The organism is Nocardioides ganghwensis, from assembly GCF_014779655.1.
Classification (GTDB): Bacteria; Actinomycetota; Actinomycetes; order Propionibacteriales; family Nocardioidaceae; genus Nocardioides; species Nocardioides ganghwensis.
The window spans coordinates 113394-227823 of record NZ_JACXYX010000004.1; the positions used below are offsets into that span (position 1 = coordinate 113394).

The 114430-nt window shown below is 72.3% G+C and carries 105 protein-coding genes and 3 tRNA genes (2 of these 108 only partly in view); 58 read left to right on the forward strand and 50 right to left on the reverse strand.

Going from position 1 to position 114430, the window contains the following annotated elements:
* Positions 1-201, forward strand: partial view of a GntR family transcriptional regulator gene (locus IEZ24_RS06120; protein WP_129453720.1) — the 3' portion only. It extends 147 nt beyond the left edge of the window; the window shows 201 of its 348 coding nt (coding positions 148-348); its start codon lies off the left edge, out of view; it ends in the stop codon at positions 199-201.
* A gap of 9 nt (positions 202-210) precedes the next feature.
* Here IEZ24_RS06120 and IEZ24_RS06125 read toward each other — a convergent pair whose 3' ends face one another.
* Entirely contained in the window at positions 211-687 is a 477-nt protein-coding gene (locus tag IEZ24_RS06125; RefSeq protein ID WP_129453721.1) for a hypothetical protein, read from the reverse strand.
* 68 nt (positions 688-755) lie between these two features.
* Between IEZ24_RS06125 and IEZ24_RS06130 the strand changes: the two genes are divergently transcribed.
* Positions 756-1175, forward strand: coding sequence for an NUDIX hydrolase (locus IEZ24_RS06130; RefSeq protein ID WP_191192824.1), 420 nt, complete (start codon positions 756-758; stop codon positions 1173-1175).
* A gap of 12 nt (positions 1176-1187) precedes the next feature.
* Here IEZ24_RS06130 and IEZ24_RS06135 read toward each other — a convergent pair whose 3' ends face one another.
* Complete coding sequence (locus IEZ24_RS06135; protein WP_165355978.1) at positions 1188-2027, reverse strand: nucleotidyltransferase domain-containing protein; 840 nt, start codon at positions 2025-2027, stop codon at positions 1188-1190.
* Between the two features lie 137 nt (positions 2028-2164).
* On the opposite strand from IEZ24_RS06135, the gene dapA reads away from it, so the two are divergent.
* The 3 genes from dapA to IEZ24_RS06150 are packed head-to-tail and all read left to right on the forward strand — an operon-like array spanning position 2165 to position 6613.
* Positions 2165-3055, forward strand: coding sequence for a 4-hydroxy-tetrahydrodipicolinate synthase (gene dapA / locus IEZ24_RS06140; RefSeq protein WP_242498390.1), 891 nt, complete (start codon positions 2165-2167; stop codon positions 3053-3055).
* A gap of 29 nt (positions 3056-3084) precedes the next feature.
* Positions 3085-4770: a ribonuclease J gene (locus tag IEZ24_RS06145; RefSeq protein ID WP_129453724.1), complete on the forward strand. Its 1686-nt coding sequence runs from the start codon at positions 3085-3087 to the stop codon at positions 4768-4770.
* Between the two features lie 58 nt (positions 4771-4828).
* Positions 4829-6613: a sensor histidine kinase gene (locus tag IEZ24_RS06150; protein WP_129453725.1), complete on the forward strand. Its 1785-nt coding sequence runs from the start codon at positions 4829-4831 to the stop codon at positions 6611-6613.
* On the opposite strand, the gene cydD is transcribed toward IEZ24_RS06150, so the two are convergent.
* Genes cydD through IEZ24_RS06165 form a run of 3 tightly spaced genes read right to left on the reverse strand, consistent with a single transcriptional unit; the run spans position 6573 to position 12425 of the window.
* Complete coding sequence (gene cydD, locus IEZ24_RS06155) at positions 6573-9932, reverse strand: thiol reductant ABC exporter subunit CydD (RefSeq protein WP_129453726.1); 3360 nt, start codon at positions 9930-9932, stop codon at positions 6573-6575. The two genes, IEZ24_RS06150 and cydD, sit on opposite strands and share 41 nt — an antisense overlap.
* Entirely contained in the window at positions 9929-10948 is a 1020-nt protein-coding gene (cydB, locus tag IEZ24_RS06160) for a cytochrome d ubiquinol oxidase subunit II (RefSeq protein WP_129453727.1), read from the reverse strand. The genes cydD and cydB overlap by 4 nt, the downstream gene beginning before the upstream one ends.
* A 31-nt stretch (positions 10949-10979) precedes the next feature.
* Entirely contained in the window at positions 10980-12425 is a 1446-nt protein-coding gene (locus IEZ24_RS06165; RefSeq protein ID WP_129453728.1) for a cytochrome ubiquinol oxidase subunit I, read from the reverse strand.
* A gap of 106 nt (positions 12426-12531) precedes the next feature.
* On the opposite strand from IEZ24_RS06165, the gene IEZ24_RS06170 reads away from it, so the two are divergent.
* Entirely contained in the window at positions 12532-12894 is a 363-nt protein-coding gene (locus IEZ24_RS06170; protein ID WP_129453729.1) for a BlaI/MecI/CopY family transcriptional regulator, read from the forward strand.
* Positions 12895-12906: 12 nt separating this feature from the next.
* Positions 12907-13773 (forward strand): M56 family metallopeptidase, encoded by an 867-nt coding sequence (locus tag IEZ24_RS22265; RefSeq protein ID WP_129453730.1) that lies wholly within the window; start codon positions 12907-12909, stop codon positions 13771-13773.
* Positions 13774-13828: 55 nt separating this feature from the next.
* On the opposite strand, the gene IEZ24_RS22270 is transcribed toward IEZ24_RS22265, so the two are convergent.
* Complete coding sequence (locus IEZ24_RS22270; protein ID WP_129453731.1) at positions 13829-16690, reverse strand: M4 family metallopeptidase; 2862 nt, start codon at positions 16688-16690, stop codon at positions 13829-13831.
* Between the two features lie 183 nt (positions 16691-16873).
* Between IEZ24_RS22270 and IEZ24_RS06185 the strand changes: the two genes are divergently transcribed.
* The 7 genes from IEZ24_RS06185 to IEZ24_RS06215 all read left to right on the forward strand — a co-directional run bounded on the left by IEZ24_RS06185 (position 16874) and on the right by IEZ24_RS06215 (position 32565).
* Positions 16874-19531, forward strand: coding sequence for an FtsK/SpoIIIE family DNA translocase (locus IEZ24_RS06185; protein WP_191192825.1), 2658 nt, complete (start codon positions 16874-16876; stop codon positions 19529-19531).
* Positions 19531-21186 (forward strand): helix-turn-helix domain-containing protein, encoded by a 1656-nt coding sequence (locus IEZ24_RS06190; protein ID WP_129453733.1) that lies wholly within the window; start codon positions 19531-19533, stop codon positions 21184-21186. Before IEZ24_RS06185 ends, IEZ24_RS06190 begins: the two co-directional genes overlap by 1 nt.
* A gap of 28 nt (positions 21187-21214) precedes the next feature.
* Positions 21215-22291 carry a serine hydrolase domain-containing protein gene (locus IEZ24_RS06195; protein ID WP_165355979.1) on the forward strand — a complete coding sequence of 359 codons (1077 nt, stop codon included), beginning with the start codon at positions 21215-21217 and terminating at the stop codon, positions 22289-22291.
* A gap of 136 nt (positions 22292-22427) precedes the next feature.
* The gene (gene rimO, locus IEZ24_RS06200) at positions 22428-23936 is read left to right on the forward strand and encodes a 30S ribosomal protein S12 methylthiotransferase RimO (protein WP_129453735.1); all 1509 of its coding nucleotides are present in this window, start codon (positions 22428-22430) and stop codon (positions 23934-23936) included.
* Positions 23933-24556 (forward strand): CDP-diacylglycerol--glycerol-3-phosphate 3-phosphatidyltransferase, encoded by a 624-nt coding sequence (pgsA, locus tag IEZ24_RS06205; protein WP_129453736.1) that lies wholly within the window; start codon positions 23933-23935, stop codon positions 24554-24556. Before rimO ends, pgsA begins: the two co-directional genes overlap by 4 nt.
* A 252-nt stretch (positions 24557-24808) precedes the next feature.
* Positions 24809-30082, forward strand: a complete 5274-nt coding sequence (locus IEZ24_RS06210) for an ExeM/NucH family extracellular endonuclease (RefSeq protein ID WP_165355980.1) — start codon at positions 24809-24811, stop codon at positions 30080-30082.
* A gap of 155 nt (positions 30083-30237) precedes the next feature.
* Positions 30238-32565, forward strand: a complete 2328-nt coding sequence (locus tag IEZ24_RS06215) for a bifunctional metallophosphatase/5'-nucleotidase (RefSeq protein WP_207206707.1) — start codon at positions 30238-30240, stop codon at positions 32563-32565.
* Positions 32566-32602: 37 nt separating this feature from the next.
* Here the strand turns inward: IEZ24_RS06215 and IEZ24_RS06220 are convergent, their stop codons facing one another.
* Positions 32603-34369 (reverse strand): glycoside hydrolase family 15 protein, encoded by a 1767-nt coding sequence (locus IEZ24_RS06220; protein WP_129453739.1) that lies wholly within the window; start codon positions 34367-34369, stop codon positions 32603-32605.
* Between the two features lie 18 nt (positions 34370-34387).
* Here IEZ24_RS06220 and IEZ24_RS06225 point away from each other — a divergent pair, with 18 nt between their 5' ends.
* The gene (locus IEZ24_RS06225) at positions 34388-34909 is read left to right on the forward strand and encodes a CinA family protein (RefSeq protein WP_129453740.1); all 522 of its coding nucleotides are present in this window, start codon (positions 34388-34390) and stop codon (positions 34907-34909) included.
* 57 nt (positions 34910-34966) lie between these two features.
* On the forward strand, positions 34967-35278 hold the full coding sequence (locus IEZ24_RS06230; protein ID WP_129453741.1) for a helix-turn-helix domain-containing protein: 312 nt from the start codon (positions 34967-34969) through the stop codon (positions 35276-35278).
* Between the two features lie 9 nt (positions 35279-35287).
* On the opposite strand, the gene IEZ24_RS06235 is transcribed toward IEZ24_RS06230, so the two are convergent.
* Both IEZ24_RS06235 and IEZ24_RS06240 read right to left on the reverse strand, forming a co-directional pair.
* A complete protein-coding gene (locus tag IEZ24_RS06235) occupies positions 35288-36079 on the reverse strand; it encodes a DNA-formamidopyrimidine glycosylase family protein (protein ID WP_129453742.1) in 792 nt (263 codons plus the stop codon).
* Entirely contained in the window at positions 36072-40637 is a 4566-nt protein-coding gene (locus IEZ24_RS06240) for an ATP-dependent helicase (protein WP_129453743.1), read from the reverse strand. Before IEZ24_RS06240 ends, IEZ24_RS06235 begins: the two co-directional genes overlap by 8 nt.
* Before the next feature lie 146 nt (positions 40638-40783).
* Between IEZ24_RS06240 and IEZ24_RS06245 the strand changes: the two genes are divergently transcribed.
* Complete coding sequence (locus tag IEZ24_RS06245) at positions 40784-41011, forward strand: hypothetical protein (RefSeq protein ID WP_129453744.1); 228 nt, start codon at positions 40784-40786, stop codon at positions 41009-41011.
* Positions 41012-41015: 4 nt separating this feature from the next.
* On the opposite strand, the gene IEZ24_RS06250 is transcribed toward IEZ24_RS06245, so the two are convergent.
* On the reverse strand, positions 41016-41516 hold the full coding sequence (locus tag IEZ24_RS06250) for a hemerythrin domain-containing protein (protein ID WP_129453745.1): 501 nt from the start codon (positions 41514-41516) through the stop codon (positions 41016-41018).
* A 517-nt stretch (positions 41517-42033) separates the two neighbouring features.
* Between IEZ24_RS06250 and IEZ24_RS06255 the strand changes: the two genes are divergently transcribed.
* A complete protein-coding gene (locus tag IEZ24_RS06255; RefSeq protein ID WP_129453746.1) occupies positions 42034-43455 on the forward strand; it encodes an amidase family protein in 1422 nt (473 codons plus the stop codon).
* Positions 43456-43489: 34 nt separating this feature from the next.
* Here the strand turns inward: IEZ24_RS06255 and IEZ24_RS06260 are convergent, their stop codons facing one another.
* The 3 genes from IEZ24_RS06260 to IEZ24_RS06270 form a co-directional block, all read right to left on the reverse strand.
* Complete coding sequence (locus tag IEZ24_RS06260; protein WP_129453747.1) at positions 43490-44038, reverse strand: hypothetical protein; 549 nt, start codon at positions 44036-44038, stop codon at positions 43490-43492.
* A 184-nt stretch (positions 44039-44222) separates the two neighbouring features.
* The gene (locus IEZ24_RS06265; protein WP_129453748.1) at positions 44223-44966 is read right to left on the reverse strand and encodes a DsbA family protein; all 744 of its coding nucleotides are present in this window, start codon (positions 44964-44966) and stop codon (positions 44223-44225) included.
* 35 nt (positions 44967-45001) lie between these two features.
* Positions 45002-46015 carry a class II glutamine amidotransferase gene (locus IEZ24_RS06270; protein WP_207206708.1) on the reverse strand — a complete coding sequence of 338 codons (1014 nt, stop codon included), beginning with the start codon at positions 46013-46015 and terminating at the stop codon, positions 45002-45004.
* Between the two features lie 125 nt (positions 46016-46140).
* On the opposite strand from IEZ24_RS06270, the gene IEZ24_RS06275 reads away from it, so the two are divergent.
* Positions 46141-47793, forward strand: coding sequence for a DEAD/DEAH box helicase (locus tag IEZ24_RS06275; RefSeq protein WP_224744926.1), 1653 nt, complete (start codon positions 46141-46143; stop codon positions 47791-47793).
* A gap of 27 nt (positions 47794-47820) precedes the next feature.
* On the opposite strand, the gene IEZ24_RS06280 is transcribed toward IEZ24_RS06275, so the two are convergent.
* Complete coding sequence (locus IEZ24_RS06280) at positions 47821-48396, reverse strand: nuclease-related domain-containing protein (protein ID WP_242498401.1); 576 nt, start codon at positions 48394-48396, stop codon at positions 47821-47823.
* Here IEZ24_RS06280 and IEZ24_RS22030 point away from each other — a divergent pair.
* Positions 48358-48483, forward strand: a complete 126-nt coding sequence (locus IEZ24_RS22030; RefSeq protein WP_263575419.1) for a hypothetical protein — start codon at positions 48358-48360, stop codon at positions 48481-48483. The genes IEZ24_RS06280 and IEZ24_RS22030 overlap by 39 nt on opposite strands.
* Positions 48484-48695: 212 nt before the next feature.
* On the opposite strand, the gene IEZ24_RS06285 is transcribed toward IEZ24_RS22030, so the two are convergent.
* Positions 48696-49424, reverse strand: coding sequence for a DinB family protein (locus IEZ24_RS06285; RefSeq protein WP_129453750.1), 729 nt, complete (start codon positions 49422-49424; stop codon positions 48696-48698).
* The gene (locus IEZ24_RS06290; RefSeq protein WP_207206709.1) at positions 49399-51486 is read right to left on the reverse strand and encodes an acyltransferase family protein; all 2088 of its coding nucleotides are present in this window, start codon (positions 51484-51486) and stop codon (positions 49399-49401) included. Before IEZ24_RS06290 ends, IEZ24_RS06285 begins: the two co-directional genes overlap by 26 nt.
* 233 nt (positions 51487-51719) lie before the next feature.
* On the opposite strand from IEZ24_RS06290, the gene IEZ24_RS06295 reads away from it, so the two are divergent.
* Entirely contained in the window at positions 51720-51995 is a 276-nt protein-coding gene (locus IEZ24_RS06295; protein WP_129453752.1) for a Fe-S cluster assembly protein HesB, read from the forward strand.
* A gap of 46 nt (positions 51996-52041) precedes the next feature.
* On the opposite strand, the gene IEZ24_RS06300 is transcribed toward IEZ24_RS06295, so the two are convergent.
* The 5 genes from IEZ24_RS06300 to IEZ24_RS06320 are packed head-to-tail and all read right to left on the reverse strand — an operon-like array spanning position 52042 to position 56000.
* Complete coding sequence (locus IEZ24_RS06300; RefSeq protein WP_129453753.1) at positions 52042-52941, reverse strand: NAD-dependent epimerase/dehydratase family protein; 900 nt, start codon at positions 52939-52941, stop codon at positions 52042-52044.
* A gap of 49 nt (positions 52942-52990) precedes the next feature.
* Positions 52991-53560, reverse strand: coding sequence for a hypothetical protein (locus IEZ24_RS06305; RefSeq protein ID WP_129453754.1), 570 nt, complete (start codon positions 53558-53560; stop codon positions 52991-52993).
* Positions 53561-53577: 17 nt separating this feature from the next.
* Complete coding sequence (locus IEZ24_RS06310; protein WP_165355982.1) at positions 53578-54252, reverse strand: calcium-binding protein; 675 nt, start codon at positions 54250-54252, stop codon at positions 53578-53580.
* A gap of 4 nt (positions 54253-54256) precedes the next feature.
* Positions 54257-55606 (reverse strand): RNA polymerase sigma factor, encoded by a 1350-nt coding sequence (locus IEZ24_RS06315; RefSeq protein WP_129453756.1) that lies wholly within the window; start codon positions 55604-55606, stop codon positions 54257-54259.
* A 28-nt stretch (positions 55607-55634) separates the two neighbouring features.
* A complete protein-coding gene (locus IEZ24_RS06320) occupies positions 55635-56000 on the reverse strand; it encodes a YciI family protein (protein ID WP_242498391.1) in 366 nt (121 codons plus the stop codon).
* Between the two features lie 161 nt (positions 56001-56161).
* Here IEZ24_RS06320 and IEZ24_RS06325 point away from each other — a divergent pair, with 161 nt between their 5' ends.
* Positions 56162-57313: a PQQ-dependent sugar dehydrogenase gene (locus IEZ24_RS06325; protein WP_224744927.1), complete on the forward strand. Its 1152-nt coding sequence runs from the start codon at positions 56162-56164 to the stop codon at positions 57311-57313.
* A gap of 29 nt (positions 57314-57342) precedes the next feature.
* On the opposite strand, the gene IEZ24_RS06330 is transcribed toward IEZ24_RS06325, so the two are convergent.
* Positions 57343-58107 (reverse strand): YqjF family protein, encoded by a 765-nt coding sequence (locus IEZ24_RS06330; RefSeq protein ID WP_242498392.1) that lies wholly within the window; start codon positions 58105-58107, stop codon positions 57343-57345.
* Between the two features lie 142 nt (positions 58108-58249).
* Between IEZ24_RS06330 and IEZ24_RS06335 the strand changes: the two genes are divergently transcribed.
* The 7 genes from IEZ24_RS06335 to IEZ24_RS06365 all read left to right on the forward strand — a co-directional run bounded on the left by IEZ24_RS06335 (position 58250) and on the right by IEZ24_RS06365 (position 65362).
* On the forward strand, positions 58250-58705 hold the full coding sequence (locus IEZ24_RS06335; RefSeq protein WP_129453758.1) for a WXG100 family type VII secretion target: 456 nt from the start codon (positions 58250-58252) through the stop codon (positions 58703-58705).
* Entirely contained in the window at positions 58702-59655 is a 954-nt protein-coding gene (locus IEZ24_RS06340) for a hypothetical protein (protein WP_129453759.1), read from the forward strand. Before IEZ24_RS06335 ends, IEZ24_RS06340 begins: the two co-directional genes overlap by 4 nt.
* The gene (locus tag IEZ24_RS22275; protein ID WP_129453760.1) at positions 59652-61079 is read left to right on the forward strand and encodes a PGAP1-like alpha/beta domain-containing protein; all 1428 of its coding nucleotides are present in this window, start codon (positions 59652-59654) and stop codon (positions 61077-61079) included. Before IEZ24_RS06340 ends, IEZ24_RS22275 begins: the two co-directional genes overlap by 4 nt.
* Positions 61080-61150: 71 nt before the next feature.
* A complete protein-coding gene (locus IEZ24_RS06350) occupies positions 61151-62077 on the forward strand; it encodes an ATP-binding cassette domain-containing protein (protein WP_439116356.1) in 927 nt (308 codons plus the stop codon).
* Positions 62077-62916, forward strand: coding sequence for an ABC transporter permease (locus IEZ24_RS06355; protein WP_224744928.1), 840 nt, complete (start codon positions 62077-62079; stop codon positions 62914-62916). The genes IEZ24_RS06350 and IEZ24_RS06355 overlap by 1 nt, the downstream gene beginning before the upstream one ends.
* 1 nt (position 62917) lies before the next feature.
* On the forward strand, positions 62918-63718 hold the full coding sequence (locus IEZ24_RS06360) for an ABC transporter permease (protein ID WP_129453761.1): 801 nt from the start codon (positions 62918-62920) through the stop codon (positions 63716-63718).
* Between the two features lie 27 nt (positions 63719-63745).
* Positions 63746-65362, forward strand: a complete 1617-nt coding sequence (locus tag IEZ24_RS06365; protein WP_129453762.1) for an AMP-binding protein — start codon at positions 63746-63748, stop codon at positions 65360-65362.
* Between the two features lie 9 nt (positions 65363-65371).
* Here IEZ24_RS06365 and IEZ24_RS06370 read toward each other — a convergent pair whose 3' ends face one another.
* The 6 genes from IEZ24_RS06370 to IEZ24_RS06395 are packed head-to-tail and all read right to left on the reverse strand — an operon-like array spanning position 65372 to position 70046.
* Positions 65372-66364, reverse strand: coding sequence for a nucleoside hydrolase (locus IEZ24_RS06370; RefSeq protein ID WP_129453763.1), 993 nt, complete (start codon positions 66362-66364; stop codon positions 65372-65374).
* Positions 66361-67269, reverse strand: coding sequence for a hypothetical protein (locus tag IEZ24_RS06375; RefSeq protein WP_129453764.1), 909 nt, complete (start codon positions 67267-67269; stop codon positions 66361-66363). Before IEZ24_RS06375 ends, IEZ24_RS06370 begins: the two co-directional genes overlap by 4 nt.
* Positions 67266-67814 carry a hypothetical protein gene (locus IEZ24_RS06380; protein ID WP_129453765.1) on the reverse strand — a complete coding sequence of 183 codons (549 nt, stop codon included), beginning with the start codon at positions 67812-67814 and terminating at the stop codon, positions 67266-67268. The genes IEZ24_RS06375 and IEZ24_RS06380 overlap by 4 nt, the downstream gene beginning before the upstream one ends.
* A complete protein-coding gene (locus IEZ24_RS06385) occupies positions 67811-68680 on the reverse strand; it encodes an ABC transporter ATP-binding protein (RefSeq protein WP_129453766.1) in 870 nt (289 codons plus the stop codon). The genes IEZ24_RS06380 and IEZ24_RS06385 overlap by 4 nt, the downstream gene beginning before the upstream one ends.
* On the reverse strand, positions 68677-69483 hold the full coding sequence (locus IEZ24_RS06390; RefSeq protein WP_129453767.1) for a cupin domain-containing protein: 807 nt from the start codon (positions 69481-69483) through the stop codon (positions 68677-68679). Before IEZ24_RS06390 ends, IEZ24_RS06385 begins: the two co-directional genes overlap by 4 nt.
* A complete protein-coding gene (locus IEZ24_RS06395; RefSeq protein WP_129453768.1) occupies positions 69480-70046 on the reverse strand; it encodes an RNA polymerase sigma factor in 567 nt (188 codons plus the stop codon). Before IEZ24_RS06395 ends, IEZ24_RS06390 begins: the two co-directional genes overlap by 4 nt.
* A gap of 159 nt (positions 70047-70205) precedes the next feature.
* Between IEZ24_RS06395 and IEZ24_RS06400 the strand changes: the two genes are divergently transcribed.
* The 13 genes from IEZ24_RS06400 (at position 70206) to IEZ24_RS06460 (ending at position 79533) form a co-directional block, all read left to right on the forward strand.
* Positions 70206-70703 (forward strand): superoxide dismutase family protein, encoded by a 498-nt coding sequence (locus IEZ24_RS06400; protein ID WP_207206710.1) that lies wholly within the window; start codon positions 70206-70208, stop codon positions 70701-70703.
* 17 nt (positions 70704-70720) lie between these two features.
* Positions 70721-71257, forward strand: a complete 537-nt coding sequence (locus IEZ24_RS06405) for a DinB family protein (RefSeq protein WP_129453769.1) — start codon at positions 70721-70723, stop codon at positions 71255-71257.
* Positions 71254-71877: a class I SAM-dependent methyltransferase gene (locus IEZ24_RS06410; protein ID WP_129453770.1), complete on the forward strand. Its 624-nt coding sequence runs from the start codon at positions 71254-71256 to the stop codon at positions 71875-71877. Before IEZ24_RS06405 ends, IEZ24_RS06410 begins: the two co-directional genes overlap by 4 nt.
* Entirely contained in the window at positions 71874-72068 is a 195-nt protein-coding gene (locus tag IEZ24_RS06415) for a DUF3046 domain-containing protein (protein ID WP_129453771.1), read from the forward strand. Before IEZ24_RS06410 ends, IEZ24_RS06415 begins: the two co-directional genes overlap by 4 nt.
* A complete protein-coding gene (locus tag IEZ24_RS06420) occupies positions 72065-73321 on the forward strand; it encodes an MFS transporter (protein ID WP_129453772.1) in 1257 nt (418 codons plus the stop codon). The genes IEZ24_RS06415 and IEZ24_RS06420 overlap by 4 nt, the downstream gene beginning before the upstream one ends.
* 209 nt (positions 73322-73530) lie before the next feature.
* Entirely contained in the window at positions 73531-74583 is a 1053-nt protein-coding gene (gene recA, locus IEZ24_RS06425; RefSeq protein ID WP_129453773.1) for a recombinase RecA, read from the forward strand.
* Positions 74584-74741: 158 nt separating this feature from the next.
* On the forward strand, positions 74742-75476 hold the full coding sequence (locus IEZ24_RS06430) for a regulatory protein RecX (RefSeq protein WP_129453774.1): 735 nt from the start codon (positions 74742-74744) through the stop codon (positions 75474-75476).
* 44 nt (positions 75477-75520) lie between these two features.
* Entirely contained in the window at positions 75521-76012 is a 492-nt protein-coding gene (locus IEZ24_RS06435) for a phosphoribosyltransferase (protein WP_129453775.1), read from the forward strand.
* An 8-nt stretch (positions 76013-76020) separates the two neighbouring features.
* A complete protein-coding gene (locus IEZ24_RS06440) occupies positions 76021-76770 on the forward strand; it encodes a GNAT family N-acetyltransferase (protein ID WP_242498393.1) in 750 nt (249 codons plus the stop codon).
* Between the two features lie 7 nt (positions 76771-76777).
* Positions 76778-77629 (forward strand): polyphosphate kinase 2 family protein, encoded by an 852-nt coding sequence (locus tag IEZ24_RS06445; RefSeq protein WP_129453776.1) that lies wholly within the window; start codon positions 76778-76780, stop codon positions 77627-77629.
* Positions 77626-78423 (forward strand): HipA family kinase, encoded by a 798-nt coding sequence (locus tag IEZ24_RS06450; RefSeq protein ID WP_129453777.1) that lies wholly within the window; start codon positions 77626-77628, stop codon positions 78421-78423. The genes IEZ24_RS06445 and IEZ24_RS06450 overlap by 4 nt, the downstream gene beginning before the upstream one ends.
* Positions 78420-78806 (forward strand): DUF3037 domain-containing protein, encoded by a 387-nt coding sequence (locus tag IEZ24_RS06455; protein WP_129453778.1) that lies wholly within the window; start codon positions 78420-78422, stop codon positions 78804-78806. The genes IEZ24_RS06450 and IEZ24_RS06455 overlap by 4 nt, the downstream gene beginning before the upstream one ends.
* 31 nt (positions 78807-78837) lie before the next feature.
* The gene (locus IEZ24_RS06460; RefSeq protein ID WP_129453779.1) at positions 78838-79533 is read left to right on the forward strand and encodes a DNA alkylation repair protein; all 696 of its coding nucleotides are present in this window, start codon (positions 78838-78840) and stop codon (positions 79531-79533) included.
* A gap of 53 nt (positions 79534-79586) precedes the next feature.
* Here the strand turns inward: IEZ24_RS06460 and IEZ24_RS06465 are convergent, their stop codons facing one another.
* From IEZ24_RS06465 to IEZ24_RS06485, 5 genes are all read right to left on the reverse strand, one after another.
* On the reverse strand, positions 79587-80330 hold the full coding sequence (locus IEZ24_RS06465; protein WP_129453780.1) for a sirohydrochlorin chelatase: 744 nt from the start codon (positions 80328-80330) through the stop codon (positions 79587-79589).
* A gap of 156 nt (positions 80331-80486) precedes the next feature.
* A complete protein-coding gene (locus tag IEZ24_RS06470; protein WP_129453781.1) occupies positions 80487-81230 on the reverse strand; it encodes a phosphoadenylyl-sulfate reductase in 744 nt (247 codons plus the stop codon).
* Entirely contained in the window at positions 81227-81391 is a 165-nt protein-coding gene (locus tag IEZ24_RS06475) for a hypothetical protein (protein ID WP_165355983.1), read from the reverse strand. The genes IEZ24_RS06470 and IEZ24_RS06475 overlap by 4 nt, the downstream gene beginning before the upstream one ends.
* Before the next feature lie 52 nt (positions 81392-81443).
* Complete coding sequence (locus IEZ24_RS06480; RefSeq protein WP_129453782.1) at positions 81444-83159, reverse strand: nitrite/sulfite reductase; 1716 nt, start codon at positions 83157-83159, stop codon at positions 81444-81446.
* Positions 83160-83448: 289 nt separating this feature from the next.
* Positions 83449-84066 (reverse strand): DUF5701 family protein, encoded by a 618-nt coding sequence (locus tag IEZ24_RS06485; RefSeq protein WP_207206711.1) that lies wholly within the window; start codon positions 84064-84066, stop codon positions 83449-83451.
* 100 nt (positions 84067-84166) lie between these two features.
* Here IEZ24_RS06485 and IEZ24_RS06490 point away from each other — a divergent pair, with 100 nt between their 5' ends.
* A complete protein-coding gene (locus IEZ24_RS06490; protein ID WP_129453784.1) occupies positions 84167-85603 on the forward strand; it encodes a glycine hydroxymethyltransferase in 1437 nt (478 codons plus the stop codon).
* A 66-nt stretch (positions 85604-85669) separates the two neighbouring features.
* Here the strand turns inward: IEZ24_RS06490 and IEZ24_RS06495 are convergent, their stop codons facing one another.
* Positions 85670-86554: a DUF559 domain-containing protein gene (locus IEZ24_RS06495; protein ID WP_207206712.1), complete on the reverse strand. Its 885-nt coding sequence runs from the start codon at positions 86552-86554 to the stop codon at positions 85670-85672.
* A gap of 138 nt (positions 86555-86692) precedes the next feature.
* Positions 86693-87880: a glycogen synthase gene (glgA, locus tag IEZ24_RS06500; protein ID WP_129453785.1), complete on the reverse strand. Its 1188-nt coding sequence runs from the start codon at positions 87878-87880 to the stop codon at positions 86693-86695.
* A gap of 67 nt (positions 87881-87947) precedes the next feature.
* Between glgA and glgC the strand changes: the two genes are divergently transcribed.
* Entirely contained in the window at positions 87948-89195 is a 1248-nt protein-coding gene (glgC, locus tag IEZ24_RS06505; RefSeq protein ID WP_397190526.1) for a glucose-1-phosphate adenylyltransferase, read from the forward strand.
* Between the two features lie 12 nt (positions 89196-89207).
* Here glgC and IEZ24_RS06510 read toward each other — a convergent pair whose 3' ends face one another.
* Genes IEZ24_RS06510 through IEZ24_RS06525 form a run of 4 tightly spaced genes read right to left on the reverse strand, consistent with a single transcriptional unit; the run spans position 89208 to position 91521 of the window.
* Positions 89208-90431 carry an RNA polymerase sigma factor gene (locus IEZ24_RS06510; protein WP_129453787.1) on the reverse strand — a complete coding sequence of 408 codons (1224 nt, stop codon included), beginning with the start codon at positions 90429-90431 and terminating at the stop codon, positions 89208-89210.
* Positions 90432-90445: 14 nt separating this feature from the next.
* Complete coding sequence (locus tag IEZ24_RS06515) at positions 90446-90802, reverse strand: YciI family protein (protein WP_129453788.1); 357 nt, start codon at positions 90800-90802, stop codon at positions 90446-90448.
* Positions 90799-91158 carry a YciI family protein gene (locus IEZ24_RS06520; RefSeq protein ID WP_129453789.1) on the reverse strand — a complete coding sequence of 120 codons (360 nt, stop codon included), beginning with the start codon at positions 91156-91158 and terminating at the stop codon, positions 90799-90801. Before IEZ24_RS06520 ends, IEZ24_RS06515 begins: the two co-directional genes overlap by 4 nt.
* A 12-nt stretch (positions 91159-91170) precedes the next feature.
* On the reverse strand, positions 91171-91521 hold the full coding sequence (locus tag IEZ24_RS06525; protein ID WP_165355984.1) for a YciI family protein: 351 nt from the start codon (positions 91519-91521) through the stop codon (positions 91171-91173).
* 133 nt (positions 91522-91654) lie between these two features.
* Between IEZ24_RS06525 and pgm the strand changes: the two genes are divergently transcribed.
* Positions 91655-93298 carry a phosphoglucomutase (alpha-D-glucose-1,6-bisphosphate-dependent) gene (gene pgm / locus IEZ24_RS06530; RefSeq protein ID WP_129453791.1) on the forward strand — a complete coding sequence of 548 codons (1644 nt, stop codon included), beginning with the start codon at positions 91655-91657 and terminating at the stop codon, positions 93296-93298.
* A gap of 47 nt (positions 93299-93345) precedes the next feature.
* On the opposite strand, the gene IEZ24_RS06535 is transcribed toward pgm, so the two are convergent.
* Together IEZ24_RS06535 and IEZ24_RS06540 are read right to left on the reverse strand one after the other, a co-directional pair.
* Positions 93346-93654, reverse strand: a complete 309-nt coding sequence (locus IEZ24_RS06535; protein ID WP_129453792.1) for a hypothetical protein — start codon at positions 93652-93654, stop codon at positions 93346-93348.
* Positions 93655-93737: 83 nt separating this feature from the next.
* Positions 93738-95411: an acyl-CoA dehydrogenase family protein gene (locus IEZ24_RS06540; protein WP_129453793.1), complete on the reverse strand. Its 1674-nt coding sequence runs from the start codon at positions 95409-95411 to the stop codon at positions 93738-93740.
* A gap of 109 nt (positions 95412-95520) precedes the next feature.
* Between IEZ24_RS06540 and IEZ24_RS06545 the strand changes: the two genes are divergently transcribed.
* From IEZ24_RS06545 to IEZ24_RS06555, 3 genes are read left to right on the forward strand one after another with little or no spacing between them, the layout of a single operon-like run.
* Positions 95521-96486 carry a YihY/virulence factor BrkB family protein gene (locus tag IEZ24_RS06545; protein WP_129453794.1) on the forward strand — a complete coding sequence of 322 codons (966 nt, stop codon included), beginning with the start codon at positions 95521-95523 and terminating at the stop codon, positions 96484-96486.
* A 2-nt stretch (positions 96487-96488) separates the two neighbouring features.
* Positions 96489-97577, forward strand: coding sequence for a potassium channel family protein (locus IEZ24_RS06550; protein ID WP_242498394.1), 1089 nt, complete (start codon positions 96489-96491; stop codon positions 97575-97577).
* Positions 97578-97591: 14 nt separating this feature from the next.
* Entirely contained in the window at positions 97592-98215 is a 624-nt protein-coding gene (locus tag IEZ24_RS06555) for a hypothetical protein (RefSeq protein ID WP_129453795.1), read from the forward strand.
* On the opposite strand, the gene IEZ24_RS06560 is transcribed toward IEZ24_RS06555, so the two are convergent.
* The 9 genes from IEZ24_RS06560 to IEZ24_RS06600 form a co-directional block, all read right to left on the reverse strand.
* Positions 98203-98964 carry an urease accessory protein UreD gene (locus tag IEZ24_RS06560; RefSeq protein ID WP_129453796.1) on the reverse strand — a complete coding sequence of 254 codons (762 nt, stop codon included), beginning with the start codon at positions 98962-98964 and terminating at the stop codon, positions 98203-98205. The two genes, IEZ24_RS06555 and IEZ24_RS06560, sit on opposite strands and share 13 nt — an antisense overlap.
* Positions 98945-99631: an urease accessory protein UreG gene (gene ureG / locus IEZ24_RS06565; protein WP_129453797.1), complete on the reverse strand. Its 687-nt coding sequence runs from the start codon at positions 99629-99631 to the stop codon at positions 98945-98947. The genes IEZ24_RS06560 and ureG overlap by 20 nt, the downstream gene beginning before the upstream one ends.
* Positions 99624-100286 (reverse strand): urease accessory protein UreF, encoded by a 663-nt coding sequence (locus tag IEZ24_RS06570; protein WP_318151914.1) that lies wholly within the window; start codon positions 100284-100286, stop codon positions 99624-99626. The genes ureG and IEZ24_RS06570 overlap by 8 nt, the downstream gene beginning before the upstream one ends.
* Before the next feature lie 15 nt (positions 100287-100301).
* Positions 100302-102002: an urease subunit alpha gene (locus IEZ24_RS06575; protein WP_129453798.1), complete on the reverse strand. Its 1701-nt coding sequence runs from the start codon at positions 102000-102002 to the stop codon at positions 100302-100304.
* A complete protein-coding gene (gene ureB, locus IEZ24_RS06580; protein WP_129453799.1) occupies positions 101995-102333 on the reverse strand; it encodes an urease subunit beta in 339 nt (112 codons plus the stop codon). Before ureB ends, IEZ24_RS06575 begins: the two co-directional genes overlap by 8 nt.
* 29 nt (positions 102334-102362) lie before the next feature.
* The gene (locus IEZ24_RS06585) at positions 102363-102665 is read right to left on the reverse strand and encodes an urease subunit gamma (protein ID WP_129453800.1); all 303 of its coding nucleotides are present in this window, start codon (positions 102663-102665) and stop codon (positions 102363-102365) included.
* 159 nt (positions 102666-102824) lie between these two features.
* Positions 102825-102899, reverse strand: a tRNA-Val gene (locus tag IEZ24_RS06590).
* A 20-nt stretch (positions 102900-102919) separates the two neighbouring features.
* Positions 102920-102990, reverse strand: a tRNA-Cys gene (locus tag IEZ24_RS06595).
* Between the two features lie 34 nt (positions 102991-103024).
* Positions 103025-103097: transfer RNA gene (locus IEZ24_RS06600), tRNA-Gly, on the reverse strand.
* 138 nt (positions 103098-103235) lie between these two features.
* Here IEZ24_RS06600 and IEZ24_RS06605 point away from each other — a divergent pair.
* The 10 genes from IEZ24_RS06605 to gltB all read left to right on the forward strand — a co-directional run.
* Entirely contained in the window at positions 103236-104066 is an 831-nt protein-coding gene (locus tag IEZ24_RS06605) for an aminotransferase class IV (RefSeq protein WP_129453801.1), read from the forward strand.
* Complete coding sequence (hisI, locus tag IEZ24_RS06610) at positions 104063-104428, forward strand: phosphoribosyl-AMP cyclohydrolase (RefSeq protein ID WP_129453802.1); 366 nt, start codon at positions 104063-104065, stop codon at positions 104426-104428. Before IEZ24_RS06605 ends, hisI begins: the two co-directional genes overlap by 4 nt.
* The gene (locus tag IEZ24_RS06615) at positions 104421-105017 is read left to right on the forward strand and encodes a Trp biosynthesis-associated membrane protein (RefSeq protein ID WP_129453803.1); all 597 of its coding nucleotides are present in this window, start codon (positions 104421-104423) and stop codon (positions 105015-105017) included. The genes hisI and IEZ24_RS06615 overlap by 8 nt, the downstream gene beginning before the upstream one ends.
* Positions 105018-105118: 101 nt before the next feature.
* A complete protein-coding gene (locus IEZ24_RS06620) occupies positions 105119-105319 on the forward strand; it encodes an HGxxPAAW family protein (RefSeq protein ID WP_129453804.1) in 201 nt (66 codons plus the stop codon).
* A gap of 78 nt (positions 105320-105397) precedes the next feature.
* Positions 105398-106195, forward strand: coding sequence for an indole-3-glycerol phosphate synthase TrpC (trpC, locus tag IEZ24_RS06625; protein ID WP_129453805.1), 798 nt, complete (start codon positions 105398-105400; stop codon positions 106193-106195).
* 23 nt (positions 106196-106218) lie between these two features.
* Positions 106219-107502 carry a tryptophan synthase subunit beta gene (gene trpB, locus IEZ24_RS06630; protein ID WP_207206720.1) on the forward strand — a complete coding sequence of 428 codons (1284 nt, stop codon included), beginning with the start codon at positions 106219-106221 and terminating at the stop codon, positions 107500-107502.
* Positions 107499-108305, forward strand: coding sequence for a tryptophan synthase subunit alpha (gene trpA, locus IEZ24_RS06635; protein ID WP_129453807.1), 807 nt, complete (start codon positions 107499-107501; stop codon positions 108303-108305). The genes trpB and trpA overlap by 4 nt, the downstream gene beginning before the upstream one ends.
* Positions 108292-108903, forward strand: coding sequence for an SCO family protein (locus tag IEZ24_RS06640; protein ID WP_129453808.1), 612 nt, complete (start codon positions 108292-108294; stop codon positions 108901-108903). Before trpA ends, IEZ24_RS06640 begins: the two co-directional genes overlap by 14 nt.
* A gap of 8 nt (positions 108904-108911) precedes the next feature.
* Positions 108912-109889, forward strand: coding sequence for a prolipoprotein diacylglyceryl transferase (gene lgt, locus IEZ24_RS06645; RefSeq protein ID WP_318151915.1), 978 nt, complete (start codon positions 108912-108914; stop codon positions 109887-109889).
* A gap of 158 nt (positions 109890-110047) precedes the next feature.
* A protein-coding gene (gene gltB, locus IEZ24_RS06650; protein WP_129453809.1) for a glutamate synthase large subunit crosses the window boundary here: on the forward strand, positions 110048-114430 show its 5' portion. 168 nt of this gene lie beyond the right edge of the window; 4383 of the gene's 4551 nt are visible here — the first part of the coding sequence; its start codon is at positions 110048-110050; its stop codon lies beyond the right edge, outside the window.

Here is a 114430-nt window from a genome sequence, read left to right on the forward strand (position 1 = left end):
GCCAACACCGTCGCCCGGGCCTACAAGGAGCTCGAGGCGCTCGGCGTCGTCGAGACCCGGGGCCGGGCCGGCACCTTCGTCGCCGGTCGGGGCGTCGAGCGGTCGCTGCGTGAGGCCGCCGCGTCGTACGCCGCCACGGTGCGCACGCTCGGGGTGTCCGACGCCGAGGCGCTCGAGGCCGTACGTCGTGCGCTGGGCTGAGCGCCTCGCTCAGCCGCCCTCCGGCGCGTAGGCGAAGACGAGGGCCGTGATCCCGGTCGCGCCCGAGCACGACTCGATCGCCCGTCCCGCCTCGCGGCCGAGCCACGACCTGACGTCGAGCGGCCCGTTGTCGTCGCCCCGCAGGTCGTAGTGCCCGCCGCCCCCGGTGAAGTCCCCACCGACCTCCACGGTGTCGCCGCCCTCGAGGACGACGGCCCCGGTCTCGGGGTCCCAGCGGGTGCCGTGCGCCCAGAACACGATCTCGCTGTCGAGCAGGAGGCACCCGTCCCGCATGGTGAGCGGGCCCTCGACCTCGGCGAGCGGCAGGCTCTCCCACGGGGTCTCGGGCGTCACGACGGGAAGCGGTCCGGCCCCGGGCACCTCCGGCTCACCGCCGGCGCCGTTGACGGCGAACCCCAGCGCGATCGCCCCGGACGCCACCCCGACGACCACTCCCGCTGCCTGCCCCAGCTGCGCTCGACGCACCCTTGCCCCCTGTCGTCCCGAGTGGGCCCACCGTAGGCGAGCACCGGCGCTCGTGCCACAGTCGTCCCGTGGAGGCACCGGGCGCGCACGACGACAGGCACATCGTGGTCGCCGCGGTCGCCCTCGTCCGCGACGGGCACGTGCTGACGGTCCGCAAGCGTGGGACCGAGCGCTTCATGCTGGTCGGCGGCAAGCTCGAGCCGGGGGAGTCCGCGCGCGACGCGGCGCTGCGCGAGACGTACGAGGAGGTCGGCCTCCGGATCGAGTCGGCCACCCTGATCGGCGAGTTCCTCTCCGAGGCCGCCAACGAGCCCGGCCACACCCTGCACTCGACGGTGTTCCGGGTGGAGTCGGACGACGAGCCGGTCGCGTCCGCCGAGATCGCGGAGGTCCGCTGGACACCGCTGCGCGACCACCCCGACGACCTCGCGCCGATGCTCGAGCACCACGTGCTCCCGGCGATCCTCGAGTCCTCCACCGACCGCTGAACAGGGGGTGCGCTAGCCACCGGTCCCGTCGAAGATGGCCAGCTCGCGACCCCACCCGTCGACCATGTCGGTGGTGCGCGTGTGCCCGCGTCGCCGGTCGTGGGCCGTGCAGGCGGTCCGGACGCGCGCGAACGTCTCCCGCACGGCGGACGCGTCGCCGTCGAGCGTGCGCTGCACCAGCCCGAGCAGGTCGTCGGCCGCCCAGCCCTCGAGCGGGTGCTCGCGCAGCTCCCAGGGCAGGTACTTGTTGTAGGGACGGACCCGGCCGGCCATCGCGAAGACCACGTCGAGCAGCCACGGCACGGACTCGGCCGCGTCGAGCCGGGCCTCCACCGCACGGCCGTCGCGGTCGTTCTTGAGCGCGCGGTAGGCGAAGTTGAGCCAGCCGTCGAGCCGGTCGTGGTCGACCAGCACGGCGTCGGCCTCGTCGGGCGACAGCGTGGCCTGACGACGTACGGCGTCGGCGAGCGCACCGCCCGTGCGGTCGAGCAGGACCGGGGCCCACGCGTACGACCAGCGGTACCACCAGTACTCGGTGCCGAACGGTGCGACCGTCGTCAGGTCGGACCAGGCCTCGACGATCTCGTCGACCTCCTGGGACTTCTCGGTGGAGCGGTCGGCGGCGGCCCGGTCGGTGAGCACCACCATCACGTCGAGGTCCGAGAGCCCGGTCGCGAGGTCGCGGGCCGCCGAGCCGCTGAGGACGAGGCCGAGCAGCTCGTCGCCGTGGGCCGCGTCGTTGCGCTCGGCGAGCGCCACCACCGTCCCTCGCTGGGCAGGGGTGAGCCACGTGGGAAGGTCGAGGTAGGGCACGGCCAGCCACCCTGCCATCGGGCGGCCCCGCAGTGCCATCGGTTTTGACGGCATCGCCGGCCGACTCGCGCAGTCGGCCGGGTCACCGACACCGCGTACGGCTCGCCGCCGACGCCGATGCGCCGCGGGGGCGATAACCTTCGCTCATGAGCGAGCGGAGCGAAGCGAGTACGCGCGTGAGTGTCGACGTCCCGTTCGGTCGCCTCCTCACCGCGATGGCCACCGCGTTCCACGAGGACGGCAGCGTCGACCTCGAGGCCACGGCGCGGATCGCCACGCACCTCGTGGACCACGGCAACGACGGCGTCGTCGTCAGCGGCACCACCGGCGAGAGCCCCACGACGTCCGTCGCGGAGGACGGCGAGATCCTCCGCGCCGTCCAGGACGCGGTCGGCGACCGGGCGATGGTCGTCGCCGGCGTCGGCACCAACGCGACGGCGCACTCGGTCGAGCTGGCCCGCCAGGCCGAGAAGGTCGGCGTCGACGGCGTGCTGCTCGTCAGTCCCTACTACAACAAGCCCGGGCAGGTGGGCCTGCGCCACCACTTCAGCGCCGTGGCCGAGGCCACCGACCTGCCGGTGATGCTCTACGACGTCCCGGGACGCACCGCGACGACGATCGAGCTCGAGACCTACGAGGCCATGCGCAGGTACGACCACGTCACGTCGGTCAAGGACGCCACCGGCCTGCTGCCGCGCGCCGCGGAGCTCGTCGACATGGGCTACGCCGTCTACAGCGGCGACGACGTCGCCACCCTGGGCTACCTCGCGTACGGCGGCGTCGGCCTGGTCTCCGTCGTCGGGCACGCCGCCGGTGACCAGCTCTCGGCGATGCTGGACGCCTGGGTCCGCGGCGACCACGCCGAGGCGCTGCGGATCCACACGTCGCTGGTCCCGGCGTTCGACGCCGTGATGGGCGTCCCCAACTACGGAGCCACCACCGCCAAGGCAGCCCTCGAGCTGCTCGGCGTGCTCGACAACCGCCGCGTCCGCGGCCCGCTCGTCGCCCTCGACGACGACGAGGTCGCGGCGCTCCGCACCGGCCTGGCCGCGGCCGGCCTCATCTGACCTTCCGAACACCGAACCCGAGGAATCCCTTGAGCCACCCCCATCCCGACCTGAGCGCGCCCGCCCCCCTCCCGGCCGGAGGCCTGCGGGTCATCCCGCTCGGCGGGCTGGGTGAGGTCGGCCGCAACATGACGGTCTTCGAGTACGACGGCCGGCTGCTGATCGTCGACTGCGGCGTGCTGTTCCCCGAGGACCACCACCCCGGCGTCGACCTGATCCTGCCCGACTTCGACCCGATCCGGGACCGCCTCGACGCCGTCGAGGCGCTGGTGCTGACCCACGGCCACGAGGACCACATCGGCGCGACGCCGTACCTCCTGCGCGAGCGCGGCGACATCCCGCTCGTCGGCTCCAAGCTGACCCTCGCGCTGCTCGGCTCGAAGCTGCGCGAGCACCGCCTCAAGGAGACCGCCCAGTACGAGGTCGCCGAGGGCCAGACCATCACCTTCGGGCCGTTCGTGCTCGAGTTCGTCGCGGTCAACCACTCCATCCCCGACGCGCTCGCGGTGGTCATCCGCACCGGTGCCGGCGTCGTGCTGCACACCGGTGACTTCAAGATGGACCAGCTGCCCCTCGACGGCCGGATCACCGACCTCAACGAGTTCGCCCGCCTCGGCGACGAGGGTGTCGACCTGTTCCTCACCGACTCCACCAACGCCGAGGTGCCCGGCTTCACGACGTCGGAGAAGGACATCGCACCGGTGCTCGACCGGGTCTTCTCCAAGAGCGAGAAGCGGATCATCGTGGCGTGCTTCGCCTCCCACGTGCACCGCGTCCAGCAGGTGCTCGACGCCGCCGTGGCCCACGGCCGCAAGGTCGGCTACGTCGGCCGCTCGATGGTGCGCAACATGGCGATCGCACAGGAGCTGGGCTACCTCACCGTCCCGCCGGGCGTGATGGTGGAGGCCAAGGAGCTCGCCGACCTGCCGCCCCACAAGCAGGTGCTGGTCTCGACCGGCTCGCAGGGCGAGCCGCTGGCCGCGCTGAGCCGCATGTCGCAGAACAACCACCACTTCGTGCACCTCGAGGAGGGCGACACCGTCGTCCTGGCCAGCTCGCTCATCCCGGGCAACGAGAACGCCGTCTACCGGGTGATCAACGGCCTGTCGCGCCTCGGCGCCAACGTGGTGCACAAGGGCAACTCGCTCGTCCACGTCTCCGGCCACGCGAGCGCCGGCGAGCTGCTCTACTGCTACAACATCGTCAAGCCGCGCAACGTGATGCCGGTGCACGGCGAGATCCGCCACATGCGCGCCAACGCCGACCTGGCCCGCGCCACCGGTGTCGAGAACGTCGTGCTCGCCGAGGACGGCGTGGTGGTCGACCTCGTCGACGGCGTCGCGAAGGTCGTCGGCAAGGTCGACGTCGGCTACGTCTTCGTCGACGGCACGACCATCGGCGACATCTCCGAGGCCTCGATGAAGGACCGCCGGATCCTCGGCGAGGAGGGCTTCCTGTCGGTGATCGTGGTCGTGGACTCGGTGACGGGCAAGGTCGTGTCCGGTCCGGAGATCCACGCCCGGGGCTTCGCCGAGGACGAGACCACCTTCGACGAGATCAAGCAGCCGATCATCGACGCGCTCGACGCCTCGATCGCGGACGGCGCCACCGACGCCTACCAGCTCCAGCAGGTCGTACGCCGGGTCGTCGGTCGCTGGGTCAACCGCGCGCACCGTCGTCGTCCGATGATCATTCCTGTGGTGATCGAGGCCTGAGGGCCCTAGAGTCCCTCACGGGGCTGGAGGGTCCGAGGACCTCGGTGGGGAGGTGGGCATGCCGCGCAACCAGGGCGCACTGAGCCGGCTGGCCGAGCTGATGCGCCGCGTCAACTCCTCCACCGACACCGAGGTGATCCTGGAGGAGATCGCGCACGGCGTGGTGGACGTCCTCGGCTACGGCGTCGCCGCGATCGCGCGGCTCGAGGGCGACGTCCTCGTCATGACGCACGTGGCCGGCCCGCCCGACGTCGTGGCCCAGATCCTCCACCGCCGCACGCCCGCCGAGCAGATCCTCGACGAGTTCCGCGAGGCCGACAAGTGGGGCATCCTGAGGTTCGTCCCGGCCGGGCGGATGTCCGCCGAGCGGCTCGAGGCGGCCTGGATCCCGGAGTTCGAGGCCAGCGACGACCCGGACGCCTGGCACCCCGAGCACGCCCTGTACGCCCCCCTCTACTCCGCGGCCGGAGAGCTGCTGGGCAACATGGCCGTGGACCTGCCCGCGGACGGCAAGGTGCCCGACGAGGCCGACCGCGAGCTGCTGGAGATGTTCGCCGTCCAGGCCGGCGTCGCCCTGTCCAACGCCCGCGAGCGCGAGCGGCTCACCGACCGGGTCCGTCTCGACCGGATGCTGACCACCGTGGCCGGTGCGTCGACCGCCGCGCAGAACCTGTCGCAGGCCCTCGCCACGGCCGTGTCCGCCGTCGCGGACTCGATGCAGACCGTCCAGACCGTGGTGCGCACCTTCCCGTCCGACGCGCAGGGCAGCCAGCTCGGGGTCGGCACCCCCTACGCCTTCACGCCCCAGCAGGACGTGCCCGAGATCCGCGAGGACCTCACGCAGCTCCCGGACCTGCCGGTGCTGATCGAGCTCGGCGTCGACGACCCCGGATCCGCCCGCCTGCCGCGGAGCGCGGCGCGCATGCAGCAGCTGATGCGCGGGATGCGGGTCGACCGTGCCCTCGTGTGCCCGCTGGTCTCGCAGGACGACCTCGTCGGCTACCTCGTGCTCGGCTTCGCGCGCAACGCCCGCCCGGTCACGCCGGCCGAGGCGGACGCCGTGCTCGAGGTCGGTCGTCTGCTCGCCCAGACGGTCCGGGCGTCGCGGGTGCTGGAGACCGAGCAGCGTCTCGTCCAGGAGCTGCGCGAGCTCGCCCGCTATCGCAGCGAGCTGATCGCGACGATCTCCCACGAGCTCAAGACGCCGCTCACCGCGATCCTCGGCCACGCCGAGCTGATCGCCGACCGGCACCCCGACCTGACCTCGATAGACGCGATCATCCGCAACGCCGGTCGGCTCAACAACCTGGTCGCCAACCTGCTCCACTACTCCCGCATCCAGGGGCGGCGGGAGACCGTGCGCCGCGCGGTGGACCTCGCAGAGCTGTGCGAGGCCAGCGTCGACCTGCTCAGCATCCGGGCCAAGCAGGCCGGGGTGGCGCTGGAGTTCGACCACCCCGGTCCGTCGCCGGTCGTCGTCTTCGGCGACCCCGAGGAGCTGGCCCGCGTCATCGACAACATGGTCGACAACGCCGTCAAGTACACCCCCGAGGACGGGACGGTGTCCGTGGCGATGACCGTCGCGGACGACGAGGTGAGCGTCGAGGTCACCGACACCGGGCTCGGCATCTCGCTGACCGACCAGCAGCACGTCTTCTCGGCGTTCCACCGCTCGACCAACCCCAACGCGCTGTCGGTGCCCGGCACCGGGCTGGGGCTGCCGATCGCCCAGCGCATCGCCGAGTCGCACGGCGGGACGCTGTCGGTGACCTCCGAGCTCGGCCACGGGAGCACCTTCCGGTTCACCCTGCCGCTGCGCTCCCCACGAGAGCAGACCGGCTGACGCCTGCCGGTCCGGCCGCATCGAACCGCACCACGCGGTCCATCGCGTCGAGACCGACGGTGCCGTGGGTGATCCACACGATGGAGCGGCCGGCCCGGGACGCGGCCCCGAGCATCTGCCCGGCCACGGCGCGGGCAGTCGGACCGTCGAGGTGCGCCGTCGGCTCGTCGAGCACCAGCACCGGCGGGTCGGCCAGGAGCGAGCGGGCCAGCGCGAGGCGCGCGCGTTCGCCCCCGGACACCGCGCGTCGGCCCTCACCGACGTGCGTGTGGATCCCGTCGGGCAGGGCGTCGACCCAGGCCCCGAGGCAGGCGTCGTCGAGGGCTGACCGCACCTCCTCGTCGGAGGCGCCGGGGCGGGCGAGCCGGACGTTCTCCGCGATGCTCGAGGCGAACACGTGCGGGTCGTCGTCGACCAGTCCCACCCGGCGGCGTACGTCGTCGAGCGCCAGCCGCCTCAGGTCGGTGCCTCCCAGGAGCACCTCACCGCCGACCGGGTCGATGAACCTCACCAGGGTCGCGGCCAGGGTGGACTTCCCCGACCCGGACGGCCCGGTGACGCCCACGTGCTCACCGGGGCGCAGGCCGAGGTGCTCCAGTGCGAGCACCGGGTGCCCGTCCCAGCCGAGGCCCACACGGTGCATCGCGACGCCGTACGCGGTGGGCGCGAGCTCGGGCACCGCGGGGTCGGACACGGCGGGCTCGGTGGCGGCGAGCCGGTCGAGCCGCTCGCGGGCTGCTCGCGCGCGTACGGACAGGGCGCCCGCGTCGGCGAGGGGGCCGGTGACGTCGGCGAGCGCGAGCGGCACGAGCAGCAGCAGGGCCAGGCGCGCGGGCGTGGTGCTCGCGGGGTCGACCAGCGCCGCGACGGCGACCACGCCGAGGCCGGCGACAGAGCTGGTGAGTGCCGTGGCGGCCGCGACGGCGCGCGACGAGCGACGTACGGCGCGGGCGAGGTCGGCGGACTCCGCGCGCACCGCCGCGAGGGCCCGGCCGGTCGCGCCCCACTGCTCGAGCTCGCGGACGCCGTGGGCGACCTCCTCGACGCGGGCGCCGAGCGCGGCGCGGTGGGCGAGCACGAGCGGCTCGGCCGACGCGGTGCCGCGCCGGGCGAGCGCGAAGGCCAGCCCGCCGGTGGCGGCGACGACCAGCACGACCAGCCCCGCGACCGGGGAGACGAGGCCGGTGAGCACGGCGGCTCCGGCTCCCACCAGGGCGGCGCCCACGAGCGGCTGGCGCACGCGCAGGCGCTCGTCGAGGAGCGCGTCCACGTCGTCGACGACCCGGGTGAGCAGGTCGCCGCGTCGCGGGCCGAGCCGGCCCGGGACGATCGGCACGAGGTCGGCGAAGACCTGCGCCCGGCGCTCGGCGAGCTCGCGCAGCACCACGTCGTGGCTCAGCACCCGCTCCACGTGGCGCAGCACCGGTCGGGCCAGGCCGAAGAGGCGTACGCCGACGATGGCGACCATCAGGTAGAGCACCGGCGGCTGCTCGCTGGCGCGCGTGATGAGCCAGCCCGCAGTGGCGGTGAGGGCGACCCCGGACGCCGTGGAGAGGGCGCCGAGGAGCGTGGCCGTCCGCAGGCCCCAGCGAGGTCGGTCCTCGGCTCCGTCCTTCACGGCCTGCGCCGGGACGACCGCCGCGGGCGCGGGAAGGTGGCGGCGGCTCGCCGGTCCTGCTGCCTTTCCGGTGGGGCCTGCCGCCACCGTCGGGGCCGCCACCGGCGCGAGCTCGACGACCCGGTCCGCGGCCGCCAGCACGGCGGGCCGGTGCGCCACCACGACGACGAGGCTCCGGCGGGCGAGCAGGGCGAGGGTGTCGAGCAGCACCTGCTCGGTCTCCTCGTCGAGGTGTGCGCTCGGTTCGTCGAGCAGCACGACCGGACGCTCGGACAGGACGACCCGGGCGAGCGCGACGCGGGCCCGCTGGCCGGCCGAGAGCCCGGCCCCGTCCTCGCCGAGCAGGGTGTCGAGGCCCTCGGGGAGGGCACGTACGACGTCGGCGAGGTCGACGGCCGCCAGGGCCGCCCACACCTCGTCGTCGCCGGCTCCGGGGCGTCCGAGACGGACGTTGGCGCCGATGCTGTCGGCGAGCAGCCACGGCCGCTGGGGGGCCCAGGCCACCCGGGCGCGCCACCACGTCGGGTCGACCTCGGGCAGGGGAGTCCCACCGACCAGCACCTCGCCGGCCAGGGGCGCGAGCTCGCAGCGCAGCGTTGCCAGCAGGGTCGACTTGCCGCACCCGGACGTGCCGGCCACCGCGACCAGCCCGCTGGTCGGGAGCTCGAGGTCGAGCGGCGCGGTGAGGGGACGGTCGTGGCCGATCTCCAGGTCGCGCAGTGTCAGGACGAGCGAGGACGGCCGCAGCGCACGTGCGACGTCCGTCGAGGCGTGGGCGAGCACGGCGTCGGCGTCGGCGAGGGCGGCGGTGCCCTCGGCGGCAGAGTGGAACTCGGCGCCGACGCGCCGCAGCGGCCAGTACGCCTCGGGGGCGAGCAGCAGGACGGTCAGCGCGACCTCGAAGCCGACCGACCCGGAGGCCAGCCGCAGGCCGACCGTGACGGCGACCAGGGCCACCGACAGGGTGGCCACCAGCTCGAGGACCGACGAGGAGGCGAAGGCCACCTTGAGCGTGTCGACGGTGGCGCGGCGGTAGCGGTGCGTGACCACCCGGATGATGTCGACCTGCGCCTCGGCGCGACGGTGGGCGACCAGCGTGGGCAGCCCCCGGACCACGTCGAGGAAGTGGCCCGACAGCGCCTCCAGCGCGCGCCACTGCGTCCGGGCCCGGTCGCGCGTGGTGAGGCCGACGAGCACGGCGAACACCGGCACCAGGGGGAGCGTCAGGGCGACCACGAGACCGGACAGCGGGTCGAGCCAGGTGATGGCGGCGAGCGTGCCGACGGGGAGGACGGCGGCCGGGACGAGGGCCGGGAGGTAGCGGATGACGTACGGCTCGACAGCGGCCACGCCGCGGGTGGCCAGGACGGTCAGGCGGTCGGGGCCGGGGCCGTCGACCCTGCGGGCGGCGTCGAGGAGCCGCTGCCGGAGCGCGCCGGAGACCTGCCCGGCCGCGCGGGCCGCCGCCCGCTGGCCGACGTACGCCGCCGCGGTCCGCACCAGCACGAGTGCCGCGAACGCCCACGCCGCCCGCTCCCAGCCCCCAGCGGGCGCGGTGACCGCGGCGACCACCAGCGCGCCGAGCGCGAACGCCTGCGCCACCGTGGCCAGACCACCTGCGACGCCGCTCGCCACGACGAGGGCGAGCGACGCGCGGGCAGGCCGCAGGTGGGCCAGGACGGCCGGGTCGAGCGGCTTCACCTCGACGCGTCCGCGAGCTCTGCCGTGGGGATGTGGTGCACCGAGATCCGCTTGCGGAACACCCAGTAGGTCCACGCCTGGTAGCCCAGCACGATGGGCGTGAAGACCACCGCGACCCACGTCATCACCTTCAGCGTGTACGCCGTGGCGGCCGCGTTGGTGGTGGTGAGGGAGTAGGCCGGGTCGGTCGTCGAGGGCATCACGTCGGGGAAGAGCGCCAGGAAGAGGCCGGCGACCGCGAGGCCGATCGTGGCGAAGGTGCCGACGAAGGCCCAGCCCTCGCGTCCGGCGCGAGCGGAGAGGAGCCCGCCGACGAGAGCCAGGGCAGCGACCGCGAAGACCACCGCCGTGAGCGCCGTCCCGGTCCTGACCTGGGTCCAGACCAGGAACAGGACGGCCAGCACGGCGGCGACCGCACCGATCCGCAGGGCGAGGTCCCGCGCGCGGTGGCGGATGTCTCCGTCGGTCTTCAGGGCGACGAACATCGCGCCGTGGGTGGCGAAGAGCGTCAGGGTGACCAGGCCGCCCAGCAGGCCGTAGGGGTTCAGCAGCGTGAACAGGTTGCCGGTGAACTCCTTGTCGGCGTCGATCGGGACGCCCGCGACGATGTTGGCGAACGCGACGCCCCACAGCAGCGCCGGCACGAGCGAACCGACGATGATCGCCAGGTCCCAGCGCGACTTCCACTCGGCCTCGTCGCGCTTGTGGCGGTACTCGAAGGACAGGCCGCGCACGATCAGGGCGACCAGGATCAGCAGCAGCGGCAGGTAGAACCCGCTGAACAGCGTGGCGTACCACTCGGGGAAGGCGGCGAAGGTCGCGCCTCCGGCCACCAGCACCCATACCTCGTTGCCGTCCCAGACGGGCCCGATCGTGTTGATCATGACCCGGCGCTCGGTCTCGTTGCGCGCGAGGACGGGCAGCAGCATGCCGACGCCGAAGTCGAAGCCCTCGAGGCAGAAGTAGCCGACCCACAGTACGGCGATCAGGGCGAACCAGACGGTGGTCAGTTCCATTGGTGTGTCTCTCCGGGTCTCGGCGGGGTGGTCAGTAGGCGAACGTGAGCGGGCGGTCGTCGTCTGCCCCGCCGACGGGGACGTCCGGCGGCTCCACGAACGGGTCGGCGCCCTTGCGGATGTAGGTCACGAGCAGCTTGATCTCGACGACGGCGAGCAGGGCGTACAGGGAGGTGAGCACGATCAGCGACGTGGCCGCCTCGAAGGTGCTGACGCCGGGGGAGACCCCGGACTCGGTCGTCATCAGACCGAAGACGACCCACGGCTGGCGGCCCATCTCGGTGAAGATCCAGCCCCACGAGGACGCCAGCGTCGTGGCGATCGGGAGGCTCAGTCCCAGCGTGCCGAGCCAGCGGACGCCCGGCGTACGGCCCCCGCGGGTCAGCCACAGGATCAGCGCGGCGCCGGCGGCGGCGAAGAAGCCGAGGCCCATCATGAACCGGAACGACCAGTAGGTCACGGGGATGACGGGGGTGTAGTCGCCCTCCGTGAAGGCCTTCGACGTCGGGTCGTCGCCGAACTCCTCGACGTACTGCTCGCGCAGCGGGTTGATGCCCTCGACGGTGCCGTCGAACGACCCGGTGCCGAGGAAGGACAGCAGGCACGGGACGGTGACGGCGAACTTCTCCTCCTTGCCGTCGGGCGTGCCGATGGTGAAGACCGAGAACGGCGCGCAGCTCTCGCTGGTCTCGTAGAGGCCCTCGGCGGCGGCCATCTTCATCGGCTGCACCTCGGTCATCACCTTGCCCTGGAGGTCGCCGGTGACGCCGACGCCGATGCCGGCGAGGAGGGTGACGACGGCGCCGATGCGGATGGCGCGGTGGTACATCGGGCGGTCGGCCTCGTGCTTCCTCTTCATGTAGAGGTACGCCGAGACGCCGAGCAGGAAGGTGCCGGCGGTCATGTACGCCGCGAAGATCACGTGCGGGAAGGTCACGAGCTGGACCTTGTTGAACATCACCGCCCAGAAGTCGATCAGCTCCGCGCGGTCGGTCTCGGGGTTGAACCGGTAGCCCACCGGGTGCTGCATCCAGGAGTTGGCGGCCAGGATGAACCACGACGACGCCAGTGTGCCGAGGTGCACGAGCCACATGCAGCCGGCGTGGAGGCCGCGGGGGAGCTTGTCCCAGCCGAAGATCCACAGGCCGAGGAACGTCGACTCCAGGAAGAAGGCGAGCAGGCCCTCGACCGCGAGCGGGGCACCGAAGACGTCGCCGACGAAGCGGGAGTAGTCCGACCAGTTCATCCCGAACTGGAACTCCTGCACGATGCCGGTCACCACGCCGATGGCGAAGTTGATGAGGAAGAGCTTGCCGAAGAACTTCGTCAGTCGGAGGTAGTCCTCCTTGCCGGTGCGCACCCACGCCGTCTCCAGCCCGGCGATGACCGCGGTGAGCCCGATCGTCAGCGGCACGAACAGGAAGTGGTAGACGGTGATGATCCCGAACTGCCAGCGGGCGATGTCGAGGACGTCCATGGGCACACCCTTTGTGTGATGGCGCTGCGGCGCGGAAGTACTACAGATCGTAGTAGATACTACGCGTGTCGTAATTGCCGGCACAGGGACCCTAGACTCCAGTTCCATGAGTCCAAGGTCCCGGATGGGTGAGCTCGAGCAGGCGGTGCTCGAGGTGCTGTGGGGGCTCGACGCGCCGGCCAGCGGCCGCGAGGTGCACGAGCGCCTGTCAGGTCGGGACCTCGCCTACACGACCGTGATGACGGTGCTCGACCGCCTGGCTCGCAAGGACGTCGTCGTGCGCGAGCGCGAGGGCCGGGCGTTCCGCTACGCGCCCCGGCTGACCCGCGCTGCGATGACGGCCGAGCTGATGCACGAGGCGCTCGGAGGCACTGACACCGACCGTGAGCAGGCGCTCGTGTCCTTCGTGGGCGAGGCCAGCGCCGAGGACCTCGCGGCGTTGCGTCGCGCCCTCGACGAGCTCGCCTGACCCGGCCGACCCGTGGCCACCACGCTCGTCCTCGGGGCACTCGCAGTGGTGCTCGCGGGCCCGTTCCCGTGGGGGCTGTCGCGCTGGCGCGGTCTGAGGCGTACGCCGGCCGCGGCGATGCTGCTCTGGCAGAGCACGGCGCTGGCCGCGGTCCTCGCGGCGCTCGGTGCCGGTTTGTCGCTCGCCACGGAGCGGCTCTGGGAGCCCCCGGTCACGGCTGTCGACGTGGTCGTGGCCGGACTCGCGGGGGCGGTCACGCTCGTCGTGCTCGCCCGGCTCGCCGTCAGCGGGCACCGCACCGGCACCGCCCTGCGGAGGATGCGACGGGTCCACCGCGAGCGCGTGGACCTCGTCGCAGAGGTCGACAGGGGAGTGTCGGTGCTCGAGCACGAGCTGCCCGTGGCCTACTGCGTGCCGGGCATGACCGGTGCGCGCATCGTCGTGTCCCGCTCCACGCTGACCACCCTGGCGCCGGCGGAGCTCGGAGCGGTCCTCGAGCACGAGCGCTCGCACCTGCGCGCCCGCCACGACCTGGTGCTGGAGGCCTTCGCCGTGCTCCACCGCGCGTTCCCGCGCTGGGTGGCCAGCGCGGCCGCCCGACGTGAGGTGGAGGTGCTGGTGGAGGTGCTGGCCGACCGTGCCGCCTGCCGCGCGGGAGACCGTCGAGCGCTGGCCTCGGCGCTGCTGGCCCTCGCCGGCTCCCCGGCTCCGGCCGGGTCGCTGGGATCGTCGGGGTCGTCGCTCGCGGCTCGCGTGGAGGTGCTGCGCGACACCCGTCCCCGTCCCGTGCAGGCGGCGGGGGTGGCCCTCCTCGCCGCCGCGATCCTCGCGCTGCCGACGTTGCTGGTGGTCCTGCCCTGGCTGGCCGGGCTCCGCTGAAGACGACGGACGGGGCCCCGGCGCGAGCCGGGACCCCGTCACAGGTGGTGATGGTTCAGCCGCGACGTCCCTCGAGCGACGCCGTTCCCGACGCCGTTCCCGACGCCGCCAGGGCGCAGGTCACGACCTCGATGTTGTCGACGTACCAGCCCTCGAGACCGCCACATCCGTCACGACCGATGTCGAAGCGGAAGGTGACGGTGTCGCCCGGCTTGACGCCGGCCTTGGCGAGGTCGACCTGCGAGGTGCCCCACGAGCCGCCGATCCTGCCGCCGTCGGTGCCGGTGAAGCCCTCCTCGCCCGCCATCGGGTTGGTGTTGGTCGAGGCGTCGGTCAGCTTCGTCGGCTGGTTGAACAGGTAGGCGCTCGCGGGGATCACCGTGAACGCGCCCCCGTTGACGCTGACCTTGACGTTGCCGCCGTCGTAGCCCGTCTCGGTCGAGACGTAGTGGTCGAAGGCCATCCGGACACCCTGGTCACCCGCCGGCACCTGCACGGCCGGGCTGGTGATGGAGTCCCGGCTCGAGAAGTCGCCGGCCCCGTTGGAGCACTCGCCCCTGTCCGGTGCGGGACCGTGGGCAACGCCCCCCGTGCGGTCGCCGGGGGCGTCGGTCGAGGCCTCCCACGGAGCACCGAAGCCACCCGAGAACACCACCTGCTGGTCCGCGGTCCAGCCGGTGAGCCCGTCCTCGAAGTCCTCGGTCCACACCTGCGTCTCGGTGCCGCCCTCACCGCAGAGGGTGGGGGTGTTCGGGTCGAGCAGCGGCTTGAAGTTGCACTGGACCGGGTCCTGTCGCAGCTCGACGGCGGCGACGATGTTCTTGACCTGGGCACAGTCCGACATGCGCACCGACGGGGCTGCCTGCGTGGCGGCGCCCGCCGCGGTCGTGAGCCGGTTGATCGGCCGTCCGACCAGGTCCAGGCAGGATGCCTCGAGCGAGTCGGCATGGTCGGCGAAGTCGCTCGTCGGCGTCTGGTAGGCGGTCATCGCCCGCCAGTAGATCGCCGCCGCCTTGTCGAGCCCGATGCCCTTGACGTCCACGCCGTTGTAGGTGCCGCCGTCGACGAGCAGGGCGTAGCCGTGGTTGGGCACACCCGAGTTGCTGTGCACGCCGCCGCCGTCGTCGCTGGCGCAGTAGTACTGGGCGTCGGAGACCTTGCCGGGGTCGCCGTAGCACGTGGGGGACCACATGTCGCGGATCGCCCCACCGAAGGCGGAGGAGTCCTCGCCCATGAGCCAGCGGTAGGAGTCGCCGCGGTCGCCCGCCGCGTCCTTCATCGTGATGTTGACCGCGCCGTTGGGCAGGGCCGACTTGATGAGGTTGCCGTCGCTGAGCCGGATCCGGACCGAGGGGATGGTGATGCTCGGGTCCGACCCCGACATCCCGCCGGGGGTCGCCTCGACGTTGTCGGCCACGAGGACCGCCCTCGCCCCGGCGTCCTGGGCGTTCTTGACCTTGATGGTGAAGGCGCAGGTGCCGCGGTCGACCAGGGCGACCTTGCCGGCGACGGCCCCGCCGTTGGTCAGCGGCTCGCAGGCGTCGTTGGTCGCGCCGGAGCCGTCCGTGCCCAGCACCACGTCACCCGTGATCCCGGTGCCGTCGAGCTGGGCGCCGAACTGCGCAGCGCCGGCGTCGCACGTCTTGGCGATGCTGGCCGGCGAGTTGATGACGACGACAGGCGTGGCGGGGGAGTGCGTCGAGCACTGGCCGACCGGACGTGCCGCCGAGATGTCGCCCTCATCGGCGTCCATCCGGCCGTTGATCAGGTCGACGGTCTCGCCCCAGATGTCGGAGTAGGACTCGTTGAGGGCACCGGACTGCCACTGGTAGATGAGTCCGTGGGTGTACTCGGTGTAGGCGTGGCCCCACTCGTGCGCGACGACGTCGTCGGACGACACGCCGGAGCAGTAGTTGGTGGTCACGCCGTTCCAGTTGGCGTTGGGGCAGGAGATCCGCGGGTCGTTGTTGACCGTGACCATCTTGTGCCCCTCGCCGTCGTAGGAGTCACGACCGAAGGCGTTCTTGAAGAACCAGTAGGACTCGCCGGTGGCCAGCACCTCGTTCTGCTGGTCGACGTCGAGGCGGCCCGGGAACCGGTCCCCCTCGCTCCACCGCAGGCCCTTGCGGCTGTAGCTCGCCTCGTAGAGCTCGCGGTAGAGCCCGTCGTGGATCAGCGAGTAGCGGTTGACCAGCTTGCCGGTCGACGCGTCGAGGAACACCATGTCGCGCACGTTGGCGCCGTTGGACACCTCGACGGCCCACGCGAGGATCGCCCGGCCCGCTTCGCCCTTCGTGGCGCCGACCCGGTAGACCACGAGGTCGGTGCTCGCTGCCTCGATGCCGGTGGTGTCGGCGTCGCCCTCATGGCCCGGCGGGTCGCTGCGCACGGTGCCGACGGCGTCGTCCGCGGCGGCCGAGGCGCTCAGGCGCGGCGTCACCGACAGGTCGAGCGACGGGGCGGCGTAGCCGTTGACCGCGGTGAGGTCACCCTGCTCGTCGACCTGGGCACGGAGCATGGACCCGAACACGGGGACCCCGCGGTAGGACTGGGTGTAGGTCACCGTCCAGCCGCCGTTGGCGGCCTCGACGCGGGCGCGGCGCAGCTCGCCCGCGCGCGCGCCGAAGTTGGCGGCGTACTTGTCGAGGTAGGCCTCCGACTTCGCGACCGCGTCGTCCCTCGTCCGGCCCGAGCGAGCCGGCATCAGGTCGCCACCCCGCTCGACGCGGATGAAGCCGACCCGCTTGGTCGCGCTCTCCCCGGAGAGGGAGACCAGCCCGGCGGCTTCGTCCTTCATGGCGCGTACGCCGTTGTCGTCGGCCTGCGCGGCCGGTGCTGCCTGCACCGTGATCGCAGGAGCGGCCGCGAGGCCCGCTCCCACCATCGCGAGCGCAAGCCCTCTGCTGAGGAGCTTCACTCTCTTTCCTCCGATTCCGAGACGCACCCGGAACCCAAGTCGCCCGAGTGACCCGGCTCACCATAAGTAGGACGTCCGACAATGGGAAGCACGGCATCTCGCAAGCCCCCCTCAGGGGTGCATCCCACGACACGCACCCGTGTGGTCCCTGTGACTGGTGTGACGTGGCCGTAGGGTCTGAGCATGGCGACCCGTACGTCTTCCCCGCCGGGGTCGCGGAGCTCGAGCACGTCTGGAACCAAGCGCACCACCAAGGGTTCGAGCACCCGATCACGGAGTACCAGCACCAAGCGTCCCGCCCCACGCTCACCAGCGAAGGGCAGGGGCCGGTCCAACGCGTCCTCTCGCCCGGCGCCCCGGGCGGTGCGCAACGGCCCCGGTCCGGTCTCGCGCGCCTTCGGTGCGCTCGGTCGGGCGCTGGCGGCGGTCTGGCTCGGCATCGCCCACGCGGTGGGAGCGGTCGCCCGCTCGATCGGGCAGTCGGCCCGTGACCTCGACCCCGAGCACCGTCGCGACGGGGTGGGCCTGTTCCTCTTCGGACTGGCCATGGTCGTCGCGGCCGCCGTGTGGTGGCAGCTGCCGGGCGGAGTCATGGACTTCGCCCGGTCGGTGACGGCCGGCGCCGTCGGCAAGGTCGGCTGGTTCGTGCCGCTCTTCCTGGTCTACGCCGGGTGGCGCACCCTGCGCGACCCCGAGCGCAACGGCCCCGCCGGCCGGCAGGTGATCGGCTGGACCGCCTTCACGCTGGGCCTGCTCGGCATCGTGCACATCGCCAACGGCAACCCGCAGCCCGTGCTCGGCGACGCCACCATCCTCCAGGGGGCCGGGGGAGCGGTCGGCTACGTCACCTCGAGCCTGCTGCTCGACCTGATGCAGACCCCGTACGTCGTGGTGCCGCTGCTGGCCCTGCTGGCGATCTTCGGCATCCTGATCATCACCGCGACCCCGGTCTACCAGATCCCGGCCCGGCTGGCCGCGCTGCGCGACAAGGCGCTGGGCCGTACGCCTGCCGAGGACGCCGCGGCCGACGACGAGCCGACGAAGCCCGTGCGCACGCGCCGCCGCTCGATGCTCGACGACGACGTCGACCCCGAGATGGGCGACCCGGCCTACGACAGCCCGGTCCTGTCCGACCGCGAGCTCAGGAAGCGCCGCAAGAAGAAGGCCGGGCCCGATGAGGGGGCAGAGCCCCAGGAGGACTACGGCATCGACCTGTTCGCCGACCCGATCGACGGATCGGCCGACGCGCCGACCGAGGTCACCCCGGCCGTGGTCGGTTCCGTCCCGGGCGGCAAGGACGACACCGGCCCGGTCGAGCCGCCGCCGCACACGCCGCTGCCGGCGCGCGTCGAGCAGCTCGCCCTGTCCGGCGACATCACCTACTCACTGCCCGACAACTCCTCGCTCAAGCCGGGCTCGCCGCACAAGGCGCGCTCCAAGGCCAGCGACGCGGTCGTCGAGCGGCTGATGCAGGTGATGGAGGAGTTCGGCATCGACGCCACCGTCACCGGCTACACCCGCGGCCCGACGGTCACCCGCTACGAGGTCGAGCTCGGCCCCGCGGTGAAGGTGGAGAAGGTCACCGCGCTGTCGAAGAACATCGCCTACGCCGTCGCGTCCGCCGACGTCCGCATCCTCAGCCCGATCCCCGGCAAGTCGGCCATCGGCATCGAGATCCCCAACGTCGACAAGGAGATCGTCTCCCTGGGCGACGTGCTCCGGTCCACCACCGCCCGCTCGGACCACCACCCGATGGTGGCCGGGCTCGGCAAGGACGTCGAGGGCGGCTTCGTCGTGGCCAACATGGCGAAGATGCCGCACCTGCTCGTCGCCGGTGCGACGGGTTCCGGAAAGTCGAGCTTCATCAACTCGCTGATCACCTCGATCCTGATGCGGGCCACGCCCGACGAGGTCCGGATGATCATGGTCGACCCCAAGCGGGTCGAGCTGAACGCCTACGAGGGCGTCCCGCACCTGATCACGCCGATCATCACCAACCCCAAGAAGGCCGCCGAGGCGCTGGCCTGGGTCGTGCGCGAGATGGACATGCGCTACGACGACCTGGCCAACTTCGGCTTCCGCCACATCGACGACTTCAACAAGGCGGTTCGCGCCGGGAAGGTCGAGGTCCCCGCGGGCAGCGAGCGCACCCTGACGCCGTACCCCTACCTCCTCGTCATCGTCGACGAGCTCGCCGACCTGATGATGGTCGCCCCGCGCGACGTCGAGGACTCGGTCGTCCGCATCACCCAGCTGGCCCGTGCGGCCGGCATCCACCTGGTGCTCGCGACCCAGCGTCCGTCGGTCGACGTCGTCACCGGCCTCATCAAGGCCAACGTGCCGTCGCGGCTCGCGTTCGCGACGAGCTCGCTCGGCGACAGCCGCGTCATCCTCGACCAGCCGGGCGCCGAGAAGCTCGTCGGCCAGGGTGACGGCCTGTTCCTGCCCATGGGCGCGTCCAAGCCCGTACGTGTGCAGGGTTCGTGGGTCACCGAGGCCGAGATCCACCAGGTCGTCAAGCACTGCAAGGACCAGCTCGAGCCGACCTACGTCGAGGACGTGACGGCGCCGAAGGAGTCCAAGCGCGAGCTCGACGACGACATCGGCGACGACATGGAGCTGGTGGTGCAGGCCATCGAGCTCATCGTCTCCACGCAGTTCGGCTCGACGTCGATGCTCCAGCGCAAGCTGCGCGTCGGCTTCGCCAAGGCCGGCCGGCTGATGGACATCCTCGAGAGCCGCGGGGTCGTCGGACCCAGCGAGGGCTCGAAGGCGCGTGACGTCCTGGTCAAGCCGGACGAGCTCGATTCCGTGATCGCAACGTTGGAGGGGGGAGCCTGATGAGCACGGTCCTGAACGAGAACGAGGTCTTCGACGAGGACTCCGCGGGCACCGGTCCCGCGGCCGTCCCGGACCATGTGGAGGTACGCCGGCACGCCGGCGTCGCCGCGGGGGTCGGGCTGACCGCCTCTGCCGTCGCCATCGCCTACCTGGGCCGCGCCTCGCAGTCCGGGTCCACCCTCGACTGGGTGTTCGTCGCCGTGATGGGGCTGCTCGGGGCGTACTGGCTCGTCGGGCTCGTCGACGCCCGCACCCCGCTGCTCGTCGCGGATGCCCAGGGCATCCGGATCCGCCTCGGCCGTACGTGGCGCGGCCTGCCGTGGACGGCCGTGCACCACGTCGAGCACACGCCGCGCAAGGGCCTGCTCCGCGACGGACGCCTGGTCGTCGTGCCGCACAACCTCGAGCTGATCGAGGCCGAGCTCACCGGTGCCGGCAAGCGCCACACCAGCCTGTCGCGGCTGCTGCACGGCGCGCCGCTCGCGGTGCCGCTGGGCCTGTCCACCCGCGTCGTCGGCGCGGACGGGGACCTCACCGAGGCGCTCGGCCGGGTCGCGCGCGACGCGAGCCAGATCGTCGTGCTCGAGACCGAGGTCGAGCACTCCGAGGACGTGGTCGACGAGACCGTGGTCGAGGAGAGCGTCGTCGAGGAGAGCGTCGCCGAGGAGAGCGTCGCCGAGGAGACCGTCGAGCCACGGGTGGCCAGCCCCACCCCGCTCGCACTCCGAGAGACGGGCGCGGGCCGGCGCTCGGAGGTCCGCCGCGACGTCGTCGAGGACGCCTCGGACGACGAGCCCGCAGGTCGCGAGCTGCACCGACCGGGTCGGGTCAGCCTCGTCGAGGAGACCCAGTCGTGGGGCGACCGCGTCCGCGCCATCGCCCGACCCGGCGAGCCGGTCGAGCCGCTCGTGCTCGACGACTTCGAGGTCGAGCCCGCCGAGGATCCGGTCATCGGCCCCGAGCTCGCCGCCGCCCGTACCCGCCTGGGGCTCACGGTCGACCAGCTGGCCGACCGCACCCGGATCCGCCCGCACGTGATCGAGGCCGTCGAGGTCGACGACTTCGAGCCCTGCGGCGGCGACTTCTACGCCCGCGGCCACCTGCGCACCCTTGCCCGCGTCCTCGGCATCGACGTCGCACCGCTCCTGGCGACGTACGACGAGCGCTACGCGCACGCCCCGATCAACCCGCGTCGGGTCTTCGAGGCGGAGCTGGCCACCGGGGTCAACGGCTCCATCCGCAGCACGCGCGGCGGCCCCAACTGGTCGGTGCTCGTGGCCGTGGTGATGGCGCTCGTGCTGGCCTGGTCGGTCGCCCGCCTGGTCATGGACACCCCGCCCGAGCTGCGCGGCGCCACCCCGGTGCTCAACGGGTCGGGCGGTCCGCAGGGCGCCGGCAACGCGCCCCTCGCCGAGGCGGTCCCGGTCGTGGTCAGCGCCGCGAGCGGCGGCGCCAAGGTCGTCGTGCGCGACGGGGCCGGTGAGGTCGTCTTCAAGGGCAGCCTCGCCGTCGGCCAGTCGCGCGAGCTGAAGGCCTCCCCTCCCGTGCGGGTGCAGTCCACCGACGGCGCCGTGACGGTCTCGCTCGCCGGAGGCGAGGCCCGCCCGGTCGGCGAGCCCGGAGTGGCCGGCCAGGGCACGTTCGTCGCCAGCTGAGTCCACCCCGCGTGACATCGTCGTGACCGTGGACCTCGATCCGGCGACAGTGCTCGACACGCTCGTGGCCTCGGGCCGGGACCCGGGCTGTGCGGTGGCGGTCGTGTGCGACGGGGTCGTGGAGGTGGACCACGCGGCGGGGACAGTGGACGGCCGCCGGGGGTGGGCGTCGGACACCCTGGTGATGACCTACTCGGTCGCCAAGCCGTTCGCGGCCCTGGTGGTGCTCGACGTCGTGTCGGAGGGCGCCATCGGGCTGGACGACCCGGTCACGTCCGTGTGGCCGGAGTACGGCGTCGCGGGCAAGGCCGGCACGACGGTGCGACACCTGCTCGCGCACCAGGCGGGACTGCCGGTGTTCGCCGAAGAGGCGGCCGCGGTGCCGTACGACGACCGCGAGACGCTCGTCGAGCTGCTCGCCCGGTCCGCGCCGGTGCACGAGCCCGGTGCGCGGGTCGCCGAGCACGCCCTCACCTACGGCCACCTCCTCGACGAGGTGGTGCGACGGACCACGGGCGAGGACCTGACCGGACGGTTCGCGCGGGTGTGCGCGGACGAGGGCTGGGACCTCCACCTCCGGGTGCCGGAGGTCGATCTCGACCGGGTAGCCACGGTGGAGGAGGTGTCGCCCGGCTGGCGGCACGACTACGAGCGCGACCCGCGGTGGGGGCCCGCACTGAGCCGTCCGCGCGGTCTGCTCGACCCCGACGTGCTCAACTCCGCCCGCTTCCGGCGTACGTCCTTCCCTGCCGTGGCCCTGCACGCGTCGGCCCTGGCGCTCGCGCGCTTCTACGACGACGTACGCCGCCCCGACGGACGGGTGGCGCAGCGGCTCGGCCAGAGGCTGTGGCGTGCATTCCTCGCGCCGGCCTCCGGCGGGCACGACCTCGTCCTGGACCGGGAGGTCGTGTGGACCCTCGGCTTCCAGCAGGACCAGGAGGACGGCCGCCTCGAGATCGGCATGGGCGGTGCCGGCGGGTGCTCGGCCTGGACCGAGCCGCAGGCCGGCTACGGCGCAGCGTTCGTGAGCCGTGGACTGGGCCGGCACGACCGGGGCGGAGACGTGTGGGAGGCCGTCCGGAGGGCGTACGCGCCGAGGTCCTGACCGGGACCGACGACCGGTGCGGGGCCAGCGGGGAGGATCGTCCTGACATGCCGAGGACGATCCTCCCCACTGTGCTCGCCCTCACCGCGCCGCCGGTGCGTGCCTGCGAGGCCGGAACCGGCATACTCACGATGCGATGACCACCACCGAACCCGAGACCCAGGCCGAGACCGCGACCCCCCTCAACGTCGCCGTCGTCACCCTCGGGTGCGCCCGCAACGAGGTCGACTCCGAGGAGCTCGCCGGCCGGCTCGAGGCGGGCGGCTTCGTCCTCGTCGACGACGCGGAGGACGCCGACACCGTCGTGGTCAACACCTGCGGGTTCGTCGAGGCGGCCAAGAAGGACTCCGTCGACACCCTGCTCGAGGCAGCGGACCTCAAGGCCTCCGCCGGCCACGGTGGCAAGGCGCAGGCCGTCGTCGCCGTCGGCTGCCTCGCCGAGCGCTACGGCAAGGACCTCGCCGAGTCGTTGCCGGAGGCCGACGCTGTGCTGGGCTTCGACGACTACCCCGACATCGCCGCGCGGCTCCGGGCCATCGTGGCGGGGGAGACCCACCACCCGCACACGCCGTCCGACCGCCGTCGCCTGCTCCCGATCTCCCCGGTCGAGCGCGACGCCTCGACGGTCTCCGTCCCCGGCCACGACGTACGCGCCGACGCCAGCGACATCGGCACGGGCGCGCCCGCGACGGGCCCCCGCGCCGTACGACGTCGCCTCGACGCCGGCCCGATGGCGCCGCTGAAGCTCGCCAGCGGCTGCGACCGACGCTGCTCCTTCTGCGCGATCCCGAGCTTCCGCGGGTCGTTCGTCAGCCGCCGGCCCAGCGACGTGCTCCAGGAGGGGCAGTGGCTGGCGACCCAGGGCGTCAAGGAGCTGTTCCTCGTCAGCGAGAACTCCACGTCCTATGGCAAGGACCTCGGTGACCTGCGCCTGCTCGAGACGCTGCTGCCCGAGCTGTCCGGCATCGACGGTATCGAGCGCGTACGGGTCTCCTACCTCCAGCCGGCGGAGACCCGGCCCGGCCTGATCGAGGCCATCGCCTCGACGCCCGGTGTCGTGCCCTACTTCGACCTGTCCTTCCAGCACGCGAGCGCTCCGGTGCTGCGGCGGATGCGCCGCTTCGGCGACCCCGAGAGCTTCCTCGGCCTGCTCGAGCAGATCCGCTCGCTCGCCCCGCTGGCCGGCGTACGCTCCAACGTCATCGTCGGGTTCCCCGGTGAGACCGAGGACGACCTGCAGACCCTGTGCGACTTCCTCGAGGCGGCCCGGATGGACGTCACCGGCGTCTTCGGCTACTCCGACGAGGACGGCACCGAGGCCGCGGGCTTCGCCGACGACCTCAAGCTCGACGAGGACGAGATCCGCGCCCGCACCGAGCACGTGACGACCCTCGTCGAGGAGCTCAACGCCCAGCGGGCCGAGGAGCGGATCGGCGAGCGGGTCGTGGTGCTGGTGGAGTCTGTCGACTCCGCCGACGGCGAGGTCGTCGTCGAGGGCCGCGCGGCCCACCAGGGCCCGGAGGTCGACGGGACGACGTTGCTGACCGGTACGGCGGGGGCCCGGGTCGGCGACCTGCTCGCCGCGACCGTCACGGGCACCGACGGGGTCGACCTGGTCGCACGAGTGGACGGAGACCGAGCATGACGACCGAGCAGCAGCAGGTGTCGAACTTCAACATCGCCAACGTGCTGACCGTGCTGCGGATCGCCATGGTGCCGCTCTTCGGCTGGGCGCTGCTGCACGACGGCGGCGACGACCCGCTCTGGCGCTGGGTTGCGTTCGGCCTGTTCGCCGTCGCGATGATCACCGACAAGATCGACGGCGACCTGGCCCGCAAGCACAACCTGATCACCGACTTCGGCAAGATCGCCGACCCCATCGCCGACAAGGCGATCACCGGCATGGCCTTCATCGGCCTCTCGATCGTCGGCGACATCTGGTGGTGGGTGACGATCGTCGTGCTCCTGCGCGAGTGGAGCGTGACGCTGCTGCGCCTGTCGATCCTCAAGGACGTCGTGATCGCGGCGGCCCAGAGCGGGAAGATCAAGACCGTGCTGCAGGCGCTCGCCCTCGCCGGCCTCCTCTGGCCGCTCCCGCACGGCGACGCCCATGGTGGTGCGTTCGACTTCTGGCCCGGCCCGCTCGGCGAGGTGCTCTTCTACGTCAGCCAGCTCATGCTGGCCGCAGCCGTGGCGATGACGATGTGGTCGGGCTGGGAGTTCTTCCGCGACGTGCGCAGGCAGCGGAGCCACACCCAGGGGTGAAGAGTGTGAGGACTCGACAAGTCGAGCCCTGACATTTCGTCACCACTTGGACGACATCCGTTCGACCGGTACGCCACCAAACGTCGCTGGCGTGGGTGAAGATGCGGGGGCACATCACCCTCACACCCGAACCCCGGAGTAAATATGCGCACACCCGCGCTCCCATCGCCGCGTCGTATCGCGGCTGGAGCGGGTCTGGCCCTCTTGGCCGCCGGACTCACCCCGATCGCCGCGTCTCCTGCGAATGCAGACGTGGCCACGAAGATCGCGACCTTCCCGTACTCACAGGACTGGTCGACCGCATCTCTGATCACGACCAACGACAACTGGTCGGGCGTGACCGGTGTCCAGGGCTACCTCGGCCAGGACATCACCACCTCGAGCGCCGGTGCTGATCCTCAGACACTCCTCACGGAGAGCGCGATCGCGAACGACACGGATGTCATCGCGAACCAGGCCGCCCCCAACACGAACACCGCTGGCGGAGTCGCTGAGTTCGACGGCATCGCGGATCCGTCCATCGCGCTCCAGGGCAGCGGAACCGCTGACGCGCCGTACGTGGCGTTCCACCTCGACCTCGCCGGCCAGACGAACGTCACGTTCGCGTTCAACGCCCGCGACCTCGACGGCTCTGCTGACAACGCCGTCCAGCAGGTCGCCGTTCAGTACCGCGTCGGTGCGACTGGCAACTACACGAACTTGCCCGACGGCTACATCGCCGACGCCACGACGGGTGGGTCTGCGACGCAGGTCACCGCCCGGAGCGTCACCCTTCCCGCTGCGGTCGACAACCAGGCCAGCGTGTTCGTGCGGGTCATCACCTCCAACGCATCGGGTTCCGACGAGTGGGTCGGCATCGACGACGTCGCGATCTCCGCGGAGGGCGGGACCTCGGCGCTCGCCGTGACCAACCCGGGCCCGCAGAACAGCGTCGTCGGCACCCCGATCGACACCCTGACCCTGTCCGCCGGCGGCGGCACGGGTCCGTACACCTTCGGTGCCACGAACCTCCCGGCCGGTCTCTCGCTCGACACCGACTCGGGTGCCATCACGGGTACGCCGACGACCGCCGGGGCGCCCACCGTCGAGGTCTCCGTGACGGACGCCGACGCGGCGACCGACACCGAGTCCTTCGTGTGGACCGTCACCGAGCCCGCGGCTCCCGTCGCCATCGCGGCGATCCAGGGCACCGGCTCGACCACCCCTGTGAGCGGCGACGACGTCGCGACCCAGGGTGTCGTCACCGCGTCCTACCCGACCGGTGGCCTCAACGGCTTCTACATCCAGACCCCGGGTGCGGACACCCCCGACGCCTCCGACGCGATCTTCGTCTACGGCGGCCCCGGTGGTTTCGCGACCTACCCGGCCGTCGGCGACTCCGTCGAGGTGACCGGCGTCGCCGGTGAGTTCGGCGGCCAGACCCAGATCAACGCGAGCGCAGGTTCGGTGACCCCCGTCGCCGCCCTGGGCGACGTCACGCCGAAGACCACCATCCCGGGCACGACGTGCGAGCTGCCGGGCGCCACCTGCGACACCGTGGCCAACCTGGCGCCGGCGCGCGAGGCGATGGAGGGTGAGCTCCTCGAGCCCACCGCCGACTTCACCGTCACCGACTCCTACGACGGCAGCCCGTTCTGGGCCGGCAACTCCTTCTCGTCCGGCATGTTCGGCGAGATCGGGCTCGCAGCCGCGACCGACAAGCCGCTGGTCACGCCGACCGAGCTCTACGACGCGCAGAACGAGAAGACGCTCATCGCCCAGCGCACGGCGTACAACAACGCCCGCCGCATCATCCTCGACGACGGCTCGAGCGCCAACTACGCCGTGACCGGTGCCAACACCGGCCAGCCGTTCCCGTGGCTGACGGCCGACCACTCGGTCCGGGTCGGGGCGGCTGTCACGTTCCCCGAGCCGGTCGTCTTCACCGAGGGCTTCAACACCTGGCGTCTCCTGCCCACCACGCGCGTGGTCGGCGAGCCGTCGGCGACGCAGCCGCAGATCGAGCAGACCCGCGCCGACAACCTGGCTCCCCAGGAGGTCGGTGGCGACGTCAAGCTGGCGACGTTCAACGTGCTGAACTTCTTCCCGACCACGGGCGAGGAGTTCGTCGCCTCCGGTCTCGGCACGTGCACCTACTACCGCGACCGCGCCGGCAACAACATCACCAACAACCGCTGTGACCCCAACGGTCCCCGCGGTGCTGCGAACGAGGCCAACCTCGTGCGCCAGCGCGACAAGATCGTCGCCGCGATCAACACCGTCGGCGCTGACATCGTGTCCCTCGAGGAGCTCGAGAACTCGGCGAAGTTCGGCAAGAACCGCGACTTCGCGATCAACGCGCTGGTCGAGGCGCTCAACGCCGACGCCGGTGCCGGCACGTGGGCGGCCGTCCCGTCGCCCGCGACCCTGCCGCCGCTGGCCGAGCAGGACGTCATCCGCAACGGCTTCATCTACCGGCCCGCGAACGTGCGGCTGGTCGGGGACTCGGTCGTGCTCAGCGACCAGTCGTCGAGCGGGGAGGCCTTCGAGGACGCCCGTGAGCCGCTGGCCCAGGCCTTCAAGCAGGTCGGTACGCCCAACTCGCGCGGGTTCGCGGTCATCGTGAACCACTTCAAGTCCAAGGGCTCCGGCACGCCGGACCCCGACGGTCAGGGCAACGCCAACGACGCCCGCATCCTGCAGGCAGAGGCCCTCGCGACGTTCGCCGACGAGTTCAAGACCGCTCGCGGGATCTCCCGCGTCTTCCTCGCCGGTGACTTCAACGCCTACTCGGAGGAGGACCCGATCCAGGTCCTCGAGGAGGCGGGCTACACCAGCCTGGAGTCGTCGAGCAACCCCGACGAGGAGAGCTACAACTTCGACGGCATGGTCGGCTCGCTCGACCACGTCCTGGCCAACGACGCGGCCCTGGCCGACGTCGACGGCGTCGACATCTGGGACATCAACGCCAGCGAGTCGGTCTACTACGAGTACGCCCGGTTCAACAGCAACGTCACCAACCTCTACACCGACGGCCCGTTCCGGTCCTCCGACCACAACCCGGAGATCATCGGCATCAACACCGCGGGTCTGACCGACGTGCAGATCATCGGCAGCAACGACTACCACGGCCGGCTGGCCGCGGGCCCGCGTCTCGCGGCGTACGTCAAGGCTGCTCGCCAGGCCAACCCCAACACCGTGTTCGCGGCGGCGGGTGACCTCGTGGGTGCCACGACGTTCGAGTCGTTCATCCAGCACGACAAGCCGACGATCGACGTGATGAACGAGGCCGGGCTCGACGTGTCGGCCGTGGGCAACCACGAGTTCGACGCCGGCTACGACGACCTGGTCAACCGGATCATGGCCCCGTACGACGCGGACACCAACCCCGAGGGTGGCGCGGAGTGGCAGTACCTCGGTGCCAACGTGAAGTTCAAGGCCGACGGCTCCGACGCCCTCGAGGGCACCTGGATCCAGGACTTCGGTGACGTCGAGGTCGGGTTCGTCGGTGCTGTCACCGAGGACCTCCCGTCGCTCGTCGCTGCCGACGGCATCGCCGACATCGAGGTGACCGACATCGTCGAGGCCACCAACGAGGCCGCCACCGAGCTCAAGGGCGCGGGAGCCGACGTCGTCGTGCTGCTCGTCCACGAGGGCGCGGGCGGTACCTCGTACGCCTCGGCGACCACGCCGGGCACCGCGTTCGGTGACATCGTCAACGGCGTCAGCCCCGACGTGGACGCGATCGTCTCCGGTCACACCCACCTGGCCTACAACCACTCGGTCCCGGTCCCCGCATGGGTGGCCGAGGAGCGCGCGGTGACCGAGCGCCCCGTCGTCTCGGCCGGCCAGTACGGCGAGAACCTCAACAAGCTGGTCTTCACCGTCGACAACGCCACCGGCGAGGTCCAGGCGAAGACCCAGGAGATCGTCCCGTTCGCCAGCTTCCCGGCCACGGGCGACGCAGCGACGCAGGCGATCGTCAACGACGCCAACGCCAAGGCAGCCGTGCTCGGCGCACAGCCGCTCGGCAAGATCGAGGCCGGCTTCTCGCGGGCCAAGTTCGTCGGTGGCGCCGAGAACCGCGGTGGCGAGTCGACGCTGAACAACCTCGTCGCCGAGGTCCAGCGCTGGTCGACCGACGCCGACATCGCCTTCATGAACCCGGGCGGCCTCCGCGCGGACATGCTGGGCACCGGCACGGACTACCCGCGCACGGTGACGTACAAGAACGCTGCCGACGTGCAGCCGTTCGCCAACACGCTCTTGACGATGGGCCTGACCGGCTCCTCGATCAAGAAGGTGCTGGAGCAGCAGTGGCAGCGGACGGCGGGCGGCACCGTGCCGTCGCGTCCCTTCCTGAAGCTCGGCGTGTCCAACGGGTTCGAGTACACCTACGACCCGACCCGGGCCGAGGGCGACCGGATCACGGGCATGTGGCTCGACGGTGAGGCGATCGACGCCGGCACCACCTACCAGGTGGCTGCCAACGCGTTCCTCGCCTCCGGCACCGGAGACAACTTCTTCGCGTTCTCCGAGGCCACCGGCAAGCGTGACTCCGGCAAGGTCGACCTGGCCGCGATGGTGGACTACATGGCCACCTTCGCCACCGAGGCCGACCCGCTGGGCGTGGACTACTCGCAGCGTGCCATCGGCGTCGCCGGTGTGGCGAACGAGTACGCACCGGGACAGGCGGTGACGGTCAACCTGACGTCGCTCGCCATGACCGGCGTCGGCGACCTGCAGGACACCGCGGTCGAGGCCACGTTCAACGGCCAGCCCATCGGCGAGTTCGCTGTCGACAACACCGCCAACCCGGCCGGTGACGCCAACAGCAACGACGAGGCGGGCAAGGCGACGGTGACGTTCACCGTTCCTGCGGGCACGGCCACCGGGACGTACGACCTGGTCGTCACCGGCGCCACCACCGGCACCAGCACCACGATCGCGGTGCCGGTCAAGGCGGCGGTCCAGCAGCCCGTCAAGGCCGACACGACGGTCACCGGCACGGCCGGCCCGGTCACGTACGGCACCGCGGGTTCCGTGGCAGTGAAGGTCGCCCCCGCGGCGGCCACCGGCACCGTCGCGGTCTCGAAGGGCAACGTCGTCCTGGGCTCGGTCGTGCTGGCCTCCGGCCAGGGCACGGTCACGCTCCCGGCGAAGTCGCTGCCGGTCGGCTCCCACACCCTCACGCTCACCTACTCCGGCGACACCGGCCACAAGCCGTCGACCGGATCGGTGACCGTGGTGGTCGTCAAGGCCGAGGCCATCCTCAAGGCCACGGTGAAGCCGAAGCGCGTGGTGGCCGACAAGACCCGTGCGCGGGTCGTCGTCACCGTCGCCGCGGAGGGCTACGTCCCGACCGGTCGCGTGAAGGTGCGGGTCGCGGGCAAGACCTACCGCGCCAAGCTCGTCGACGGGAAGGCCGTGATCAAGCTGAAGGAGTTCGAGAAGCCGCGTCTCTACACGGCGAAGGTCTCCTACCTCGGCGACGACAACACCGAGTCCGCGAGGACCGCGGTCAAGATCAGGGTGAAGCGCCGCTGACGCGACGCTGATCCCGGTCCACGAGGACGGCCCGGTCATCCCTGCGGGGGTGACCGGGCCGTTCCGTTGATTTTCCGTCGTTCTACCGGTCTGGAGGCAAAGAATGTCGGGTTAGGGTGATGCGTCTCACTCACCCTGAACGGAAGGCCACCCTCGTGCCAGCATCACGAACCGGTCGCAGATTCGCGCTCGCGACGAGCCTGACGGGGCTGCTCGCAGCGCCGCTCGCCGTCGTCACCGCGGCGGCACCCGCCCACGCGGCACCAGTCGAGATCCAGATCCTCGGCACCAACGACTTCCATGGCCGCCTCCTCCCCAACGGGGCCGAGGCAGGCGCGGCCCAGTTCGCCGGTGCGGTCGAGCAGCTCCGCTCGGAGAACCCCAACACGATCTTCACGGCCGCGGGCGACCTCATCGGTGCCTCGACCTTCGACTCCTTCATCCAGAAGGACAAGCCGACTCTCGACGCGCTCAACGCAGCCGGGCTCGACGTGTCGGCGGCCGGCAACCACGAGTTCGACCAGGGATACAACGATCTGGTCAACCGCGTGATGGCGCCGTTCGACGCGACCGCCAACCCCTATGGCGGTGCCGAGTGGCAGTACATCGCCGCCAACGTGCGCAAGAAGTCCAACGGCTCCTACGCGCTGCCCGACATCACCTCGCGCACCCCGGACGTCAACGACGAGTCCGACGGCGGCACGTGGACCACCACGGTGGGCGGGGTCAAGGTCGGCTTCATCGGCGGCGTCACCGAGGAGCTGTCGTCGCTGGTCAGCCCGGCCGGCATCGCCGACGTCCAGGTCAGCAGCATCATCAACGAGACCAACGCGGCCGCCGACGCGCTCAAGGCCGACGGCGCCGACCTGGTGATCCTGCTCGTGCACGAGGGTGCGCCGACCACGTCGCTCGCGGCTGCGCAGAGCAACGACAACCCCTTCGGCCGCATCGTCAACGGTGTCGACAACGACGTCAGCGCGATCATCTCCGGCCACACCCACCTCGCCTACAACCACAACATCAACGGTCGTCCCGTGGTGTCGGCCGGCCAGTACGGCACCAACCTCAACAAGCTCGTCTTCACCGTCGACCCCGTCGCCGACACGGTGGCGCTGGACAGCCAGTCCATCGTCGCGGCGAGCAGCCTGTCGCTGACCGCCCCGAGCGCGGTGGCCAAGAAGGCCGAGGTCCAAGAGATCGTCGACGACGCCGTCGCCAAGGGCAACGTGCTCGGTGCCGTCGAGCTCGGCTCGATCGCCGGCCCGTTCGACCGCGCGAAGCTCGCCAACGGCACCACCGAGAACCGCGGTGGCGAGTCGACGCTCGGCAACCTCGTCGCGGAGGTGCAGCGCTGGGCGACCTCGACTCCCGAGGCCGGCGGCGCGCAGATCGCGTTCATGAACCCGGGCGGCCTGCGCGACGACATGCGCGGCAACCCGGGCGGCTACCCGGCGAAGGTGACCTACAAGCAGGCCGCCAACGTGCAGTCGTTCGCCAACACCCTGTTCAACATGAAGATGACCGGTGCTCAGATCAAGACGGTCCTCGAGCAGCAGTGGCAGACCAACCCCGGCGGTCCGACCCCGAGCCGGCCGTTCCTGCGGCTCGGCGTGTCCAAGGGCTTCTTCGTCACCTACGACACCACCCGCGCGGAGGGTGACCGGGTGACTGGCATGTGGCTCAACGGCAAGGCCATCGAGTCCGCCACCCAGTACTCGGTGACGGCCAACTCGTTCCTCGCGGCCGGCGGCGACAACTTCCGCGGGTTCACCCAGGCGACCGGCAAGCGCGACACCGGCAAGGTCGACCTCCAGGCGATGGTCGACTACATGGCGGCGTTCGCGAAGACCCCGCTGCCGGTCAACACCAACCAGCAGCACGTCAACGTCACCTGGCCGGCCGGTGCGCCGCGGTTCTACCGCCTCGGCCAGAACGTGGCACTGAGCCTGTCGTCCCTGGCCATGACCGGCCCGAGCGACCCGAAGGACGCCGCACTGGCCGTCAAGGTCGGCAACACCGTCCTCGCGTCCCAGCCGGTCGACAACACCCTCGGCACCGCCGTGTTCGACGACTACGGCAAGAGCGCGGTCTCGTTCAAGCTCAAGGGCAAGACGCGGACCGGCAAGCAGATGCTCACGTTCACCGGGCCCACCACCGGGACGACGTTCTCGCTGCCGATCGACGTGCGCAAGGCCAAGGGCGAGCTCAAGGCCCGCACCAAGCCCGGGCGGATCGTCAAGGGCGAGACCCGTACCCGCGTGAAGATCAAGGCCTCGGCACTCGGCATCAGCCCCGTGACCGGCAAGGTCATCGTCAAGGCCGGCGGCAAGAAGTACACCGTCAAGCTCAAGAAGGGCAAGGCGTTCGTCCGCCTCGCGAAGTTCGCCAAGGCGGGCAAGAAGCGGATCGTGGTGAAGTACGCCGGGAGCCGGAAGGTGCGCAGCACCAAGGAGGTCATCACGATCAGGGTGCGTCGCAACTGATCCCGTGACCGTGTGAGTCTCGCGGCCCTCGTCCTGCCTAGCGCAGGGCGAGGGCCGCCTGCACGAGTGCGAGGTGGCTGAACGCCTGCGGGAAGTTCCCGGCCATCCGCCCGTGCCGGTCGTCGTACTCCTCCGACAGCAGGCCGACGTCGTTGGCCAGGCCGCACAGCCGGTCCATCAGCTCGTGCGCCTCCTCGCGACGGCCGGCCGCCGCCAGCGCGGACACCAGCCAGAACGAGCACGCCAGGAACGGGTGCTCGTCGCCGGAGAGGCCGTCGACGCCGGTCTCCGTGCGGTAGCGCAGCAGCAGGCCGTCGGAGTCGAGGTCGGCCATCACCGCCTCGATCGTGCCGAGCACGCGCGGGTCGTCACCCGGCAGGAACCCGACGAGCGGGATGGTGAGCAGCGACGCGTCGACCGCGGTCGTGTCGTAGTGCTGGGTGAACGTCTGGCGATCCTCGTCGAAGCCCTTGTCGAGGATCTCCTCGCGCACGCGGTCGCGCAGGTCGCGCCAGCGCTCGACCGGACCGTCGAGCCCGTGCTGCTCGACGGCTCGAACCGCGCGGTCGAACGCGACCCACACCATCACGCGGGAGTGGGTGAAGTGCCGCTGCGGCCCGCGGATCTCCCACAGGCCGTTGTCGGGCTCGTCCCAGTGCTCGGCGAGCTCGTCGACGAGCGCGCGCTGCAGCGCCCACGAGTTGGGCGTCTCGTGCAGCCCTGCGGCCCGGGCGAGCTCGAGGGCGATCATCACCTCGCCCAGCACGTCGTTCTGCCGCTGCGACACGGCGCCGTTGCCGATGCGCACCGGCCTGCTGTCGGCGTACCCGGGCAGGTGGGGCAGCTCGCGCTCAGGGAGCTGGCGGCCGCCGTCCACGGTGTACATGATCTGGACGTCCGCCGGGTCGCCGGCAACCGCGCGCAGCAGCCAGCTGCGCCACTCCAGCGCCTCGCCGTCGTAGCCGGCGCCGAGGAGGGACTCGAGGGTGAGCGCTGCGTCGCGCAGCCAGCAGAACCGGTAGTCCCAATTGCGCTCGCCGCCGAAGTCCTCGGGCAGCGACGTCGTGGGGGCGGCGACGATGCCTCCCGTCTCGGCGTGCGTCATCAGCAGCAGCGTCACCAGGCTGCGGCGAACGAGGTCGGCGTGCGGGACGTCCTCGGGTGCGCGGGCGGACCACGCCCGCTGCCGGTCGGTCGTCGCGTCGATGCGCCCGTCGAAGCACAGCGGCACGGGCACGTCGCGCCACGAGCGGACCCACGTCATCGAGAACGTCGCCTCCTCGCCGGCCGTCAGGTCGAACTCCTCGGTGTGGTGGCCGTGCCGGCCGTGCGGCAGGTGCGGGCCGCGGAGCACGAACTTGTCCGGCCCCGCGACCGCGACCACCACCTCGTCGCCGTGCGCCTGCTCGCGGCTGACCCAGGGGCGCACCCGCCCGTAGTCGGTGCGCACCACCCAGTCGTGCCGGATGCGGACGGTCCCGCGCGTGCAGGTGAGGCGGCGTACGACGTCCGCGCGGCCGTCGCCGGTCGGCATCACGTCGAGCAGCACCACCTCGCCGTCGGCGGTGGTGAAGGTCGTCTCCAGCAGCGCGGTGCCGTCGACGTACCTGCGCCGCGTCGCCACCACCTCGTCGGCCGGGGCGAGCAGCCACCGCCCGTGCTCCTCGGTGCCGAGCAGCGCGGCGAAGCAGGCGGGGGAGTCGAAGCGCGGCAGGCACAGCCAGTCGATCGACCCGTCCTTCCCGACCAGGGCGGCCGTGCCGCGGTCGCCGATCAGGGCGTAGTCCTCGATGGGGAGAGCCATGCGGCTAGTGTCGCCGACATGTGGTCAGGAGGTGTCGAACCGACGGCGGAGGGCGTCCTCGAGGCGCTGGCCGGGCGTGGCGAGACGCTGGCGACCGCCGAGTCGCTGACCGGCGGCCTGCTCGCGGCCAGGCTCACCGACGTGCCGGGCGCGTCCCGCAGCTTCGTGGGTGGCGTGGTGTCGTACGCCACCCGCGTGAAGGTCGCGCTGCTCGACGTGCCGGTGGACGTCGTGGAGCGACACGGCGTCGTCTCGCAGGAGTGCGCGGTCGCGATGGCGCAGGGCGTACGCACGCGTCTGGACGCGACGTGGGGGCTTGCGACGACCGGTGTCGCCGGGCCCGACGGGCAGGACGGCCACCCGGTCGGCACCGTCTGGATCGCCGTCGCCGGCCCGTCCGGCGTGGCGTCCCGGCGGCTCGCACTGACGGGGGACCGACTCGCGATCCGGCAGGCGACGTGCGACGCCGTGCTGTCGGACCTGGCGGCCGGACTGGGCGATGTCGAGGTCTTCCGCCGGGAAGAAGGGGGCCTCGGGTAGCGTTGGGCCAGACGGCTTCCCCTCGCAACGGATCTCCCGAGAGTAAGGACCTCGCGCATGGTGCTCTTCCGACGACTGCTCGGTGACGTGCTGCGCAGTGCGCGGATGCAGCGCGGGATGACCCTCCGCGAGCTGTCGGCCGACGCACGCGTGAGCCTGGGCTACATCTCCGAGATCGAGCGCGGCCAGAAGGAAGCGTCCTCGGAGCTGCTCGCGTCGCTGTGCCAGGCGATGGACCTGCCGCTGTCCGACGTGCTGCGTGACGTCGCCGACGCGGTGGCGCTCGAGGAGGCCGCGATGGAGGTCGTGGCGAGCACTCCCATCACCGCCGCGCGTCCCGCGGGCGACGTCGTGGCCTCGGCCGCCTGACCTCCTGCTTCACCGCTCCGGCTGGCAGTTGGGGCACCAGTAGGCCGCGCGCTCGCGGCCCGGCTCGCCGAGCATCGTCACCGCCACGGGAGTCCGGCAACGGCGGCACGGGGACTTGTCGCGGCGGTAGACCCACATCCGCTCGCGCTCGCGCAGGTCGCCCGTGGTCGACTGGATGGCTCGCTCCTTGTTGACCTCGAGCATCTGCCGGCCGCGGCGCACCAGCCGCGGGAGCTGGTCGATCACCGAGACGGGGCTGGCCGGGTGGACGCCCATCGTGAAGCACAGCTCGGCCATGTACATGTTGCCGATGCCGGCGAGGTTGCGCTGGTCGAGCAGTGCCTGGCCGATCGGGCGGCCCGGCTCCGCGCGCAGGTTGGCCAGGGCGCGGTCCTCGTCCCAGTCGGGTCCCAGCAGGTCGGGTCCCAGGTGGGCGACCAGGTCGGCCTCGTGCTCGCGCGGCACCAGCTCGACGATGCCGAGCTGGAAGCCGACCGCCTTGCGGCCGTCGATGCCCAGCACCAGCCGGGCCTGCGTGTCGGGACGCCGCCACCGCTCGCCCTCGGGGTAGACGTGCCACGAGCCCTCCATCTTGAGGTGGGTGTGGACCGTCCAGGCGCGCTCGTGGTCGATGCGGGTGAGGATGTGCTTGCCGCGGGACAGGGAGCGGATGACGGTGCCCTCGCGGAGGTCGACCGTCGCGAGCGCGGGCACGCGGAAGTCGGTGAGCGTGAGTCGGTGGCCCGTGAGCGCGCGGTCGAGCTTGGCCGCCGCGCGGTAGACGGTGTCGCCCTCAGGCACGCAACCTCAGTCCCTTCGGTGTCGCGAGGAAGCCCGCTGCGGTGAGCGCCAACCGGATCGGGGTCTCGCCGCCGCTGCCGATCAGCGCCTGTCCGTCCGCCTTCTCGACGGTGAGCCGGCCCAGCGCCCCGCGGCGGGCCGCGTCGGCGAGGGCGACCATGGCCGGGGTGAGCACGTCGAGGTCCTCGCTCCAGGTGAGGAGCGTGCGGCCGCCGCGCTCGACGTAGACGGTGAGCGCGCCGTCCACCAGCACCACGAGGGCGCCCGCCTTGCGCCCCGGGCGGTGCCCGGTGCGCTCGGGGTCGCCGGCGTCGGGCCAGGGCAGCGCGGCACCGAAGACGTTGGCCGGGTCGGTGGCGGCGAGCGCGACCACGGACGGCTTCGTGCCGGGCTTGCCGCTCTCGGGCTCGGCGAAGGTGCGCAGCCGGTCGATGGCGCCGGCGCTGCCGAACTGCGCGGCGCCGAGGCCCTCGATGAAGTAGCCGCGTCGGCATCTGCCGGTGTCCTCGAAGGCGCTGAGCACCTTGTAGACCCCCGCGAAGCCGCCGGCCACGCGCTCGCTGACCACTGCACCACGGGTGACGACGCCGTGCCGCTCGAGGAGGTGCTCGGCGCGGGCGTGGGCGCGTCGGGTCGGGTCGCCGTCGCGCTCGGGCAGCAGCGCCCAGCGGCCCGCGGTCTCGGGAGGCCCGGTGCGGGCGGGCATCCGGCCCCCGGTGGTGCGCCCGAGTCGCGGAGGCGTACGGCGGGTGCGGTGGGAGGGCGTGCCGCTGCGGACGAGCGCGCGGAGGGGCGTGAGGGTGTCGTTGGTGACGAGGCCCTTCCAGACGAGCTCCCACAGCGCCGTGCTGAGGTCGGCGTCGCTCGTGGAGCCGACCCGGTCGGCGAGCTGGCGGAAGAACCACGCACCGCCCGGGTCGAGCGCGTCGAGGACGGCGCGTTGCAGGCCCTCGGGCTCGTCGCCCTCGACCTCGGGGAGCGTGAGGTGCGCCTGGTCGGCGAGGTGGAGGCTGACCCAGCCGTCGCTGCCCGGCAGCGGGGAGTGGCCGGTCCAGATGACCTCGCCGGAGGCGGTGAGCTCGTCGAGCATCGAGGGCTCGTAGTCGCGGACGCGGGCGGCGAGGACGAGGGGCTCGAGGGCGCTGGCCGGGACCGGGCAGCCGGCGAGCTGGTCGATCGCGGCGACCACGCCGTCGAGACCGCGCAGCGATCCGCCGACGCGTTGCCAGGCGGGCAGGAAGCGGGCGACGGCGTCGTGGCTGACCGGCTCGATCTCCTGGCGCAGCCGGGCGAGCGAGCGGCGGCGCAGCTTGCGCAGCACCTCGGCGTCGCACCACTCGGTGCCCGAGCCGGAGGGCCGGAACTCGCCGTCGAGGACGCGGCCGCGGTGCGCGAGCCGCTGGAGGGTCTGCCGGGCGACGGCCTCGCCGAGCCCGAGCCGGGTGGCGACCTCGGCGGTCGTGAACGGACCGTGGCTGCGGGCGTAGCGGGAGACCAGGTCGCCGAGCGGGTCCTCGGGGAGCTGGAGGAAGGCGTCGGGTGTGCCGACGGGGACGGGGACGCCGAGCCCGTCGCGCAGGCGGCCTACGTCCTCGATCGCACTCCAGCGGTCGTCGCCGGCCATGCGTACGGGGACGACCCGCCGGTCGAGCGATGCCAGCCAGCCCTCGACGTCGGCACCGTCGACCGATCGTGCGCGGACCTCCTCGACCGAGAGCGGACCGACCAGGCGCAACAGGTCGGCGACGGCCTCCGCGTTGCGGGCGCGGCGGTCGGGGGCGAGCCACTGCAGCTCGGCCTCGACCTCGGTGAGCACCTCGGGGTCGAGCAGCTCGCGCAGCTCGGCGCGACCGAGCAGCTCGGCGAGGAGGCCCTGGTCGAGGGAGAGTGCGGCGGCGCGACGCTCGGCGATGGGGGAGTCGCCCTCGTAGACGAACTGCGCGACGTAGCCGAAGAGCAGGCTGCGGGCGAAGGGGCTCGGCTGGGTCGTGGCGACGTCGACGACGGTGACCTCGCGGCGCTGCACACGACCGAGCAGGGCGACGAGCGCGGGCAGGTCGTAGACGTCCTGGAGGCACTCGCGCACCGCCTCGAGCACGATGGGGAAGGCGGGGTACTGGGACGCGACCTCGAGGAGCTGGGCGCTGCGCTGGCGCTGCTGCCACAGCGGGCTGCGGCGGCCGGGGTCGCGGCGGGGGAGCAGCAGGGCGCGGGCGGCGCACTCGCGGAAGCGGCTGGCGAACAGCGCCGACCCGCCGACCTCCTGGGTGACGAGCTGCTCGATCTCCTCGGGCTCGAAGACGATGACCTCGCCGGTCGGCGGCTCGGCGTCGGTGTCGGGGATGCGGATGACGATGCCGTCGTCGGAGGCGACGGCCTGCCCGTCGACGTCGAAGCGCTCGCGCAGGCGGGCGTTGATCGCCAGCGCCCACGGCGCGTGGACGGGCGTGCCGTAGGGGGAGTGGACGACGAGGCGCCAGTCGCCGAGCTCGTCGCGGAAGCGCTCGACGACGACCTGGGTGTCGTTGGGCACGACCTGGGTCGCCTCGCGCTGCTCGCCGAGGTAGGTGACGAGGTTGGTGGCGGCGTACTCGTCGAGGCCGCGCTCGCGGACCTGGGCGATGGCCTTCTGCGGGGGCTTGCCCGCCAGCTCGCGGGTGAAGGCGCCGACCGCGGCACCGAGCTCGGCCGGACGGCCGAGGGAGTCGCCCTTCCAGAAGGGGAGGCGGCCGGGGATGCCGGGCGCCGGGGTGACGAGGACCCGGTCGTGCGTGATGTCCTCGATGCGCCAGCTGGTGGCGCCGAGGGCGAAGACGTCGCCCACCCGCGACTCGTAGACCATCTCCTCGTCGAGCTCTCCGACGCGACTGGCCTTCTCGCCGACGAGGAACACGCCGAACAGGCCGCGGTCGGGGATGGTGCCGCCGCTGGTGACGGCGAGGCGCTGGGCGCCCGGGCGGCCCGTGAGCGTGCCGGTGACGCGGTCCCACACGATGCGCGGTCGCAGCTCTGCGAACTCGTCGCTGGGGTAGCGCCCGCTCAGCAGGTCGAGGGTGGCGTCGTAGGCGGAGCGGGGGAGCTGGGTGTAGGAGGCGGCGCGGGTGACGAGGGAGAAGAGCTCGTCGACGTCCCACTCCTCCATCGCGAGCGCCGCCACCACCTGCTGGGCGAGGACGTCGAGGGGGTTGGCGGGGATCGCCATCTTCTCGATGGCGCCCGAACGCATCCGCTCGACCGAGACGGCCGTCTGGGCGAGGTCGCCGCGGTGCTTGGGGAACAGCACGCCGCGGCTCACCTCGCCGACCTGGTGACCGGCTCGGCCGACGCGCTGGAGGGCGCTGGCGACGCTGGGCGGCGACTCGATCTGGATGACGAGGTCGACCGAGCCCATGTCGATGCCGAGCTCGAGGCTGCTGGTGGCGACGACGCAGGGGAGGCGGCCGCGCTTGAGGTCGTCCTCGATGATCGCCCGCTGCTCCTTGGAGACCGAGCCGTGGTGGGCCTTGGCGATGATCGCCTCGGCGCCGCTGCTCTGCCCGGACTGCGCCATCACCTGGGCCGGCGGCCTGCCAGCACCCTCGGTGGTCGAGACGTGAGTGGAGCGAGCCTCGAGACCGCCCACGCCGTCTGCCGCCCGCGCCTCCGCCCGCTCGCCCGCGATCTCGTTGAGCCGGGCGGTGAGCCGCTCGGCGAGGCGACGCGAGTTGGCGAAGACGATGGTCGAGCGGTGCTGCTCGACGAGGTCGACGACGTGTTCCTCGACGTGCGGCCAGATGCTGGTCGACCGGCCGGGGTCGCCGGACTCCTCGTCGTACTCCTCGGGCATCGTCATGTCCTCGACGGGCACGACGACGCGCAGGTCCCACTCCTTGGTGCTGGGCGGGGCGACGATCTCGACCGGCTGGGTGCCGCCGAGGAACCGGGCGACCTCCTCGAGGGGGCGTACGGTCGCGCTGAGGCCGATGCGCTGTGCCGGCTCGTCGAGCAGGTGGTCGAGCCGCTCGAGGCTGATGCCGAGGTGGGCGCCGCGCTTGGTGCCGGCCACGGCGTGCACCTCGTCGATGATCACCGTGTCGACGCCGCGCAGCGTCTCGCGCGCCTGGCTGGTGAGCATGAGGAAGAGCGACTCGGGCGTGGTGATGAGGATGTCGGGCGGGGTGGTGCCGAGCTTGCGACGGTCGGCGGGGCTGGTGTCGCCCGAGCGCAGGCCGACGGTGACGTCGGGGACCGTGGCCTCGAGCCGCTCGGCGGTGTTGCGGATGCCGGTGAGCGGGGCCCGCAGGTTGCGCTCGACGTCGACGCCGAGCGCCTTGAGCGGGGAGATGTAGAGGACGCGGGTGCGCCTGGACTTGTCGTCGGGCCGCTCGGTGCTGAGCAGCCGGTCGATGGCGTGGAGGAAGGCGCTCAGCGTCTTGCCGCTGCCGGTCGGCGCGACGACGAGCGCGTTCTTGCCGGCGGCGATGGCGTCCCACGCCCCGTCCTGCGCCGGTGTGGGGCTCGCGAACGATGCCTCGAACCACGCGCGGGTGGGCGCGCTGAAGCGGTCGAGGGCGGTCATGCCCTGCAGTCTGTCACTCGGGTCCGACACCGACCCCGCCCCGAAGGCGGGTGGTCGGCGACGGTCGTGACTGCTGCGCGCTACCAAATCGGGCATGTTCAGCGCGCCGAGGCGGCGTGACGGTCCGCGGGATGCACCCTGAACGGATGACAGCGTTCGCACTCGACGAGACAGCCACGGTCATCCGTGAGCTGGCGCTGGTCGCGGACGTCTTCGCCCTGCGCGCCCAGGAGCAGGAGGCCTGTCGCGACCGTGCCCAGCCGGGCTCGGCCGTGCAGCACCGACACGCGCACTCGGCGACCCTGTGGCGCCAGGCGGAGAACAGCCTCAGGGTGCGGATCAGTGAGCTGGCGACGGCGCCGGCGACGAGGTGACGGGCTACTTCACGACGGCGTCGATGGTCTTCTTCAGGGCGCTCGGTGCGGCTGGGGTGCGAGGCGCCCTGGCCTTGGCCTCAGCCATCTCCGCGCCGATCTCCTGGAGCTGCTTGCGGCCCAGGCCTTCGCGGACCTGGGGGAACCACTCCTTCTCCTCCTCCTCGATGTGATGACGCACGTTCTCGATCAGCACCGTGGTCTTGGCGGTGAAGCGCTCGGCATCAGGCTTCATCGCGACCAGCTCCATGACGAGGACGTCGGCGACGTGATGCTCCTCGTAGGACTCGAGCACGTCGTCCTCGAGCTCGGGCAGCAGCTCCCGCACCCGGGGGTACATGACCTCGTTCTCGATGTAGGTGTGGACGGTCAGGAGCTCGATCATGCGGTTGACCAGCTGGCCCTTGCGCACGTGTGCGTCCGGACCGAGCTTCTCGAAGTCCTTGAACGTCTTGAGAATTTCCTTGTGGTCGTTCTTCAACAGCACGATGGCGTCGGTGGACATGTGAACCTCTCGGGTCGGTCGGCAAGGGCGGCTGCCCAGCCGGTTCCAGTGTCCTTGGACTTCGGGTGTGCCGCCCCACCCGACGAGGGGGTGCGAAGCGTGCATCCAGCCGCCACCTGTCGGCGAAGGGTCGCCTGCGGGTGCTCCGGTCGAGGTGGACCCGGCCGGGCGTGCGAGGGGGCATCGCGCCGGCCGGACCCTGCGCGGCCGTAGCCGATGCTGACCTCGGCCGGCTCGCGCGTTCGTGGTGTGACTGGACGCCTCTGCGGGCGCCTGGGATCGGGCTGGGAGGTGGCGCTCGCCAGCCCCCCAGGCCCGGCGATGCTCCCCCTCAACCCCTGCTCTGGACGCTACGCCTGAGCCGTGGGACCCGACAGGCCACGGGATCGAACTTCGCCGGTAGGGGTGAGGCAGGGCTAGACCACCCGCACGAGCGCACGCTCCGACCGTCCGGGAGCTCGGGTTGCAGGCGGGTGCGACGGGCTCGGCGCCATGGCATCTGGGGCAGACTCCGGCCATGGTGTCGTCTCCGGTCCCCGGCAGCGCCCGCTCGGCAGTGGAGCAGCTGCTCGACCGCATCGAGGCGGTCGAACCGCTGGTCAATGCCGTGTGCACGCTCCACCCGGGTGCGCTGGCGCAGGCGGAGCGGTTGGACCGTGAGGCCGCCGCCGGAGGCGTTCGGGGCCCGCTCCACGGACGTGCCGTGCTGGTCAAGGACAACATCGACACCCATGACCTGACGACCACCGCGGGCTCGCTCGCGCTTGCCGACGCGCCGCCGCCCAGCCGGGACGCGCCGCTCGTGCAGCGCCTTCGTGACGCCGGCATGGTCGTCCTGGGCAAGGCGAATCTCTCCGAGTGGGCCAACATCCGCGACGAGTCGTCGACGTCGGGCTGGAGCGCGTACGGCGGGTTGACCCGGAACCCGTACGGGCTCAACCGGTCCGCGGGAGGTTCCAGCTCTGGCAGCGGCGCCGCGGTCGCGGCCGGGCTCGCTCCCTTCGCCGTCGGCACCGAGACGGACGGATCGATCAGCTGTCCCGCGGCCTTCAACGGGTGCGTCGGCATCAAGCCGACCGTGGGCACCGTCCCCACCACCGGCGTGGTGCCCATCTCGCGCTCGCAGGACTCGCCGGGGCCGATGGCGATGACGGTTCGTGACGCTGCGTCGCTGCTGACGGTGCTCGCCGCGGGCGGCACTGACTACGCCGAGCACGCCGTGTCGGGTCGGCTTGCGGGCAAGCGGATCGGGGTGCCGCGCACGACGTACTGGGGCTACTCCCCGCACGCGGACGCCGCCGCTGAGCGGGCGCTGACGCTGCTCGCCGCCGAGGGCGCCACGATCGTCGACAACACCGACCTGCCGGTGCTCGGGGACGACGTGGGCGAGGACGAGCTGCTCGTGCTGCTGGCCGAGTTCCGCTCGGGCGTTGCGGACTACCTCGCAACCCGCGGCGGCGACGTGCCCCGCACCCTGCGCGACATCGTCGACTTCAACCGTGCGAACGCCGGGACGGAGCTCGCACACTTCGGCCAGTCGCTCTTCGAGAAGGCGCTGGCGGGCCCGGGTGACGGCAGCGCCGAGCACGTCGCCGCGCGCGCCAGGGGCCTCGCGGCCACCCGCAGCGGCGGCATCGACCAGGTGCTCCGGGAGCATGCGCTGGACGCGCTGGTCACGCCGTCCTACCCGCCCGCGAACCCGATCGACCTCGTCAACGCCGAGTGGTCCGCCGGCGCGTGCACCGGGCCCACCGCGATCGCCGGCTATCCGCTGGTCACGGTCCCGACCGAGCTCGCCGCCGGCCTGCCGGTGGCCGTGTCGTTCTGGGGCACCGGCGGCAGCGAGGCGGCGCTGATCGAGATCGCGCACGGCTACGAGTCGGCACGGAACCGGTCGAGCGGCCCCCTCGCCGCTCCGACCTTCCCCACGTTCGTCTGAGCGCGAACGATCCACGCGCCTCGGCGAGGGGCGGTCACCCGACGTGCACCGCTGCAGGTCCGGCCGGCAGGTCGTACGAGTGCCGCCCGGCGTCGCCGCCGAGATTCATCATGACGTGGTGCGCGAGTCGTGCGGTCGCCGGCGCCGAGGACAGGTTCTGGCACGCGTACAGCCGACTGGACCACGCGTCGGGACGCTGGTGACGGGTGCGGATGGCAAGCAGCTCGCGTGGTCCCCACCCTTGCGCAGGTCTTCCGCCGGGTGGGGTGACCAGCTCGAGGGCGTCCCACTGTCCCATCCACAGCTTCATCTGCAGGTCGAGGGCGGCGGACAGGAGATCGGGGTCCTCGTCGACGACCAGCATCCGGTGGTGCAACCGGTACCGGTACGGCCGGCGTCGGGTGCGGGTCACGCCGGCGCGAGCCGCGGCGAGGTCGAGGTCGATCGCGCAGGCACTGGGATCCTGCAGCCGGGTGGCACACAGACGTGCGGCGCTCGCCCAGTCACCGGCTGCGACGTCCGACAGGGCGTCGAGGGCGGGCGCGAGAAGTCGTGCTCCGGGATGCGTGATGGCGATCGCCATGTCAACCCTCCTCACCACTCCAGTGCCGGACCACGTCACGCTGCAAGCGCTCGCCAGCGGGTGTACGCACAAGCCTTCGGCGCCACTCGCAGGGCGACGCTGGATGTGCGCGCATTTCCCGTGAACCGGTGATGAGGGGATGGATTTCTGCGCGCAGGGGGTCGTCACGTCGGCCATTCGAGGGTCACGAGCCGCGTTCACTCCTCTGTCGGCGGCTGCCACCGTGCCAGTCCTCCTGCTTGCCGACAGCTCCGGGCTCCACCCCGAACCCGACCAGCTGCGGCCTCTCGCGCAGGCTGCGCTTGAGCTCGGCGAAGCCGGGGAAGCGGGCCAGGCCGACCACGTGGTCCCAGAGCTCCCCGGCCTGGTCGGGCGCTGGGAGCCGGCTGATCACAGGGCCGAAGAACGCCACCCCGTCCGGCGGCTCGAAGTGGATGATCGGCGTACCGACGTCCTTGCCGGTCAGCGCGAGTGCCTCGTCGCCGTCCGCGCGGATCGCGTCGTCCCAGGACGTGTCGTCGAGGGCGTCGGCGAGGTCGGTGGGCAGACCGACCTCGCGCAGGACGGGCTCGAGGAACTCGCGCGTGCCGTGCCGGTGGTCGGTCGTCTCCTCGTCCGTGGCCTCGACGGGTGGGGTGTCGAAGATGTGGGCCCCGAGCGTGGCCTGCAGGGTGTCGACGGCCTCGGCGCCGTGCTCCTGACGCGCCCGGGCGACGGCGCGCAACAGGCGCAGGCCGGCGGTGTGACCGGCCTCGTACTCGGGCGGGAAGTGGGCGTCGTAGTCGATGTGCTCGTTGATCAGCCGCAGCGAGATGAAGCGCCAGTCCACCGACAGGTCGCGCTCGGCCTGCACCATCCGGATCCACTTGCTCGTCAGCCAGCAGAAGGGGCACACCGGATCGAAGTAGAAGCGGAGGTCGGATGCCATGGATCGAGACTAGGACCCGGACCCGCGTGTAGCGCCTAGACCTTCAGGCGGTCGACCCTCCGGGTGACGCGCTCGCCCTTCTTCTCGAGGAACACGATCTGGCCGAACTCGACGGACGACCAGCCGTCGTCGTTCTCGGTCAGGGCCTCCGAGGCGAAGATGGCGGCCGTCGCCTCCTGCTCGTCGCACGCCTCGAAGTCGTAGGACGTGTCTGCCTTCTCGACGTGTCGTCCCATCAGCATGTACATCGGCTCCAGCAGCATCGAGAGGGCGAAGTCGTCCGTGCCCGGACCGGCCTCCCGCAGCTTCTTCCAGTCGCCGGCCGGGTCGGTCTCGCCGTGGTGCCCGAGACCGACGTTGACCCCGATGATCCGGCTCGGCGACACCAGGGCCATCTTCATCTTGGTCAGGGCAGGGAGGTCGAGCTCCTTCATCGCGCGAGCGATGAGTCCGACCATCTCCTCGATCGCGCGTTGGACGTCCTCGTCGCTGTCGCCGTCGAGCAACGAGAGCAGGAGCGCGTAGAGGAACTCCGTGTCGGTCGTGCCCCGCATCTGCTCGAGGTACCTGTCCTCGCAGTGCTGCAGCAGCTCCCTCTGCAGGAGCATCCAGTTCGGCATGTCACCGTTCTGGGCCATGATCCAGGGGGTCTCGTCGAAGGAGAACGGGTGGCAGTTCTCGTCGACCATGACGACCTTCGAGTCGTAGCTGGCGGCTCGCACGTGGCCGAGCACCGTGCTCGCCTGGAGGCTCGGGATCATGCGCTTGGCGTTGTCGTCGTAGAACGCAGCCATGGGCCGGCGATAGATGAAGGGATCCTCCGGCTCGAGCAGGTGCTCGCTCCAGGCGCCGAACCCCCAGCCCGCCAGGTGGAGGTCCGGATAGCGCTCAGGGTCGAGGGCCTGGTTGACCAGGCTGTTCGACGGTGTGAGCAGCAGGCTCTCGAGAGGGATCTCGGGTCCGATGTAGGCGAGCACGCGGCACATGGGTTTCCTCCACGGGTAGCGGTGGCGACCGACGGCCACGAGCGTCGCCACCCTATGGGTCATGGGCGAGCCGGGGCCGTTGTGGCGCCAAACCCCGATAGCGTCCGCGGGTGGCCAGTCGTCGACGCTCCCACCCTCGTCGGGGCGGCACGGCCCCGCGCCGGGGCGGGACGCGTCAGCAACGACCGTTGCCTGCCGTCGGGCCGGGGGAGCGGCTGTGGGTGCTCGACGTCCCGTACGGGACGCAGGTCGACGGCGCCACCTGGCACCCCGCCGTCAAGACCCACCTGTACGTCGGCCGCGCCCTGCCCGCGCCCCTCGCGCCGTACTCGCCGGGGCCCTACACGCTGGGTCGGTTCCTCGAGAACACCCTCAATCCCGACCATCCGACGCCCGACCCCGAGCCCACGGACGAGCTCGAACCCCGGCGGATCCAGTTCGAGGCAGCTGATGCGATCGCGGCGCGCGCCGCGGCGGGCGGACGGCAGTTCCTGCTCGCCGACGAGCCCGGGGTGGGCAAGACGATCTCCGCGGTGCTCGGGGCCACGGCGGTGGGCGACCTCCGCGGTGCGCGCCGGGTGCTCGTGGTGGCCGACCGACCTGCCGCGATCACGATCGGCCACTGGTGCCGCACCATCGCCGCGCTGGGGCACGGCGGCCTGGAGTGGGTCGTGATCACGTGGGACCGGCTGGAGAAGGTCAAGGACCACGTCTGGGACGTGATCATCGCGGACGAGGCCCACGCCCTGCGGCGTACGACGACGAAGCGGTGGAAGCTCTGGGCGCGGATCTCGGGACACGGGCGGCCGCACGACCAGGCGCCGTTCGTCATCGCGACCACCGCGACTCCGGGACACACCCCGCTCGAGCTGCCCTACCTCGCCCCGGCGTACGCGCAGGTGCTGGGGGAGTCGATGAAGGAGTGGTCCTCGGCGACGCGACCCGGGGATGCGTTCGCCACCGCGCTCGAGCGCCACGGTGTCGGGGTCGAACGGGGACGGTACGGCGCGACGTGGACCACCGACCCGGCGCGGCGCGCTGCGGACCTCAAGCTCGTCCGCAGCTGGCTCGACGAGGAGCGGCCCGCGGCGATGCTGCACCGGGCCGCCCCGTGGGGGCCGGTGCCGATCTCCGGGATGCCCGTGACGCTCACGCCGGCGGAGCGAACGGCGTACGAGGCCGAGTGGGGAGAGTTCTGTCGCGAGATGGACATCGCACGGCGCGGTCGCAACACGGCCAAGGGGCGGGCCGCGCTCCTGCGCTTCCGGCAGAAGGCCGGGCTCATCCGCGTCGACTCGACGGTCGCCTGGATCGCACAACAGGTCGAGGCGGAGCGACAGGTGGCGTGCTCGGTCGAGTTCGTCGCGACCGCCGCCGACCCCATCGCCGACCGGCTGCGCGACAGCGGCATCGAGGTCGCCACGATCTACGGCCGCGACCGGTTCGACCCGGAGGCCGAGCGGCTCCGGTTCCAGACCGGTCAGGCCAGGGTGTGCGTCTTCACCACGGTCGCCTCGATCAGCCTGCACGCCGGCGAGACCCTGGCCGACGGCCGCCGCGCGAGCACGGAGCCACGGGTCGGGGTGTTCCACCAGGCACGCTTCTCCGGCATCGCCGGACGGCAGGTGACCGGCCGCACGCACCGTGACCACCAGGTCTCACCGTGGCACGTCGCGTACGCCGAGGGCACCGTCGAGGAGCAGGTCGGCAAGGTGATGGTGGAGCGCATCGCCGCGGCCTCCGACACGGTCGGTGGCGACACCACCGGTCTCGCCGACCTCGCCCAGCTCCTCGGAGCCGACTGGCTGCCGGTCACGGCCATGACGGAGGACGGCGCCTGACTCGGCTCGTCGCGAACGACCGACGCCTCAGGCCGGCCGCAGAGACTCCGCCAGCACGTGGTGCACACGCCCCACCGCACCCGCACCAAGAGGTCCTTCCGCCCGAACACTCGCGACCAGCCGCTTCGGCCACATGACCTGGACATCACGCGTGGCGAACGCCCCGCCGATCAAGGGCCAGTCCGCGTCCACGAAGCACAGCACACCGTGCAGCGGGACGTCGTCCCCGACGATCCCGCGGACGACCTCCACCTGCTTCAGGACGCCGTCGACCAGCTTGGTGCAGTCCCGGCCGCCGACCATCAGCCGCTCGACGCGCTGTCGCAGGAGACCTCCCTCGACCCGCAGAGTCGGGCGTCCCTTGTAGCGCTTCGCGTCGATCACGTAGACGCCGGTCGCGGTGACAGCGAGGTGGTCGATGTTGGCGCGGCTGCCGGGCATCCGGCGGTCGTGGAGCACGCGACACGTCTCGGACGCCGCTGCGTTCAGCCGGCTGCCGAGACGCTCCTCGCCGGCGGCTCCCGCCTCCCAGGCCGTGGTCGACTGCGGTTCGTCGGTCAGCGCATGGAGGAGACCGCCGATCTTCGGGTGCTTGGCGCGGATCCGCTGTTCCCGCGCATCCCGACGTCGCTCGAACTCGCGTCGCGCGGACGCGCCAGCCGTTCCGATGTCCGGTTCAGCAGCGGATGACGCCGTCGACTGCTCGTGCGTGAGGCACCGTACGGTCCGGGTCGACCTCTCGTAGACGGCCTGCGTCCCGACAGGGAGATCGGTGCCGCAGACGCGGCACGTCCCGTCCCGCCGTAGCGGCATCTGCTTGTCGCTCGGGGGCGTCGTCTCGTCCACGGCAGCGACCGTAACCGCCGATCACGGTCCGGTCCGGCCTTTGCCGAAGCCCGCCCTCACCCCAGCAGCGCCAGGTCCCTCCGGACGTAGCGCAGGTGCGCCCACTCCTCCTCCAGGATCACGCGCACGCAGTCACCGACGGTCGGCTTCCAGTCGAAGCCCCATGGGTCGTCGCGCTCCTCGGCGAGCACCTCCGGCGTGACCGTGGCGAGGAAGTCGGTGACCATCTGCTGGCGCTCGGCGCGGACCTCGAGCACCTCGTCGTACGCCGGGGCGTCAACACGGAAGATCGAGGTGTCGAAGCCCATCTCGGCGGCGCCGGTGAAGATCTGGCCGATCTCGTGGAACGGCTGCTCGATCCGCAGGATGCCGCCGCGGAGCCAGGTGTCGGTCGCCAGGACGAGGTGCCGCAGGGTCTGGGCCAGCGACCACTCGTCCTCGACGTGCGCGTCGACCAGCGCGGGTGGCGTGTCGGCCACGGTGGAGGCCCACGCCGCCTGGACGGCGACCCAGCCCTCACGCAGGCCGTCGGGCGTCTGCGCCTTCTGGAGCTCGCGACCGGGGAACCGCCGGTTGAGCTCGGCGTCCACGAGCGGCACCACGTCGACGCCGTTGACGACCAGGCTGCCCATGAACAGGTCGTGGCTGTCGATGTCGAGGCCGTCGACGTCGACGCTGCGCATCGTCACGCCGCTCACGTCGGAGTGGCGCAGGGTGGCGCCCTTGAAGCTCGTCCTGACGAAGGTCGCGCCCTCGAAGTCACCCGTCCCGGAGTCGTTCGTCATGGCTCCATGATGGCCGCTGACGAGGACGGCGCGACAGGTCCGCAGGAGCTCGTTCGGGCACCGCGTCCACCAGCTGCGGCAGCAGCCACGGGGCGATCCACCCCTGGACGCCCGACGGCGTGAGGTGCAGTCCGTCCGAACGCACCTGGTAGCCGCCGACGTCCCAGGTGAACCGGCCGCCGGGGGAGACCCGCTCGCCGAGCTCGACGACCCGTACGTGCGGGTGGTCCTGCGCGACGTCGCGCAGCAGCTCGTTCCACGCGGTCACGCGCGGCGGCTCGTCCTCGGGGTAGAGGCTGCCGTCGAGCTGCTCCCAGCGCCGGTTGTAGGGCTCCGTGGCGAGCAGGACGTGGGCACCTCCCGCCCCGGCGATCCGGATCGCCAGCTCGAGCTCGGAGCGCAGGTGCGCGTCGAACGCGGGCTCGCCGACGTGGGTCCACCGCCCGTCGAGCATGCGGTCCATCGTCTCCCACCGCCCCGCCAGGATGAAGGCGACGTCCGGGTCGTCGCGGGCGATGGCCGCCTGCCAGATCCGGGGCCAGTCGCGGCACGCCGGCATCAGGCCTGCGTGCATCTCGCCGGCGTAGCGGAACGGTGCCGTCCGGCTGATGCCGCACCCCATGAGCGTCCGGTCGCGCACGTCGAGCTCGGGGTGGCCGGGCAGGTAGTTGACCAGCGTCCAGGCGACGGAGTCGCCGAACACGTCGACGACGACCGGTTGCCCGGGCCGTCGGTGATGGAGCCGCGGCGCACGTGCCGCCTGCGGACGCTTCGTCCGTGGGCGCTCGGCCTGGGGGCGCACCCGCTCCTCCGCACGGTCCTCGGTGGCGCTGTCACCGGCCAGGAACCGGTCCACCGCGTCGGACACCGCCGACGCCTCGGCCACCGCAGGCGACGGGGGCACGGCCGTCATCGCCACCACCGCGGCTGCGCCGGTCGCCACCGCGATCCCCGCTCCGGTGGCGGCGAAGGCCGGACGGCGGGGGCGTACGCGCAGCTGGACGGGCCGCTCCACGAGCACGTACGAGACGGTCGCGATGCCGACGGTCAGGACGCAGCGGACGGCGAACAGGGTCAGGCCCTCGATCCCCGTCCGGTCGGCGTTGGCGGCGATGAACACCGGCCAGTGCCAGAGGTAGACGCCGTAGGAGATCCGCCCCAGCTGTGGCAGCGGCGGCAGCGACAGGAGTCTGGCCGACCACCCCGACGGCACGAGCGCGACGTGCGCGATCACCGCGACCACCGCGAGGGCCGTCGCGGCCATCCCGCCGTGGTAGAGCACCTCGTCCGTGCCCGACAGGTGGGTCGCGGCCCAGGCGAAGCCGGCGGCCCCCACCGCCGCCAGCGCGCCCAGGCCGACGCGCCGCCACCCGGCGCGCACGGGCCCGGGGGGCCGGAGCGCCAGCAGGGCCGCGAGCGCCGCCCCGACCAGGATCGCCGCGCCGCGGGTGTCGGTCCCGTAGTAGGCCCGGCCCGGGTCCGCCGCCGAGTACGTCGTCGCCAGCGCCGCGGTCGACGCGGCGGCACCGACGCAGCAGACCGCGACGAGTGCCCAGAGCCGGGTCCGCACGGACGTACGCGCCGCTGACCGCCGGAACAGCACGAGTGCCAGCACGAGCGGCCAGACCAGGTAGAACTGCTCCTCGATGCCCAGCGACCACGTGTGCTCCAGCGGGGACGGGGCGGCGGTGTCGGAGAAGTAGTCACCCCCGCGGAAGATCATCCGCCAGTTCGCGACGTACAGCAGGGCGGCGATGCCGTCACCGCGCAGCAGTCGCACCTCCTCGGGCGGCAGCAGCGCCCGCGCCCCGACCGCCACCGCCGTGACCACCAGGAGCAGCGCCGGCAGCAGCCGCCGCGCGCGCCGGCCCCAGAAGGCGGCCAGGTCGATCCTGCCGCCGCTGTGCGTCCACTCGGCCAGCAGCAGCGCGGTGATCAGGTAGCCGGACAGCACGAAGAACGCGTCCACGCCGAGGAAGCCTCCGGTCGCCCAGGACACCCCGCCGTGGAAGGCGAGCACGCCCACCACGGCCACGGCCCGGATGCCGTCCAGCGCAGGCACGCGGTCCACTGGGGACTGTCGTCTGCGGTGCAGGCGTGCGTGGGACATGACCACCCTCCCGGAGGCCGTGCGTCAGTGTCTCCACACAGTGGCGTCGCGGCCCCGGACGTGTCATGGGTCACGAGTCCCGACGGGTCCGGGACATCGCAGCCCTGCGACTCGCCCCGGTTTGCCTCGACCGCGCGTCCGCGACATGGTGGAGGGGACACATTCGCCATTCGGAAGGAGAGCCCATGCTCGCTCTCACCGAGAACGTGACCGACATCGTCAAGAAGCTCGCCGAGGAGGTGCCGGAGATCTCGGCACTCCGCATCGCGACCGAGGTCGACGGGGAGTCCCTCTCCGTCAGCCCCGCCGACCACGGCGAGGCCGACGACCAAGTGATCCAGCAGGACGGCGCGACGATCTACGTCGACGGCCCGGCCTCGGAGTTCCTGGCCGACAAGGTGCTGGACGGAGGCGTGGACGAGGAGGGCAACATCCAGTTCGCGCTCGGCCAGCAGGCCTGATCAACGCCGGACGAGCCCCGGACCCCAGTGGGGTCCGGGGCTCGTCTCATCCCCGGCGCGGGTCGTCGAGCACGTCGCGCCACGAGTGCTGCGGCTCGAAGCCGACCAGCTCGCGCGCCTTGTCGATGGCGTAGAACGTCTCGTCCCGCCCCATCTCGCGACGCACCTCGACCCCGTCGTAGAACCGCTCGATGATCTCGGACGTCGTCGCTGCGACGGACATGTCGGCGTTGGCGACGTTGAAGACCTCGTAGCCCAGGCCGTCGGTCTCGAGGCAGCGCTGCACCATCAGGCCCAGGTCGCGCACGTCGATGTAGGCGAAGATGTTGCGCCGCCGCAGGCCTGCGTCGTCGAGGAAGTCGGGGAACATCTCGGCGTACTCGTGCGGCTCGATGACGTTGTTGATCCGCAGGCCGTAGACGTCCACGCCCGTGCGAGCCTGGAACGAGCGGGCGGTCACCTCGTTGGCCACCTTCGACATGGCGTACGAGTCCTCGGGGACCGTCGGGTGCTCCTCGTCGACCGGGACGTAGAGCGGGCGGCGCTCGCCCTGGGCGAAGCAGACGCCGTACGTCGTCTCGGACGAGGCGAAGACGACCTTGCGGATGCCGAGGCGGGTCGCCGCCTCGAGGATGTTGTAGGTGCTGAGGACGTTGGTGGCGTAGGTCGTCGAGTCGGCCGTGCGCAGGATGGCGGGCACCGCCGCGAAGTGCACCACGGCGTCGTACGACGGCTTCTCGGGCAGGTCGAGCTCGTCGAAGGTCGCCAGTCCGGCGAGCGCCGAGTAGACCTCGCCCGCGTCGGTGAGGTCGACCGTGAGGTCGTGGACGTCCGGGTGGTCGAGCGGGACGAGGTCGGCGTTGGTGACCTGGTGGCCCTGCTCGGCGAGGTAGGGGGCGACGTGGCGTCCGGCCTTGCCGCTGCCGCCGGTGAAGAAGATGCGCATGGGTGCCTTCCTACTCCGGTGGTGCAAGGTGTGCTCCACCGGTCCGGTGTCAGGGCTGTCGCCGCGCCAGCTCGAGACCCGCCCTCCACCCCGGAGCGCGGCCACCCGGGGGCGGGCGGATCGCCCCCATGTCGTGCCCTGCCCGGGCCAGCGCCCAGGCGACCACGGAGTTCGAGTTCCACATGTCGCCGACCCGCACCTCGTCGCGCCCCCAGACGAGGGGCGGCACCTCCTCGAGGGCCTGCATCACGGTCGCGACCACTGCCGGATCCTCCGTCGTCCGGCGCGGGCTGTGGACCGCCTCGGCGACGTCAGGTATCGCGCCACCGGCCCAGCAGCGCACCTCGTAGCGGAACAGGCGGAGCCGACCGAGCCGTGCGGACCCCACGGGGCCTTCGCAGAGGACGCCGCGGTCGCCGTCGGCGACGTTCCACACGGGGCCCATCTCGACCGCATAGGTGACGTCGTCCGCGCGGATCATGAGCGCCGAGTGGTAGAGGTCCAGGGGCGCGCGGTGCGTACGCCACGCCGACCACCGCTCGTAGACGCGACCGTTGCGCCGCACGAACCACCCGCCCGCGCCGAGCGGCAGCCAGTACAGGTCGATCCACGCACTCATCGCTCGCCCGCGCCCGGTCAGCGCGCCACCGACACGTTCTCGCAGCCGGTCAGCACGTCGAGGGGGTCCAGCCCGCCCGTGCCGTCGACGGGGTAGTAGATGACCCGGTCGTACCCGCTGCCGCAGTCGACGAGGTCGGGCACGCCGTCGTCGATGGTCTTCAACCGGTCGTCGCCCGTTCCGGCGAAGACCCGGTCGCGTCCTCCGGTGACGCCGAGGAAGTCGTCGCCGGACGCACCGCGCAGCAGGTCGTCACCGGGCTCGTCGGAGAGCTCGCTGATGATGCCGTCCGTCAGGGAGTCGTCGCCGACGCCGCCGCGGAGCCGGTCGTCACCCGGGCCACCGGAGAGCCCGTCGCCGCCGAGGCCGCCGACGAGCCGGTCGTCGGCGCTGTCACCGAAGAGCGTGTCCCGGCCGCCCCCACCCGCGAGCAGGTCACGACCGGCTCCTCCGATGGCCACGTCGCCCCGGGGTCCGCCGCGGAGGGTGTCCGCCCCGGCGCCCCCGTACAGCCGGTCCGCGCCGTCCCGCCCGTGGACGACGTCGTCGCCCCCGCGGGCGCGGACGACGTCGGCTCCGGCCGTGCCGACCAAGGTGTCAGCGCCCGGGGTGCCCACGATGACCGCGGCGGCCACCGGCGGGGCGGCCAGGGACAGTGCGAGAGCCACGCTCGCGGTGATGGTGCGTCGCACGGGGTCACCCTTCGTCGGAGGTGCCTCCATGCTGCGTCCGGTGCTGGTCCCCCGGTAGGGGCGGAAGTCCCGATGCTGCGTTCGCCTCCGCCCGTCGCAGCAGCACCGTGCGCTCGCCCTCGTTGCGGGTCGACGACGCGGCCTCGGAGAACGCCGCCTCGGCCTCGGCGAACCGTCCGGCCCGCTCCAGCAGGTCGCCGCGGACACTGGGCAGGAGCGGGGAGCCACCCAGCGCCGCCGCGTCGACCGTGGCCAGCACGGCCAGTCCGGCCTCGGCGCCGTACGCCCGCCCGTGGGCGACCGCCCGGTTGACGTCGACGACGGGACCGGGAGCGGCCTGGGCCAGCACGTCGTAGAGGGCGGCGATCCGTCGCCAGTCGGTGTCCTCGGACCGTGCGGCGACTGCGTGCTCCGCGGCGATGGAGGCCTGGAGGAAGTAGGTCCCGACCGGTGTGCCCGTGGCGGCCAGGCGCGATGCGGCCCGCAGGACGGCGAGCCCGCGCCGGACCATCAGCGGGTCCCACTGCGTACGGTCCTGCGCCTCGAGCAGCATAGGCGTCCCGTCGGGGGAGAGGCGGGCGGGCGTGCGCGAGCCCTGCAGCTCCAGCAGCGCCTGCAGGCCGAGCACCTCGGGCTCGTCGGGCGCGAGGTCGGCGAGCATGCGAGCCAGCCGCGTCGCCTCGGCGGTGAGGTCGGGCCGCATCCAGTCAGCACCGGCGGTGGCGGTGTAGCCCTCGTTGAAGATCAGGTAGATCACGGCCATCACGTCGTCGAGGCGCGCGGCCCGCTCCTCGCCGGTCGGCATCTCGAGCTCGGCGCGGACCGATGCGAGGGTCTTCTTGGCCCGCGAGATGCGCTGGCCCATGGTGGCCTCGCTGGTGAGGAAGCCGCGGGCGATCTCGGCGGTGGTGAGGCCGCCGACCAGGCGCAACGTGAGCGCGGCGCGCGACTCGGGCGTGAGCGCGGGGTGGCAGGACAGGAACATCAGCCGGAGGACGTCGTCCTCGATGTGGTCGACCTGGTCGTCGAGGTCGGGCACCTGTGCCTCCTCCCCGCCGTCGCGATCGAGGGCGTGCTCGAGCTCGGCGACCTTGCGACGCAGGGTGTCGGCGCGCCTGAAGTGGTCGACACCGCGTCGCTTGGCCGTCGTCATCAGCCAAGCCGACGGGTTGTCCGGGATCCCGGTGACCGGCCACTGCTCGAGCGCGGCGAGCAGGGCGTCCTGCGCAAGGTCCTCGGCGAGGTCGACGTCGCGGGTCATCCGGGTGAGGGCGCCGACGAGGCGGGCCGACTCGGCCCGCCACGCGGCGATCACGGCCCCCGAGGGGTCGTCTGTCGTGGTCCCTGCCGGCACGTGGCCAGCGTAGTGATGCCGGCGCGCCTCAGGCGCCGGCCGCCTCGGCAGGCTCGGCCGCCTCGGGGGCCTCGGAGATCTGTCGCAGCGTGGCCACGACGGTGGCTTCGGGCCAGTGCTCGGCGTGCAGCTCGGCGAACTTCTGCTGGTCGGCCACGGCCTCCTCAACCGTGGCGTACTCCAGCAGCGACCAGCCGCCGACGACCTCCTTGGCCTCGGCGTACGGCCCGTCGACCCGGCTGACCTGGCCCTGGCGCACGACGAAGTTCACGGCGTCCTCGGTGCCGTAGAGGCCGCCGCCGTCGAGGAAGGTGCCGTTGGCGGCGCGCTCGCCGATGTAGACGTCCATCGCGTCGAACAGCGACTGGGGCGGCATCCCGATGTTCTCTTCCATCCTGACGAATCCCATGAAACGCGGCATTGTGATCGCTCCTCCTGTGGGGCGGTGGGTGTGTTCTCGCACGTACGTCGAACGGGTCAGACGCGTCTCGACATCGGTGTCCGAAGTTTTTCCGACGTGCCGCTGCCTTGCCAGCCCCCCGCACGATGGAGGCCATGAAGCCCCTCGCTCCAGCCCTCGCCGGGCTGGTCGCCGTGCTCACCACCGCGTGCTCGGGCGACACCGCGGCCTCCGGTTCCCTCGGCCCCGCGACGGCGGAGAGCGACGACGACTGGCCGTTCGAGGTGGAGGAGGTCGACCGGTTCGACGAGCCGTGGGCGATGGCGTTCCTGCCCGGCACCGGCGACCTGCTGGTCACCGAGCGCACCGGCGCGCTGCACCTGCGCGACGCCGACGGAGGTGAGCGGGTCGAGGTCGGCGGCGTGCCGGAGGTGGTGGTCGCCGGGCAGGGTGGGCTGGGCGACGTCCTGCCCGCCCCGACGTACGCGGACGACGGGCTCGTCTACCTCAGCTGGGTCGAGGAGGGCGACGGCGGCACCGGTGCCGTCGTCGGTCGCGCCGAGCTCGAGACGGGCGACCGGCCTCGCCTCGTCGACCTCGAGGTCGTCTGGCGGCAGACGCCGAAGGTCGACGGCGACGGCCACTTCGGCCACCGCCTCGCCTTCTCGCCCGACGGGCAGCACCTCTTCGTCTCGTCCGGCGACCGGCAGCTCGGGGACCCGGCACAGGACACGTCCAACACCCTCGGCACGATCGTGCGGCTCACCCCCGACGGCGACCCGGCGCCGGGCAACCCCCTGGCCGACGAGGGCGGGGTGACCGCGGAGATCTGGAGCTGGGGCCACCGCAACCCCCTCGGCCTGGAGCACGCCCCCGACGGCACCCTGTGGTCGTCGGAGATGGGACCGGAGGGCGGTGACGAGCTCAACCGCGTCGAGGCGGGGGAGAACTACGGCTGGCCGGACGCCTCCGACGGCAGTGACTACGGCGGCGGCGAGATCCCCGACCACGCCGAGGGCGACGGGTACGCCGCGCCCGCCCGCTCGTGGACCCCGAGCATCTCCCCGGGCAGCCTGATGGTCTACGGCGGCGACCTGTTCGGGGACTGGCAGGGTGACGCGTTCCTCGGCGCGCTGTCGGGCGAGGCGCTCGTGCGCGTGGACCTCGACGGTCCGACCGCGGGCGAGGCGGAGGTCTTCGACACCGGCGAGCGCATCCGCGCCGTCGAGGAGGGCCCGGACGGAGCGATCTGGCTGCTCGAGGACGCGGGTGCCGGCCGTCTCCTGCGACTGACCCCGGCGGAGTAGGCAACGGCGGAGCAGGCCCCGGCCGGAGGTCACGCCCGGCGCGGGTGCCTCGCGTCGACGGGCAGGCCGAACTCGGTGCGTACGCCAGGGCTGAAGCCGACGTGGTCGGGTGCCCGCGAGGCGAGCCCGGGCAGGCCGACCGAGGCCATCAGGCCGTCGTCGAGGGCGAGCACCTCGGCGTCGTGGATGGGCCACGGCTCGTGCCGGTTGGGGACGTAGAGCGTGCGACCCCACCACCGCGAGTGCAGGCCCCACCGGGCGCTGAGGAAGTGGTCGAGCTCGGTCGGCTCCCGCACCGCGCCGGCGCGCACGACGACGTGGCTCGTGGGGCGTACGCCGCGGCGCGCCGGCGACCGCAGACGCGCGTCGTAGGTGTGCACGCCGCCCTCTCGGCGGTAGCGCATCCGGGTCCAGCGGTAGGGGACGCCGAACGCGGCGCGCGCCCCGAGCACGACCACGGCCCGGTCGGTGTCGAGGCTGAGGAAGACGATGCCGCGCCGGCCCGTCGCGTCGACGGAGTAGAGGCGCACGTTGGTCTCGAGGAACGTCCCGAGCCACGGCACCGCCGGTCCGCGGCCCAGGCCGGCGTCGACCATCCGGAAGGGGATCAGGCCCACGTAGGTCCGGCCGTCGAGGGTGTCGGGCCGTACGCCCGGCGGCATCAGGTGCGCCACCAGGGCCGGGTCCACGACCCAGTGCAGGAAGGTCAGGTCGCGCCAGAGCTGGCTCATCAGGACGGTCCGGGACATGGACGGAGCGACCGGGGAGACGGGCTCGGCGGCGGCTGGGTCCACGCCTCCACCCTAGGCAGGTGACCCAGGACGACAGCCTCCGTACGGGCTGTCCACAGCCCGTACGTCCGCGGTTTGGCCGCTCCCGGCACGGGGCACCTGACCGCCATGGTGCACACCGCGCCGACGGGGGCAGGAGACGCAGATGTACGGAGACACGGCAGTCATCCGCCGGCTCGCAGCGCGGATGGGCGAGCAGGGCGCCGAGATCCGGCGCGACGCCGACCGGCTGGTCGACGCGTCGCAGCTGGTGCTGTGGGAGGGCCGGGCGGCCCGCGCGATGCGCGAACGGATGGCGGAGCGGGCCGTCGCGCTGCGGCGCACGGCCGACGCGCACGACGGTGCCGCGCAGGCGCTGCGCCACCACGCAGACGAGGTCGACCGCCTCAAGGACCGGATCCGCGAGATCGCGCAGCGCGTCCGCGGCCTCGTCGAGGAGGCGAGGTCACGCCTGTCCGCCCTCACGGACCGCGCCGTCGACCTGGTGACCTCGTCGACCGTCGACCCGTTCGACGAGGTGCTGGCATCCTTCCGGCCGCCTCCGGAGGGACATCTGGACTGGCTCCGGGTGCTCGACCAGATCCCGGCCGGTGCCCGGTGAACGCCATCCTGCTCGACTCCGGTGGCGACGAGGTCGAGCCGCGCACCGTGGTCCCGCGGCGCGTACGCCTCTCGCGTGCCGCGGTCGACCGCTTCGCCGAGCTCACGGGCGTCCCGTCACCGGCCGAGCAGATGGTCGCCGCCGACCCCTCGCTCGACGGGCTGGGGGCGCGGCTCGGCGAGCCGGCTCGTGGGAGCGAGCCGGTCGGGGCCACCGCCGCCGGCGCGAGCGACCTCGACGAGGTCCTCGTCGCGTCGGGCCTCGTCGACGCCGGCGTCCCCACCGCGCAGGGGCGTGCGGTGCTCACGGTGTGGCACGCGCCCGCGCTCGCCGTCGAGCTCGAGCTGCTCGTCTCCCTCGCCCGGGGCCGGGTCCGCGCCCGCAGCTGGCACCGCAACCTGGACGACTGGGTCGTCTGCCTGTCGACCGGCGACGGGGAGGTGTTCGAGCTCAGCTGGCTCGCCGCCGACGACTGGTGGCTCGAGCTCGGCCGGGCCGCCCACGTCGACACCCGCACGCTCCGCCCCGCCCCCGGCGCCGGGCCGGTCCCGGACGTCATCGAGACCCCGTGGGAGCTGCTGCTGGCCACGGGGGAGGCCGTCCAGCGCCGCCGCCACGAGCTGCTCGACCCGATGGTCTCCGACCACTCCGGGATGACCATCGCCGGCGACCGCCTCGACTCCCTCGAGACGGCCGACGACGTCGACGTACGCCGCTGGCACGAGCAGCTCGAGAGCACGTCCCGCGGCCGCCTGCACGCCGCGGTGATGGGCCGCAGCGGGCGGGGACGTCCGGGCGCCGGCATCGTCGAGTGGGTGCTCTTCCCCGACGGGTGGCGCTCGCTGACGCCCTTCACGCGCGATGGATGGACGATGGTGCGGATCGAGCGGATGGGGGCGGTCGACCTGCCCCGCGCCCTGGCGGTGCTGGCTGCCGAGGTGACCTCGTGAGCGGCGCGACCCTGCCCCCGATCGAGTCGGTCACGGGCGGGTCGCACGGCATCGAGGCCGGCTACGACCAGATGCTCGCCCTCGCCGAGCGCTACGAGCGGCAGGCCGGCGACTTCGTCGAGATGGTCGGTCTCGGCGCCCGGGTGATGGCCGACGGCGACCTCCTCGAGTCCTCGGTCCTGTCCCCGGTGAGCTTCGCCGACGCGGAGGTGCAGGTCCTCGACGCCACGACCGGCGCCGACGGACTCACGGTCCGCGCCCTCGGCATCGAGGCCGACGCGCTCGGCGTACGCGCGGTCGTGGCGGCCTTCGGGGCCGGTGACGCGCTGTCGCGGCACGCGACCGAGACGATCGACCACGCGCTGGGCAGGGTCACCGCCGCCGCCCTTCCCGCACTGCTGCTGGCCGGCGGCATCACCTACGCCTGGTTCTCGACCCTGTCGCCCGAGGAGCAGGCGGCACTCACCGAGCGGCTCGGCGACGACCTCGGCCTGCTGCTGCACGACCACCCCGAGCTGGCCCAGCACCTGGTCAACGGCGGGGGAGGGCTGCTCGGGTCGATCGTCCCGGGCGTGGGGCTGCTCGACCCCGGCGACGGACCGATCAGCGGAGCCACCACCAACGACGCCGCGCGCCTGATGGCGCTGCTGCTGGGCAACGACACCGACTACTCCGTCACCCGGCGTGACGACCTCGACGGGGACGGCGCGACCCGCGAAGCGCCACGGACCCTCGAGGACCTCGTGCGCCAGCTCTCCGCCACCAACGGCCTCGACCTCACCGACGAGGGCAACCACGGCGCCATCCAGGTCCAGCAGGTCGGGCAGGAGCCCCGCGAGCGCTACATCGTCTACCTGCCCGGCACCGATGACATGGGCCCGGTGCCGGCGTCCGGCGACCGCGTCCGGGACATGGAGACCAACTACCAGCTCATCGGCGGCATGGACAGCGCCTACGGCCGCGGCATCCAGCAGGCGATGGTCGATGCTGGTCTCACCGGCAAGGACGTGATGCTCGTCGGCCACTCGCAGGGCGGGATGGTGTCGGCCTCGCTGGCGGCCGATCCCGAGTTCACCCGGCACTTCCACGTCCAGCACGTCGTGACCGCGGGATCACCGACCGCCCAGGTGCCCCACCTCCCCGACAGCACGCACGCCCTCCACCTCGAGAACCGTGGCGACGCGGTGCCGCTGCTCGACGGCGAGGACAACCCCGACCAGCCCCACCGCACCACGGTGACGTTCGACCAGGGCGGCCACGACGTCGCCGACAACCACGGCCTGCGCCGCTACGCCGACGGCGCGGCCGCCGCCGACGCCTCCACCAACGGCTCGATCCGCGACCAGGTCGAGCGGATGCGCGCCGACGGCTTCCTGGGCGGCGGCCCCTCCGGCCCGGTGCGGACCTGGGTGATCTCCCGGTGACGGGCAGGCGTCCGGTCGGATGAGGCGAGTCGGCGCTCCGGTGTCGTCACCCTCATCTAGGCTCGGACCCCGTGACGGAAGCCATGATCTCGGCGCGTGGACTGCGCAAGTCGTTCGGCGACTTCGAAGCCGTCAAGGGCATCGACGTCGAGGTGCGCCGTGGGGAGGCGTTCGGCTTCCTCGGCCCCAACGGTGCCGGCAAGTCGAGCACCATGCGGATGATCGCGTCGGTGAGTCCGGTGACCTCCGGTGAGCTGCGGATCCTGGGCATGGACCCGGCCACCGACGGCCCGGCGATCCGCGGGCGCCTCGGCGTCTGCCCGCAGGAGGACACCCTCGACAACGAGCTCAACGTCTTCGACAACCTCTACATCTACGGTCGCTACTTCGGCATCGACCGCGCCACCTGTCGCGAGCGGGCCCGGGAGCTGCTCGAGTTCGCCCAGATCACCGAGAAGGCCCGGTCCAAGGTCGAGGACCTCTCCGGCGGCATGAAGCGTCGCCTCACCATCGCCCGCAGCCTGATCAACAACCCCGACCTGCTGCTGCTCGACGAGCCGACCACCGGCCTCGACCCGCAGGCCCGCCACGTCCTGTGGGACCAGCTGTTCCGGCTCAAGCAGGCAGGCGTCACCCTGGTGATCACCACCCACTACATGGACGAGGCCGAGCAGCTCTGCGACCGGCTCGTCGTCATGGACAAGGGCCGCATCGCCGCCGAGGGGTCGCCGCGCGAGCTCATCGACGCGCACTCGACCCGCGAGGTCGCCGAGCTGCGCTTCGGCGTCGGCGAGCACGAGGCCCTCGCCGGGAAGGTCGAGGACCTCGGCGAGCGGGTCGAGGTGCTGCCCGACCGCCTCCTCGTCTACAGCGACCACGGCGAGGACGTCGTCACCGCGGTGCTCGACCGGGGCCTGCACCCCCTCGCGACCCTCGTGCGTCGCTCCACCCTCGAGGACGTCTTCCTGCGCCTCACCGGCCGGAGCCTGGCCGACTGATGGCGACCACGAGCCCCGCGTCCGACGCGACCCGCGACGTCCGTCCCACAGGCCGCCTGTCGGCGTGGGAGGGCATGGCCCGCCAGTACGACTACTGGCTCACCGTCCTCAAGCGCACGTGGCGCGGGGGTGTGGTCGGCAGCTTCCTGACCCCGCTGCTCTACGTCGTCGCGATGGGGGTCCTGCTCGGCGGCTTCATCGAGGGAGACCCTGACAAGCTCGAGGGAGCGACCTCCTACCTCGCCTTCGTGGTGCCGGGCCTCGTGGCCTCGCACGCCATGACGATCGCCGTCAGCGAGTCGACCTACCCGGTCATGGGCGCCATCAAGTGGCACAAGACCTTCTACGCCCAGCTGGCCACGCCGCTGGCGGTGCGCGACCTGGTCAACGCCTTCATCGGGTTCGTGATGTTCCGCGTCGCCTCCGCGTGCGCCGTCTTCATGCTCGTCCTCGCACCCTTCGGCGTGTTCACGACGTGGTGGGGGCCGATCCTGGCCTGGCTGTCGCAGGTGCTCGTCGGCTTCGCCTTCGCCACCCTCGTCTTCGCCTACAGCGCCAGGCTGAAGTCCGAGGAGGGCTTCGGCGTGCTGTTCCGCCTGGGAGTCATCCCGCTGACGCTGTTCTCGGGGGCCTTCTTCCCCATCGGCAACCTCGGCCCGGTGCTCGAGTGGATCGCGCGCCTGACCCCGCTGTGGCACGGCGTCTCCCTGTCGCGGATGTTCTGCGTCGGGCAGGTCGACTGGTCGCTGGTGCTGCTGCACGTCGTCGTCCTCGTCACCCTCACCGTCGTCGGCTGGTTCCTCGCCGTGCGCAACCTCGACCGCCGGCTGGAGGTCTGAGGTGGCACTGCTGCAGGAGATCCCGGCGCCCCTCACCCCGGCCGCAGCGACCAGGGTCCTGGTCCTGCGCAACTACGTCGTCTACAAGGACGCCTGGAAGCTCTTCATCACCGGCTTCCTCGAGCCGGTCTTCTACCTCTTCTCGATCGGCATCGGGGTCGGCCAGCTGATCGACACCTTCGAGTTCCACGGCGAGGCGGTCCCCTACGCCGAGTTCGTCGCCCCCGCCATGCTCGCCACCTCGGCGTTCAACGGCGCGCTCCTCGACTCGACCTACAACGTCTTCTTCAAGCTCAAGTACGAGAAGCTCTACGACCAGATGCTCGCCACCCCGCTCTCGACGAGCGACATCGCGCGCGGCGAGATCACGTGGGGCCTGATGAGGGGCTCGGTCTACTCCGCCGCCTTCCTCGTCGTGATGGCGGCCATGGGCCTCACGCACTCGTGGTGGGCGCTGCTGGCCCTGCCCGCGGCGATCCTCATCGCCTTCGCCTTCTCCGCGGTCTGCATGGCCGTGACGACGTGGATGAAGAGCTGGCAGGACTTCGACAAGATCACCCTCGTCCAGATGCCGCTCTTCCTGTTCTCCGCCACGTTCTTCCCGGTCGAGGCGTTCGGCGACGGCGTGCTGCGCTGGGTCGTCGAGGCCACCCCGCTCTACCGCGGCGTCGTGCTGTGCCGCGAGCTGACGACCGGCGTGGTGACCTGGGGGTCGGCCGTCTCGGTGGTCTACCTCGTCGTGATGGGCGTCATCGGCCTGCTCGTCGTACGCCGCCGCCTCGACAAGCTGCTGCTGACCTGAGGCGCCCCGCGGGGCTAGGTTCGGGGCATGGACTCCTACGCCCAGGGCGAGACCGTTCCGGCACTGCTGGAGGAGACGATCGGCACCAACCTCGCGCGCACGGTGTCGTCGTACGCCGACCGCGAGGCGCTGGTCGAGTGCGCGACGGGCCGCCGCTGGACCTGGGCCGAGCTGGACGCCGACGTGGACGCCGTCGCCCGAGGGCTGATGGGCGCGGGCGTCCGCAAGGGTGACCGCGTCGGCATCTGGGGACCCAACAGCGCCGAGTGGACGCTGGTGCAGTTCGCCACGGCCAAGGTCGGCGCGATCCTGGTCAACGTCAACCCGGCCTACCGGACCCATGAGTTCTCCTACGTGGTCAACCAGTCCGGGATGCGGCTGCTGGTCGCTGCCACGTCGTTCAAGACCAGCGACTACCGCGCGATGGTGGCGGAGACCGCTGCCGACAACCCGACCCTGGAGCGCGTCGTCCACCTCGACGACGAGGAGAGCTGGGCCGGTCTGCTGGCCGACGGCGACGCCGTCCCGGCCGCTGACCTGGCCGAGCGCTCGGCCTCGCTGGCGCCCGGGGACCCGATCAACATCCAGTACACCTCGGGCACGACCGGCTTCCCCAAGGGCGCCACCCTGAGCCACCGCAACATCCTCAACAACGGCTACCTCGTCGGCGAGGTGTGCCGCTACACCGAGGAGGACCGGGTCTGCATCCCGGTGCCGTTCTACCACTGCTTCGGCATGGTCATGGGCAACCTCGCGTGCTCCTCGCACGGTGCGACGATGGTGGTCCCCGCCCCCGGCTTCGACCCCGCGCTGACCCTGCGCGCGGTCGCCGAGGAGTCCTGCACCTCGCTCTACGGCGTCCCGACGATGTTCATCGCCGAGTGGGCGCTGCCCGACTTCGCGTCCTACGACCTGTCCTCGGTGCGCACCGGCATCATGGCGGGCTCGCCGTGCCCGGCGGAGATGATGAAGAAGCTCATCGCCGCCGGCATCGAGGAGATGACCATCGCCTACGGCATGACCGAGACGTCCCCGGTGTCGATGCAGACCCGCACCGACGACTCCTTCGACCGCAAGGTCGGCACGGTCGGCCGGGTGTGCCCGCACCTCGAGGTCAAGATCGCCGACCCCCTCACGGGTGCCACGCTGCCGCGCGGGGAGTCCGGCGAGTTCTGCACCCGCGGCTACTCGGTGATGCTCGGCTACTGGGACGACCCGGAGAAGACCGCCGAGGCCGTCGACGCCGACGGGTGGATGCACACCGGCGACCTGGGCGTCATGGACGACGACGGCTACGTCCAGATCACCGGACGGATCAAGGACATGGTCATCCGCGGCGGCGAGAACATCTACCCGCGCGAGGTCGAGGAGTTCCTCTACACCCACCCCGACATCGAGGACGTCCAGGTCGTCGGGGTGCCCGACGAGAAGTACGGCGAGGAGCTGTGCGCGTGGCTGCGGATGCGGCCCGGTGCCGAGCCGCTCGACGCCGACGCGGTGCGGGCGTACGCCAGCGGCAGGCTGGCCCACTACAAGGTGCCGCGCTACGTCATGGTGGTCGAGGAGTTCCCGATGACGGTGACCGGCAAGGTCCGCAAGGTGGAGATGCGCGAGGTGTCGGCGGAGCGGCTCGGTCTCCGCTGAGCACCCCGTTCAGCGGAAGACGCTGCGGTAGACCTCGTCGAGCGCGTCCGGGTCGAGCGCGGTGACCACCCGTACGTCCCCGTCACCCGTGCGCCGCAGCCGACCGCGGTCCTCCGTCGTGTCGACGGCCCACGTTCCCGTCTCGGTCGTGGCGGCGGCGGGGTGGACGAAGATCCCGGCGGTGGCGAGGTCCCAGTAGGCAGGGGACGTGAAACCGGGCACCCGGCCCAGGCCGCCGACCACGGGGCCGGCCAGACCGTCCGGGGCTCCGGGCGGCAGGGGGTCGTCGGGCACGATCGTGACCGGCACCGGGCCGTCGACGACCTCGGCGAGGGGCACCGGGTCCGCGCCGGCGTTCCACTCCGCGACGCCGTCGGCGTGCGAGGCGCTGTCCACGCTCCCGGCCATCGTGATGACGCCGTCGAGCCGGGCGTACGCCGCCGGGTGCTCGCGCAGCACCGCGGCCACCTCGGTCAGGGGACCGAGCGCGACGACCTGGAGGTCGGCGTGGCGCCGGGCCAGGCGGGCGATGAGCTCGTCGGCCGGGGCCCGGACCGGCGTGAGGTCGCTCGGGTCCCCGTCGCGCGGCAACCCGCTGTGCATCAACGCGCCGGCTCCCCAGTCGGCCGGGAAGGCCACACCGTCGTCGCCGCGCGGTGTGGTGCCGCACGCCACCGGCGGCGGGGTCGCCGCGAGCGCCTCGAAGAAGTCGGCGAGCAGGCCCGTGCCGCGGCAGTCGAGCTGGCCCGTCATCGGGACGGTCACCGCCACGACGTCCACGGCAGGGTGGCGGAGCAGCAGCGCGAGGGCGGCCAGGTCGTCAGGTGCCAGGTCGGTGTCCACGACGACGGGTACGGCGTCGCTCCGCTTGTCGGCGGCCGGGGCCATCGGTCCCGGGACGAAGACCTCGCCGTCGACGTCGGACGCCGCCGGGCTGCACGCCGCGACCACGGCGACGACAAGAGGGACGACAAGAGGGACGAGGAGGAGCCGGCGCTTCACGGGATCACCACGTGCTGTCCGACCACGCCGGCGACTGCGAGGGCCAGTCCGGCCGCGAGCAGGACGCGGCGCCCGGGCCGGGGCCACGCCGCCGCGAGCAGCAGTGCGGCGAGACCGAGCAGCCACACGTCGTGCCACCACGCGAGCGCACCGGAGACCCACTGGCGGGCCCAGCCGCCGCTGGTGTGGGGCTCGCCGACGAGGAGCCAGTCGGAGGGGAACGAGAGCGGGTCGGCCGTGGCCGGTCCGACCTCGAGCACGAGGGGCTGGACCTGCATGATCGAGAAGGGCGTCACCGACGCGTGGCCGAAGAGCCAGTAGACCATCACGACGAACCACAGGACGAAGAGCGCGGGGACCAGGGCGACCAGCCGCGACACGCGCCGTCCCAGCGCGGCACCCAGGGCAACGGCCAGCACTCCGAGGACCACGAACTGGGACAGCTCCGCCGTCGTGTGCAGCGCCTCCGTCGTACGCCCGGGCTCCATGCCGATCCAGAGCCCGCCGAGGTCGCGCTCGCGCCAGGCGACGAGACCGGCGAAGCCCGCCGCCACCAGGACGAACAGGGTGGCGGCCAGGAGCCGGGCGAGCACACGCTGGTGCTCCGCCACCGGTGCTGCCGGGGCGACCTCCAGGCGTGCGCGGTGGAAGGGCACCGCGACGGCGAGCGAGATGCCGAAGAGCAGGGGGACCGCGGTGGGGTTCATCGCCTCGTAGGACGAGGCCGGCCACTCGCCCGGCTCGGGCACCACCATCCACATCCCCCAGACGGACAGCGCCAGGCACAGCCACGGCACGGGGTTGCGCATCATCCGTCGCGCCTCGGCGTGGACGAGGGCGCGGAGCACGTGCGAGCGGGTCGACACGGCCGGAGCGGGTGCGCGACCCGCCGTCACGGCGCTCATCGCCGCCGTCCGGCGACGCAGAGGAGGGTGGCCGCGGCGAGCACCCACCAGGGGTCCGTCAGCCACCAGGCGATGACGTCGGACGTCGTCCCGGACGGCACCACCTGGTGGAGGGTGAAGAGGGCGACGGGCGTGGATGCGCCGAGGAGCACGGCGCGTCGCGGCGGCGCCCACACGGCGACGGCGACGCCCGTCGCGGTCAGGGCGAGCAGCGGGCCCGGCCCGGACAGCTGCGCCGTCGACAGTGAGTCGAGCAGCCACCAGACGGCCAGGGCAGGGGCACCGACCACGGCGAGGCGCAGCACCCGGCGCCGCATGACGGACACCGGGAGGGCCTCCAGCAGGGCTGCAGCCGGGTCCTGCAGCCCCGCCACCACCGTGGCGGCCAGTCCGGCGGCCGCGATCGCCAGGACGAGGTCGGCGGGACGGTCGGCGTACCCGGTGAGCGCGGTGGCTGCGACGAGCAGTCCGGCGAGCGCGGCGCCGGGAGTCCACCGGGTGGCCCGTGCGGTGGGCAGGGCGGCCTGCACGAGGACGCTGCTCACCGGGCCAGCCTCGTCACGAGCAGGTAGCCGTCGTCGACGGTGGGGACTGCGGGCGAGGCACCTGCCGGCGGTGTGCCGACGTGGCGGCGCGTACCGGGCCCGGTGAGCCACGAGCGCAGCGCGGTCGGCTCCTCGACGTCGGACTCCCACACCCGTCCCTCGGCCTCACCGGCCAGTGCGGCCGGGGTGCCGGACCAGCAGATCCGGCCACGGTCCATCACGAGCACGTGCTGGCAGAGGGCCGCGACCTCGGCGGTGTTGTGCGTCGACAGGACGACGCAGCCGCGGTGGGCCGTCTCGGCCAGCACCGACCGGAGGGCGATGCGCTGCTCCGGGTCCAGACCTGTCGCCGGCTCGTCGAGGACCAGCAGGTCGGGGCTGCCCACGAGCGCCGACGCCAGGGCCACCCGCTGCTGCATGCCTCCCGACAGGGTCCGGATGCGCTTGTGCATCCGGTCGCCCAGGCCGACGGCCTCGAGCACCGCCGCGGCCTCGCGCCGTCGCCACGCGGCGTCCGTGTGCTCCTTGAGGATGGCGACGTAGTCGACCATCTCGAGCGGCGTGAAGCCGGTGTAGAGCCGCGGCGACTGCGGGAGGTAGCCGAGGCGGCGGCGCACCTCGGTGCGCGCGGTCGGTGACGCCGGGTCGAGGCCCAGCAGCGACAGCGATCCCCGGTCGGGGGCGAGCACGGTGGCCAGGATGCGCAGCAGGGTCGTCTTGCCCGCGCCGTTGGGGCCGAGCACGCCCACGATCCCGCGGCCGAGGCCGAGGTCGACGTCGTCGACGGCGGTGAGCGATCCGAAGCGCTTGGTGATGCCGGCGGTCTCGAGCAGCGTGCCCGTGGCCGTGTGGGTGGTGGTGGTCATGCGTTCCTCCGGTAGGCGACGGCGTCGCGACGAACGATGGTGAGCGCGACCGCGGCGAGCGCGATCGCGAGGGCGGTGAGCTGGCTGGGGGCCGAGGCGAGGACCTCGCTGACGACGTCCGCGGGCACCCGGCGCAGGGCGGCCGGCCACGACACGGCCACCGCCCACGTCGAGCCGAGGCAGGCGGCGACGACCGCGGGGTCGAGGCGCGAGGTGCCGGCCAGGGCCACCAACGAGGCCAGCGCCGCACCGGGCAGCAGCCAGCCGAGGGCGATGTCCACGGGAAGGCCGAGCAGCAGCGCGCTCCCGACGCCGATCGGCACGGCGGTGAGGGCGACCAGCACGGCTCGCGCAGCAACGACCCGCAGGCCGGCGCTCGGGGTGGCGAGGGCGAGCTCCCCGGCCGGTTCGGCGCCGCGTCCGTAGGCGAGCGCCACGGCGGCGAGGGGGGCGACGGGCGCCAGCGCCATGAACAGGGGCAGCCTGCCCCCGACCACGGTGACCACGACGGGGAGGGCGAGCAGCAGCAGGAGCGAGGCCAGCCAGGCCGTCCGCAGGCCGGGAGTGGCCAGGCCGAGGCGCAGGAGCCGGCTGGACCGCGGCCGGTCGATCCGGTCAGCCAGCGCCTCCCACCGTCGTACGGAGTCCTCCGGCGTCGCCCGGACGGAGAGGGTGCTCGTACGGCGACGGCAGTCCGCGCAGCGGAGCAGGTGCGCCTCGACGGATGCCGCGAGCAGGGGAGCGGCGGAACCGGTCGCCCAGGACCGGAGCGTCTCCTCGTCGGCGTGCCAGGTCTGCGTCACAGCAGTCCCTCCCTCAGCTCGGTGCGAGCGCGGCTCATCCGGCTCTTCACGGTGCCGCTCGGGATGCCGAGCAGCGCGGCGGCCTCGCGCGTGGTGAGGCCGTCGAGGACGGTGGCCTGGACGACGGCCTGCAGCTCGGGGGAGAGCCGGGAGAAGGCGAGGCCCACGTCGCTGTGCTCCACCCGGGCGAGGACCTCCTCCTCCGCGGACGCCATCGGCGACCCGCGCAGGTTGCGCAGCCGCTCGACGACGTTGGCCCGCGGCCGGAGCTGGTGGAGCATCGACCGCACGGCGATGCCCCACAGCCAGGCGGCGACCTCGCCGTCGCCCCGCCAGCCGGACGGCTTGCGCCAGACCGCGAGGAACGTGTCCTGGACCGCGGTGTCGACGATCGCCGGGTCGGCGCACCGTCGCGACAGCCGGACGGCCAGCCACGGCTCGTGGCGCACGAACAGCTCGTGGAGCGCGCCGCGGTCGGCGTCTGCGACCGCGGCCAGCAGCTCGGCGTCGGACCGGTTGTCGACGCCCTCTCGGGCGTCCCATCCGGTGTCGTCCACTCTCATCACGTCTCCTAGTTGCGACGACGCCCATGATCGGTTCGCCCACGTTGCGATGTCGTGCACCGGTCCAGACCGGTGCGAACCGAACACCGACGTCGGCGGCACCTCCTCGTGGCGGGCCGACCGGTCCGGCGCACGAGCTCGAGCACGGAGGAGGACCAGATGTTGAGGATCAGGACGGGAGTGGCGGCGGCAGCCGTCCTTGCCGCGGTGCCCGCGACCGCGGTGGCAGCAGGGGTGCTGGTGGACCACGGGCACGGACCCACGGTCGTGCACGACGCGGCGTACGAGCAGGTGAAGACGCAGGTGCACGCCTGGTCGAGCAACGGGACCACGCGCGTGCGTCTCATGGTGAGCGGGCTGCCGGCCGACCGGACGTTCGGTGCGCACGTGCACACGGGTGGCTGTGGCGCGGACCCGCTCGCGTCCGGCGGTCACTACCAGCACTCGACCGACGCGACCGTCCCGCTGGCCGAGCGGGAGGTCTGGCTCGACGTCACCTCGGACGAGCGCGGTCGAGGCGTCGCCACGGCGACGGTGCCGTGGACGTTCGCGCCGGGCACGGCGGGGTCGGTCGTGATCCACGCGCTGCCCACCAACACGACCACCGGGGCTGCGGGCGCCCGGCTGGCCTGCACCAGCGTCGCGTTCGGAGGCTGACTGGTTGGATGGCCGGCATGGCCGGCACCCGTGACCCGATCGTCCCCGACACCAAGGACTGGACGTGGGTCCTGGACCGTCCGTGCGAGGAGTGCGGCTTCGACGCCACCGCCCACCAGGTGGCCGACCTGCCCCGCCTGCTCCACGACACGGCGATGACCTGGTCGCAGGTGCTGGCTCGTCGCGACGCCGCCGAGCGTCCCGCGCCGGCGGTGTGGTCGCCGCTGGAGTACGGCGCCCACGTGCGGGACGTGCACGTGCTCTTCGCCCAGCGGGTGCGGCTGATGCTCGACGAGGACACACCGACCTTCGCCAGCTGGGACCAGGACGCGACCGCGGTCGAGGACGACTACGCCGGCCAGGACCCCGCGACGGTGGCGGTGGAGCTGATCGAGGCCGCGGACACGGTCGCAGGGACCTACTCCACCGTCACCGACGCCACCCGTGCGCGGCGCGGCCTGCGCTCCAACGGTGACGAGTTCACCGTCGAGAGCCTCGGTCGCTACCACCTGCACGACGTCGTGCACCACCTCCACGACGTGGGCGCCGGATGACCGCCAGGGAGACGGTCCACGCCTACGACCTCGACGCCCCGGCGTACGCCGCTGCCACGGCCGCGGTGCCGGACCGGGTGCGGACCGCCCTCGAGGAGCTGGCCCAGCGGCTCGGCGACGGTGCACGCGTGCTGGAGGTCGGCTCGGGCGGCGGTCGGGACGCGCTCCTCATGGAGTCGCTCGGCCTCGCCGTCCGACGCACCGACGTCACCCCGGGGTTCGTCGCGCTGCTGCGCGGGCAGGGTCACGCCTGCGACCTCCTCGACCCGCTCGTCGACGACCTCACCTGTGCCGAGGGCCCGTACGACGCCGTGTGGGCCAACGCGTCCCTGCTCCACGTCGCCCGGGCCGACCTGCCGACGGTGCTGGCCCGCCTCGCCGCGGTCACCCGCCCCGGCGGGCTGCTGCGCGCCACCCTGAAGGAGGGCGACGGGGGCGGGTGGTCGACCCACGGCGCGGTCGCCCGCCCGCGGCACTTCACCTACTGGCGCGCCCCGGCGCTCGCCGAGGTCGTCACGGCCTCGGGCTGGGTCGACGTCGCTGTCCGGAGCGGCCTCGCCGGCAGTCGTGGGGAGTGGTGGCTCGAGGTGTCGGCGGTCCGTGATGGGGTGTCGGCATGAGGCACACGGAGTTCTGGGCGCGGCTCGACGCCGCCCTGGGTCGGGCCTACTCACGGACGTGGGCCGAGCTCACCGTCGTGCGCGAGCTCGACGGCCGCACGACGCAGGAGGCCCTCGACGCGGGAGTCCCGCCCAAGCAGGTCTGGGCGGCCGTGCACCGCCACCTCGAGCTCCCGGACAGCGAGCGGTGACGACCCGCCTCGACGCCGGGCCCGACCTCGCCGCGGTCCAGCGGCACACGGTCCGCACCCTCGTGGTCTCGCAGGCCGTGGGTGCGGTCGGCGTCACCATCGGCGTGGCGACGGCCTCGCTGCTGGCCCGCGACATCTCCGGCAGCGAGACGATGGCGGGGCTCGCGCAGACCTGCCAGGTGCTCGGCACGGCCCTCGCGGCGTACGCCCTGGCGCGCGTGATGCGGCGCCGCGGCCGTCGCGTCGGGCTCGTCGCCGGCTACCTGGTGGGGGCGACCGGCGCCGTGCTCGCCGTGGTGGCCGGCGTCGTGGACTCGATGGCGGTCCTGCTCACCGGAGCCGTCCTGCTGGGCGCGACGTCCGCGGTCAACAGCGGCTCGCGCTACGCCGCGACCGACCTGGCCACCGAGGAGCACCGGGCCCGGGCCCTTTCCATCGTCGTGTGGGCGACGACCGTGGGGGCGGTCGCCGGGCCCAACCTCGTCGGGGTCGGAGGTGCGGTGGCCCGCTCCCTCGGCATCCCCGAGCTGACCGGCGGCTTCGCGATCGGCGCGGTCGTGCTCGTCCTCGCCGCCGGCTGGGTCTGGGTGCGGCTGCGCCCCGACCCGCTGCTCCTGGCACAGGAGGCCGCCGGCGTCGTCCCGGCTGCGCGAGCGGATGAGCGGGGCCGGTCCTGGGGCCGCTTCGTCACGGTCGTGCGCGAGGTGCCGGCCGTCGGCGCAGCCGTCGTGGCGATGGCCTGCGCCCACGCCGCGATGGTCTCGGTGATGATCATGACGCCGCTGCACATGGAGCACGGCGGCGCGCACCTCGAGGTCATCGGGTTCGTCATCTCGATCCACGTGCTCGGCATGTTCGCGTTCTCCCCGGTCGTCGGGTGGGCCGCCGACCGCTTCGGACGCTCCGCCGTCCTGGTCGCCGGGGGAGCGGTGCTGCTCCTGTCGCTGGCGCTGTGCGGGCTCTCGCCCGAAGGCTCGTCGTGGCAGATCCTGGCCGGGCTGTTCCTGCTCGGCCTCGGCTGGTCCTGCGCGACGGTGGCGGCCTCGACCGTGATCGCCGACCGCACCCCCATCGAGGCGCGCACCGACGTGCAGGGCACCTCCGACATGGCGATGGCCCTCACCGCCGCCGGCGGCGGGGCACTCGCCGGCGTCATCGTCGGGGTGCTGGGCTACCCGGCCCTCGCGCTGTTCGCCGCGCTGCTCGCCGGCACCGTCCTCGCGGCCGGGTGGGTCACGCGCCGGCACGCGTGACCCCCCGCACGCCGACACGTCCGAGAACGCGTGCGACACGCCGCGTCGGGACACCGCGTCGAACACCTGTTCGGGCTACTGTGCATCCACAGGTACGACGAGGGGCGAGGTTGTCCACAGCGTCAGACCGTCCTGATCAGGGACTGTCGGTGGCTCGCCCTAGCGTCGGAGACGTACCTCAGACAACGACGACAGGACGGGACACAGCAATGGCTGGTGCAGACCGCGAGAAGGCCCTCGACGCCGCGCTCGCACAGGTGGAGAAGCAGTTCGGCAAGGGCTCGGTCATGCGACTGGGCGACGAGACGCGGGCTCCGCTCGAGGTGATCCCCACGGGGTCGATCGCCCTCGACGTGGCCCTCGGCCTGGGCGGCCTGCCGCGCGGCCGCGTCGTCGAGATCTATGGTCCGGAGTCCTCCGGAAAGACGACGGTCGCCCTGCACGCGGTGGCCAGCGCCCAGGCGGCGGGCGGCATCGTCGCCTTCATCGACGCCGAGCACGCGCTCGACCCCGACTACGCCAAGGCCCTGGGTGTCGACACCGACGCCCTGCTGGTCTCCCAGCCCGACTCCGGCGAGCAGGCGCTCGAGATCGCCGACATGCTGATCCGCTCGGGTGCCCTGTCGCTGATCGTCATCGACTCCGTGGCCGCGCTGGTGCCCCGTGCCGAGATCGAGGGCGAGATGGGTGACAGCCACGTCGGCCTCCAGGCCCGCCTGATGAGCCAGGCGCTCCGCAAGATGACCGGTGCCCTCAACAACTCCGGCACCACCGCGATCTTCATCAACCAGCTGCGCGAGAAGATCGGCGTCATGTTCGGCTCGCCCGAGACCACCACCGGTGGTCGCGCGCTGAAGTTCTACTCCTCGGTGCGCCTCGACGTGCGCCGCATCGAGACGCTCAAGGACGGCACCGACATGGTCGGCAACCGCACCCGCGTCAAGGTCGTCAAGAACAAGGTGGCCCCGCCGTTCAAGCAGGCCGAGTTCGACATCATGTACGGCAAGGGCATCAGCCGCGAGGGTGGCCTGATCGACGTGGGCGTGGAGGCGGGCATCATCCGCAAGGCCGGCGCCTGGTACACCTACGAGGGCGACCAGCTCGGCCAGGGCAAGGAGAACTCGCGCAACTTCCTGCGCGACAACCCCGACCTCGCCAACGAGATCGAGAAGCTGATCCTGGAGAAGCTCGGCGTCATCCCCGCCGTCGACAAGCCCGCCGACGAGCTGAGTGACGAGCCCATCGGGGTCAATGACTTCTAACCGCGCAGGCGGTCACGAGGAACGAGCGGCCGGCGTCGCGCGGGCAGGTTGAGCAAGCGTTCGACCGGGCCTGCGAGGCGCCGTCCTGAGGAGGCGCCAGCGCCGTCTCGAAGGGTCGGATCCGCGCGTCGAAACCCCATGCTCCAAGGAGTCGAGAGATGACCAAGGAGAGCCGCCCCGCTCCTGACTGGGCCGGTGACGTCGGACTCGGCGTGCAGGCGTGGGTGGGGGAGACCCCACCCACGCCGACCGAGTCCCGACCCTCTCGCGCCCGGGGGACGGGTGACCGCTCCACCCGCAAGAGCGGCCGCGGCCGCACCCGGACGTGGGAGGAGCGGGAGGCGGCCCGGATCGCCCGCGAGGAGGCTGCCGCCGCGGAGGTCGAGGCGGATCCCGAGGCCGTGGCCCGCAAGATCCTGCTCGACGCCCTGACCGGTCAGGCCCGCTCGCGCCAGGAGCTCGCCGGCAAGCTCGCCGGCAGGGGCGTCCCCGACGACCTGGCCGCCGAGCTGCTCGACCGGTTCACCGAGGTCGGTCTCATCGACGACGCGGCCTACGCCCGGCAGTGGGTCGAGAGCCGACACCGCAGCCGCGGACTGGCGCCGCGCGCACTGGCCCAGGAGCTGCGACGCAAGGGCGTCGGAGACGACGAGGCCAAGGCGGCGCTCGAGCAGATCGACGAGGCCGACCAGCGGATCGCTGCCCGGGCGCTCGTCGACAAGAAGCTGCGCTCCATGCGTGGCCTCGACCGGCAGGTGGCGACCCGGCGACTGGCCGGGCTGCTGGCGCGCAAGGGCTACGGGGCCGGACTGGCGTTCTCGGTGGTGCGCGAGGCGCTCGACGACGGGGACGACCCCGACGGCGCCGACGACCTCGAGCCGCCCGACTTCTAGGGTCGCCCTTCCGCCCGGTGCCGCGGCTCTGGTGGGATGGGCCGGTGAGCAACGAGCGCGAGGTCCTCACCTACGACCTGTTCGGCACCGCGACGCGCGAGCTGGCGCAGCAGGTGGCGGACTCGGGCTTCCGACCCGACATGATCCTCGCGATCGCCCGCGGCGGCCTGGCCCTCGGGATGGGCCTGGGCTACGCGCTGGCGGTGAAGAACATCTCGGTGGTCAACGTGGAGTTCTACACCGGGGTCGACGAGCGACTCGACGTGCCGATCATGCTGCCGCCCACCCCGGCGGTGGTGGACCTGTCCGGTCTCAAGGTGCTCGTCGCCGACGACGTCGCCGACACCGGGCGCACCCTCGAGCTCGTCCACCAGTTCTGCGAGGGCCACGTGGCGGAGGTCCGTACGGTCGTGATCTACGAGAAGCCCCAGTCGGTCATCAAGGCCGACTACGTGTGGCGACGGACCGAGCGCTGGATCGACTTCCCGTGGTCGGTCCTGCCGCCCGTCGTCGACCCGGACGCGCTCGCCCACTGACCGGCGTCGTGGCACCGAGGCTGGTGACCGTCTGCGACGAGCGGGTGGAGCTCGTCGGTGAGGTCGCTCCGGGTGAGAGCTGGGCGGCTGCCGCCGCGCGCATCGCTGCACCGCTGGGTGCCGCCCCGGTGGCCGAGGACCTGTCGGGCGACACGCTCGCGTTCGTCGTCGACCCGGACCAGCGCATCGACCTGCGGGCGATGGCGCGCGGCGACCTGCCGCTGCTGGGGAGGTGGCTCGCTGCCGCACACGTACGCCGGTGGTGGCACACAGGCGGCGAGCCGACCCCCGATCGGGTCGCCGCGACGTACGGCCCCCGCATCGACGGCATCACGCCGACCCGGATGTGGGTGGTGGAGGTCAACGGCCGCTCGATCGGCTTCGTGCAGGACTACCGCATCCGCGACCACCCGGCGTTCGCGCTCCTCACGCCGGACCCGGACGCCATCGGGCTCGACTACGCGATCGGCGAGCCCGAGTGGGCCGGTCGCGGACTCGGCGCCCGCATCCTCTGGACCTGGATGGTCGGCGCGGCGCGCCGCTTCCTGGACGCCGAGGAGTTCTTCGCAGCACCCGACCACCGCAACGCGGCCTCGCTGCGCATCCTCGACAAGGTGGGCTTCACCCGTGGCACGTGGTTCGACGAGCCCACCAGGGCCGGGTCGGTCGCCACGGTCGTCGGCTGCCGTCTCGACGTACGGCGGGTCCTCGGCGGCGCGCACCGCGCCGAGCCCGGACCGGCGCCCGGTGGGCCATGATGACCCCATGACCTCAGCCATCGCCGACGCGCTGCGACTTCCCTCCGGTCCGGTCGACCTGACCGCCATCGACCCCGACTCCGCGCCGGGGTTCGACGGCAAGAAGGCCGATGGCAAGGCCGCGCTGGCCGGCATGCAGCCAGAGCTGGCAGACCTGCAGGAGCGGCTCTGGGCGGAACGGACCGCGGGCTCCGAGCGTCGCGTCCTGCTCGTCCTGCAGGGGATGGACACCAGCGGCAAGGGCGGCGTCCTGCGCCACACCATCGGCCTCGTCGACCCGCAGGGCGTCCGGATCACCAGCTTCAAGGCGCCGACCGAGGAGGAGCGCGCCCACGACTTCCTCTGGCGCATCGAGAAGGGCCTTCCGGAGGCGGGCTACATCGGGGTCTTCGACCGCTCGCACTACGAGGACGTCCTCATCGCCCGCGTGCACGGGCTGGCCGATCCCGACGAGATCGAACGCCGCTACGGGGCGATCAACGAGTTCGAGGCCCGGCTCGTCGACGAGGGCTTCTCGGTCCTCAAGTGCATGCTCCACATCAGCGCCGACGAGCAGAAGGCGCGCCTCGCCGAGCGGCTGGCCAACCCCGAGAAGCACTGGAAGTTCAACCCCGGCGACCTCGACGAGCGCGCCCACTGGCCGGCCTACCGCGAGGCCTACGAGATCGCGCTCGAGCGCACCGGCACCGACATCGCCCCGTGGCACGTGGTGCCGGCCGACAAGAAGTGGTTCCGCAACCTCGCCGTTGGACAGATCCTCCTCGACACGCTGCGCGGCCTCGACCTGCAGTGGCCCACCGCCGACTTCGACGTGACGGCCGAGACCGAGCGGCTCGCCGCGGAGGCCCCGGTCCGGTGACCGCTGACCTCCCGACCGGCGTCTCGACGCGCCTCCAGACGGTCCACGTGACGCGCTACGTCACCCCCCTGCGCGAGGGCGGCAGCCTGCCCGGCGTCGTCGAGGGCGACGACCTCGGGACGTACGTCTGCAAGTTCCGCGGTGCCGGCCAGGGCGCGAAGGTGCTGGTGGCCGAGGTGATCGTCAGCGGTCTCGCCACCCGCCTCGGCCTGCGCACGCCGCGCCTCGTCGTCCTCGACCTCGACCCCGAGCTCGCCCGCTACGAGGCCGACGAGGAGGTGCAGGACCTCCTCAACGCCAGCGTCGGGCCCAACCTCGGGATCGACTTCCTCCCCGGCTCGTTCGGGGTCGACGGCCAGGTGGCCACGGCCGACGACGAGGGGGCGAAGGTGCTCTGGCTCGACGCGTTCACCGCCAACGTCGACCGCTCGTGGCGCAACCCCAACCTGCTGCTCTGGCACGGCGACCTGTGGGTCATCGACCACGGCGCCTCGCTCTACTTCCACCACGGCTGGCAGGCGGGCGTCACCGATCCCGCACGGTTCGCCGCGCAGCCCTGGGACGTCAGCGGGCACGTGTTCGAGACCTGCGCACGACGGGCGCGGGAGCTGGACGATGAGGTCGCGGCGCTGCTCGGCCGCGAGGTGTTCGCCCAGGTCCTGGCCGCGGTCCCGGACGTCTGGCTGGAGCCCGTCCCCGGCGCCGGGACGCCCGACGAGCTGCGGGCGGCCTACGTCGACTTCCTCGTCGCCCGCCTCGGTACCCGGCAGTGGCTCCCGGAGGTGGCGCGGTGAGCACGACCCGGCTGGCCTACCAGTACGTCGTCCTGCGGTGCGTGCCGCGACCGGACCGCGAGGAGTTCGTCAACGTCGGCGTGGTGCTGCACTGCCAGGGCGCGGACTACCTCGACGCGGCCTGGTCGGTGGACCGCGACCGGCTGCGTGCGCTCCACCCCGGGGTCGACGTCGACCAGGTCTGCGAGGCCCTCGCCTTCGTCGACCTGGTGTGTCGCGGTGACGAACGCGGCGGCGAGGCGGCTCGCCAGTCCCTCGGCCAGCGATTCGGGTTCCTCAAGGCTCCACGCAGCACCGTCCTCCAGCCCGGACCCGTGCACGGGGGCGTCACCGACGACCCGGCCCGCCAGCTCGAGCACCTGCGCGAGCGCCTGGTCGGATGACGGACCGGACGACGTCGAGGGGCGGCACCCCGTGACGTACGTCGCAGCCGTGCGCGCGGCCCTCGCCGAGGTCGGCGACCCGGTCCGGGCTGCGCAGCAGCAGGCCTACATGAAGTCCGACCTGCCCTACGTCGGTCTGGGCGCTCCGGCCCTCAAGGCCCTGCTGCGCCCGCTGCTGGTCGAGCACCGCTTCGTCGACCGCGCCCAGTGGGAGCACGCGGTTCTCGAGCTGTGGGAGGACGCCGAGCACCGCGAGGAGTGGTACGCCGCGATCGCGCTCCTGCGGCACCGGCCCTACCGGCCGTGGCTCGACCCCGATCTCCTTCCCCTGCTGGAGACGCTCGTGCGCACCGGCGCCTGGTGGGACGTCGTCGACGAGATCGCCGCCCACCTCGTCGGCCAGGTGCTGCTCGAGCACCGTGCGGACACGACGCCGGTCATGGACGCCTGGTCGGTCGACGCCGACAGCCTGTGGGTGCGGCGTACGGCGATGCTCGCGCAGCTGCGCCACGCCGGTCGCACCGACACCGACCTGCTCGCGCGCGTCCTGACCGCCAACCTCGACGACACGGCGTACGGACGGGAGTTCTTCGTCCGCAAGGCGCTCGGGTGGGCGCTTCGCCAGCACGCGCGTACGGATCCGGCGTGGGTCCGCGCGTACGTCGACACGCACGCCGACCGGCTCAGCGGGCTGTCGCGCCGAGAGGCGCTCAAGCACCTCGGATGACGTCATGGCCACCGGTCGTCGGAGCGACCGGCCGCCATGACCTCAGCCTCGGATCAGACGGGGACGAGCTCCACCGCGCCGACGGCGTAGCGGGCGAGGACCGCGCGGGCGACGGCCGGGTGGGCGCCCAGCGGGTCGGAGACGGCCACCGCGCCGGCCTCGAAGGCGAGCTCCGTCGCGCGGTCCGGCAGCCGGCCCGGGGCGAGGAAGAACGACGCGACGGCGATGTGGCGCTTGCCCGCCGAGCGGAAGGCGCGCACGGCCTCACCGGCAGCCGGCGGCGCCGCCGAGGCGAACGCGGCCGTGACCGGCAGTCGGTGCCGCGCACCCCACGTGCGGGCGATCCGGGCAACCGCCTGGTTGGCGAGCGGGTCGGAGGATCCGGCGGCGGCCAGCACCAGCGCGTCGAGCTCGCGCACCCGCGCCGCCTTCAGCGCCTCGCGCAGCCGGACGTCGAGGACCTCGAGGAAGGCGGCCTCCATGCCGAGGATGCGGCTGGCCTGGATGCGTACGCCCTCGTGGCGGGCCATGGCCGCCGCGATCGCCTCGGGGACGTCGACCTTGGCGTGGTAGGCCTCCGTGAGCAGGAGCGGCACGACGACGATCTCGTCGTGGCCGGCCTTCACGAGCCGGTCGACGACCGTGTCGAAGGACGGCTTGGAGAGGTCGAGGAAGGCCGTCTCGATGCGGAGGTCGGGGCGCATCGCCTTGACCTCGGCGACGAGCGCCTTGATCGTCGCGGCGGATCGCGGGTCCCGGCTTCCGTGGGCCAGGGCAACCAGAGCAGGAGCAGCCATCAGGGGTGCCTCCGATCGTGAGTGGTGGTGCGGTGGTGCTGGATGGGTGCGACGACGTTGTCGCGGTGCTTGAAAGGTGAGGTCTTCTGCCGGATCGGGGTCCCCGCGGCGTTGTTCGGGGGAGCGAAGCGGAGGAGAAGAACGTCGTGGGGTGATCTAGGCATGGATGCCGCACTCGGTCTTGTTGGTGCCGGCCCAGCGCCCGCTGCGCGGGTCGTCGCCGGGAGCGACGCGCCGGGTGCAGGGCCAGCAGCCGATGCTGGGGTAGCCGTCGTGGACGAGCGGGTTCACCAGGATCCCGTTGTCGTTGATGTAGCGCTCGACCTGCTCGTCGCTCCAGCGGGCGAGGGGGGAGACCTTGACCTTGCCCTTGCGCGCGTCCCAGCCGACGACCGGCGCGATCACGCGGTTGTGGGTCTCGGCACGGCGCAGGCCCGTGGCCCACGCGTCGTACTCGGCGAGCGTGTCGGCGAGCGGCTTGACCTTGCGCAGCGCGCAGCACAGGTCGGGGTCGGTCCTGTAGAGGTCCTTGCCGTGGGTGGCGTCCTGCTCGGCCACCGTCTGGGCCGGCGTGATGGTGCGCAGGTTGACCGGCAGGGTCGCCTCGACGGCGTCGCGGGTGCCGATGGTCTCGACGAAGTGGTACCCCGTGTCGAGGAAGACGACGTCGATGCCGGGTGCGACCTTGGAGGCGAGGTGCGCCAGCACGGCGTCGCCCATCGACGAGGTGATCGCGAACCGGTCGCCGAAGGTGGCGACGGCCCACTCGATGATGACCTCGGCGGGGGCCAGCTCGAGCTCGGCACCGACGTGGGAGACGAGCTCGCGCAGCTCCTCGGGCGTACGCCCCGCGGTGTGGGTGCCCTTGAAGTCGCGCGCGGCGCGCGTCGAGAGGCTCATGGCGTGCCTCCTCCGGTGCCGGGGTGCGGGATCATGCCGGTCATCTGGACGGTGAAGCTGCGCAGGCACGAGCGGCACTCCCAGGCGCCTGCACCCTCGCGCGGGAACAGGTTCTCGTCCCCGCACCAGGGGCAGTGGAAGGGCTGCGCGCGCTCGCTCATTGCCGGGGTCCCTGCGTGTTCGGGAGCGCAGCGAGCGAGGTCGTGGGGTGGTTCATCCGACCGCCACCGGCTCTCCGCGCAGCAGGGGCTCGTCGGCGCGGGCCACCCAGGCGGCGAACCGCTCGCCGTCGGTGCGGTCCTCGAGGTACGCCGAAACGACCGCGGTGACGTAGTCGTCGAGGCCGGCGCTGGTGACCTTGTGGGCGCGCAGCTTGCGACCCATCGCCGGGTTGAGGCCGAGGGCGCCGCCGAGGTGCACCTGGAACCCCTCGACCTGCTGGCCGTTGTCGTCCATGACCAGCTGGCCCTTGAGGCCGATGTCGGCGACCTGGGTGCGGGCGCACGCGTTGGGGCAGCCGTTGACGTTGACGGAGATCTGGGTGTCGAGGTCGGGGAAGCGCTTCTCCAGCTCGGTCACCAGGCGGCGCGCACGCTCCTTGGTGTCGACGATGGCGAGCTTGCAGAACTCGATGCCGGTGCAGGCCATCGTGGACCGGCGCCAGTTGCTCGGGCGGGCGGTGAGGCCGATCTTCTCGAGGTCGTCGGCGAAGGCCTCGGTGTCCTCGGCCGCGACGCCGATCACCACGAGCTTCTGGTACGCCGTCAGGCGGGCACCGCGGGCGCCGTACGCCTCGACGAGGTCGGCGAGGCCGGTCAGCGTGGTGCCGTCGATGCGGCCCACGACGGGGGCGGCGCCGACGTAGAAGCGGCCGTCCTTCTGCTCGTGGATCCCGATGTGGTCACCCTGCGCCACGGGCGCCTCGGGGGAGGGGTTGTCGACGAGCTGCTTGTGGAGGTACTCGTTCTCCAGGACCTCGCGGAACTTCTCCTTGCCCCAGTCGGCGAGCAGGAACTTGAGGCGGGCCTTGGACCGCAGCCGGCGGTAGCCGTAGTCGCGGAAGATGCCGGCGACGCCCTCCCAGGCGTCCGCGACCTCGTCGAGCGGGATCCAGACGCCGAGCTTGTGCGCGAGCATCGGGTTCGTCGACAGGCCGCCGCCGACCCAGAGGTCGAAGCCCGGGCCGTGCTCGGGGTGGACAGTGCCCACGAAGGACACGTCGTTGACCTCGGGGGCGACGTCGTGGCTCGGGTGCCCGGTCAGCGCGGTCTTGAACTTGCGCGGCAGGTTGGAGTAGTCGGGGTTGCCGAGGATCCGGCGCTTGATCTCCTCGAGCGCCTCGGAGCCGTCGATGATCTCGTCCTTGGCGATGCCGGCGACGGGCGAGCCGAGGAACGGCCGCGGGCTGTCGCCGCACGCCTCGAGCGTGGTGAGGCCCACGCCCTCGAGGCGCTCCCAGATCGCCGGGACGCTCTCGATCTCGATCCAGTGGTACTGGATGTTGTTGCGGTCGGTGATGTCGGCGGTGTTGCGGGCGTACGCCGTCGACACCTCGCCGAGCGCGCGCAGCGCCGGACCGTCGAGGATCGCGCCGTCGGTGCGGACCCGCATCATGAAGAAGCGGTCGTCGAGCTCCTCCTCCTCGAGCTGCGCGGTCTTGCCGCCGTCGAAGCCGGGGGCGCGCTGGGTGTAGAGGCCCATCCAGCGGAAGCGACCACGCAGGTCGGCGGGGTCGATGGAGTCGAAGCCCCGCCGCGAGTAGGTGTAGAGGATGCGGTCGCGGACGTTGAGCGGGTCGTCGTCCTTCTTGGACTGCTCGTTCTTGTTGAGCGGCTCGGTGTAGCCGAGCGCCCACTGACCCTCGGCGCGCTTGGGGCGCGGGATCTCGGTGTTCTGGGCGGCCTGGGGCTTGAACCGGAGGTCGGGCATGTCAGGAGAGTCCTGTTCGCTGAATGAGTGCCGCGCGCGACGTTGAGCGCGGAGGGGATGAGCTGGGGCGGCGTCAGCGATGCCAACAGGTCGCGCTGCCCACACGCATGAGGTCGACGTGACGTCGAACCACCAGGTGTGCGTGGGTGGAGGCGGAGACCATGTCAAGAAGTCTCAGGGAGTGGACACCACTTCCACAAGACGAAATCTCGTCATGTGGGATCGTCGGCCAGTATGTGAGACGGCGGGGTGGAGCCACGCGGTGGGCTCGGGTCCGGTGCGGCCCAGGTCACACAGGTAGGCGCTCGCCGCAGGACGCGATCCCGAGCCAGGTGTGGCGGTTGCCCCACCAGCACCAGCCCAGCTTCACGGCGTCGCGGCGCTCGCGGCCGTCGCGCCCGGTGCCGTTGCTGATCCACAGCGCCGGCGTGCGGGCGTCGTACGACCCGTCGGCACGCCGCAGGCGGGAGCCGGGCGTCATGAAGCAGGCGTTGCGCTGGAGGACGCCGGGGTCCTGCAGCACCCAGTGCAGGCCCTCGGCGAGGGTCATCGGCGAGCGACCGGCGCCGAGCAGCTCCGGCACCGACTCCTTCGGGGTCCGGTCGAGGAAGGCGTCACCACGATCGAGCCCGAGCGCGGCGTACGGGGCGTCCGGCACGTCGACGGTGGGGGCGAAGAGGTCGACGTCGGTCATGTCCTCGACGACGAAGCCGTCCTTCTCCTCGTGACCCTCTGCGCGGCGGAGCAGGGGCGCGAGGGCCGACGCTGGTGCGGACGTCACGAGCAGGCCGTCCGCGGGGCCGCGCGCGGCGACCTCGCGCAGCCGTGCGGCCGGGATCCCGGCGAGGTCGTGGACGCCGAGGCGGACGAGCCGCTCGGCCTGGTCGGTCAGCGAGGGGAGGGCCACGCGGGTCCAACGCACCGGACGGTTGCGGGGTTCCCGGTGTGGCTGTCCAGCAGTCGCGGGCCGGGAGCGCGCGGCCGCGCGCGGGCCCTAGGCTGGGGCCATGACGGACTCCCTGATCAGCAGTGCGTACTCGCAGGCCCTCGAGGTCATCGCCTCGGTCGAACCCCGCATCGCGGAGGCGACCCGCCAGGAGCTGGCAGACCAGCGTTCCTCGCTCAAGCTGATCGCCTCGGAGAACTACGCGTCGCCGGCCGTGCTCATGACCATGGGCACCTGGTTCAGCGACAAGTACGCCGAGGGCACTGTCGGCCACCGCTTCTACGCCGGCTGCCAGAACGTCGACACCGTCGAGTCGCTCGCCGCCGAGCACGCCCGCGAGCTCTTCGGCGCGCCGTACGCCTATGTCCAGCCGCACTCCGGCATCGACGCCAACCTCGTCGCGTTCTGGTCGATCCTGGCCAACAAGGTCGAGAGCCCCTACCTGGAGAAGCTCCAGGCCAAGAACGTCAACGAGCTGTCCGAGGCCGACTGGGAGACCCTGCGCCACGAGTTCGGCAACCAGCGACTGCTCGGCATGTCGCTCGACGCCGGCGGTCACCTCACCCACGGCTTCCGCCCCAACATCAGCGGCAAGATGTTCCACCAGCAGCAGTACGGCACGGACCCCGGGACCGGGCTGCTCGACTACGACGCCGTCGCCGCCAAGGCGCGCGAGTTCAAGCCGCTGGTCCTCGTCGCCGGCTACTCCGCCTACCCCCGCCGGGTGAACTTCGCGAAGATGCGCGAGATCGCCGACGAGGTCGGCGCGGTGCTGATGGTCGACATGGCCCACTTCGCCGGTCTGGTCGCGGGCAAGGTGTTCACCGGCGAGGAGAACCCGGTGCCCTACGCCCACCTCACGACCACCACGACGCACAAGTCGCTGCGCGGCCCGCGCGGCGGCATGGTGCTTGCCCAGGAGGAGTTCGCCTCCGACGTCGACCGCGGGTGCCCGATGGTGCTCGGCGGTCCCCTCTCGCACGTGATGGCCGCCAAGGCCGTGGCCTTCGCCGAGGCGCGCACGCCTGACTTCCAGGCGTACGCCCAGCGCATCGCCGACAACGCCAAGTCGCTGGCGGAGGGCTTCCTGACCCGCGGTGCCAACCTCGTCACCGGCGGCACCGACAACCACATCGTCCTGCTCGACGTGTCGTCCTTCGGCCTCACCGGCCGCCAGGCCGAGTCGGCGCTGCTCGACGCGGGCGTGGTCACCAACCGCAACTCCGTCCCGGCCGACCCCAACGGCGCCTGGTACACCTCCGGCATCCGCCTCGGCACCCCCGCCCTCACCACCCGCGGCTTCGGCCACGACGAGTTCGACACCGTCGCGGAGCTGATCGTCGACGTGCTGAGCAACACCGAGGCCGGCACCACCAAGGCGGGCGGGCCCAGCAAGGCGTCGTACGTCCTCGGCGACGGCGTCGCCGACCGCGTCACCAAGCGGTCGGCCGAGATGCTCGACAAGCACCCGCTCTACCCGGGGCTCGTCCTCAGCTGACCGGGTTGCCGACCTCGCGGGCGGCACGACCGTGGAACGGACCGAACGCGCACGAGGGGCATGCCCTCAGGGCTGCGCCAGCAGCTTGGCCGTCCGTTCGGTCCGCATGACGGTCGCGACCAGGACAGATCGCACCCACTCTCGGTCGTGCATGACGTCCTCCCACGCGAACCTCAGCACGACCCAGCCGTTGGCGACCAGCAGGTCGTAGCGGCGGGCGTCGCGTCGCAGGGCCGCCCGATCACCGTGCCACTCGAACGAGTCGGCCTCGAGCACGATGCGGAGTCGGCGGTCGACCAGGTCGGAGCGCACCACCAGGCCGAGGTCACCGCGGATCCGGACCTGGGGCTCGACGTCGAGTCCGGGCACGTCCAGCGCTGTCGCGCGCAGCACCGACTCGAACGGATTGTCCGCTCGTCCGTCCGCGTGTGCTGCCACGCGGCGTAGACGAGCTGCGCCCGGGCCGCGTGCCTCCCGTGCCAGAGCGTCCAGCTCCTGTCGTGGGAAGCCGTCGCGCAGCGCGGAGTCCGCGATCGTGAGTGCCTCGTCGAAGGGGAGCCGGCGACCGCACATCTCGAGCGTCTTCGCCGCCGTCGTGCACACGCCCTCGACGTGCTCGTCCTGCAGGTCGATCCAGCTGAGGTGCATCTCGGCGCGCCTGGCCGCGTCGAGCCGTCGGTCCTTCGGCACCGCGATCTGCGGCCGTTCGGGCACGACCTTGACCTTCCAGCCGTGAGCCAGTGCGGCCGACACCAGGCACACGTAGCCCGACACCTTGAGTGCGAGCTCGGTGCTCGCGTGCACGGTCGGGACGGCGTACCGGCCGCGGTTGACCCGCACCAGCTCCCCGCTCCGGAGCGCCTGGTCGAGAGCCTGCCGGGAGGTGATCGCGACCAGCGTCCGCCGCGAGGCCACACCACCCAGGATCGGCATGAGGTCCGAGATCTCCATCCCCGGAGCCTCGCCGATGTCGGCGGCCGCGCGCTCGCGCTGTCCACAGGCCGCCGTACGGACCGAACGAGAGTCGGGTCGGCGCTACCACGCGTGAGCGGCCTGAGGCGGGCCGCCATCGGTCCGTCCGACGCGCGCCTACGCCAGCGAGCGGTACAGCTCGATCGTCCGCGCGGCGATCGAGCCCCAGCTGAACGACTCCTCGGCGCGCCGGCGTCCGGCTTCTCCGTACGCCCGGGCGCGGGCGGGGTCGCTGACCGCGTCGGTGAGCGCGGCGGCGAGGTCGGCGACGTAGCGCTCCGGGTCGAGGGGGGTGCCGGTGCCGTCGGTGGCCTGCTCGATCGGCACCAGCCAGCCGGTCTCGCCGTGCACGACGACCTCGGGGATGCCGCCGGTGGCGGTGGCGACGACAGCGGTCTCGCAGGCCATCGCCTCCAGGTTCACGATGCCGAGAGGCTCGTAGATCGACGGGCAGGCGAAGACGGTCGCCGCGGTCAGCAGCGCGACCACGTCGGGGCGCGGCAGCATCTCGGCGATCCACACCACGCCCGAGCGCGTGGCGGCGAGGTCGTCGACCAGCCCGCGCACCTCCGCCTCGATCTCGGGGGTGTCGGGCGCGCCGGCGCACAGCACGAGCTGGACCTCCGGCGGCAGCGCGGCGGCGGCGCGCAGGAACAGCGGCAGGCCCTTCTGGCGGGTGATCCGGCCGACGAAGATGACGCTCGGCCGGTCGGGGTCCACGCCCAGCTCGCGCACGCGGTCGGGGTTCGCGACCGGCGCCCACTCGGCGGTGTCGATGCCGTTGTGCACGACGTGCACGCGGTCGGGGTCGACCGAGGGATAGCTGCGCAGCACGTCGTCACGCATCGCCGCGCTGACCGCGACGATGCCGGCGGCGCCCTCGTACGCCGTGCGCTCCGCCCAGCTCGACAGGGCGTAGCCGCCGCCGAGCTGCTCGGCCTTCCAGGGTCGCATCGGCTCGAGGGAGTGGGCGCTGACGACGTGGGGGATGCCGTGCATCAGGCCGGCGAGGTGGCCGGCCATGTTGGCGTACCAGGTGTGCGAGTGCACGAGGTCGGCCCCGGCGCAGTCGTCGACCATCGCGAGGTCGACCCCGAGGGTGCGGATGGCCGCGTTGGCGCCCGCGAGCGACGACGGCTCGGCGTACGCCGTGGTGCCGGCCTCCGAGCGCGGGGCTCCGAAGCAGCGCACGCGGGCATCCACGTCGGGCAGCACCCGCAGCGCGCGGACCAGCTCGGCGACGTGCACGCCCGCTCCGCCGTAGACCTCCGGGGGGTACTCCTTGCTGAGGACGTCGATGCGCATGAGCCGAACCTAGTGCCCGCAGGTGGTCGACCGCGCCCTTGTGGGCGACTAGTTTCGTCGCATGGCCATCACGCCCCCGCGCAAGAAGGTGCTCGCAGTCGTCCTGGCCGGAGGCGAGGGCAAACGCCTCATGCCGCTGACGGCCGACCGGGCCAAGCCCGCGGTGCCGTTCGGCGGCATCTACCGGCTGATCGACTTCGCGCTGTCCAACGTCGTCAACTCCGGCTACCTCAAGGTCGTCGTGCTGACGCAGTACAAGTCGCACAGCCTCGACCGCCACGTCACCACGACGTGGCGGATGTCGAACCTGCTGGGCAACTACGTCACCCCGGTGCCGGCGCAGCAGCGTGTCGGCAAGCGGTGGTACCTCGGCAGCGCCGACGCGATCTTCCAGTCGCTCAACCTGCTCACCGACGAGCAGCCGGACATCGTGGTGGTGGTCGGTGCCGACCACGTCTACCGGATGGACTTCTCGCAGATGGTCGCCGACCACGTCGCGTCCGGCGCCGGGTGCACCGTGGCCGCGATCCGCCAGCCGATCGGCCTCGCCGACCAGTTCGGCGTCATCGACGTCGACCCGGCGAACCCGCAGAAGATCCGGGCCTTCCTCGAGAAGCCCACGGACCCGGTCGGCCTGCCCGACTCGCCGGACGAGGTGCTCGCGAGCATGGGCAACTACGTCTTCACCGCCGACGCGCTCGTCGACGCCGTCTCGCGTGACTCCGAGCGCGAGCAGTCCAAGCACGACATGGGCGGCGACATCGTGCCGTGGTTCGTCGACAAGTCCGAGTCCGCGGTCTACGACTACAAGGACAACGAGGTGCCAGGCTCGACCGACCGCGACCGCGGCTACTGGCGTGACGTCGGGACCATGCGGTCCTACTACGACGCCCACAAGGACCTCGTCTCGCCGCTGCCGGTCTTCAACCTCTACAACAACGCCTGGCCCATCTACACCAGCTACGGCCCGCACCCGCCGGCCAAGCTCGTCGAGGGCGCGACCGGCGCGCAGGTGTCGACCTTCAACTCGATCCTGTCCCCGGGCGTCGTGGTGACTGGCGGCACCGTCAACCAGTCCGTGCTCTCGCCGGCAGTGTGGGTCAAGGACGGCGCCGAGGTGTCGGACTCGGTGCTGATGGACGGCGTACGGATCGGCGAGGGCGCGATCGTCCGCAACGCCATCATCGACAAGGGCGTCGTCGTCCCGCCGGGCGTCCAGATCGGCGTGGACCACGAGGCCGACCGGGCCCGCGGGTTCGTCGTCGACGAGGGACTCACCGTCCTCGCCAAGCAGCAGCACGTCCCCGAGGACTGACAGGCGGGCGCGTCAGCCCAGCGCGTCGCGCTGTCCGACGAGGAACGCGCGCTCGACGTCGTTGCGGCACGCGGCGATCGCCTGGTCGTACGCCGCGCGCGCCGCGTCGGTGTCGTCGGCGCGCGACAGCAGCTCGGCGCGCACCGCGGCCGGACGGTGGCTGGCGGGGATCTCGAGTCCCTCCAGCGCGGCGAGGCCGGCCGCCGGGCCGCGGTCCTCGGCGACCGCGACGGCGCGGGCCAGCCGCGCCGAGGGGGAGGGCGTGACCTGCAGGAGCAGGTCGTAGAGACCGACGATCCGGTCCCAGCGGGTCTCCTCGGCACTGGCCACGGTGGCGTGCTCGGCGGCGATCCGCGCCTGGAGGACGTACGACGCGGTGAGCGGCGTCAGCGGGCCGCCCAAGGAGGGCGCGGCCAGCAGGTGGGTCGCCTCGGCCACCTCGTCGTGGTGCCAGCGGGTGCGGTCCTGGTCGGCGAGGAGCACGAGCCGACCGTCGCTGGCCCGGGCGTCACGGCGTGAGTGCTGCAGCAGCATGAGCGCCAGCAGCGCCACGAGTGCGGGCTCGCCGGGGCGCAGGCCCAGCACGACGCGGGCCAGTCGGATCGCCTCGCCCGACAGCTCGGCACGCAGCAGGTCCGGCCCGGTGCCCGGGGCGTATCCCGCCGTGAAGGCGAGGTAGGTGGTCTGCGCGACGGTGTCGAGCCGGCCCGGCAGCGCGGAGGCGTCGGGCACCGCGAACGGGATCCCGGCGCCCACGATGCGCTTCTTTGCCCGGGTGATCCGCGCCGCCATCGTCGCCTCCGGCACGAGGAAGAGCCGCGCGATGTCGGCGGTCGGCACACCGAGGACGAGTCGCAGGCTCAGTGCGCTGGCGGACTCCGGTGCGAGGGCCGGGTGCGCGCACATCAGCACCAGCCGGAGGACGTCGTCCTCGACGAGGCTGCCGCTGTCGGCCATCGTGCGCGCCCCTTCCTGGTGGCGTTCGGCGTCGGTGAGGAGCAGCGGCTGCTTGCGGGCGGCCACCGCCTCGGTGCGCAGGCGGTCGACGACCCGGCGCTTCGCCGCGGTCATCAGCCAGCCCGCGGGGTTGTCGGGCACGCCGTCGGCCGGCCAGGTGCGGCTGGCCGCCTCGACGGCGTCGCCGAGGGCGTCCTCGACGAGGTCGATGCGGCGGAACTGCGCGAGGAGCAGGGCGACCAGTCGTCCCCACTCCTCGCGCACGACCCGCTCGAGCACCGGGTCCGATGGGCTCAGGGCGTCACCTCGACCGTGGGGTGGATCTGGATGTCGTAGGGCGGGAGCAGGCGGAGGAGCTCGACCACGACGTCGAGGTCGGGCGCCTCGAGCAGGTAGAAGCCGCCCATGCCCTCGATGACCTCGGCGTAGGGGCCGTCGCTCAGCTGGACCTGGCCGCCGGTCGTCCGCATCACCGTCGCGTCGGACGAGTCGCTGAGCGCCTCAAGGGCGAGCAGCTCGACGCCGTCGCGGGCCGCGCAGGCGGCGTCGAACTCGCCGAACTTCGCCATCGCCGCCATCTGCTCCGACTCGGTCTGCTCGAGCCACGGCTTCTCGGCGCCGTCGCCGATCAGCAGCACCAGGTACTTCACGACGCACGCTCCTCGGGCTGCACGCACCTGCGGACCTCCACGGCGTCACCGGTGGCCGCGAGCAGCCGGCAGCAGTCCACCAGTCCGTCGAGGTCGTCGGTCTCGACGAGGTAGAAGCCACCGACCTGCTCGCTGGTCTCGGCCCAGGGGCCGTCGGTGACCGTGGTGGAGCCGGGCGCGATCGTGCGGGCCTCCGAGGCCCGGTGCAGCTCGGCGCCGCCGGTGATCCGGTGGCCGCCCGCGACGAGGCGGGCGGAGAACTCCTCGTGGGCTGCGTAGCCGGCGCGGCGCTCCTCCTCCGGGAGGTCCCACCATCGCTCGGCGTCGCCCATCAGCAGCACGACGTACTCGGTCATGTCAGGTCTCCTTCACTCCGCCATGCGGCGGAACTCGATGTGCTCGCCCCGCGCCGCGAAGCGCTGGCAGACGGCACGCAGGTCGGCCTCGTCACCGGACTCGACGAGGTAGAAGCCGACGACCTGCTCGGCCGTCTCGGAGAAGGGGCCGTCCGTCACGAGCGCCTGTCCGTCGGCGCCCGGCCGCATCGACGTCGCCCGGTCCGAGGAGTCCAGGGGACCGCCGGTCACCACGGTGTGCCCGCCGGCGGTGAGCTCCTCCTGGAACTGCAGGTGGGACCGGTGGCCCTTGTCGTGCTCCTCGGACGGCAGCTCGGCCCACTCGGCCTCGGGTGCGGGGAGCAGGATCAGGTAGCGGCTCATGGGTGCGGTTCTCCTCCTGGGGCTGCGGGGCCACCGGTTGCGGCCCCACCACTCTGACGGACCGACCCTGCCCGAATCGACAGACGGGCCCGGCTTTCTCGACGGGACTTGCCGGACCCACCAAGATGGGGCCATGGCCACCCACGAGAGAGCCGGACAGCCCGCCCGCACCGAGGACCTGGTGGACGTCGCCCACCTCGTCACGGCCTACTTCGACCACGAGCCCGATCCCGACGACGTCGCCCAGCAGGTGGCCTTCGGCACCAGCGGGCATCGCGGCACGTCGCTCAACACGTCCTTCAACGAGATCCACATCGCGGCGACGACGCAGGCGATCTGCGACTACCGCAAGGAGCAGGGCTACGACGGCCCGCTGTTCATCGGCCGCGACACCCACGCGCTGTCCGAGCCCGCGTGGGCGACCGCGCTGGAGGTGCTCGTCGCCAACGACGTGACCGTGCTCGTCGACGACCGCGACGGCTTCACCCCGACGCCCGCGGTGAGCCACGCGATCCTGCGGGCCAACCAGGGGCGTACGACCGGCGCGGGACTCGCGGACGGCATCGTGGTCACCCCGTCGCACAACCCGCCCCAGGACGGCGGGTTCAAGTACAACCCGCCCCACGGCGGCCCGGCCGACTCCGACGCCACCTCCGTCATCGCGGCCCGGGCCAACGAGCTGATCCGCGGCAACATCGCCGGCGTGCGGCGAGTCGCGTTCGCGAAGGCGCGTGCGGCCGTCGGTGCGTACGACTTCCTCGGCACCTACGTCGACGACCTGCCCACCGTGCTCGACCTCGACGCGATCCGCGACGCCGGGGTGCGGATCGGCGCCGACCCGCTGGGCGGTGCGAGCGTGGCCTACTGGGGTGAGATCGCCGACCGGCACCGCCTCGACCTGTCTGTGGTCAACCCGTTGGTCGACCCCACCTGGCGCTTCATGACGCTGGACTGGGACGGCAAGATCCGCATGGACTGCTCGTCGCCACACGCGATGGCCTCGCTGGTCGGTCGCAAGGACGAGTACGCGATCGCGACCGGCAACGACGCCGACGCCGACCGGCACGGCATCGTGACGCCCGACGCCGGCCTGATGAACCCCAACCACTTCCTCGCGGTCGCGATCGCGCACCTCTTCGGTGGCGCCCGGCCCGGGTGGCCGGACTCGACGCGCATCGGCAAGACGCTCGTGTCGAGCTCGATGATCGACCGGGTCGCCGCCTCCATCGGCAAGCCGCTCGTCGAGGTGCCGGTCGGCTTCAAGTGGTTCGTGCCCGGCCTGATGGACGGCTCCTTCGGCTTCGGTGGCGAGGAGTCCGCTGGCGCGTCGTTCCTCCGACGCGACGGCTCGACCTGGACCACCGACAAGGACGGGCTCCTGCTCGCACTGCTCGCCAGCGAGATCCTCGGCGCGACGGGCAAGACCCCCAGCGAGCACTACGCCGCGCTGGTCGCCGAGCACGGCGACCCGGCGTACGCGCGCATCGACGCCCCCGCCTCCCGCGAAGAGAAGGCCAAGCTCGGCGCGCTGTCGCCCGACGACGTGTCGGCGACCACGTTGGCGGGGGAGCAGATCACCGGCAAGCTCACCGAGGCGCCCGGCAACGGCGCGAAGATCGGCGGGCTCAAGGTCACCACCGAGTCGGCGTGGTTCGCCGCGCGGCCCAGCGGCACCGAGGACGTCTACAAGATCTACGCGGAGTCGTTCCGCGGCCCCGAGCACCTCGCCCAGGTGCAGGAGGAGGCGCGCGAGGTGGTCAGTACGGCCTTGCGGTGAGGAAGTGCTGCTCGCCGCGCGTCGGGTGGGGCACCGTGACAGACGGCTCAGAAGGTGCTGCCGCCGACCGGTCCGGCCTCGATGGGGTCGCGACGTCGTCGGCCGTGGGCGCGCGCGTCCTCCCCGTCCTCGTCGTCGATGTCGGCGCGCGAGAAGCTCACCGCCACGATGGAGTCGAGGCGTACGAGCACCTGCTGGGCGTTGCCGTCGTCGAGGATCACGCCGAGGCCGTCGGCACCGACGATGCGGCCGTCGAGCCACGTGCCCTGCACGAGGAGTCGCACCGGCGCACCGGCGTCCTGCGCGTGCCGCAGCAGCGTGCCGACGGTGAACAACGTGCTGCTCTTGCTGGACACGGCTTCCCCCTTGGTCGAGGGACAACGCTAGGTCGTCCGCGGCGACCGCGCAGCCGAACCGGTCAGGAAAGGCCCTGCGGGCCTCACGCGGTCGGCGTGGCCCGGTCGACGACCTCGCGCAGCGAGCCGCTGCTGAGCATCCCGAAGGTGCCGCCGTACGACGCCCCGAACCGGCTGTCGCAGAAGGCGTCGGCGACCTCGGCGGGCGCGTGGCGCACCAGCAGCGAGCCCTGGAGGCAAGCGGCCATCCGGCCTGCCAGTCTGCGCGCGCTGGCCTCGAGCGCGGCCCCCTCGCCGAGCAGCGCCAAGGTGTCGTCCACCGCACGGTCGAGGCGGCTGTCACCCCCGCGCGCGGCGCCGACCTCGGTGATCCACGCCTCCAGCACCTCGGGCTCGCGGCCGAGGGCGCGCAGCACGTCGAGGGCGTTGACGTTGCCCGAGCCCTCCCAGATGGAGTTGAGCGGCGACTCGCGGAACATGAGCGGCAGCCCGGAGTCCTCGACGTAGCCGTTGCCGCCCAGGCAATCCAGTGCCTCGGCGACCATCGCGGGCGTGCGCTTGCAGACCCAGAACTTCGCGAGCGGCAGGGCGATGCGACGCAGGGCCACCTCGTGCGGGTCGGCTGGACGGTCGACCGCAGCGGCCAGGCGCATCGCCAGGGCCGTCGCGGCCTCCGACTCCACGGCGAGGTCGGCCACCACGTTCTGCATGAGGGGCTTGTCGACCAGCAGGCCGCCGAACGCCGAGCGGTGGGCGACGTGCCACGACGCCTCGGCGAGCGCGTGCCGCATCAGCGCAGCCGAGCCGAGCACGCAGTCCAGCCGCGTCGCGGCGACCATCTCGATGATGGTCCGCACGCCGCGACCCTCCTCGCCGAGCCGCTGGCCGAGCGTGCCGGAGAGCTCGAGCTCGGACGACGCGTTGGACCGGTTGCCGAGCTTGTCCTTGAGCCGCACCACGTCGAGGCGGTTGCGCGTGCCGTCCTCCAGCACGCGCGGCACCACGAAGCACGTCACCCCGCCCTCGGCCTGGGCCAGCACCAGGAACACGTCGTTCATCGGGGCCGAGGTGAACCACTTGTGCCCGTGCAGCGCGTACCAGCCGTCGTCGTCGGTCCTCACCGCGCGGGTCTGGTTGGCCCGGACGTCCGACCCGCCCTGCTTCTCCGTCATGCCCATGCCGGCCAAGGCCCCGGTCTTCTCCGACCTCGCCCGGACGCCCGGGTCGTAGGAGCGCGCGGCCAGCAGCGGCGTCCACTCCTCGGCGATCGCCTTGTCGGCCCGCAGCGCCGGCACCGCGGCGTACGTCATCGAGATCGGGCAGCCGTGGCCGGGCTCGGTCTGCGACCACGCGAAGAACCCGGCCGCGCGCCGCAGGTGGGCGTACGGGTCTCCCGCCTCCTGGCGCTCCCAGGGCGCCGCCTGGAGGCCGTGCCCGACGGCGCGCTCCATGAGCCAGTGCCAGGACGGGTGGAACTCGACCTCGTCGATGCGGTTGCCCCAGCGGTCGTGGGTCGTCAGCACCGGGTGGTGGCGGTTGGCGAGCAGGCCGTGCTCACGCGCCTCGGCGCTCCCGGCCTCGGCCCCCAGCGCGGTGAGGTCGGTGACGAGGTCGGCGGAGCCGTGGCGGACGAGCGCGTCGGTGAGCGCGACGTCGGAGGTGACGACGTTGTGGCCCACCAGGGCGGGCGCCTGGTTGGTGGCGGTGCGGGCGTCGGGGCGGGCGTCGGGGCGGGCGTCGGGGGAGGCCTCGGTCATGGCTCCACCGTAGGACGCCGGACGGTCGGGGGTGACGCCGACCACGTCGCCGGCGGAACCGCCGCCCGGGTCCGGTGCTTCGGGGCGTGCGCTCGATAGCGTGCTCCCCATGGTCGAGGCGCGCGAGGACACCCCTGCCCCGCGCCGGACCGACACCGCCGTACGCCGGCTGCGCGAGCACCTCTGGCGGATCATCGTCACGACCGTCGGGTCCTGCCTGCGGCACCGGGTGACCGGGCTCGCCGCCGAGGCGGCGTTCTTCGCGGTGCTGTCGGTGCCTCCGCTGGTCTTCGCGCTCGCGGGCGCCGTCGGCTTCGTCAGCGAGCGGTTCACCGCGACCCAGGTGGAGGACGTGCGCAACGCCGTCCTCGAGGTCTCGCGCCAGGCCCTAACCGAGCGGGCCGTCAACAGCATCATCCGGCCGACCATCGACACCGTGCTCGACGGCGGTCGCTACGACGTCATCTCGATCGGCTTCATCCTCGCCCTGTGGTCGGGCTCGCGGGCGCTCAACGTGTTCGTCGACACCATCACGATCATGCACGGCCTCGGCGGTCACCGCGGGATCGTCGCGACCCGGGCGTTGTCCTTCGTGCTCTACGTCCTCGCGATGGTGACCGGCGCCGTCAGCATCCCGCTCGTGGTCGCGGGCCCGACGCTCGTCGACCGCGTGGTCCCCGAACGCCTCGACTTCGTCAACGGCCTCTACTGGCCGGTCGTCCTCGTGCTCTGCATCTGCTTCCTCGCCACGCTCTACCACGTGTCGGTCCCCGTACGGACCAACTGGAGCTTCAACCTCCCCGGTGCGGTGTTCGCGCTGTTCTGCTGGATCGCGGGGTCGTACACGCTGCGGTGGGTGCTGACCGTGACGGCCGCGGAGTCGCGCTCGATCTACGGCCCGCTCGCCGCACCGATCGCGGTCCTGCTGTGGCTCTACCTGCTCGCCCTCGCCGTGCTGATCGGCGCCGCCGTCAACGCCGCCTTCGACACCGTCTTCCCGCAGAAGAGCACGACGCGCGCGCGGCTCGAGACGGTGCAGCGGCTGCGCGAGCGGATCGGCGTGCGAGACTCCTGACCGTGTCGACGTCGAGCCACCAGCCCAGCGTGGGCCGGGTGTCGCTGCCCGAGCAGATCCGGTCGCCCTGGTGGGAGCTGGGACGTCGTGTCCTGATGGCCGTGTCGATCCTGGTGGGCACGGTGCTGCTCGTCTACTTCGACCGCGAGGGCTACCGCGACGGCAACGACCCCACCAACACGATCAGCTGGATCGACGCCATCTACTACACGACCGTCACGCTCAGCACGACCGGCTACGGTGACATCTCGCCGGTGTCCGACCAGGCCCGTCTGGTCAACGCGTTCGTCATCACACCGGCCCGCATCGCCTTCCTGGTCCTGCTGATCGGCACCACCCTGGAGGTCCTCGCCTCCCAGGGACGCGAGATGTTCCGGGTCGCCCGGTGGAGGAAGAAGATGGACCAGCACGTCGTCGTCGTCGGCTACGGCACCAAGGGCCGCAGCGCGATCGAGACCCTCCTCAACAACGGCTACGTCCGCGAAGCGATCGTCGTGGTGGACCCGAGCCCGGTGGCGGTCGCCGACGGCAACCGCGACCAGCTGGTGGTCATCGCCGGCGACGCCACCCGGCGCGGGGTGCTGCGCCAGGCCGGCGTCGAGAAGGCGACCCACGTCATCATCACCACCGACCGCGACGACTCCAACGTGCTGGTCACCCTCACCGTGCGCCAGCTCAACCCCGACGCGTGGATCGTGGCCGCGGTGCGCGAGCACGAGAACGTCCCGCTCATGCGCCAGTCCGGTGCCAACTCGGTCATCACGTCCTCCGACGCGGTCGGCCGCCTGCTCGGGCTCTCCTCGATGTCCCCGGAGCTGGGCTCGGTCATGGAGGACCTGATGACCTACGGCGAGGGCCTGGAGGTGGCCGAGCGCGACCTCCTGGTCGCCGAGGTCGGCAAGCAGCCGCAGTCGCTGCCCGACCAGGTGATCGCCGTCGTGCGCGACGAGAAGGTCTACCGCTACTTCGACCCCGTGGTGTCGCTCCTCGCGCGTGGCGACCGCCTCATCGTCATCCGCCCCGCCAAGGAGCTGCCGTGGGCGCCGCGACCCGGCACGCACGGCGAGGACCTCGCCGAGGACGACGACTGAGGTGGCTTGATCCCGTGATCGCCTCGCACGCCCACCGCTTCGTGTTCGTCAAGACCCGCAAGACCGCCGGCACCAGCCTCGAGATCGCCCTGTCGCGGCACTGCGGCCCCGACGACATCGTCACCCGCATCAGTCCCGAGGACGAGGCGCTGCGCGCTGCGGCCGGGGGAGTGGGGCCCCAGAACGACGACACCGACCCCGGCTCGTACGCCCACATGGGCGCGCGACGGGTGATCGAGGTGATCGGCCGGGAGACGTGGGACGACTACTTCACGTTCGCCGTCGAGCGGAACCCGTACGACGTGGTCGCCTCGTCCTACCGCTACAGCGCCCGCAAGCCGTCCTTCACGAAGACGTTCGCCGAGTTCGTCCGCACGCCCAAGAGGATGGAGCGGCTCGCGCTCAACGAGCGCCTCTACCGCCTCGACGGCCGGGTGGTGGTCGACCGGGTCTACCGCTACGAGGAGCTCCCCGAGGCCGTCGCGGACCTCTCCGCCCGCCTCGGCCTCGAGCTCGACCTACCCCATGCCAAGCAGGGCAGCGGCCCGCACTACCGCGAGCTCTACGGTCCGGGCGACGCCGAGATCGTGGCCCGGCGGTTCGCGCGCACCATCCGGGAGTTCGGCTACGAGTTCTGAGGGCAGGCGGTCAGCGCCGCTCGCCACACCTCCGGAGGGACGGCACGGTGGGCCTCGTGGGCCAGTCCCCGCCACACGGTGCCGCCCCCTTCGAGGTCCAGCCGGCCCTCGGGGCACAGCTCGGGATCGACCGGCACCCCGAGCGCCACGACGGTGCCGAGGGCCCGGTGCCCACCCAGGATCCCGGGCCGGTCCGAACGGTCGTCCAGGACCGCCTCCTCCACCAGCACGGGTACGCCGCCGGGTCCGTGCGCGGACCACACCTGCTCGAGGTGGCCGCCGCGCTCGCCGTGCCGTCCCATCACGAGCGTCTCGCGCAGCACCAGTCGCGCCCCGCCCTCCATGTCGACGACGGTGCTGCGGCGCACCCGGGCGCCGGAGGCCACCACGAAGGGCTCGCCGGCCCAGACCACCGTGGCGTCGCGCGCCAGGCGGAGCCGTACGTCCCACGAGGCGTCGCCGCCGCGCATGTCGAAGGCCACGGTGCCGGTCGGTTCGACGAGCTCGAGCCGGATGCCCGGGCCGACCTCGACGTCGACGCGCACGGCGTCGCCCGCGAGCAGCAGGGCTCCGTCCGGCACGAGCGCGACGCGGGCGTGGCGCGCCCCGCTGTCGATCAGCATGGGTCGCAGGCACGGGGCTGCCGGGTCGCCTGGCGTGCTGATGCGGACGTGGACGCGCCCGTCGGTCGGCGTGACGGCGAGCGTGGTGCCGCGCGCGGTCTCGCGGTCAGGCAGCAGGATGGTCATGCGAGTGCGCCGCCATCGGCCCGGGGTCCGTGGGCACCAGCTCGCCGGCGCGGTGCCGGGCGACCTCAGCGGTCACCCACGCGGTGAGGGCGTCGACGGACGCCCGGTCGGTGCGGGAGAGCGCGATCACCGAGCGTCCGTCCCGGGCGGCCTCCGCGTCCGCGACCATCCGGTCCCGGTCGACCCCGACGTGGGGTGCGAGGTCGGTCTTGTTGACCACCAGCAGGTCGGCGCGCTCGATGCCCGGGCCGCCCTTCCGGGCCACGTCGCCCCCGCCGGCGATGTCGAGCACGAAGACCTGGGTGTCGACCAGCGCCGGCGAGAACGTCGCGGTGAGGTTGTCGCCGCCGGACTCGATCAGGACGAGGTCCGGAGCGAACTCCTCCTCCAGCTCCTCGACGGTGAGCAGGTTGGCGGTGATGTCGTCGCGGATGGCGGTGTGCGGGCACGCTCCGGTCTCCACCGCGCGGATCCGCTCCGGCGTGAGCACCCCGGACGCCCGGAGGAAGCGGGCGTCCTCGTCGGTGTAGATGTCGTTGGTGACGACGGCGAGGGACATGCGTCCGGCGAGCTCGCGGCACAGCAGGGCGATCAACGAGCTCTTGCCGGTGCCGACGGGGCCGCAGACGCCGAGTCGGAGGCCGCGGGTGGGGGACGGGTCAGGCACTGAACAACCTCCGTGTGCTGCGGGCGTGGGCCTGCGCCCACACCTCGGTCTGGGGTGCTGCGGTCGCGGGGATGTCGCGTGGATCGGTCAACCCGGCCACGTCCTCCGCGGCCGCGGCGACCTCGGGAAGGGCGTCGTGCACCCATCCGGTGGCCGCGGCCGGGTCCAGGGGGAGCAGCTTGAGAGAGGCCGAGGCGACGGTCTGCACGTCGTCGTAGCCGACGAGCCGTGCCAGCGACAGGGCGTCGAGGCCCGCTGCGGCGGCCGCACCGGCCAGTGCCACGGGGCGCGGGCACCCGTCCAACCGGGCCACGCGGCGTACGGCGGCTCCGTCGGCCCACAGGGATGCACTGAGGCGGTTCATGGCACGGCCCTGCGCTCGTGAGGTGCGCCGCAGGGCGTGGCTCGGCGTGCGCGCCGCCCATGCCGCGACGACGGGCTCGAGCGGCAGCTCGTGGTCCAGCCGGTGGAGGGCGACCACCGCCGTGCCGGCCTCCACCCTCACGGTGGTCGCCAGGCGGGCCGACATGTAGGCCGGCACCTCGGCGCTGGTCAGCCCGTGCTGGACGGCGGCCTCGAGGCCGGCCGACTGCGTGTGTCCTGCCACCGGCAGGCGCGCGTCGGCGAAGAGCATGAGCAGCAGGTCGGTCGGCACGTGGTCCACGGCAGGTCAGAACATCGTGTAGAGCTGGGCGAGCGGGAGCCACGTCGCCGGGGCGGGTACGACGCGTTCGCCGTCGATGTCGATGGCGAACGTCTCCGGGTCGACGACGATCACCGGGAGGGCGTCGTTGTTGACCATCTGCGCCTTGCCCACCTCGCGCGTGGGTCGCACCGCGGCGAGCCGTCGCCGCAGCCCGAGGTCCGCCGCGAGCCCGGACTCGAGGGCCGCGGGCGAGACGAACGTGACGGAGTGGTCGGCACCGTCGTCCTCGACCAGGGTCGGCCGCATCAGCACCGGCTGGGGAGTGGGGATCGAGGCGTTCGCGTCGCCGAGCGCGGCGTACACGAGTGCGCCTCCCTTGAGCACGATCGAGGGGCGCACGCCGAAGAAGCGCGGGTCCCACAGGACGAGGTCGGCGAGCTTGCCGGCCTCCACGGAGCCGACCTCGTGGTCGATGCCGTGGGCGATGGCCGGGTTGATCGTGTACTTCGCCACGTAGCGTCGCGCGCGCTCGTTGTCCGCCGGTCCGGCGCCGAGCGCACCGAACCTGGCCTTCATCGTGTGCGCCACCTGCCAGGTGCGCGTCACGACCTCGCCGATGCGGCCCATGGCCTGGGCGTCGGAGGAGGTGATCGACATGGCGCCGATGTCGTGGAGCACGTCCTCGGCGGCGATCGTCGTCGCCCGGATCCGGGACTCGGCGAACGCGAGGTCCTCCGGGACGCGCGGGTTGAGGTGGTGGCAGACCATGAGCATGTCGAGGTGCTCGGCGACGGTGTTGACGGTGTGCGGCAGCGTCGGGTTGGTCGATCCCGGGATGACGTACGGCTCGCCGGCCACGCGGACGATGTCGGGCGCGTGGCCGCCGCCGGCCCCCTCGGCGTGGAAGGCGTGGATGGAGCGGCCCCCGATCGCCCGCAGCGTCGACTCGAGGTAGCCGGCCTCGTTGAGGCTGTCGGAGTGAAGCGCCACCTGGAGGCCGTGCTCGTCGGCCGCGCGAAGCGCCGCGTCGATGGCGGCGGGCGTCGACCCCCAGTCCTCGTGCACCTTGTAGGCGGCCGCGCCGGCGAGGGCCTGCTCGGCGAGCGCCGCAGCGGAGACGGTGTTGCCCTTGCCCATCAGCAGCACGTTGACGGGGAGCGGGTCCAGCGCACGGTGCACGGCACGCAGGTGCCAGGCGCCGGGGGTCACGGTGGTGGCCTTCGAGCCCTCGGACGGGCCCGTGCCACCACCACCCAGGGTGGTGATCCCCGTGGCGAGGGCCTCGTGGACCTGCGAGCGCGAGAGGAAGTGCACGTGGACGTCGATCCCGCCAGCGGTGAGGATCTTGCCCTCGCCGGAGATGACGTCCGTGGAGGGTCCGATGACGAGGTCGGGGTGCACCCCGTCGGCGATGTCGGGGTTCCCGCTCCGGCCCAGGGCGACGATGCGCCCGTCGCGGATCCCGACGTCGGCCTTGACCACGCCCCAGTGGTCGAGGACCAGGGCGCTGGTGATGACCGTGTCCAGGGCACCGTCCGCGCGGGTCGTCGTGGACTGGTGCATCGACTCGCGGATCGACTTCCCGCCACCGAACACCGCTTCCTCGCCACCGAAGGTGAGGTCCTGCTCGACCTCGATCCACAGGTCGGTGTCGGCCAGGCGCACCTGGTCGCCGGTGGTGGGGCCGTAGAGCGCGGCGTACGCGCTCCGGCTGATCTCAACCACCAGCGGCCTCCGTGGCCGGGCGCACCTGGATCCCCGGCACGTGGCGGCGGCCCCGGAGCGTCACGGCGCGGACCGACTGGGACGCGCCGGGCTCGAAGCGCCGGCTGGTGCCCGAGGGGATGTCGAGGCGGTGGCCCGCGGCGGCTCCCCGGTCGAAGGACAACGCGGCGTTCACGTCGGGGAGGTGGATGTGCGAGCCGATCTGGACGGGACGGTCCCCGGTGTTGACGATGACCAGGTCCATGCGCTCGTCGGGTCCGCGATCCGCGTTGAGCACGACGGTCCCGTCCATGGTCCGGATCTCCCCGGGTCCGCTGGGCAGGTCGGCCACGGTCTCCTCCTGTCTCGGGTCGGTGGGCGTCAGGCGATGGGGTGGTGGAGCGTGACGAGCTTGCGACCGTCCGGGAACGTGGCCTCCACCTGCACGTCGGTGAGCATCGACGCGACCTCGGGCATCACCTGGTCACGGCTGAGCACGTGGCGCCCGGTCTCCATGAGGTCGGCCACGCTCGCCCCCTCGCGCGCCCGCTCGATGACCCAGGTGCTCAGCAGCGCCACGGTCTCCGGGTGGTTCAGCCGCACGCCCCTGTCGAGACGGTCGCGCGCGACCATGCCGGCGACGGCGAGCAGGAGCTTGTCGGTGTCGGCGGGTGTCAGGTGCATGGTGACGGTGAACCTAGGGAGCGCGCGTTTCGGGGCACCACCGAGTCGCGTTAACTCGGTGTTACGTCGTTGCCGGGAGGAACGTCGGCCGTGGAACTCCCGCCGGCCGGCTGACCCGGCAACGACGAAGGCCCCGCATCGCTGCGAGGCCTTCGGTGGTGGTGGGCGATACTGGGTTTGAACCAGTGACCTCTTCCGTGTCAAGGAAGCGCGCTACCGCTGCGCCAATCGCCCGTGTTGAGTTGTGTCGTGCGAGGTGGGTACGGGATTTGAACCCGTGTAGACGGATTTGCAGTCCGTTGCCTCGCCTCTCGGCCAACCCACCGTGGAGGCCCACGTGTGTATGGGAGACCCCTCAGAGCGGACAACGAGACTCGAACTCGCGACCTCAACCTTGGCAAGGTTGCGCTCTACCAACTGAGCTATGTCCGCCTGCATTTCGTGGCCGTTTCACCGGCCCCGAGTGCGAGTGGAACAGTAGCCCATGGCCGACGCGGCGCCAAAATCGGCCCCCCGGACCGCGTGTCCGGCCCGGTTCCGGCGGGGGTCCTCGGCCCTAGAGTGACGCCCATGCGCGCATGGCTGAACGGCACCCTCCTGACCGACCCGACGCAGGGTGCGGTGGCCGTCACCGACCACGGCTTCACGGTGGGCGACGGGGTCTTCGAGGCGGTCAAGACCCTCCATGGCGAGCCGTTCGCGCTGACCCGGCACCTCGCGCGCCTCGAGCGCAGCGCCGCTGGGCTCGGACTCCCGGCGCCCGACCTCGCGGACGTACGCCGCGGCGTCGCCGCGGTCCTCGCCGACGGCGCGACCGGCGACCCGATCGGGCGCCTGCGCATCACCTGGACGGCCGGGCCCGCGCCGATGGGCTCGGGCCGCGGCGGGGGACCGGCGACGTTGGTCGTGGCCTACAGCGCCATCGACGTCGCGGCGAGGGAGACGACGGTCGTGACCGTCCCGTGGACCCGCAACGAGCACGGCGCCACCGCGGGCCTGAAGACCACGTCGTACGCCGAGAACGTCATCGCGCTGGCCCACGCGCAGGCCCACGGCGGGACCGAGGCGATCTTCGCCAACACCGCGGGCGACCTGTGCGAGGGCACCGGCTCCAACGTCTTCTACGTCCTCGACGGCGAGCTGCGCACCCCGAGCCTGACCGCCGGCTGCCTCGCCGGGATCACCCGCGAGCTGGTCGTCGAGTGGTGCGGCGCACGCGAGGTCGACGAGCCGCTGGCCGACGTGCGCGAGCGGGCGAGCGAGGCGTTCCTCGTGTCCACCACGCGGGACGCCCAGGCCATCGCCCGGTGGGACGACCGCGAGCTGCCCGCCCGCGGGCCGGTCACGCAGCGGTGTGCGGAGACGTGGTCCGCCCGCGAGGCTGAGACGATGGATCCGTGAACCCCACCTCCGGCTCCGGACTGGACCCCGCGATCTCCGCTCGCCTGCGCCACACCGCCGAGGGCCTCGTGCCCGTCGTCGTGCAGCAGCACGGCTCCGGTGAGGTCCTGATGCTGGCGTGGGTCGACGACGAGGCGCTCGGGCGCACGATCGCCACGGGGCGGGCGACCTACTGGTCCCGCTCGCGCCGCGAGTACTGGGTCAAGGGCGACACGTCCGGCCACGTGCAGTGGGTCAAGGAGGTCCGGCTCGACTGCGACGGCGACACGCTCCTCTTCGTGGTCGACCAGGTCGGTGCCGCCTGCCACACCGGCGACCACACCTGCTTCGACGCCGACCTGGTGCACCGGGTCGATGGCTGAGCCGGTCGAGCGGCCGCGAACACCCCGCCGCACGTTCGGACCCGTCGTCGCGCTCGGCCTCGCCTCCGCGGCGCTCGGTGCGTACGCCGCCAGCAAGCCCTGGGTCGCCGGGACAGGAGACGAGTCGGCGCCGGGCGTCGCCACGATGACGTGGGGCGAGGTCGCCTCCTCCCCGCTCGGCACGGCCCTGGCGTTCGTCGTCCTCGCCTGCTGGGGAGTCCTCCTCGTCACCCGCGGCCGCTTCCGGCGCGCGGTCGCCGGCCTCGGCGTGCTCGCCGCGCTCGGCTACGCCGCGACCGTCGCGTGGGCGCCGTTCAGCCTGCCGGAGCACCTGGTCGAGCAGGTCCGCGTCCGGACCGGGAGCGTGCTCGACGAGACGTCGCTCACGGGCTGGTTCGGGCTCGCGGTGGTCGCCGCGCTCCTCGTGCTGGCGTCCACCGTCCTCGCGCTGCGCCTCGTCCGGACGTGGCCGGAGATGGGCAGCCGGTACGACTCGCCCGCCGGCGCGCGCGAGGCGTCCACGGCGGAGCCCACCGAGAACATCGACATCTGGAAGGCGCTCGACGAGGGTCGCGACCCCACGGCCTGACCCACGGCCCGACCCACCGCCGGGCACCACCTCGACCACCGCTCGACGGCACCGCCTAGACTTCGCCGCGCACCCGCCGACCCGACGAAGGAGCACCCACGATGGCTGCAGGCCACGGAAACACCCCCGCTGCTTGGACCGCGGTGTCGGTCGCGATGCTCGGCTTCGTGGTGGGCAGCGTCGCCCTGCTCCAGGTGCCCACCAAGATGACGCTGCTGTGGATCGGCATCATCATCGCGGTCGTGGCGTTCCCGCTGTTCCTCGTGCTCTCCAAGCTCGGCTTCCACTCCTCCGACCACTGAACCGGCCGGTCGGTCCTGCGCCGTCCGTCCACTGGCACCGGTCCCGCCGGGGCTGGGGCCGGGTGAGAGGCTGATCCCATGCCTGCGACCGGTTCCGTGCTCGACGACATCGTCGCCGGCGTACGCGAGGACCTCGCGCGCCGCGAGGCCGCGCTCCCGCTGGGCGAGCTGCTCGCCCACCTCGCCGACGCCCCCGCCCCGCGTGACCCGATGCCGCACTTCCGGGCGCGTGGCTCGAGCGTCATCGCCGAGGTCAAGCGCCGCAGCCCCAGCAAGGGCGCCCTCGCCGACATCCCGGACCCGGCGGCCCTCGCCGGGGCCTACGCGCGGGGCGGTGCCGCGGCGATCTCGGTGCTCACGGAGGAGCGCCGGTTCGGCGGCAGCCTCGACGACCTCCGGGCCGTGCGCGCCGCGGTCGAGACGCCGATCCTGCGCAAGGACTTCATCGTCGAGACCTACCAGCTCGTCGAGGCCCGCGCCGCCGGTGCCGACCTCGCGCTGCTGATCGTCGCCGCCCTCGACGACGACACCCTGCGCCGCCTGCACGACGAGGCCGGCGAGCTCGGGCTGACCGTCCTCGTGGAGGTCCACGACGAGGCCGAGACCGAGCGTGCGCTCGCCCTCGACGCCGAGCTCATCGGCGTCAACAGCCGCAACCTCAAGACCCTCGAGGTGGACGCCGACGTCTTCGGCCGCCTCGCCCCCCAGATCCACGCCGACGTCGTCAAGGTCGCCGAGAGCGGCATCGGCGGCGTCGCCGACGTCGAGCGCTTCGTCTCCGAGGGAGCGGGCGTCGTGCTGGTCGGCGAGGCACTGGTCAAGGACGGCGACCCCGAGTCCGCCGTACGAGCAATGACAGGAGTGACTGCACCGTGAGCGTGAGCGTGCCCAGTGGCCCGATGAGGTACGAGGCCGACGAGCGCGGCTACTTCGGCGAGACGTGGGGCGGGCGGTTCATGCCCGAGGCCCTCGTCGCCGCGCTGGACGAGCTGACCGAGGCCTGGCGCGAGGCCATGGCCGACGACGCCTTCGTCGCCGACTTCGAGCGGGTGCTGCGCGACTACGCCGGCACCCCGAGCCGGCTCTACCACGCCGAGCGGCTCTCCGAGCTGGTCGGCGCCCGCGTGCTGCTCAAGCGCGAGGACCTCAACCACACCGGCGCCCACAAGATCCGCAACGTGCTCGGCCAGGCGCTGCTGACCAGGCGCATGGGCAAGACCCGCGTCATCGCCGAGACCGGTGCCGGGCAGCACGGCGTCGCGAGCGCCACCGCCGCCGCATGGTTCGACCTCGACTGCACGGTCTACATGGGTGCGGTCGACACCCGTCGCCAGGCGCTCAACGTCGCCCGCATGCAGCTCCTCGGCGCCAAGGTCGTGCCCGTCGAGTCCGGCAGCGCGACGCTGAAGGACGCGATCAACGAGGCGCTGCGCGACTGGGTCGCCAGCGTCGACCACACCGCCTACCTCTTCGGCACGGCCGCCGGCCCGCACCCGTTCCCGAGCATGGTCCGCGACTTCTGCCGCGGCATCGGCGACGAGGCCCGCGCCCAGTGCCTCGAGCAGTACGGCGTGCTGCCGGACGCCGTCGCGGCGTGCGTCGGCGGCGGGTCCAACGCCATCGGCCTGTTCACCGCGTTCCTCGAGGACGAGGGCGTCGAGATCCACGGGTTCGAGCCCGGCGGCGACGGCGTCGAGACCGGCCGGCACGCCGCGACCATCCACGCCGGCGAGGCGGGGGTCCTGCACGGCGCCCGCACCTACGTCCTCCAGGACGAGGACGGCCAGACCGTCGAGTCGCACTCGATCTCGGCCGGCCTCGACTACCCCGGCGTCGGACCGCAGCACTCGTGGCTGTCCGCCGCCGGGCGCGCGACGTACACCCCCGTGACGGACGCGCAGGCGATGGAGGCCATGGCCCTGCTGAGCCGTACGGAGGGCATCATCCCGGCCATCGAGTCGGCCCACGCCGTCGCGGGCGCCCTCGACGTCGCCAAGCGGCTCGGCCAGGAGAGGGGTCCCGACGCGACGGTGCTGATCAACCTGAGCGGTCGCGGCGACAAGGACATGGGCACCGCCATCGAGTGGTTCGGGCTCGGCGACGCAGAGGAGGGCCCGGAGGCGGACCTGGAGCAGGTGGAGGCGGACGCCGCGACCGGCCCGGACACGGAGGCGCAGCAGTGACGTCCACGAGCACCGCCTTCGCCACGGCGCGCGAGGAGGGCCGGGCAGCGCTCGTCGGCTACCTCCCCGCCGGCTATCCCACCGTCGAGGGCTCGATCAGGGCCCTCCGGACGATGGTCGAGGCCGGCTGCGACGCGATCGAGATCGGCCTGCCCTACAGCGACCCGGTGATGGACGGCCCCACCATCCAGGCCGCCGCGCAGGCGGCGCTCGACGGCGGCGTACGCACCGCGGACGTCCTGCGCGTCGTCGAGGCCGTCGCGGAGACCGGTGTCCCGACCCTCGTGATGACCTACTGGAACCCGATCGAGCGCTACGGCGTGCAGCGGTGGGCGGCCGACCTGGCCGCCGCTGGTGGAGCGGGCATGATCACCCCCGACATCACCCCCGACCACGGCGGTGAGTGGATCGCCGCCGCCGACGAGCACGACCTCGACAAGGTGTTCCTCGTCGCGCCGAGCTCCACCGACGAGCGGGTCGCCATGACGGCCCGGGAGAGCCGTGGCTTCGTCTACGCGGCCGCCGTCATGGGCGTCACCGGGGCCCGCGAGTCGAGCTCCGACCTCGCCGGTCCTCTGGTCGCGCGCGTGCGTGCCGGCGGCGACGTCCCCGTCGCGGTCGGCATCGGCGTCAGCACCGGCGACCAGGCCGCCGAGGTCGCGGCCTACGCCGACGGCGTGATCGTCGGCTCCGCGTTCGTCCGGTGCCTGCTCGACCACGAGGGCGACGAGGCCGCCGGGCTCGACGCCCTCCGAGCCCTCACCACCGACCTCGCCGAGGGCGTACGCCGTGCGCGGTCGTAGGGCACTGGGTTCGCTCGCGCTGCTCGCGCTCCTGACCGCATGCGGCGGCGGTGCGACGGGCTCGAGCGACGCCATGGAGCTGACCGGCACCCCGCTGGACCCGCCGGCACAGGTGGTCGCGACGCCCCTCGTGGACACGGCGGGCGAGCCCTACAGCCTCGTCGACGACACCGACAAGGACCTCACGCTCGTCTTCTTCGGCTACACCAACTGCCCCGACGTCTGCGGGCAGGTGATGGCCACGCTCGCCGGGACCCTCGCGCGGCTCGACGACAGCGAGAAGGAGCGGCTCGACGTGGTCTTCGTGACCACCGACCCGGCGCGGGACGACGAGGCGGTCGTGGAGGACTACGTCAGCGCGTTCGACCCCGGCATCATCGGGCTGACCGGAGACCTCGACGACATCGTCGAGGTCGGCAAGAGCCTCTACGTCGGGGTCGACAGGGGCGAGAAGCTCCCCAGCGGCGGCTACGACGTCACGCACGGCACCCGGGTGATGGCCATCGACGCCGACGACCAGACCCCGATCATGTGGGACCACGACGTCTCGCAGGCCCAGCTGGCCCACGACGTGCTCATGTTGCTCGACGAAGGATGATGCTCCCCATGTTCTCGATGGTCTCCCTGCCGGCACCGCTCGTGACGCTGATGTCCATCCCGAGCCCCGCCGACGGCGTGTGGAACCTCGGTCCCGTCCCGATCCGTGGCTACGCCCTGAGCATCATCCTCGGCATCGCGCTCGCGATCTGGATCGGCGAGCGCCGCTGGGTCGCGCGCGGCGGCACGGCGGGCGAGGTCAGCGACCTGGCGATCTGGGCGGTGCCCTTCGGCCTCGTCGGCGGCCGGCTCTACCACGTGATCACCGACTGGGAGCTCTACTTCGGCGAGGGCCGCAACCCCGTCACGGCGCTGTACGTGTGGCGCGGGGGCCTCGGCATCTGGGGAGCCGTGGCCCTGGGCGCCGTCGGTGTGTGGCTGGGCGCCCGCTCGCGTGGGATCAGGCTGCTCCCGCTCCTCGACGCCCTTGCGCCCGGCGTGATCGTGGCGCAGGCGGTGGGTCGGTGGGGCAACTGGTTCAACCAGGAGCTCTACGGCCGCCCCACCGACCTGCCGTGGGCCCTGGAGATCGACGTCGCCCACCGTCCTGCCCAGTACCTCGACGTGGCGACCTACCACCCGGCCTTCCTCTACGAGTGCCTCTGGAACCTCGCCGCGTTCGCCGTGCTGATCTGGGCCGACCGCCGCTTCCGCCTCGGCCACGGCCGGGTGGTCGCGCTCTACGTGATGCTCTACACCGCCGGGCGCGGCTGGATCGAGAACCTGCGCATCGACGACGTGCAGATGGACGACGTCCTCGGCCTGCGGCTCAACGTGTGGACCTCCATCGTGCTGTTCGTCCTCGCCGCGGCCTGGTTCGCGTGGTCCGCGCGCCGGCATCCCGGTCGCGAGGAGACGGTCCGCACCCGCGAGCCGGACACCGACCCGGACGCCGAGTCGGACACCGAGCACGAGGACCGGTCGGACGCCGGGTCGGACTCCGGGTCGGACGCCGACAGAGAGCAGTCCACCGGTCCCACGGCCTGACACGTCGTAGGCCACCGGCACGCGCCGGTGATAGGTTCCGTTCTGCTCGGGCCAACGTCGTCCCCAGCCTCGAACCGCACTGCGCGGAAACACCCACCCCCCGTGACCTGCCAGCCGTTCGCGCTGGCGCGCCGGGACGACGACGGGAGAATGCCTCCATGCACGCATTCCCGCCGAGCCAGGGTCTCTACGACCCTCGCCACGAGAAGGACGCCTGCGGTGTCGCCATGGTGGCGACCCTGACCGGTGAGGCCAGCCACGACATCGTGGCCAAGGCGCTCACCGCCCTGCGCAACCTCGACCACCGCGGCGCTGCCGGCGCCGAGGTCAACTCCGGTGACGGCGCCGGGATCCTGATGCAGGTGCCCGACGCGTTCCTGCGCGAGGTGACCGCCGAGCTCGGCTTCGAGCTGCCGCCCGCCCGGGCGTACGCCGTGGGCACCGCGTTCCTGCCCGGCGACGCCGAGGCGGTGGCGGCCACCCGCCGGCGCATCGAGGAGATCGCCGACGAGGAGGGCCTCACGGTCCTCGGCTGGCGCGAGGTCCCGGTCGACGACTCGACGCTCGGCGCCACCGCCCGCAGCGTGATGCCCGCCTTCGCCCAGCTCTTCGTGGCCGGCAAGGGCTCCCGGGTCACCGGCATGGCGCTCGAGCGCCTCGCCTTCTGCCTGCGCAAGCGCGCCGAGTCCGAGACCGACGTCTACTTCCCGTCGCTGTCGGCACGGACCCTCGCCTACAAGGGCATGCTCACCACCGACCAGCTCGACCAGGTCTTCCCCGACCTGACCGACGAGCGCGTCGCGTCGGCGATGGCCGTCGTGCACTCGCGCTTCTCCACCAACACGTTCCCCAGCTGGCCGCTCGCGCACCCGTTCCGGTTCATCGCCCACAACGGCGAGATCAACACCGTCATGGGCAACCGCAACTGGATGCGCGCCCGCGAGGCGCTGCTGCAGAGCGACCTGATCCCGGGCGACCTCGAGCGGCTCTTCCCGATCTGCACCCCCGGCGCGTCCGACTCGGCGTCGTTCGACGAGGTGCTCGAGCTGCTGCACCTCGGCGGCCGCTCGCTGCCGCACGCCGTGCTGATGATGATCCCCGAGGCGTGGGAGAACCACCGCGAGATGGACGCCAAGCGTCGGGCGTTCTACGAGTTCCACTCCATGCTCATGGAGCCGTGGGACGGCCCCGCCTGCGTGGTGTTCACCGACGGCACCCAGATCGGCGCCGTGCTGGACCGCAACGGACTGCGGCCCTCGCGCTACTGGGTCACCGACGACGGCCTCGTCGTGCTGGCCTCCGAGGTCGGCGTGCTCGACCTCGACCCCGCCACGATCGTGCGCAAGGGCCGGCTCCAGCCCGGCAAGATGTTCCTCGTCGACACCGACGAGCACCGCATCATCGAGGACGAGGAGATCAAGGGCCAGCTCGCCGCCGAGCACCCCTACGACGAGTGGCTGCACGCCGGCCTGGTCCACCTCGACGACATCGACGACCTCGAGCACGTCGTCCACACGCACGCCTCGGTGACGCGCCGCCAGCAGATCTTCGGCTACACCGAGGAGGAGCTGCGCGTCCTGCTGAGCCCGATGGCCAACACCGGCGGCGAGGCGCTCGGGTCGATGGGCACCGACACCCCGATCGCGGCCCTCAGCGAGAAGCCCCGCCTGCTGTTCGACTACTTCTCCCAGCTGTTCGCCCAGGTGACCAACCCGCCGCTCGACGCCATCCGCGAGGAGCTGGTGACGTCGCTGGCCGGGTCCATCGGTCCCGAGGCCAACCTGCTCGAGCCGACCCCGGCCTCGTGCCGCCAGATCGTGCTGCCGTTCCCGGTCTTCTCCAACGACGACCTGGCCAAGATCCGTCACATCAACCGCAACGGCGACATGCCCGGCTTCCAGGTGCACATCGTCCGCGGCCTCTACGACGTCGAGGGCGGGGGAGCGGCGCTGGAGGCGCGGCTCGACGAGCTCTGCGCCGAGGTCTCCGCGGCCATCGCCGACGGCGCCCGGATCATCGTGCTCTCCGACCGCCACTCGACCGCGGAGCTCGCGCCGATCCCGTCGCTGCTGCTCACCGGCGCGGTCCACCACCACCTCGTGCGGGAGAAGACCCGTACGCAGGTCGGTCTCCTCGTCGAGGCCGGCGACGTCCGCGAGGTGCACCACGTGGCGCTGCTGGTCGGCTACGGCGCCGCCGCGGTCAACCCCTACCTCGCCATGGAGTCGGTGGAGGACCTCGCTCGCGAGGCCTACTACGTCAAGGTCGACCCCGAGAAGGCCGTCGCCAACCTGATCAAGGCGCTCGGCAAGGGCGTGCTCAAGGTGATGTCCAAGATGGGCGTCTCGACGGTCGCCTCCTACACGGGCGCGAAGATCTTCGAGTCCGTGGGGCTGTCCCAGGCGGTCATCGACCGCTACTTCAGCGGCACCACCTCGAAGCTCGGCGGCATCGAGCTCGACACGATCGCCGAGGAGGTGGCGCGCCGCCACGCGACGGCCTACCCCCGTGGTGGCATCGCCCCCGCCCACCGTGAGCTGGCGATCGGCGGCGAGTACCAGTGGCGCCGTGAGGGCGAGCCCCACCTGTTCGACCCCGAGACGGTCTTCCGCCTCCAGCACTCCACCCGCACCGGCAGCTACGACATCTTCAAGCAGTACACCGACCGGGTGAACCAGCAGTCCGAGCGCCTGATGACGCTGCGCGGGCTGTTCACCTTCAAGGACGGCGTGCGCGAGCCCATCGACATCGACGAGGTCGAGCCGGTCTCGGAGATCGTGAAGCGCTTCTCCACCGGCGCCATGTCCTACGGCTCGATCAGCCAGGAGGCACACGAGACCCTGGCGATCGCGATGAACCGGCTGGGCGGCAAGTCCAACACGGGCGAGGGCGGCGAGGACCCTGACCGCCTCTACGACCCCGAGCGGCGCTCGTCGATCAAGCAGGTCGCGTCGGGCCGCTTCGGCGTGACGTCGGAGTACCTCACCAACGCCGACGACATCCAGATCAAGATGGCGCAGGGAGCGAAGCCCGGTGAGGGCGGCCAGCTGCCCGGCCACAAGGTCTACCCGTGGGTGGCCAAGACCCGGCACTCCACCCCGGGCGTCGGCCTGATCAGCCCGCCGCCGCACCACGACATCTACTCCATCGAGGACCTGGCGCAGCTGATCCACGACCTCAAGAACGCCAACCCGGCCGCGCGCATCCACGTGAAGCTCGTGTCCGAGGTCGGCATCGGCACGGTCGCGGCCGGCGTCTCCAAGGCGCACGCCGACGTGGTGCTGGTCTCCGGCCACGACGGCGGCACCGGCGCGTCGCCGCTCACCTCGCTCAAGCACGCGGGCGGTCCCTGGGAGCTCGGCCTCGCCGAGACCCAGCAGACGCTCCTGCTCAACGGGCTGCGCGACCGGATCGTCGTGCAGGCCGACGGCCAGCTCAAGACCGGGCGCGACGTGGTCATCGCGGCACTGCTCGGCGCGGAGGAGTACGGCTTCGCCACCGCTCCGCTGGTCGTGAGCGGCTGCATCATGATGCGGGTCTGCCACCTCGACACCTGCCCGGTGGGCGTGGCCACGCAGAACCCGGTGCTCCGCGAGCGCTACAGCGGCCAGGCCGAGTACGTCGTGAACTTCTTCGAGTTCATCGCCCAGGAGGTCCGCGAGCTGCTGGCCGAGCTCGGCTTCCGCACCCTCGACGAGGCGATCGGCCAGGTCGGCATGCTCGACGTGGCCAGCGCGGTCGACCACTGGAAGGCCGCAGGCCTCGACCTCACGCCGATCCTGCACCAGGCCTCGGCCCACGGTGAGTTCGGCCAGTTCGAGGACCAGGACCTGCGCAACACCAAGACGCAGGACCACGGCCTCGACAAGGCGCTCGACAACGAGCTCATCGCCATCGCCGCACCGGCGCTGGAGTCCGGGGAGCCCGTACGCGCCCAGGTCGCGGTCCGCAACGTCAACCGCACGGTCGGCACGATGCTCGGCCACGAGGTCACCAAGCGCTACCGCGGCGAGGGACTGCCCGACGGCACGATCGACATCACCCTGACCGGCTCGGCCGGCCAGTCGTTCGGTGCGTTCGTGCCTCGCGGGGTGACCCTCCGGCTGGAGGGCGACGCCAACGACTACATCGGCAAGGGCCTGTCGGGCGGCCGCCTCGTGGTCCGGCCCGACCGGGCCGCCACGTTCGAGGCGTCGGAGCAGATCATCGGTGGCAACACCATCGGCTACGGCGCCACGTCCGGCCAGATCTTCCTCAGCGGTCGCGTCGGCGAGCGGTTCTGCGTACGAAACTCGGGTGCGGTGGCCGTCGTCGAGGGCGTCGGCGACCACGGCTGCGAGTACATGACCGGGGGAGTGGTGGTCGTGCTCGGCCCTACCGGGCGCAACTTCGCGGCCGGCATGTCCGGCGGCTACGCCTTCGTGCTCGACCTCGACGAGCAGCGGGTCAACCCCGAGCTGGTCGAGCTCTCACCGGTCACGGGCAAGGCCGCCGACGAGCTCAAGGCACTGGTCGAGCAGCACGCGGAGGAGACCGGCTCC

Bases quoted from the DNA above. Each gene is read 5' to 3' on its own strand.
- IEZ24_RS06520 (WP_129453789.1), bottom strand. From the start codon at position 91,158: ATGACCGAGTACGTCGTGCTGCTGATGGGCGACGCCGAGCGATGGTGG.
- IEZ24_RS06585 (WP_129453800.1), bottom strand. From the start codon at position 102,665: ATGCACCTGACACCCGCCGACACCGACAAGCTCCTGCTCGCCGTCGCC.
- rimO (WP_129453735.1), top strand. From the start codon at position 22,428: ATGACCACCACCGAACCCGAGACCCAGGCCGAGACCGCGACCCCCCTC.
- IEZ24_RS06230 (WP_129453741.1), top strand. From the start codon at position 34,967: ATGGTGCTCTTCCGACGACTGCTCGGTGACGTGCTGCGCAGTGCGCGG.
- IEZ24_RS06355 (WP_224744928.1), top strand. From the start codon at position 62,077: ATGGCGACCACGAGCCCCGCGTCCGACGCGACCCGCGACGTCCGTCCC.
- IEZ24_RS06250 (WP_129453745.1), bottom strand. From the start codon at position 41,516: ATGTCCACCGACGCCATCGTGCTGTTGAAGAACGACCACAAGGAAATT.
- pgm (WP_129453791.1), top strand. From the start codon at position 91,655: ATGGCCACCCACGAGAGAGCCGGACAGCCCGCCCGCACCGAGGACCTG.
- IEZ24_RS06540 (WP_129453793.1), bottom strand. From the start codon at position 95,411: ATGACCGAGGCCTCCCCCGACGCCCGCCCCGACGCCCGCCCCGACGCC.
- IEZ24_RS06150 (WP_129453725.1), top strand. From the start codon at position 4,829: ATGCCGCGCAACCAGGGCGCACTGAGCCGGCTGGCCGAGCTGATGCGC.
- recA (WP_129453773.1), top strand. From the start codon at position 73,531: ATGGCTGGTGCAGACCGCGAGAAGGCCCTCGACGCCGCGCTCGCACAG.
- IEZ24_RS06240 (WP_129453743.1), bottom strand. From the start codon at position 40,637: ATGACCGCCCTCGACCGCTTCAGCGCGCCCACCCGCGCGTGGTTCGAG.
- IEZ24_RS06170 (WP_129453729.1), top strand. From the start codon at position 12,532: ATGAGTCCAAGGTCCCGGATGGGTGAGCTCGAGCAGGCGGTGCTCGAG.
- IEZ24_RS06480 (WP_129453782.1), bottom strand. From the start codon at position 83,159: ATGCCCGACCTCCGGTTCAAGCCCCAGGCCGCCCAGAACACCGAGATC.
- IEZ24_RS06465 (WP_129453780.1), bottom strand. From the start codon at position 80,330: ATGGCTGCTCCTGCTCTGGTTGCCCTGGCCCACGGAAGCCGGGACCCG.
- IEZ24_RS06300 (WP_129453753.1), bottom strand. From the start codon at position 52,941: ATGCGCATCTTCTTCACCGGCGGCAGCGGCAAGGCCGGACGCCACGTC.
- IEZ24_RS06255 (WP_129453746.1), top strand. From the start codon at position 42,034: ATGGTGTCGTCTCCGGTCCCCGGCAGCGCCCGCTCGGCAGTGGAGCAG.
- IEZ24_RS06245 (WP_129453744.1), top strand. From the start codon at position 40,784: ATGACAGCGTTCGCACTCGACGAGACAGCCACGGTCATCCGTGAGCTG.
- IEZ24_RS06285 (WP_129453750.1), bottom strand. From the start codon at position 49,424: ATGACGAACGACTCCGGGACGGGTGACTTCGAGGGCGCGACCTTCGTC.
- IEZ24_RS06525 (WP_165355984.1), bottom strand. From the start codon at position 91,521: ATGAGCCGCTACCTGATCCTGCTCCCCGCACCCGAGGCCGAGTGGGCC.
- cydB (WP_129453727.1), bottom strand. From the start codon at position 10,948: ATGGAACTGACCACCGTCTGGTTCGCCCTGATCGCCGTACTGTGGGTC.
- IEZ24_RS06615 (WP_129453803.1), top strand. From the start codon at position 104,421: ATGGCTGAGCCGGTCGAGCGGCCGCGAACACCCCGCCGCACGTTCGGA.
- IEZ24_RS06325 (WP_224744927.1), top strand. From the start codon at position 56,162: ATGAAGCCCCTCGCTCCAGCCCTCGCCGGGCTGGTCGCCGTGCTCACC.
- pgsA (WP_129453736.1), top strand. From the start codon at position 23,933: ATGACGACCGAGCAGCAGCAGGTGTCGAACTTCAACATCGCCAACGTG.
- IEZ24_RS06475 (WP_165355983.1), bottom strand. From the start codon at position 81,391: ATGAGCGAGCGCGCGCAGCCCTTCCACTGCCCCTGGTGCGGGGACGAG.
- trpB (WP_207206720.1), top strand. From the start codon at position 106,219: ATGAGGTACGAGGCCGACGAGCGCGGCTACTTCGGCGAGACGTGGGGC.
- IEZ24_RS06400 (WP_207206710.1), top strand. From the start codon at position 70,206: ATGTTGAGGATCAGGACGGGAGTGGCGGCGGCAGCCGTCCTTGCCGCG.
- IEZ24_RS06320 (WP_242498391.1), bottom strand. From the start codon at position 56,000: ATGGAAGAGAACATCGGGATGCCGCCCCAGTCGCTGTTCGACGCGATG.
- IEZ24_RS06185 (WP_191192825.1), top strand. From the start codon at position 16,874: ATGGCGACCCGTACGTCTTCCCCGCCGGGGTCGCGGAGCTCGAGCACG.
- trpC (WP_129453805.1), top strand. From the start codon at position 105,398: ATGCCTGCGACCGGTTCCGTGCTCGACGACATCGTCGCCGGCGTACGC.
- IEZ24_RS06305 (WP_129453754.1), bottom strand. From the start codon at position 53,560: ATGAGTGCGTGGATCGACCTGTACTGGCTGCCGCTCGGCGCGGGCGGG.
- IEZ24_RS06365 (WP_129453762.1), top strand. From the start codon at position 63,746: ATGGACTCCTACGCCCAGGGCGAGACCGTTCCGGCACTGCTGGAGGAG.
- IEZ24_RS06335 (WP_129453758.1), top strand. From the start codon at position 58,250: ATGTACGGAGACACGGCAGTCATCCGCCGGCTCGCAGCGCGGATGGGC.
- IEZ24_RS06560 (WP_129453796.1), bottom strand. From the start codon at position 98,964: ATGACCATCCTGCTGCCTGACCGCGAGACCGCGCGCGGCACCACGCTC.
- IEZ24_RS06445 (WP_129453776.1), top strand. From the start codon at position 76,778: ATGACCTCAGCCATCGCCGACGCGCTGCGACTTCCCTCCGGTCCGGTC.
- IEZ24_RS22030 (WP_263575419.1), top strand. From the start codon at position 48,358: ATGGAGGAGACCGCCGATCTTCGGGTGCTTGGCGCGGATCCGCTGTTC.
- IEZ24_RS06495 (WP_207206712.1), bottom strand. From the start codon at position 86,554: ATGGAGATCTCGGACCTCATGCCGATCCTGGGTGGTGTGGCCTCGCGG.
- IEZ24_RS06415 (WP_129453771.1), top strand. From the start codon at position 71,874: ATGAGGCACACGGAGTTCTGGGCGCGGCTCGACGCCGCCCTGGGTCGG.
- IEZ24_RS06385 (WP_129453766.1), bottom strand. From the start codon at position 68,680: ATGACCACCACCACCCACACGGCCACGGGCACGCTGCTCGAGACCGCC.
- glgA (WP_129453785.1), bottom strand. From the start codon at position 87,880: ATGCGCATCGACGTCCTCAGCAAGGAGTACCCCCCGGAGGTCTACGGC.
- IEZ24_RS06410 (WP_129453770.1), top strand. From the start codon at position 71,254: ATGACCGCCAGGGAGACGGTCCACGCCTACGACCTCGACGCCCCGGCG.
- IEZ24_RS06470 (WP_129453781.1), bottom strand. From the start codon at position 81,230: ATGAGCCTCTCGACGCGCGCCGCGCGCGACTTCAAGGGCACCCACACC.
- IEZ24_RS06620 (WP_129453804.1), top strand. From the start codon at position 105,119: ATGGCTGCAGGCCACGGAAACACCCCCGCTGCTTGGACCGCGGTGTCG.
- IEZ24_RS06545 (WP_129453794.1), top strand. From the start codon at position 95,521: ATGGTCGAGGCGCGCGAGGACACCCCTGCCCCGCGCCGGACCGACACC.
- lgt (WP_318151915.1), top strand. From the start codon at position 108,912: ATGTTCTCGATGGTCTCCCTGCCGGCACCGCTCGTGACGCTGATGTCC.
- IEZ24_RS06165 (WP_129453728.1), bottom strand. From the start codon at position 12,425: ATGGACGTCCTCGACATCGCCCGCTGGCAGTTCGGGATCATCACCGTC.
- IEZ24_RS06395 (WP_129453768.1), bottom strand. From the start codon at position 70,046: ATGAGAGTGGACGACACCGGATGGGACGCCCGAGAGGGCGTCGACAAC.
- IEZ24_RS06270 (WP_207206708.1), bottom strand. From the start codon at position 46,015: ATGACCCATAGGGTGGCGACGCTCGTGGCCGTCGGTCGCCACCGCTAC.
- IEZ24_RS06260 (WP_129453747.1), bottom strand. From the start codon at position 44,038: ATGGCGATCGCCATCACGCATCCCGGAGCACGACTTCTCGCGCCCGCC.
- IEZ24_RS06490 (WP_129453784.1), top strand. From the start codon at position 84,167: ATGACGGACTCCCTGATCAGCAGTGCGTACTCGCAGGCCCTCGAGGTC.
- IEZ24_RS06135 (WP_165355978.1), bottom strand. From the start codon at position 2,027: ATGGCACTGCGGGGCCGCCCGATGGCAGGGTGGCTGGCCGTGCCCTAC.
- IEZ24_RS06225 (WP_129453740.1), top strand. From the start codon at position 34,388: ATGTGGTCAGGAGGTGTCGAACCGACGGCGGAGGGCGTCCTCGAGGCG.
- IEZ24_RS06295 (WP_129453752.1), top strand. From the start codon at position 51,720: ATGCTCGCTCTCACCGAGAACGTGACCGACATCGTCAAGAAGCTCGCC.
- IEZ24_RS06375 (WP_129453764.1), bottom strand. From the start codon at position 67,269: ATGAGCGCCGTGACGGCGGGTCGCGCACCCGCTCCGGCCGTGTCGACC.
- IEZ24_RS06265 (WP_129453748.1), bottom strand. From the start codon at position 44,966: ATGGCATCCGACCTCCGCTTCTACTTCGATCCGGTGTGCCCCTTCTGC.
- IEZ24_RS06605 (WP_129453801.1), top strand. From the start codon at position 103,236: ATGCGCGCATGGCTGAACGGCACCCTCCTGACCGACCCGACGCAGGGT.
- IEZ24_RS06405 (WP_129453769.1), top strand. From the start codon at position 70,721: ATGGCCGGCACCCGTGACCCGATCGTCCCCGACACCAAGGACTGGACG.
- IEZ24_RS06190 (WP_129453733.1), top strand. From the start codon at position 19,531: ATGAGCACGGTCCTGAACGAGAACGAGGTCTTCGACGAGGACTCCGCG.
- IEZ24_RS06430 (WP_129453774.1), top strand. From the start codon at position 74,742: ATGACCAAGGAGAGCCGCCCCGCTCCTGACTGGGCCGGTGACGTCGGA.
- IEZ24_RS06220 (WP_129453739.1), bottom strand. From the start codon at position 34,369: ATGGCTCTCCCCATCGAGGACTACGCCCTGATCGGCGACCGCGGCACG.